The organism is Microbacterium sp. GCM10027623 (genome assembly GCF_042666935.1).
Classification (GTDB): Bacteria; Actinomycetota; Actinomycetes; order Actinomycetales; family Microbacteriaceae; genus Microbacterium.
Genome location: NZ_JBHTHE010000002.1, coordinates 217,180 through 330,214 on the forward strand (window position 1 = coordinate 217,180; position 113,035 = coordinate 330,214).

The following is a 113,035-nucleotide window of genomic DNA, read 5'->3' on the forward strand; positions in this document are numbered from 1 at the left end:
CACTGGTTCAGCGTCTCGGGCGGCAGATGATCGCTCATGGATGCTCCTTCGTCAACTCGTCGTAATCCTCCCACGTGTCCACATCCCGGGCGCCGAAGCCCGGATGGGGAAGAGCTGCGACCGCGAGGCCGGAGAGCAGCGCCCGCACGGGCAGATCCCTGCCCTCGCCAGGCAGAGCCGCCGCCGCGTCGGTCAGCGCGCCGGTGCGATACACGCCCGTCAGCCACTGCATCCGTCCGCCGGCATCGGTGAGGCACAGGCCGTCGCGACCACGGACGCCGTGCACGAGCGCCGCGATCGCGGCATCCGGTCGGGGCAAGTCGCAGGCCAGCAGGAACGTCCACTCCGCGGCGTCGGCACCCATCGCCGCCAGCGCCGTCACCACCGCGGCGGCGGGACCCGAGAACGGCGGATCCTCGCGCACCCAGCGCACGACGTGCCCGGATGCCGACTCCGGGCCGACCACGATCACCGGATCCGCATTCACCGAAACCACCGCGGCGATCGCCCGCTCACGCATGCTCACGCCGTCGACCAACAGCCCCGGCTTATCGATGCCGCCCATCCGCGACGCGCGTCCGCCGGCGAGGAGGATCGCGCCGAATCGCGGCGACGGCGAGGCGGTCATGGCCGCGCGGGCTCGTCCGGGCGGTGCCAGTCCCCGGACTTCCCTCCGGTCTTCGCCACGATCCGCACGTTCGCGATCGTCGTGCCCTTGTCCAGGCCTTTCACCATGTCGACCACCGTGAGTGCGGCGACGGACACGGCGGTCAGCGCCTCCATCTCCACCCCGGTGCGGTCGGCCGTGCGCACGGTCGCCTCCACCTCGACGCCGTCGTCGACGACGCGCAGGTCGACGACCGCGCCATGCACTCCGATCACGTGTGCGAGGGGCAGCAATTCCGGCGTGCGCTTCGCGCCGGCGATGCCCGCGATCCGCGCGACGGCCAGGACATCGCCCTTCGGCACTGCGTCATCCCGCAGCGCGGACACCACATGTCCGGCGCAGCGCACGAACCCGCGCGCGGTCGCCGAGCGCACCGTCGGCTGCTTCTCGGTGACGTCGACCATGCGGGCGTGGCCCGCGGCATCCAGGTGTGTGAAGCTCATGGCACCAGCATGACATCGACGACGTCGCCGACCTCGACCCTGTCCACCTCGGACGGCACGATCGCATACGCCTCGGCTCGGCCGAGGCTCGCCGCCAGATGCGAGCCGCCGGAGGATGCCGGGCGCACCCCGTCGGGTGTCACCACGACCGGTCGGTACTGTCGGCGACCCGGAGGCGTCCGCCACGCCTCGATCACGGGCAGCCGCACCACCGGCCGGTCCAGATCCTGCGAGCCCTGCATGGCCCGCAGGGCGGGACGCACGAACACCTCGAACGACACCGCCACGCTCACCGGGTTGCCTGGCAGGCCGAACAGCAGCGGCTCGCCGGCGCCGAAACCCTGCGGCTTGCCGGGTTGCATGGCGACCTTGTCGAAGCCCATGCGTGCCACGTTCTTCACCACCTCGTAAGCGCCCTCACTGACTCCACCGGAGGTGATCACGGCATCCGCGGCCAGGGCAGACGCATCCGCCAGAGCAGCACGCAGCTCGTCGCCGTCATCCGTGACCGACGCCGTCAGCACGACCTCCACGCCGTTCTCGCGGCACAGCCCCTCCAGCAGCACGCTGTTGGACTCCGGGATCTGCCCGCGCCGGAGGGGGGCTCCGGGTGGGCGCAGCTCGTCACCGGTGGAGATCACCACGACACGCGGCACTCTGGACACGACCACCTCGTGCACGCCGGCGGCCGCAGCCGCGGCGAGTTGGCGGGCGCCGAGTTCCATTCCGGCGGGCAGGATCTCGTCGCCCGCGTGGGCCTCCTCGCCCTGTGGTCGGATGTGCGCACCGGCCGCGCGAGGCGCAGCGAGCACCCGGATGCCCCCCAGGGAATCCGCGAGTCCTCCGGCGGTGTCCTCGAACGGCACGATGACGTCGGCATCGCGAGGGACGGCGGCGCCGGTCATGATGCGCACGGCCTGACCCCGACCGAATGACGGGTCCGCCGCGCTGCCGGCGGGCACGTCGGCGACCACCTCGAGTGTCACCGGGTCATCGGGCGAGGCGTCCGCGACATCGACGAAGCGCACTGCGAAGCCGTCCATGGCCGAGTTGTCGAACAGCGGCAGGTCGACGGCCGAACGCACCGGCTCGCGCAGGATGCGTCCGAGTGCGCCGCTCAGGGGCACCCGCCGCGCCTCCAGCGTCGGCACCGCTGCGAGGATGCGATCGCGATGCTCTTCGACGGTGATCATGCGGGCTGCCTTCTGCGGCGGTATCCGTCCATTCCGCCGCGCAGCACGACGGCGTCCACGCCCGCGCCGCGCAGCGCCTGGGCCGCCCGCCTCGCGCGCATGCCCACCTGGCAGACCAGGACGACCTCGCTGCCCGCCAGTTCTGCGGCGACCGCGTCGACATCGCCCAGCAGCGAGGCCAGCGGCAGATGCCTCGCCCCGCGCAGCATCCCGGTCGCGACCTCGTCGTCCTCGCGCACATCGATCACGACCGCGTCGTCGGCGGGATCATCGACGTCGGGAACGACCGGGGGAGTGGGCCGGGATGCCGGAGCGGTGGTGCGCGCCGCCCGCAGCGGCGCCTCGCGCACCGTGCCCGCGAGCACGTCGATCATCGCGATGCGGCCCAGCAGCGGACGCCCGATACCCGTGATCAGCTTGAGCGCCTCGGCCGCCATCATCGAGCCCGCCTGCAGGCACATGGGTCCGAAGACGCCGACCGCCGAGCACGCAGGCGCCTCGCTGCCAGGCGGGTAGAGGTCGTGCAGTCGCACGGCATCCTCGCCTGCCGGGGGCGCCGACCAGAACACGGTCACCAATCCCGCGAACTCCTGCACCGTTCCCCAGACCAGCGGTACGGCGAGCCGTTCGCAGGCCGCGGCGATCACCTCTCGGCTCTCGAAGGTATCGGTGCCGTCGAGCACGAGGTCGACGCCCGAGATCAGCTCGGCCGCGTTGGCGTGCGTGAGACGGGTGCTCACCACCCGGACCTCGGTCTCGGACAGATCGGATGCCACCCGCACCACGCTGTCGGTCTTGGGTCTGCCGACGTCCTGCAGTCGGTGGATCACCTGACGCTGCAGATTCGACAGTTCGATGTCGTCGTCATCGAACACGACGATGCGGCCGATGCCGGCGGCAGCCAGAGCCAGCACGACCGGTGCGCCGAGGCCACCCGCCCCGATCACACCCACGCTGGCGGCGGCGATGCGCCGCTGACCCTCGGTGCCCAGGCCCACCAGCCGCTGGTGTCTGGCTGTGCGCAGCTGCTCTCGGCTGCTGAGCGCGTCAACGGGTTCGACCAGCGGTGGGAGCGACATACCCACAGGCTAGACCCTCCGCGCGCCGGGCGACCATCCGCAGATGCGGATGAAAACCGCCTCCCCATCCGCATGTGCGGTGGTACGGTGTGGTGATGCCCGTGAGCTACAAGATCGCGCAGGCGGCCGACCTCCTCGGCGTCAGCGACGACACCGTCCGCAGGTGGGTCGAGCACGGCGTGCTTCCGGTGACGGAGGCCACCCCCGCGGAGATCCCCGGCGAGGCTCTGGCCCAGCAGGCGATCGCTCTTGCGAAGTCCGGCGCAGACGCCACCGGCGTGCGTTCCAGCGCACGCAACCGCTTCACCGGACTGGTCACCGGTGTCGTGATCGACACGGTGGCCGCGCAGGTGGAGATCCAGGCCGGCCCGCACCGGATCGTGTCGCTCATGACGGCCGAAGCCGTGCGCGAGCTGGGCTTGGAGGTCGGGTCGCTCGCCGTCGCCGTCGTCAAGGCCACGACGGTCATCGTCGAGGCTCCCAGGCCTTGAGCCGGTCGCCGAGGACTGACCATGCGCCGCCCCCTCACTCTCACCGCCGTCGCTCTCGTGCTTGTGCTGACCGCCTGCGCGGCGGCCCCGCAGTCCGGCAGCTCATCGGCCGCGGGCTCGGATGCCGTCAGCGGCGATCTGACGGTGTCGGCGGCCGCCTCACTGCAGGGCGCGTTCGATGCGGCCGCGGAGGAGTTCATGGCCGTTCACCCCGACGTGGACGTCCTCATGACCTACGACGGCTCCCGCACACTCGCCACGCAGATCGACAACGGCGCGCGGGTGGACGTGTTCGCCGCGGCGGATGAGGCGAGCATGGCCGGGGTCACGGATGCCGGGCTCGCATCGGCCCCGGCCGTCTTCGCGCGCAACACGCTCGTCCTCATCGTGCCGAGGGGAAACCCCGCCGGCATCCGGACGCTCGCCGACCTCGCGGAGGCCGGCGTTACCACCGTGCTGTGTGCCCCCGAAGTGCCGTGCGGGGCCGCGTCGCGGAAGCTGCTGGGCGCTGCGGGGGTCGAGGTCCACCCGGCCAGCCTGGAGCAGAACGTCACGGCGGTGCTCACCAAGGTGCGCGGGGACGAGGCCGACGCGGGACTCGTGTACCGGACCGACGCCATCGCCGCTGCCGAAGACGTCGAGTGGTTCGCCCCTGACGGGGCCGCCGGCGTCGTGAACTCCTATCCGATCGCCGTGCTCGACGGCGCGCCGAACCCTGATGCGGCGACGGCCTTCGCCGCCTTCATCCGCGGGGAGTCCGGCCAGCGCATCCTGGCCTCGTTCGGATTCCAGGCGCCATGACCCGCCCGCTCACCGCGTCACGATCCGCACCCCGCCGCGGATACGCCCCCCGGGTGCTCGCCGTCCCCGCGCTGCTGGGCGTCGCCTTCCTCGTCCTGCCCCTGGCCGCGCTGGTCGGCCGAGTGCAGTGGGGCACGCTCTGGCAGGACATCACCTCGACCGAAGCGCTCAGCGCGCTGCGCCTCTCGGTGCTGACGGGCCTCGCCGCCACCGGGATCTGCCTGCTGATCGGCATCCCGCTGGCATTGCGGATCGCTCGGGCCTCCCCGCGCACGGCGGCGCTGCTGCGCGCCGTCGTGACCGTGCCGCTGGTGCTGCCGCCGATGGTGGGCGGCCTCTCGCTGCTGTTCCTGTTCGGCCGATCCGGCTGGCTGGGATGGACGGGATGGCAGGTGCCGTTCACCACCGCGGCCGTCGTGCTGGCGCAGACCTTCGTCGCCCTGCCCTTCCTCGTGCTCGCCCTGGAGGGGGCGATCCGCACCTCCGGGCTCGACCACGAGCAGACCGCCGCCGGGCTCGGCGCGGGCAACTGGACGATCCTGTGGCGGGTCACCCTGCCGCTCGCGGCGCCGGGGCTGCTCTCGGGCACCGTGCTGTGCTTCGCCCGCGCCGCCGGCGAGTTCGGCGCCACGGCGCTGTTCGCCGGCAACGCTCCGGGCGTCACGCAGACCATGCCCCTGGCGATCTACACGGCCTTCAACGGCGCGGGAGTCAGCCAGGGCAGTGCCATCGCCCTGTCGCTGCTGCTGCTGGTCACCTCGGTCGCCGTGCTGCTGCTGGTGCGCGGATGGCGTCCGAGCGGGGCGGCCGGGGCCGTGGAGGCACGGAGATGAGCACGAGTGCGACGCGCGGCGCGAGGCTGGATGCCGACGTCCAGGTGGATCGGGGCGCGTTCGCGCTGCACGCCGACCTGCACGCCGAGCCGGGGGAGGTCGTCGCCCTGATGGGACCGTCGGGTGCCGGGAAGTCGACCCTGCTGGGCGCGATCGCCGGTTTCGTCCCCCTCCGCGCCGGTGCCGTGCGTCTGGACGGCGACACGGTGCAGGACGCCGAGCACATCGACCGGCCTCCGCGCGAGCGCGGCGTGATCCTGCTCGGCCAGCAGGCGCGGCTGTTCCCGCACCTGACCGCACGCGACAACATCGCTTTCGGCCTCCGAGCCCGCCGCACGCCGAGAACACGGGCACGGGCGGAGGCGGACGCCTGGCTGACGCGCATCGGGCTGACCGATCTCGGCGACAGGCGCCCGGCCCGGCTGTCGGGAGGGCAGCAGCAGCGCGTCGCACTCGCGCGCGCGCTGGCCACCACACCACGGGTGCTGCTGTTGGACGAACCGCTCGCCTCCCTCGACCCCGCCACGGCCGACGGCATCCGCACGCTGCTGCGGGATGAGCTGGCGGCCACCGGGACCACGGTCGTGATGGCGACGCACGACGCCGCGGATGCCATGCCGCTGGCCGACCGGCTGATCCTGCTCGAAGACGGTCGGGTCACCGGTGACGGCGCACCCGCGGCCGTGCTCGACACGGCGTCGACCCCGTTCGCCGCGACCCTCGCCCGCACGCTGCCGGGGTCCGACGGGGCCTGGGACGCGAGAGTCGAGCGCATCGTCGACACCGCCGACGGCATCCGCGTCCGCGTCCGGACCGCCGGAGGCGAGACCGCCGTCCTCCACCTTCCGGAGGGCGCCCCGGTCGTGCACGGTTCGAGGATCAGCATCCGTCCTCCTGCACCCTGACCCGTGCGGCGAGGGAGTACGGTGACTCCCATATCTGGACGAGCGAGGGCGCACCCGGGAGGACGCGATGGGCAGGATCACCACCCGCAAGAAGGTCGTTCGCATCACCGCAGGAGCGGAGGGCGCCGAGCCCGCGGTCGTGCGCAGACTCGACACCCTGGCCGTCGAGGAGCCGCTGGAGATCCGGGTGCACGGCGCACCGCTGACGGTGACGATGCGCACCCCTGGCCACGACGTCGAGCTGGCGGCGGGCTTTCTCGTCTCCGAGGGGGTGATCACGCGCAGCGAGCAGTTCGCCTCCGCGATCCACTGCGTCGGGCCCGGCACCGGCGGCGCCGCGACGCCGGGGGCGTACGCGCTGGGAGCCTCGGCCGCGGACGGGGGCAACACGTACAACGTCCTCGACGTGACTCTCGCTCCTGGCACCCCGCTGCCCGACCCGGAGCGGGCCCGCCATGCGTACACGACCAGCGCCTGCGGCGTGTGCGGGGCGGCCTCCATCGAACAGGTGTCGACGACGTCGGCCTTCGACGTGTCGACCGACCCTCTGATCGTGGATGCCGAGACGCTCACCGCCCTGCCGGACCGGCTGCGCGTGCAGCAGGATGCGTTCGACAGGACCGGCGGGCTGCACGCGGCCGGGCTCTACGACGCGGCGACCGGAGAGCTGCTCGTCGTCTGTGAAGACGTGGGGCGGCACAACGCGGTCGACAAAGTCGTCGGCTGGGCGGCGCTGAACGGGCGGCTGCCCCTCGCGGGCACGGTCATGCAGGTCTCCGGACGGGCGAGCTTCGAGCTCGTGCAGAAGGCCGTGATGGCCGGCATCCCGATGCTGTCCGCCGTGTCGGCGCCGTCGTCCCTCGCCGTCGAGATGGCCGAATCGACAGGACTGACGCTCGTCGGCTTCGTGCGCGGCGCCAGCATGAACATCTACTCGCGGGCGGACCGCGTGCGCGAGGGCGTGCTCGCCTCCGCCTGAGGGCGACGTGACGGTGCGAGGACGCGCGTTGCGCCGCGCCGGTGGAACGCCTCCCCGATCCGTGCGGATCGTATACGAGACTCTTGTGTGGATCGTATATCACTGGTAGGCCTGTCATCACAGACACAGGCGAAGGAGCGTGTGACGATGGCTGCCAAGGCCCCGGTCGACGACATCAGCGAAGACGCGAGGGAGATGGAGGTCAGCCCGCCGCGGGAGTGGGCGGCGGGCATCCCCGGGATCACCCATTCGATGGTTCCGGCCGTCAAGGACATGGGGCTCGGTCGTGCGCTGACGCTGCTGACCGACATGAACCAGAAGGACGGCTTCGACTGCATGAGCTGCGCGTGGGCCGATCCGGACCACCGCAAGACGTTCGAGTTCTGCGAGAACGGTGCCAAGGCGGTCACATGGGAGGCGACGCCCGTCACGATCCCGACGTCCTTCTGGGCGCAGAACTCGATCAGGGCACTGTCCGACAGGTCCGAGTACTGGCTGGGGATGCAGGGCCGCCTGGTCGAGCCGGTGTACAAGCCGAAGGGCGAGGACCACTACGAGCCCATCTCGTGGGATGCCGCGTTCGCGCTGATCGCGGAGCGGCTGAAGGCGATGGACTCGCCCGACGAGGCGACCTTCTACACCAGCGGTCGCACCGCCAACGAGACGGCGTTCATCTACCAGCTGCTCGCACGCTCGCTCGGCACCAACAACCTGCCGGACTGCTCGAACATGTGCCACGAATCCACCGGCAAGGCGATGGGCCAGGTGATCGGCATCGGCAAGAACACCATCGCCTACAAGGACTTCGCCAAGGCCGACCTCATCATCGTGATGGGCCAGAACCCCGGCACGAACCATCCGCGCATGCTGACCGCACTGGAGGAGGCCAAGGACAACGGCGCCGAGATCGTCGCGATCAACACGCTGCACGAGGCGGGTCTGTCCCGGTACAAGAACCCCCAGCGCGTGCGCGGCATCATCGGGCACGGCACGGGTCTCGCCGATCAGTACGTGCTGATCCGCGCCGGCGGTGACGGCTGGCTGATGAAGGCGCTCTCGCAGAAGGTGCTGCAGGCCGAGGACGCCGCTCCCGGCACCGTGCTCGATCATGCCTTCCTCGAGGAGCACTGCTCGGGGCTGGAGGAGTTCCGCGATCACGTCAGGGACCTCGACCCGGAGATGGTGCTGCGCGCCACGGGACTCACCCAGGCCGAGATCGACGAGCTGGCAGAACGCTACCTGCGGGCCGACCGCGTCGTCATCACCTGGGCGATGGGGCTCACCCAGCATCGGGACGCGGTCAACATCATCAAGGAGGTCATCAACCTCCTGCTGCTGCGCGGCAACATGGGCAAGCCCGGCGCCGGAGCCTCGCCGATCCGCGGACACAGCAACGTGCAGGGCGATCGCACCATGGGGATCTGGGAGCAGATGCCCGAGAAGTTCCTCGCCGGTCTCGACAGGGAGTTCGGCATCAGCGTCCCCCGTGCGCACGGCTACGACGTCGTGAAATCGGTCGAGGCGATGCGGGCGGGCAGGACCAAGGTGTGGATCGCCATGGGCGGCAACATGGTCTCGGCCGTCTCCGACACGCATGCCGCGGAGGAGGGGTTCCGCAAGGTCGGCCTGAATGTGCAGATCTCCACCAAGCTGAACCGCAACCACCTCACCGTGGGCGACGAGGCGATCATCCTGCCGGTGCTCGGGCGCACCGAGATCGATGTCCAGGCCGCCGGCGAACAGGTCCTCTCCGTGGAGGACTCCGTGTGCGCCATCCACGCCACCAAGGGCAAGGTGAAGCCGATCTCCCCGCTGCTGAAGTCGGAGGTGTCCGTGGTCGTGGGAATCGCCCGCGCGCTCTGGGGCGACAGCAGCCCCATCGACTGGGCGGGCTTCGAGCGCGACTACGACAGGATCCGCGATCACATCGAGCACGTCATCCCCGGGTTCACCGACTTCAACCAGCGCCTGCGCGAGGAGCACGGCTTCGTCCTGCCGCACGGACCCCGCGACTCGCGCACCTTCCCGACGGCGACGGGCAAGGCGATGATCACCGTCAACGACCTGGAGTACATCGAGCGACCGCAGGGCCGGCTTCTGCTGCAGTCGATGCGCGCGCACGATCAGTTCAACACGACGATCTACAGCCTCGACGACCGATACCGCGGCATCCGGAAGAGTCGTCGCGTGATCTTCGTGAACCCCGACGACCTCGCCGAGCTGGGCATCGCCGACGGCGATCTTGTCGACGTGCACAGCGAGTTCTCCGACGGGATCGATCGTGTGGTGCGCGAGTTCAAGGCGGTGTCCTTCCCGACCTCCCGCGGGTGCGCGGCGACCTACTTCCCCGAGGGCAACCCGCTGGTTCCGCTCGGCTTCACCGCGCTGGGCAGCAACACCCCGGCATCCAAGTCGGTGGTGGTGCGTCTGGAACCCGTCTCGGCGCGAGGACGATCCGATGCCGCGGGCTCGCCGGGAGCGATGGCGGCCACCGGGAGCTGACGCCGCGGCAAGACGTCTCCCCTCCGGGGGATGAGTGCGTCCACATGAGTCAGAGAGAGGTGTACGACATGTCAACACCGGCAACGACCCGAGGCCAGGGAACCGACCCGACCGCACGCCGATGGTGGATCGTCGTCGCGGCGCTGCTGCTGCAGTTCGCGATCGGTGCGGTCTACGCATGGAGCGTGTTCGGCAAGGCGCTGGCCGACCCCGGCGCGATGGACCTGACCACGTCCGAGGCGTCGCTGACGTTCACGGTGACCATCGGCATGATCTTCATCGGCAGCTACATCGGCGGCAAGGTGCAGGACCGCACCGGTCCCCGCCCGGTGGCGCTCACCGGCGGTGTCGTGTACGCCCTGGGCTGCATCATCGCCTCGTTCGCCGTGTCGCACGATTCCAGCCAGCTCTGGCTGCTGGTGCTCGGCTACGGCGTGATCAGCGGCTTCGGGCTCGGCTACGCCTACATCGTGCCGATCGCCATGCTGCAGAAGTGGTTCCCCGACAAGCGGGGACTGATCACCGGCCTCGCGGTCGCGGGCTTCGGCTTCGGCGCCGTCGTGACGGCGCCCGTCGCGCAGTGGCTGATCGCGATGACGCCGACGGAACCGAACCGGGCGTTCCTGCCGCTGGGGATCGGCTACCTCGTGCTGGCCGTGCTCGGCGCATCCTTCTTCCGCAACCCGCCGGCCGGGTACACGGTTCCCGGCTGGGTGCCGGCGACCGCCGGGCGCACTCAGGACGCGTACAAGCAGTTCACCGAGAAGGAGGCCCTCCGCGCCCCGCAGTGGTACCTGCTCACCGCGATCCTCACCTTGAACGTCACCGTCGGGATCGCACTGATCGCACAGGCGGCGGCCAGTGCGAAGGACATCGCCGGGTACACGGTCAGCGGAGCAGCGGCCCTGGTCGGCGTGCTGGCGCTGTTCAACGGCGGCGGCCGCATCTTCTGGGCGTGGGTGTCGGGCTTCACGGGCCGCATGTGGGCGTTCGCGCTCATGCTCGGACTGCAGGGCATCTGCCTGCTGCTGGTGCCGCACGCCGGCAACGCGGTGCTCTTCTTCATCCTCGCGGCGGTGATCTATCTCTGCTACGGCGGGGGCTTCGGCACCATGCCGGCCACCGCCGGCGATTTCTTCGGGGTCAAGCACGCCGGCGCCATCTACGGTCTGATGATCATCGGCTGGAGCCTCGGCGGCATCATCGGACCGCCGATCATCGCCGCGCTGATCGGCGATGGAGACGTGAAGAACTACACGCTCGGCTACACGGTCATCGGCATCATCGCACTGGTCTCGCTCGTGCTCCCGCTGATCACGAAGATGCCGAGGCCGAAGGAAGCCGCGGTCGGCGCCGTTCCCGCATCGGGAGCAGCCACCGCGGCCGCGGTGGACTGAACCCGGCAGCCCCGCCGCCCCGCTGTGATTCCACGGTCTGGGGCGCCGGGGCGCAATCGACGACTACGGTGGTGATCATGGCAGTGCAGCTCGGATCCCGGCTTCGCGACAGCCAGGGGCGCCTGCTGCGGGACATGCGCATCTCTGTCACCGACCGCTGCAACTTCCGCTGCGTGTACTGCATGCCGAAGGAGATCTTCGGCCGCGACTACGACTTCATGCCGCACGCCATGCTGCTGAGCTTCGAGGAGATCGTCCGCGTGGCGCGCGCCGGCGCCGCGCGCGGAGTGCACAAGCTGCGTCTCACCGGCGGCGAGCCGCTCCTGCGCAGGGACATCGAGACTCTGGTGGCCATGCTCGCCGAGCTGCGCACCACCGAGGGGGAGCCACTGGACCTCGCTCTCACCACCAACGGCTCGGCTCTCGCCCACAAGGCGCAGGACCTGCGCGATGCCGGGTTGAACCGGGTGACGGTCTCGCTCGACTCCCTCGACGAGACGACCTTCCGCGCGATGAACGACATCGACTTCCCGCTGAGCCGGGTGCTGGAAGGCATCCGTGTCGCCGAGGAGGTCGGATTCGATGCGATCAAGGTCAACACGGTCGTCAAGCGCGGCGTCAACGACGAGGACGTGCTCGACATCGCGGAGCGCTTCCGGAACACCGGCGTGACCGTGCGCTTCATCGAGTTCATGGATGTCGGCACCACCAACGGCTGGAACCTCGACCAGGTCGTCCCCTCCACCGAGATCATCCGCCGCATCTCCGCCGTGCATCCCCTCGAACCGCTCGCGCCCGCCTACCGTGGCGAGACCGCGACCCGCTGGCGCTACGTGGACGGCTCCGGTGAGATCGGCGCGATCTCGAGTGTCACCGAGCCGTTCTGCGGGAACTGCACGCGGGCGCGGATCTCGGCGGACGGCAAGCTGTTCACCTGCTTGTTCGCCTCGCGCGGGCACGACCTGCGCGCGCTGCTGCGCGCCGGGTGCACGGATGCCGAGCTCGAGGACGCCGTCGCCGGCATCTGGCACGACCGCGATGACCGCTACTCCGAAGTGCGCTCGGCGGACACCCCTGCCGAGCGCATCGAGATGTCGTACATCGGCGGCTGACGGTCCCGGCGCACCCGTCCGGTCGCCACCGGCGAGAAGTAGGCTGGGCCCGTGGCACGCAGCATCTACATCACCTCCGCCGAGGGGCACAGCGGCAAGTCGACGATCGCGCTGGGTGTGCTGGATGCGCTGATGCGCGTCTCGCCCCGGGTGGGGGTGTTCCGGCCGCTCGTGCGTTCCACGACGGAGCGCGATGTCGTCCTCGAACTGCTGCTCGCACATGACGGCGTGCACCTGGACTACGAGGACTGCATCGGAGTCACCTACGACGACGTCCGTGACGATCCCGAGCGGGCGCTCGGCACGATCGTCTCGCGCTTCAAAGCAGTGGAGGCGCAGTGCGACGCGGTGATCGTGGTGGGCAGCGACTACACCGACGTGGCCAGCCCTGCCGAGCTGGGGTACAACGCGCGCATCGCCGCGAACCTCGGCGTGCCGGTGCTGCTCGTGCTCTCCGGACGGGACCAGCAGAACAGTGCGGAGCAGCTCGGCACCACCACGGCGCGCTCGCCGGAGCAGATCGAGCAGATCGCTGCCCTGGCGCTCGGTGAGCTCGCCACCGAGCGCGCCGAGCTGTTCGCCATCATCGTGAACCGTGCCGAGCCGGACGCACTGCAGGAGGTCGTCGAGGGGATCGGCGTCGACCGGACACCGGTGTGGGCGATCCCGGAGGAGCGGTCGCTCGTCGCCCCGTCCATGCGGGGCATCCTGCAGGCACTCGGCGGGCGGGTCGTGCGCGGCGCGGACGAACTGCTGGAGCGCGAGGCCTACAGCATCGTGATCGCCGGCATGTCCATGGTGAACGTGCTGCCCCGGCTCACCGAGGATGCGGTGGTCGTGATCGCGGCCGACCGCAGCGAGACCCTGCTGGCGACGCTGCTCGCGGCGGCATCCGGGACCTTTCCCGACATCGCGGGCATCGTGCTGAACGGTCCGTTCGAGCTTCCCGACACGGTCGTGCAGCTGATCGACGGGCTCGAGCTCAGTATCCCGATCCTCGCGACCGACCTGGGCACCTACGACACCGCCGTGCGCATCATGCACACCCGCGGGCGCGTCTCCGTCGACTCCGGCCAGCGCTACCAGAGCGCACTGGCTCTGTTCCAGAAGCACGTCGACATCGCCGAGCTCACCATAGAGATGGGGCTGGCCCAGTCGTCGGTGGTGACTCCGCTGATGTTCGAGTACGGGCTCATCGAGCGGGCGCGGAGTCGGCGCAAGCGCATCGTGCTCCCGGAGGGCGGCGACGACCGCATCCTCCGTGCAGCCGCCATCCTGCTCGCCCGCGGCGTGGCCGACCTGACCATCCTGGGCGATGACACGGAGGTGCGGGCGCGCGCGACCGCCCTGGGCCTGGACATCGCCGATGCGCAGGTGCTCAGCCCCACCGATCCCGAGCACGTCGAACGGTTCGCGCAGGAGTACGCGCGCCTGCGGGCGCACAAGGGCATCACCCTCGAGCAGGCGGCGGACACCGTCACTGACGTCTCCTACTTCGGCACGATGATGGTGCATCTGGGACTCGCGGACGGCATGGTCTCGGGCGCCGCCCACACCACCGCGCACACCATCCGCCCGTCCTTCGAGATCATCAAGACCCGGCCCGGCGTGAACGTGGTGTCCAGCGTCTTCCTCATGGCGCTCGCCGACCGCGTGCTCGTCTACGGCGACTGCGCGGTGATCCCCGACCCGACCAGCGTCCAGCTCGCCGACATCGCGATCTCGTCCGCAGCCACCGCGCAGCAGTTCGGCATCGAGCCGCGCGTCGCCATGCTCTCGTACTCGACGGGCGAGTCGGGAACCGGCGCCGACGTCGACAAGGTGCGCGAGGCGACCGCCCTGGTGCGCGAGCGCATGCCGGAGCTGCTCGTCGAGGGACCGATCCAGTACGACGCCGCGGCCGACGCCGCCGTGGCCGCAGCCAAGCTGCCGGGCTCGCAGGTCGCCGGACGCGCGACCGTGTTCGTCTTCCCCGACCTGAACACGGGCAACAACACCTACAAGGCGGTGCAGCGCTCGGCCGGCGCCGTCGCGATCGGGCCGGTGCTGCAGGGACTGAACAAGCCCATCAACGACCTGTCGCGAGGCGCGCTGGTCGATGACATCGTCAACACGGTCGCGATCACCGCGATCCAGGCGCAGGAGGCCGGGGCATGAGCGTCGTCCTCGTCATCAACAGCGGATCGTCGTCCCTGAAGTACAGCCTGATCGACCCGGAGCGCGAACTCGAGCTGGCCGGCGGCCTGATCGAGCGGATCGGTCAGGACAGCGGCGTGGTCACTCACACCGCGCGCACAGTCGCAGAACCGGGCCGGCCGTCGCCGACGGTGCTGGATGCCACGTACACCGACGAGCGGCCCGTCGCCGACCACGATCAGGCGTTCACGGTCATGCTCGCGCAGTTCGCCGAGCACGGTCCCAGCCTCGACGATAACCCGCCGGTCGCCGTCGGGCACCGGGTCGTGCACGGCGGTGCCCGCTTCTTCGAGCCGACGCTGATCACCCGCCTGGTGGAGATCAACATCGAAGACCTGATCGTGCTCGCCCCGCTGCACAATCCCGCCAACCTGGCCGGCATCCGCGCTGCGCGCTCGGCATTCGCCGCTGTGCCGCACGTCGCGGTCTTCGACACGGCGTTCCACCAGACCCTTCCCCCGGCGGCCTACACGTACGCGATCGACGCGGATCTGGCCGGTGAGCACCGCATCCGCCGCTACGGGTTCCATGGCACCAGCCACAAGTACGTCTCCGAGTCTGCCGCGGCTTTCCTCGGACGCGACACCGCCGAACTGCGCCAGATCGTCCTCCACCTCGGCAACGGCGCCTCCATGACCGCCATCGACGGCGGTCGATCGGTCGAGACCTCGATGGGCTTCACCCCGCTGGAGGGCCTGGTGATGGGCACCCGCTCTGGTGACATCGACCCGGCCGTGCAGTTCCACCTCGCCCGTCGTGCGGGGATGGATGCCGACGAACTGGACACCCTGCTCAACAAGCGCAGCGGGCTGCTGGGTCTGGCCGGGCGCAGCGATATGCGCGACATCCTCGCAGGACGCGCCGCGGGGGAGAAGGCGGCGACGATCGCCTATGACGTGTACATCCACCGGCTGCGCCACTACCTGGGCGCCTACATCGCCCAGCTCGGCGGAGTCGACGTGATCTCGTTCACTGCCGGGGTCGGCGAGAACGCCGCGGATGTGCGGGCGGATGCCCTGGCCACGCTGGGATTCCTGGGCCTGGAGGTCGACCCGCAGCGCAATGCCGTCCGGGACCGCGGCGTGCGACGCATCTCGACCGACCGATCGCGCATCGGGGTGCTCGTCGTGCCCACCGACGAAGAGCTGGAGATCGCTCGGCAGACGCTCAGCGCGATCTGACCCCCGCGGTCCGATGCCGCCGGCCCGGGCGGCCCTCCGCGCGCGAGCGCAGGGCGCGTTCTTCATTAGGCTGGACGTGCCCACCCACTCCTGGAGGTCCCGTGACCGACCTGCTGCCCGACCTGCGGCGCGCCACCGGCGTGCTGTTCGATCTCGACGGCGTGCTGACGCCGACCGCCGAGGTGCACATGCGCGCCTGGCAGCACGTCTTCGACGACGTGCTCGCCCAGTGGGGCGTGACCGACCCGTACACGGATGCCGACTACTTCGCGTACGTCGACGGCAAGAAGCGCTATGACGGCGTGGCCAGCCTGCTGCGCAGCCGCAACATCGAGATCCCGTGGGGGCAGGTCGACGACCCGCCCGAGGCTGAGACGGTCTGCGGCGTCGGCAACCGCAAGAACGCCGCGTTCGCGGCGGCCCTGCGCAGCGAGGGCATCGCCCCGTACCCCGGGTCGCTCGCCCTGTTGGAGAGTCTGAGGGCGGCGTCGGTCCCGATGGGAGTGGTGTCCAGCTCGAAGAACGCCGAGGAGGTGCTGGGCAGCGCCGGCATCCGGGACTTCTTCCGGATCGTCGTCGACGGCGTCGTCGCCGAGCGCGATCACCTCGCGTCCAAACCCGCGCCGGACATGTTCCGCGAGGGCGCCCGGATGCTGGGCGTGGACCCCGCCGAGGCGGTCGCCGTCGAGGATGCGGTGGCCGGCGTGGCTTCCGCCGCGTCCGCCGGATACGCGAGCGTCATCGGCGTCGACCGCGGGGCCGGCCCCGATGCGCTGCGGGAAGCCGGCGCAACCGGTATCGTCGATGATCTTGCCCGTCTGCTGCCCGGCGCCGCGCGCTGACACGTCCCTCTCTTCACCCCTCCCGGAGAACGCATGATCGACCGCGACCGCTACCCCGTAGACCCCTGGCGTCTCGTCGAACGCCGCTATGACGAAGCCGGTGTCTCCGAGACGCTCTTCTCGGTGGGCAACGGCTATCTGGGACTGCGCGGCAACCACATCGAAGGACGCGGCGCGCACGAGCACGGCACGTTCATCAACGGGCTGCACGAGACCTGGCCGATCCGGCATGCCGAGCAGGCCTACGGCTTCGCCGAAGTGGGACAGACCATCGTCAACGCCCCGGATGCCAAGGTCATGCGCGTTTACGTCGACGACGAGCCGCTGTCGTTCGACGAGACCGAGATCCTGTCGTACTCGCGCGAGCTCGACATGCGCACGGGCGTGCTGGAGCGCACGGTGGTCTGGCTGACGCCTTCGGGCAAGCGCGTGCGCATGCGGGATGAGCGGATGGTGAGCTTCGAGGAGCGCCACCTGGCCGTTCTGCGGCTCGAAGTGACCGTCGAGAACTCTGACGCCCCGGTGACGATCAGCTGCCAGCTGCTGAACAGGCAGGACGGCGCGGGGATCTACGCCGGCGACCCGATGGCATCCAAGTCCGAGAACAAGGCCGGTTTCGATCCCCGCAAGTCGGAGCGGATCACCGCGCGCGTTCTGCAGCCGGTGGAGTACTGGCAGGACGGACTGCGCTCGGCGCTGTCGTACCGCGTCAGCGATTCGGGGATGACCGTCGCCGTGGTCGCCGACCACGTCGTGGAGACCGAGAACGAGTACAGCGCGCGCACGCTCATCGAGCCCGACATCGCCAAGAACGTGTTCCGCATGCAGGCGAAGGCGGGCGTCCCCATCCGCATCAGCAAGATCGTCAGCTACCACAGCTCCCGGGGCGTGCCGCCGCGCGAACTCGTGGACCGCTGCCGCCGCTCGCTCGATCGAGTGGGCGTCGAGGGTGTCGACGCCCTGTTCCGCGGTCAGGAGAAGTGGCTGAGCGCGTTCTGGGACCGCTCCGATGTGCGCATCGCCGGCCACGACGACCTGCAGCAGGCCACGCGCTGGTGCCTGTTCCAGCTGGCGCAGGCGGCATCACGCGCGGACGGCAGCGGTGTGCCCGCGAAGGGGCTGACCGGTTCCGGGTACAGCGGCCACTACTTCTGGGACACCGAGATCTACGTGCTGCCGTTCCTGACGTACACGTCGCCGCAATGGGCGAAGAACGCGCTTCGCGCGCGGGTGATGATGCTGCCGGCCGCCCGCCGTCGCGCCGCTCAGTTGAACGAGGCCGGCGCCCTGTTCCCGTGGCGCACGATCAACGGCGAGGAGGCCTCGGCCTACTACGCCGCCGGAACCGCGCAGTTCCACATCAACGCGGACGTGAGCTATGCACTCGGCAAGTACGTGCGCGCCACGGGAGATGTGGACTTCCTGCGTCGCGAAGCCGCCGACGTCGCCGTCGAGACCGCCCGGCTCTGGGCCACGCTCGGATTCTGGCGCGGCACGAACGGCACGTCGACGTTCCACATCCACGGCGTCACCGGTCCCGACGAGTACACCACCGTCGTCAACGACAATCTGTTCACCAACGTCATGGCGCGCTACAACCTCCGCTTCGCCGCGCGGGTCGTCGGCGAGATGGCCGAGCAGGATCCCGAGGCCTATGCGGCGCTCGTGGAGCGCACCGGGCTGGATGAGGGGGAGCGCGACGCCTGGGAGCGCGCGGCCGAGGCGATTCACATCCCGTACAGCGACGGGCTCGGCATCCACCCGCAGGACGCGTTCTTCCTCGAGCGCGAGGTATGGGATCTGGAGGGGACGCCCGCCGACAAGCGGCCGCTGCTGCTCTACTACCACCCGCTGGTCATCTACCGGTTCCAGGTGCTCAAGCAGGCGGATGTCGTGCTGGCCCTCTTCCTGCAGGGCAACCACTTCACCGACGAGGACAAGCTCGCCGACTTCGACTACTACGATCCGCTGACCACCGGGGATTCCACGCTGTCCGCCGTCGTGCAGTCGATCATGGCGGCCGAGGTGGGGTACCAGGATCTCGCACTGGAGTACTTCACGCAGGCGCTCTACGTCGACCTCGGCGATCTGCACCGCAACGCCTCGGACGGTGTGCATGTGGCCTCCGCCGGCGGCGTGTGGACCGCCCTGGTGAGCGGATTCGGCGGCATGCGCGATCACGACGGGCTGCTGAGTTTCGACCCTCGCCTGCCTGCCAGCTGGCCCGAGTTGTCGTTCCCGCTGCAGTGGCAGGGGTCCTCCCTGATGGTCACGCTGACCCGCGACGCGCTGCGCGTGGAGGTGCGCTCCGGCGACCAGGTGGAGTTCTCGGTGCGCGGCAGCGATCATCGGGCGGCGGTCGCGGAGCCGGCGATCATCGCGCTCGCCGACCAGGGCCCGCTCCGTCCCGGCAGGCCGACTCTGCGCCAGTTCGAAGACGCACGTCGCGACGACGGCACCCTCATGTCCCCGACCATCCCGGTGACGACGACCACCATCCCGATCATCGGGGCCTTCGAGGACTAGCGAGTATCGGGCAGTCGCCTGCGTGCCGTGATGCGCGTGGGCGGCCGCCTGCCCGTGCGCCGAGTGCAGGCGCGCGCGCGCCCGTGCGCTATCCGGGCAGTCCGGGGTGTGCGTCCAGCAGTTTCGCCAGCAGCGCTCGCAGCTGATCCGACTCCGCCACGGAGAGGTTCGCGGCGAGTTCCGCCTGCGCGGCATCGGTGGCCGCCTGCAGCTCCTCCAGGTAGCGCTTCCCCGTCGGAGTGATGGTGACGGTGTTGCGCCGACGGTCGGCAGGGTCGACCGTACGGTCGACATGGCCGTTGTCGTCGAGGCGCGTGGTGATGCCATTGATGCGGTTGCGGTCGAGACCGAGTCGACGGCCGAGGTCGACCTGGCTGATGGCGCCGAATTCCTCCAGGGCGGCGAGGACGGCGAAGTCGGCGCGTCCGGTTGCCGGCATACGCGCTCCGGTCAGCCGGGCTCCGACGATGTCGGCCTTGTGCACCTGCCAGGTCAGGAGTGCGCGCAATCGGGCCGGGGGTCGGATCGCGTCGGAATCAGCCATGCTCACATCGTAACCGTTGCTGATGTCAACGAATAAGGAATATCGTTGTTTAGGACAACGTTGTGCTGAACAACTGATTCATCGACAGTGAGGAAGACCTGATGGACGAAACCTCTGGAATGACACCCGATCGGGGCTCAGCCGCGATCCTCGTCACCACGGCAGGAAAGGTCGGCGGACACACCGCCCGGCTCCTCTCCTCGACAGGCCATGCCGTACGCGTCATGGTCAGGAATCCGGATGTGCACGCTGATCTCGCGGCCGCCGGAGTCGAACTGGTCCACGCGGACCTCGACCAGCCCGATTCCATCGCGGGCGCTATGGTCGGCGTCCGGTCGGTCGTGCTGGTGTCACCGGCGGTGCCCGCCCAGGAGATCGCCGTCATCGATGCGGCACGACGCGCGAGCGCAGCGCACGTGACGAAGGTCACCAGTGACGCCGCGGCGGACTCGCCGATCGGGCGCCGTCGCGACCACCATCGCATCGAGGTGGCGCTGGCGGCGTCCGGGATACCGCATACCTTGCTTCGGTCGAACGCCTACATGCAGAACGTCCTCGCCCTCGCCCCCGCCATCGCCGCCGAATCGGAGTTCGCATCCTCCACCGGCGACGGCCGCATCGGCATGGTCGATGCCCGCGACGTCGCCGCGGTCGCCGCGACCATCGCCTCCTCACCGGCCGCGCACGCGGGCAGGACCTATCGTCTGAGCGGACCGGACAGCCTGTCGTACGACGACGTCGCCGACCTGCTCACCAGGATCCTGGGTCGCACCATCACGCACCGGCGCATCGGCGTCGCCGAGCAGGAGGCGGCGATGGTCGAACTGGGGCTCCCGGCGCCGGTCGCCCGCGCGAACGCCCAAGCGCTCGCGCTCTTCGCGCAGGGCGACTCCGATTGGACCAGTCCCGACGTCGAACGCATCACCGGCCGGCCCGCGACCGGATTCTCCGCGTTCGCGGCCGAGCACGCCGGCCGGTTCTCCGGAACCGTCGCGTGACCGGGCTGCCGGGCGCGGAGGTGAGCACCGCCGTGCTCGATGTCGGTCCTACGCCGTAGGCTGGTCGGGTGACGACAGCCCTGTACCGCCGCTACCGGCCCGAGACGTTCGGGGAGATGATCGGTCAGTCCCAGGTGACCGATCCGCTCATGACCGCACTGCGTGGTGACCGGGTCGGGCACGCCTATCTCTTCTCCGGTCCGCGCGGATGCGGAAAGACCACGTCAGCGCGCATTCTCGCGCGCTGCCTGAACTGCGCGGAAGGTCCCACCGACACCCCGTGTGGGGTGTGCCCGAGCTGCGTCGAGCTCTCGCGCGACGGCGGCGGATCGCTCGATGTCGTCGAGATCGACGCGGCGAGCCACAACGGTGTCGACGATGCGCGTGATCTGCGCGAGCGCGCGACCTTCGCGCCCAGCCGCGATCGGTACAAGATCTTCATCCTCGACGAGGCGCACATGGTCACACCTCAGGGCTTCAACGCCCTGCTGAAGCTGGTCGAAGAGCCGCCCGAGCACGTCAAGTTCATCTTCGCGACCACCGAGCCCGAGAAGGTCCTCGGCACGATCCGCTCGCGCACTCACCACTACCCCTTCCGTCTGGTGCCTCCGGCGGCGATGCTCGAGTACGTCGAGAAGCTCTGCGTCGAAGAGGGGGTGCAGATCGAGGAGGGCGTGCTCGGGCTCGTCGTCCGCGCTGGCGGCGGGTCTCCGCGTGACACGCTCTCGCTCCTCGACCAGCTGATCGCCGGTTCCGACGAGGGCACGGTGTCGTACTCGCGTGCGGTGGCACTGCTCGGCTACACGCATGCGGCTCTGCTCGATGAGATCGTCGAAGCGCTCGCCGCCGGCGATGCCGCCGCGGCGTTCCCCGCGGTCGATCGCGTGGTGCAGTCCGGTCAGGATCCTCGCCGGTTCGTCGACGATCTCCTCGAGCGGCTGCGTGACCTGATCGTCATCGCCGCGGTCGGAGACGGCGCCTCGGCCGTGCTGCGCGGGCTTCCTGCCGATGAGATGCAGCGGATGCTGGCGCAGGCGGCGAGCTTCGGATCGTCCAGGCTCTCCCGCACCGCCGACCTCGTGAGTCGCGCTCTTGATGACATGACCGGGGCGACATCGCCGCGCCTGCACCTCGAGCTGATGGTCGCCCGCGTGCTCGCCGGGGCGCCGACGCGAGGCGACGAGACGGCGACGGCGGCACCGGCCGCCTCGCGCGTCCCCGCTCCGGGCGCGCCCTCAACGGCGGCGCCTGCCCCTGCGGCGGCCGCGCAGAAGACCGCCGCGACGGGTCCTGCTGTCCAGCCCGCGTCATCGCCGACGAGCGCGGCGTCCGCTCCCGCAGCGGCCGCCCCGACGTCGACCGCGCCCGGCGCTGCTGCCGCGCCCGCGGCGGCGCCCAGCGCTCCTGCCGAGCCCGCGGCGGCGCCCGGCGCTCCTGCCGAGCCCGCTCCTGCAGCGGAGGCCGTGTCTCCCGCTCCCGCGGCGACCGCGACGACGTCGTCCGCGCCTCCCTCTCCTGCCGAGCCCGCGGTACCGGCGGCGGGTGATCCGGCCGCGGCCGGTCCGGTCACCTTCGACCGCATCGCTGCCAGCTGGCCGGCGGTGCTTCAGCGTCTCGAGCCCGTCAGCCGAGCGTCCTGGCTGATCGCCACGGGAACCCAACCGCTCGCCTACGATTCCGGCACCGGGGTGCTCACGCTCGGCTTCGCCAGCCCTGCCGATGTGTCGAAGTTCAAGGGAACCACCCCGGGGCAGGGCCCCTCCGATCACCTGCGGGATGCGATCGAACAGGAACTCGGGGTCACGGTGAAATACCGTCCGGCACCCCTCCCGCCCAGCGGTGGCGGCGGGGGAGGCGGGGGTCCGCGGCCTGGTCCTGCGCCCACGGGCACCGCGCCCGGCCGCCCGGCGGCCAACGGGGACGACGCGCCCGCAGCGGGCTGGGCCAACCCGATGAGCACTCCCGAGCCCGTCGGCGGCCGCGCGCAGGGCGCGAAGGACAGCGCCCCCACGGCATCCGCATCACCGTCCCGAGCGGCGGCGGCGTCCGTGACCGAATGGGCGGTCGCCCCCATCCCCACCTCCGCTCCCGAGGCCGCGACCACATCGCCCGCTGCCCCACCGGCGGCGATGGTGCCCTCCGCCGTCGCCACGATCGCGCCGCAGTTCCCGGTCGATGAGGAGCCCGCCGAGGTCGAGGCCGCGGCATCCGCTCCCTCCCCCCCGGTCGACGGAGCGGTCGACGCCGCCCCGCTGGATGATTACCCGCCGTTCGACGACGAGCCGCCGTACGACCCGGAGTACGACGGGCCGGGCGGTGGCGGCAGCCGCCCCTCGTCGCCCGCGCCCGCCCCGAGGAGTGCGCCGTCTTCCTCGGCATCCGCATCGTCCTCCGGCGTCCGGCAGCAGGGCGCGCCGCGCGTGCGAGAGGCCCGGCCGGCGCCGGTCGTCAGCACGCGCTCCGCGGGACCCGAGGGCGTGGAACGCCGAGGTGAGGCCGTGATCCGTCAGGTGCTCGGCGCGAAGTTCCTGCGTGAGGAGCCCTTCCAGCCCCCGACGAGGTTCAGCTGATGTACGACGGCATCGTCCAGGAGCTCATCGACGAGTTCGGCCGACTCCCCGGCATCGGACCGAAATCGGCGCAGCGCATCACCTTCCACATCCTGCAGACTCCCTCCTTCGATGTCGCGCGGCTCGCCGAACTGCTGACCGAGGTGCGCTCGCGGGTGCGTTTCTGCGAGGTGTGCGGCAACGTGTCCGAGCAGGATCGTTGCGCGATCTGCCGCGACCCGCGCCGCGACCCCACGCTGATCTGCGTCGTCGAGGACGCCAAGGACGTCGCGGCGATCGAACGCACCCGCGAGTTCCGCGGGCTGTACCAGGTGCTCGGCGGGGCGATCAGCCCCCTGTCCGGCATCGGACCCGACGACCTGCGCATCGCCCAGCTGATGTCCCGACTGGCCGACGGCACCGTGCAGGAGGTCATCCTCGCGACGAACCCGAACCTCGAAGGCGAGGCGACCGCCAGCTACCTCAGCCGACTGCTGACCAGTATGGAGATCACCGTCTCGCGGCTCGCCTCCGGTCTGCCCGTCGGCGGCGACCTGGAGTACGCGGACGAGGTGACCCTGGGGCGGGCCTTCGAGGGCCGCCGACGCCTGTGAACGAGCAGCGTGCGGGGTTCAGCCGCAAGGGATGGATCCTGTTCGCCGTCATGGCGTTCGTCTGGGGCATCACCTACCTGTTCATCAAAGAGGCGGTCGGCTCGTTCTCGCCGCCGGCCGTCGTGGCCGGTCGCACCCTGCTCGGCGGGCTCGTCCTGCTGCCCTTCGCGATCCGCAGCGGCGCGCTCAGGGCGGCGTGGAAGTTCTGGCCGTGGGTGCTCGCCTTCGGCGCGGTCGAGATGGCCGGGCCGTTCCTGCTGCTCAGCCACGCAGAGACGCAACTGCCGTCGGGGCTGACCGGACTGCTCGTCGCCACGGTTCCGCTGTTCGCCGTCATCATCGCGCTGCTGCGCGGCGACCGCTCAGTGCTGGCGCCCGTGCGCCTGGGAGGCCTGATCCTCGGCTTCGTCGGTGTCGCCGTCGTGGTGGCCGGTCCGGGGCTGTTCCCGCACGGACCGGCGAGTATGGTGGGGATCGGCGAGATCCTGCTCACCGCCGTGCTGTACGCGATCGCACCGTTCATCATCGCGCACAAGCTGGCATCGGTCCCCTCGATGGGCACCATCACCCTGGCGCTGTTCGCGGTCGGGGTCGCCTACCTGCCGGCGGCGCTGCTCACCCAGCACGACGTGCCCACGCTGCGCTCGACGATCTCGCTCGGGCTTCTCGGCGTGGTGTGCACGGCTCTCGCCTTCGTCGCCTTCTTCGCGCTCATCCGCGAGGTCGGGCCGGTGCGCGCTCCGCTGTTCACCTACGTCAATCCGATCGTGGCGATCGCGCTGGGGACGGTGGTGCTCGCCGAGCCGGTCACGCCCGGCCTACTTCTGGGTTTCCCGATCGTGCTCGCCGGCTGCTGGTTCGCGGCGACCGGGGGACGGCTCAGGACGCGATCATCCGAGCCGGACCTCACGACCGGGCCGGTGACGACGACGGAGACGGCCGAACTGATCGTCCCCGATCCGGACGCCGACCGCCCCTGACGGCCCCGGCATCCGCCCGCGCCCTGTCACATGCCCCACCCGGCATGGGCGGCATCCGTAGAATGTGCGTGGGTGAATCCGCCCACCGTCCTCGGGAGTGATCGTGGCCCTGATCGTGCAGAAGTACGGCGGCTCGTCCGTCGCCGACGCAGAGAGCATCAAGCGCGTCGCGAAGCGGATCGTCGACACCCGTCGCGCCGGGCACGACGTCGTCGTCGCCGTGAGCGCCATGGGCGACACCACCGACGAGCTGCTCGACCTCGCGCACGAGGTCGCGCCGATCCCCGCCCCGCGCGAACTCGACATGCTGCTCTCGAGCGGTGAGCGCATCTCCATGGCGCTACTGGCGATGACCATCCACTCGATGGGGTTCGAGGCGCGTTCGTTCACCGGCAGCCAGGCCGGCATGATCACCGACTCGCATCACGGCAAGGCACGCATCGTCGACGTCACCCCGGTGCGTCTGCGCGAGGCGCTGGATGAGGGTGCGATCGTCATCGTCGCCGGCTTCCAGGGGTTCAACCGCGACACCCGCGACATCACCACGCTCGGACGCGGCGGCTCGGACACGACCGCCGTCGCGCTCGCGGCAGCGCTCAAGGCCGACGTCTGCGAGATCTACAGCGACGTGGACGGGATCTACACCGCGGATCCGCGCGTGATCCCGCTGGCGCGCAAGCTCGACCACGTCTCCAGCGAGGAGATGCTCGAGCTCGCCGCCAACGGCGCCAAGGTGCTCTACATCCGCGCCGTCGAGTACGCCCGCCGTCAGGGCGTCCTCATCCACGCCCGCTCGACCTTCTCGTCGGCCGAGGGCACGTACGTTCTGGGCGAGGGCATGAAGAACCCGCGCGCATCCGAGGGAGCAGTTATGGAAGAACCGATCGTCGCCGGCGTCGCCACCGACCTCAGCCAGGCCAAGATCACCGTCGCCGGTGTGCCCGACGTGCCGGGCAAGGCAGCCGAGATCTTCCGGATCGTGTCCAAGTCGGGCGCGAACGTCGACATGATCGTGCAGAACGTGTCCGCCGCCTCCACCGGCCGCACCGACATCTCGTTCACCCTGCCGAAAGCCGACGCCACCGCGACGCTCAAGGCTCTGGCCGCAGAGCAGAGCGAAGTCGGGTTCGAGAACCTGCTGCACGACGACCAGATCGGCAAGCTCTCGGTCGTGGGCGCCGGCATGCGCACCCACTCCGGTGTCTCGGCGATCCTGTTCGAGGCGCTCAGCGAGGGCGGCATCAACATCGAGATGATCTCCACCTCGGAGATCCGCATCTCGGTCGTGCTGCGCGGCTCGGACCTCGCCGATGCCGCCCGCACCGTGCACGCGGCCTACGGGCTCGACAGCGAGATCGAAGCTGTCGTGCACGCCGGCACCGGGCGCTGATCGCACGCACCCGCCGGGTACGATCATCGGATGACCGCGACCGACAGGGCAGACGACGCCGCCGACGGGGCGGACCGCACGGACGACGCAACCGGCCAGGCCGCGCTGATCCGCGCCGTCGAAGAGGCGGATCATGAGGCGTGGGCGGCGCTGTACCGCGGATACCGCGACTTCTACGACCTTCCGCACGACGAGGAGGTCATCCGAACCGTCTGGGGCTGGCTCCGCGATCCCGCGCACGAGCTGAACGGGCTCGTCGCGGTGCGCGACGGCGCGCCGATCGGGCTGGCGCACTGGCGACGCTTCCCTCGTCCGTCGCGCGGCGGGACGGCGCTCTTCCTGGATGATCTGTTCCTCGCCCCGCACGCGCGCGGCGCGGGAGTGGGGTCCGCGCTGATCCGGCGGCTGCACCGCATCGCGCAGGAGGAAGGACTCCTCGAGGTGCGCTGGATCACCTCCTACTCCAACACCGACGCGCAGCGGCTGTACGAGCGGCTCGCGCTGCGGGCGCCCTTTCACACCTACATCGACCCGGTCTGAGCCGTCCGACGTCGGAGAGGTCTCGGCGGAGCCGCACCCCCGGCCGACCGGGTAGACTCGCGGGCAACCCTGACATCGGCGCCGGGCGCAGCATCCGCACCCCGGAGTTGAGCCTGGCGCACCGTCTTCACGCCAAGGATCTGCTCATGACCCGTATCTCCGACTCAGGATTCTCGATCGCCATCGTCGGCGCGACCGGCCAGGTCGGCACCGTGATGCGCGACATCCTCGCCGAGCGTTCGTTCCCGATCCGTGAGCTGCGCCTGTTCGCGTCGGCCCGCTCCGCCGGGAAGACCATCGAGTTCGACGGTACGCCGGTGATCGTCGAGGACGTCGAGACGGCGGATGCCACCGGCATCGAGATCGCGCTGTTCTCGGCCGGGGCGACGGCGAGCCGTGCGTACGCGGAGAGGTTCGCCGCTGCGGGCGCCGTGGTCGTCGACAACTCCAGCGCCTGGCGGATGGACCCCGATGTGCCGCTGGTGGTCAGCGAGGTCAACCCGGATGCGATGGACGACCGGCCCAAGGGCATCATCGCCAACCCGAACTGCACCACCATGGCCGCGATGCCCGTGGTCAAGGCGCTGCATGCCGAAGCGGGCCTGGAGCGCCTGATCGTCAGCACCTACCAGGCCGTCTCCGGCTCCGGGCTCTCCGGTGCTCAGGAGCTGCTCGGCCAGGTCGAGGGCGTGCTGGCCCAGGGCGACACCCTGCGCCTCGTGCACGACGGCTCGGCGATCGAGTTCCCCGCCCCGGACAACTACGTCGCCCCCATCGCGTTCGACGTCATCCCGTTCGCCGGCAACCTCGTCGACGACGGCGACAACGAGACCGATGAGGAGAAGAAGCTCCGCAACGAGAGCCGCAAGATCCTCGGTCTGCCCGACCTGCGCGTGGCGGGCACCTGCGTGCGCGTGCCGGTCTTCACCGGACACTCGCTCTCCATCCACGCGGAGTTCGCCGACGACATCACCCCCGAGAGGGCGCGCGAGGTGCTGGCATCCGCTCCCGGCGTCGTCGTCGAGGACGTCCCCACCCCGCTGCACGCGGCGGGCAAGGACCCGAGCTTCGTCGGCCGCATCCGCGCCGACCAGTCCGCCCCCGAGGGCAAGGGCCTCGTGCTGTTCATCAGCAACGACAACCTGCGCAAGGGTGCGGCGCTCAACGCCGTGCAGATCGCCGAGGAGCTCACCCGGCGCCTCACCCCCGCCTCCGTCTGAGCGACGACGCCGCGGGGATCGCGGGCGGAGAAGGAGACGTATGCGGACGGCTAGACTTGCCTGGTGACTGAAACCGTCGATGTCGTTCTGATCGGTGGGGGCATCATGTCCGCCACTCTGGGTACGCTGCTGCACGAACTGCAGCCGGACTGGAAGATCGTCGCCTACGAGCGACTGAGCGACGTCGCGCAGGAGAGTTCGAATCCCTGGAACAACGCCGGCACCGGACACGCGGCGCTGTGCGAGCTCAACTACATGCCGATGGGCGACGACGGCTCGATGGATCCCGCGAAGGCGATCTCGATCAACGAGCAGTTCCAGCAGAGCCGTCAGTTCTGGTCGACGCTGACCGAGCGCGGCGTTCTCGACGCGCCGTCCACATTCATCAACTCCACACCGCACATGACCTTCGTGCGGGGGGCGAAGGACGTCGCCTTCCTGAAAGCGCGCTACGAGGTCCTCAAGAAGCAGCCGCTGTTCTCGACCATCGAGTACAGCGAGGACTCCCGCGTCATCAACCAGTGGGCGCCGCTGCTCATGCAGAAGCGACTCAAGGGAGAGCCGTTCGCGGCGACCCGGGTGACCGCCGGCACCGACGTCGACTTCGGTGCTCTCACCCATCAGCTCTTCGCGCACCTCGCCGATTCCGGCGTGCAGGTGCGGACCAACCATGAGGTCAGGAGCCTGAAGCGTCAGAAGGACGGCACCTGGCTGGTGAAGTATCGTCACGCCCTCGGCCGCACGCCCGGTGAGGTCAAGGCCAAGTTCGTCTTCGTCGGCGCCGGGGGCTGGGCCCTCAAGCTGCTGCAGAACAGCGGCATCCCCGAGATCAAGGGCTACGGCGTCTTCCCGATCGGCGGCCAGTTCCTCAAGACCAGCAACCCCGCGGTGGTCGCTCAGCACAAGGCGAAGGTGTACTCGCAGGCATCCGTCGGGGCCCCGCCGATGTCGGTGCCGCACCTGGACGCGCGTGTGGTCGACGGTGAGTCGTCGCTGCTGTTCGGGCCGTTCGCGACCTTCAGCCCGAAGTTCCTGAAGAACGGCTCGATGTTCGACATCGTCTCCCAGGTGCGCACGCACAACCTCTGGCCGATGCTGCGGGTGGCGTTCGCGAACCCCGATCTGATCACCTATCTGCTCAGCGAGCTGGTGAAGACCCACGGCAAGAAGGTGGACAGTCTGCGCACCTTCATGCCGACCGCGAAGGACGAGGACTGGACGCTGATCCAGGCCGGGCAGCGCGCCCAGGTGATGAAGAAGGATGCCAAGAAGGGCGGCGTCCTGCAGTTCGGCACCGAGGTCATCGCCTCCGAGGACGGCACGATCGCAGGGCTCCTCGGCGCCTCGCCGGGAGCATCCACGGCGGTGCCGATCATGCTCGGGCTGCTTCAGCGCTGCTTCCCCGAGCAGTTCCCCGCCTGGCAGCCGACGCTGAAGGAACTGATCCCGACGGTGGGGGAGACTCTCAACGACCGGCCCGAGGTGGCCGAGGAGTCGATGAGCGAGACCGCCGCCGCGCTGTCCCTCTCGGCCTGACGGGTTCACCGTGGCGAAGCTGTACTTCCGCTACGGCGCGATGAACTCCGGCAAGTCGACCGCACTGCTGCAGGCCGCGTACAACTACGAGGAACGCGGGCAGCGGGTGCTGCTGGCCAAGCCCGAGATCGACACCAAAGCCGCGTCGCAGATCGAGAGCCGGCTGGGGATGACACGGGAGGTGGACTTCCTGATCGGACCGGACGACGACGCGCGCGTCCTGTTCACCGCCCAGCGAGACCGCGTGCGGCGCGAGAGCGAGGAGGAGCTGCTTCCCGCTGACCGTCCCCGCGAGGTCGCCTGTCTGCTGATCGACGAGGCGCAGTTCCTCACCCCGGCGCAGATCGACGACCTCTTCCGCATCGCCGTCCTCGACGGCATTCCGGTGATGGCGTACGGCATCCGCAACGATTTCCGGACGCACGCTTTTCCCGGTTCCGCCCGTCTGCTGGCGATCGCGCACTCCCTCGAGGAGCTGAAGACCATCTGCCGATGCGGGCGCAAGGCGGTCTTCAACGGGCGCAAGGTCGGCGGCCGGTTCGTCTTCGACGGTGATCAGGTCGCCATCGACGGCGCCGAGGTCACCTATGAGTCGCTGTGCGGGAACTGCTATCTCGAGGAGTCCGGCGGCGTCCTGGGCTGAGTGCGGACAGTCCGGCTTGCGTGGTCTGACCACACCGGATAACCTGTGGTCAGACCACAGGAGGACGGATGCCGCGGACCGAAGCGACGCAGCGAGCCTGGCGCACGGTCCTCGCGCGCATCGAGAGCGACCTGCTGGACGGCGCGCTCGGCCCTGGTGACCGGCTGCCCTCCGAGCGCGACCTCGCGGCCGACCTCGGTGTCGGCCGGTCCAGCGTGCGCGAGGCCCTCCGCGTGCTCGAGGTGATGGGGCTGATCCGCACCGCCACAGGCTCAGGGCCCCAGTCCGGCGCGATCGTGATCGCCGCCCCCTCCGGGGGCATGTCGACCCTGCTGCGGCTGCAGGTGGCCGCACAGGGCTTTCCCCTCGCGGATGTGGTGCAGACCCGTCTCGTGCTGGAGGATGCCGTGGCCGCCCGGCTGAGCGCCGATCCGCAGCGCGACCTGGCCGGCGTGCGCGGCATCCTCGACGCGATGGATGCCGACGACCTGACCGCACCGGAGTTCCTCGTCCTGGACGCCGAGCTGCACTACGCGCTGGCGGAGGCGTCAGGCAACACCGTCGTCACGGCGATGATGGCAGGGCTGCGCACCGCCATCGAGTCGTACGTCCTGGAAGGCTCTGCACGAATCGACGACTGGGAGTCGATGGTCTCGGTGCTGCGGGCGGAGCACCACGCCATCGTCGATGCGATCGACGCGGGCAGGGCGGATGAAGCCCGCGATCTCGTCCGCGCTCACATCACCAGCTACTACACCGCCGCCGGGCTTGTGCCCGGTGCGCACTGACCCGTCACTTCAGAGAGGAACGCCATGGTCCAGCGCCAGCTGCCCAACCCCGCCGAGCTGCTCGAGCTGATGAAGTTCAAGAGGCCCGAGCTCAACGGTCGCAAGCGCCGCCTCGACGCCGCGCTCACGATCCACGACCTGCGCACGATCGCCAAGCGCCGCACGCCGAAGGCCGCCTTCGACTACACCGACGGCGCCGCCGAGGGCGAGCTGTCGCTGGCCCGCGCCAGGCAGGCATTCGAGGACGTGGAGTTCCACCCCGGCATCCTCAAGCCCGCCCCGACCGTCGACACCTCGGTCGAGATCCTCGGCGGACCGTCGGCCCTGCCGTTCGGCATCGCACCCACCGGGTTCACGCGGCTCATGCAGACCGAGGGCGAGACGGCGGGCGCGGGAGCGGCAGCCGCAGCCGGCATCCCCTTCACCCTGTCCACGCTGGGAACCACCTCGATCGAGGACGTCAAGGCGGCCAACCCGCACGGGCGCAACTGGTTCCAGCTGTACGTCATGCGCGACCGGGAGATCTCCTACGAGCTCGCCCGTCGTGCCGCCGCCGCGGGCTTCGACACCCTGCAGTTCACCGTCGACACTCCGGTCGCCGGGGCGCGCCTGCGGGACAAGCGCAACGGGTTCAGCATCCCGCCGCAGCTGACCCTCGGCACGATCATCAACGCGATCCCGCGGCCGTGGTGGTGGTACGACTTCCTCACCACCCCCAAGCTCGAGTTCGCCTCGCTCAGCACCACCGGCGGCACGGTCGGCGAGCTGCTGGATGCCGCCATGGACCCCACGATCAGCTACGACGACCTGGCCGTCATCCGCGACATCTGGCCCGGCAAGATCGTCATCAAGGGCGTGCAGAACGTCGAGGACTCCGTGCGACTGAAGGATGCCGGTGTGGACGGCATCGTGCTCTCCAACCACGGCGGGCGCCAGCTCGACCGCGCGCCGATCCCGTTCCGTCTGCTGCCGCACGTGCGCAAGGCCGTCGGCGAGGACTTCACGGTCATGGTCGACACCGGCATCATGAACGGGGCCGACATCGTGGCATCCGTCGCCCTCGGCGCCGACTTCACGCTGATCGGGCGGGCCTACCTCTACGGCCTGATGGCGGGCGGGCGCGAGGGCGTGGATCGCACGATCGCGATCCTGCGCACCGAGATCGAGCGCACGATGCGCCTGCTCGGCGTCTCCTCGCTCGCGGAGCTGGAGCCCGCGCACGTCACGCAGCTGACGCGTCTGGTCCCCGTTGTCGGTGCGGCGTCAGAGGTCGCCGTCCGCTGACCTCGCGCGGCGCCTGCGCGTTCGACCTGTGCGCTGCTCGTCGTCTCGGGCACTCGGCGGTGCCGCATGTCTCAGAAGTGGTGGGTCCGGATGCTGCGCACCCGCCGCTGGTGGGACATGGCCGTCGCCGGGATGCAGAACCGGCGGGTCGGCGGCAGCCTGACCCGCCGTTGATGCGACATGGGTCCGGATGCGGTCAGCCGGCGACCGGTGCCGGCAGGGTCTCCAGCAGGGCGTCGAGCTTGTCGGCGGTGTCCTCCCAGCCCTCGACGGCGATCGAGGGGACGCCGATCGCGAGCACCGGGTAGTCGTTGCCGCCCTCGTCGAGCCGGTCGCCGTAGAAGAGCATGTCCGGCAGGGCGATGCCGGTGCGCTGGGCGAGCTCTCGCATGCCGAACGCCTTGTCGATGCCGGCACGGGTGATGTCGATCGAGGTGGAGCCGCCCGAGCGCACCTCGAGCCCGGACAGCCGCGCGGCGACGGCGTCGCGGAGCAGGGCGCGCTTGGCGCCGTCCGCGTCCCATGCGTGCTTGGCCTCGCGGGGAGCCTGCTGTCCGAGGGCGGAGAAGGTGATCTGCGACCCGCGGTCCTCGAGGATCTCTCCCCACGGCTCGCTCTCCCACAGGCCCAGGCGCTCTGCCTCCTCGCGGAGCGCCGTGAGAGCGGCGCTCTTCTCGGCGTCGCTGAGGTCGTGGGCGTACACCGCGGTGAAGTCCGCGCCGTCGTGGCGCAGGTATCGCGTTCCGCACGTCGGCAGCAGGTGAAGGCGGGACAGATCGGATGCGGCGGCGTCGGCCAGCTGAGCGATGACCTGCGTCCGGAACTGCTCCTCGTTGCCACCCGAGATGATCGCCACATCCACGCGCTGCATCAGGGCCATCAGGAGGTCAGCGATGCGGACGTCGATCCGACCCTTCGAGGGTGCGAGTGTGTCGTCGAGGTCGAAGGCGACCAGGCGGGGTGCAGTCATGATGGCTTCAGGATATCGGAGGGCGGCTGTGGGGCGGCGGGGTCGACCGCACATGCAAGAAGGACCCGCCCTGGAGGGCGGGTCCTTCTGCGTCTGCGGTCGGGGTGACAGGATTTGAACCTGCGGCCTCTTCGTCCCGAACGAAGCGCGCTACCAAGCTGCGCCACACCCCGCTGTTGCAACCGTTCGAGTCTACATGTCGCGCGCCGCAACTCCGAATCGACGGCGGCCGGTCACACTGAGCGCGCGGTGAGGGTGAGCAGGGTCACCTCGGGTCGGCACGCGAAGCGCACCGGTGCGTAGACGGAGTGCCCGACGCCGGCGCTCACGTTCAGCGGAACCGTGCGTCCCTTGTGGCTCCAGGTGCTCAAGCCCTTGGCCTGCTTCAGTGGGATGTCGCAGTTCGCGACGATCGTCCCGTAACCCGGCAGGCATACCTGGCCGCCGTGGGTGTGACCCCCGAAGACGGCATCGGCTCCGAGATCCACGAAGGAGTTCAGCACTCGCTGGTAGGGCGCATGCGTCACGCCCAGGACGGATCCGCCGGCCGGGCGCTCGCCGAGCGCGGACAGCGCCTCCGGCAGCGCGCCCAGCTCATCCCAGTCGCGGTGCGCATCGTCGACGCCGAAGACGTCGAGGGTGTTCCCGGCGACCTCCAGACGCACGGCCGCGTTGTTCACGGCTCGCCAGCCCAGTTCGTCGGTGAAGAAGCAGTCCATGCCGCCGGTGTCCAGCCGCTCCGGCTCGCGGACCTTCTTCGACGGTCCGCTGAAGTACTTGAACGGGTTGCGCGGTGAGGGCGCGTGCACGTCGTTCGAGCCGTGCACGAACACGCCGGGAATGCCGGCGAGCGGTGCGAAGGCGCGACGGATGCCGACGAGTCCGTCCCGGTGTCCGAGGTTGTCGCCGGTGTTCACGATCAGGTCGGGCTCGAGCTCTGCGAGCGAGGCCAGCCAGGACTGCTTGCGGTGCTGCCAGGGCGCCATGTGGGCGTCGGACACGTGCAGCACGCGGATCGGGCGGCTGCCGGGGGAGAGCGCCGGTGCCGTCACCTCGCGCACGGTGAACAGATAGCGCTCGATGCCGATGCCCCATACCGCGGCGGCGACACCGGCGGCCCCCACCGCGCCGAGCGCGATGAGGGCCGGGTGCGCGGACCTCTCAGTGGTCAATCGTCGTCTCCGCACGTCAGGACGATCGTCGTGCCGGGCGGGACGTCGGTATCGGCACCGGGGTTCTGTCCGGTCACCGGTGCTCCGCCACGGCATTCGTCGGCGCTCACGCCGAAGCCGGCGTCCTCCAGCGACTTCCGCGCCTGGTTGAACTTCGCCCCGGTCACGTTCGGTACCTTGACGGTCGCGGGCGGCGGCGCCTTGCCCGTGCTCGGCACGAGGGTGACGGTGGTCCCGCCGGGGGCGCTGCCGGCACCGGGGGTCTGCTCCGCGACCAGACCCGCTGCCACGGTGCTGTCGACAGGGGTGCCGACCTGCACCGAGAATCCGGCGTCCTCGATGATGCTCGTCGCCTCTTCGATGGACTTGCCGACGACGTTCGGCAGATCCTTCATCACGGGACGCGTGAGGTTGCGATCGGGCTTCGGCAGGCTGTCGCCGCCGTAGACGGAGTTGGCCGCGCGCTGCAGCGCCTGGGAGACGGGGAAGCGGACCCGGTCCATTCGCTTGCCCTCCCAGAACGTCCGCGCCAGCTCGAACTTCGGTCCGCTCGCCCAGCCTGCGTAGACGAACGTGGCCGTCTTGGTGCTGGAGAGAGCCATCGCGGTGCCGAAGGACTCGTTGGTACCGGTCTTGCCGATCAGCGGGATCCCATCGCGCGGGTTGGCGGCGCTTCCGGTGGCGTTCAGCACGCCGTGCAGCGCGTATGCGGCCGTCGCGGCGACCTCGGGCGAGATCACCTGCGTGCACGAGGACTCGGGAACCGGAAGCTCCTTGCCGTCCGGGCCGATGACCTTGTCGATCGCCCGGGGTGTGCAGAGGATGCCCTTGTTGGCGATGGCCCCGAAGACACCGGCCATCTGGATCGGGGCGATGCTCTTCGAACCGAGCACCGTCTCGAACGGGTAGTTGCCCTTGTACGGCTCGCCTGGTGTCGGCGTGCCGGTGACGGGCTTGCCGTTGCCGAGGTGGACACCCATGCGCGCGGCCATCTTGTTGATGTCGCAGAGGTCGAGCTGCTGCGCCATCGCGAGGTAGCCGGTGTTCAGTGACGCGGCCGTGAAGCGCATCGGCGTGCCGGTGTAGCCGCGGTTCTTGGCGTAGTTGTTGATCGGCTCACTGTTCTTGAAGTTGTGGCCGCAGACCGTGAACTCCTTGAAGGTGCGCATGCGCCCGTCGAGGACCTCGTTGACCGAGTGGCCCTTCTCGAGCCAGTCGAGCAGGGTGAACACCTTGTAGGTCGAGCCGACGCCGAAGCCGCCCGCGCCTCCGTGGTTCGCATCGGCGGCATACACCTGTCCGATCTGTCCCTTGGCCTTGTCCGCGCTGGCCGTCTCGTTGAACTGCGTGTTCTGGACGATGGCCAGCACGCGGCCGGTGGTCGCCTCCACCGTCACACCACTGGTGGCCATGTCCTTGCCGGGAAGAGACACGGGGGCGTTCTCGGCCATCGCGTCGACGCCGGCCTGCTGCACCCGCATGTCGAGGGAGGTGTAGATCTTCAGCCCACCGCGCTTGAGCATGTCGCGGCGCTCGGCGGCCGTCTTCCCGAAGGCCTTGTCGTTCTCGATGATCGACTTCGCGTACTGGCAGAAGTACGCCTGCTTTCCCGCGGCCGCGCAGCCCTGCGTGGTCGGGTGGATGTCGGGTGTGATGGGAAGGGCCACCGCGTCGTCGTGCTGCTGCTTGGTGATCTTGCCGTCTTTGAGCATGCGGTCGAGCACATAGTTGCGTCGCAGTTTGGTGTCGGCGTAGCCGTCGTCCTTGCTGTTGCGCGCGGTCTGCGTGCTGTCGGTCCAGGAGCCGCCGGGGCGGTCGAAGCGGAAGCGGTTCGGGTTCTGCACCATGCCCGCGAGGGTCGCCGCCTGATCGAGGGTGAGGTTCTTGGCCGTGGTGCCGAAGTAGTAGTTCGCCGCGGCCTCGATGCCGTAGGTCTGTCCGCCGAAGTTGGCGACGTTGAGATAGCCGAGCAGGATGTCGTTCTTCGAGAAGTCCTTCTCGATCTGGATGGCGTAGCGCATCTCCTGCAGCTTGCGCTCCACGCCGTCCGCGCCGGTCGCGTTGGTCGCATCGGTCCAGCACTTGCTGAGCTTCGCGCTGTAGTCCTCGTCACTGGGGGAGACGTCCTGCTCGCATTGCTGGATGAGCACGTTCTTGACGAACTGCTGGCTGATCGTCGACGCGCCGCGGGACGAGGTGCCGCGCACGTTGTCGACCACGGCCTTGACCGTGGCGCCGAGGTTCACGCCCCCGTGCTCGTAGAAGTTCTTGTCCTCACTGGAGAGCACGGCGTCGAACAGCAGCGGTGAGACCTGGTCGAAGGTGACGGGCACACGGTTCTGGTCGTAGAACTTCGCCAGTTCGAACGGCTTGCCGTTCTCGCCCGTGCCGTAGAACACGGTCGGTTCCATCGGCGTGCCGGGGGTGAGGCTGTCCGGCAGGTTCTCGAAGATCGAGAGCGCCTGTGATCCGGAGACGCCCGCGATGGCGATGGCGGGGGTGACCGCGGCCGTCGCCAGCACGCCCGCGACGGCGCTCAGGCCGACCAGGCCCAGCAGTCCGCCGAGGACACCCTTCACCGTGCGATTCTTTTGAGGCATACGCTTGATGCTAGGGGATTTCCCTGAATAGAAGCCTCGACGGCAGCATCCGTTCTGCCCTCGTCGACCCGCAGGAGTGCCATGACCACGTGGGAGTACCTGACCACCCCGCTGCTGATCCACAACACCGCCGCGATCCTCAACAACTGGGGAAAGCAGGGCTGGGAACTCGTCCAGGTGGTGCCGGGTCCGGAGGGCGGCCTCGTCGCCTACCTCAAGCGCCCCGTCACGACCGAGTCGACGGCCAACGCCGGCCTCGCCGCGGCCGCCCAGGCGTCGCGTCAGTTCGAAGGAGAGAACCAGTGAGCATCGCCACCCGCCTCGAAGAGCTCGGCATCGAGCTGCCCGCCGTCGCAGCTCCCGTGGCCGCGTACGTCCCCGCCGTCGTCCACGGCGACCTGGTGTACACCTCGGGACAGCTGCCGTTCGTCGGCGGCGCGCTGCCCGAGACCGGCAAGGTGGGTGCCGAGGTGGACCCGGATGCCGCCAAGGGCTACGCCCGCACCTGTGCGCTGAACGCGCTCGCGGCGGCGGCGGATGCCGCCGGTGGCGTCGACCGGATCGCCGGTGTGCTGCGGGTGGGCGGTTTCGTCGCATCCGACCCGGCGTTCACCGGGCAGCCCGGTGTCGTCAACGGCGCCAGCGAAGTGCTCGGCGAGATCTTCGGCGACGCCGGCAGGCACGCCCGTGCCGCCGTCGGTGTCGCGGTGCTGCCGCTGGACACCCCTGTCGAGGTCGAGGTCACCTTCATCATCGCCTGATCCGCTTCGACAGAAGCAGGACGGCCCCTCCTCGCGGAGGGGCCGTCCTGGTGTACGCCTACTTGACCTGCTTGGTGATGGTGCTCATCACCAGGGTGTCGGCCAGCGTCGTCGTGTCGCCGACCTCGCGGCCCTCGGCGACGTCGCGCAGCAGACGCCGCATGATCTTGCCCGAGCGGGTCTTGGGCAGCTCGCCCACGATGTACACGTCGCGGGGGCGTGCGATCGGGCCGATCTGCTCGCCGACCCAGGCGCGCAGCTGGGCGGTCAGACCCTCGGGCGAGTTCTCATCGAGGTAGCTCTGCTTGATGATCACGAACGCCACCACCGCCTGGCCGGTGGTCTCGTCGGACGCGCCCACGACCGCGGCCTCCGCGGTGGCCTCGTGCGCCACCAGCGACGACTCGATCTCGGTGGTCGACAGGCGGTGGCCCGACACGTTCATGACGTCGTCGACGCGGCCGAGCAGCCACAGGTCGCCGTCCTCGTCCAGACGGGCGCCGTCTCCGGCGAAGTAGTAGCCCTGATCCTGGAACTTCTCCCAGTAGGTCTCCTTGAAGCGCTCCGGGTCGCCCCAGATGCCGCGCAGCATGGCCGGCCAGGGCTCGGTGATCACCAGCAGGCCGCCGTTGCCGTTGCCGACCTCGTTGCCGTCGTCGTCGGTGACGTCGATCGAGACACCGGGCACCGGCACCTGCGCCGATCCGGGCTTGGTCGCCGTGATCCCCGGCAACGGGGAGACCATGATCGCACCGGTCTCGGTCTGCCACCACGTGTCGACGATCGGGACGCTGTTCGCGCCGATCACCTCCCGGTACCACATCCACGCCTCAGGGTTGATGGGCTCGCCCACCGAACCGAGCAGACGGATGCTGGAGAGGTCGAACTTCTGCGGGATCTGGCGGCCGAGCTTCATGAACGAGCGGATCGCAGTGGGCGCAGTGTAGAAGATCGTCACGCCGTACTTCTCGATGAGCTCCCACCAGCGCCCCGGATGCGGGGCGTCGGGAGTGCCCTCGTACATCAGCTGCGTGGCGCCGTTCGCCAGCGGTCCGTAGGTGACGTAGGAGTGCCCGGTGACCCAGCCGATGTCGGCCGTGCACCAGAACACGTCGGTCTCGGGATGCAGGTCGAACACGTACTTGTGGGTGTACGCCGCCTGCGTGAGGTAGCCGCCGGTCGTGTGCAGGATTCCCTTGGGCTTCCCGGTCGTGCCGGACGTGTAGAGGATGAACAGCGGATTCTCCGCGGGGAACGCCTGCGGCTCGTGCTCGGCGGATGCAGCGGGGACCACATCGTGCCACCAGATGTCGCGGCCCTCGGTCCAATCGACCTCGTTGCCGCAGCGCTTGACGACGAGGACGTGCTCGACGCTCTGCTGCTCGCCCTCGCCGTGCCGGTCGCTGAGCGACTGATCCACGGCGGGCTTGAGGGCTGAGACCTTCCCCTTGCGCCAGCCGCCGTCGGCCGTGATCACGAGCTTCGCGCCGGCATCGTCGATGCGCGAGCGCAGGCTGTCGGCGCTGAAGCCGCCGAAGACGACGGAGTGGATGGCCCCGAGGCGGGCCACGGCCAGCATGGAGATGACGGCCTCGGGGATCATCGGCAGGTAGATCGCGACGCGGTCGCCGTGTCCCACGCCGAGATCGGCGAGCACGTTCGCGGTGCGCTTGACCTCGTCGGTGAGCTCCGCGTAGGTGATGCGGCGGGAGTCGCCGGGCTCGCCCTCCCAGTGGATGGCGACGCGGTCGCCGTTGCCCGCCTCGACGTGGCGGTCGAGGCAGTTGTAGGCGACATTCAGCTCGCCGTCGTCGAACCACTTCGCGAACGGGGGGTTCGTCCAGTCGAGGACCCGAGTGAAGGGCTTGCTCCAGCTGATCAGGTCGCGGGCCTGCTCGCCCCAGAAGCCCTCGCGGTCCGCGGCGGCGCGCTCGTACAGCGCCGGGTCGTCGATCGAGTTGGCGACGAACTCCTCGGACGGCGGGAACTTCCGCGACTCGTCGAGGAGGTGGTCGATCTGGCTGCTCATGGCACTTCGCTCCTTTGCGCGGGCTGATGGACATGTCGGGGGCACATCCGTGTCACGGCGAATCTAGTCGGAGACCGCCGTGCGGGCCTACCCTCGAAAGTCGGTAGTGGGTCTCGTTTGCGTCGGCCAACCCGCCTGCATACACTGACGTCAAGCCGAATCTTATTCCGGCTTCAGCGCGCCCAGTACCCCCGAAGACGGGCGCGCGCGTGGGCGGCATCTCATTCCCCCCGTGAGGTGCCGCCTTTCGCATTCCCGGCACAGGTCGAGGCACAGGTCGAGGCACAGGTCGACGCCTCGCCGCCGGAGGCGAGCATTCCTCCTGCACAGCGACGAGCGGTGCCGGCTTGTCCACAGGCGCTGGGATCCGCGCTCTCCGCGTCGGCGGGAGCTCCTAGCGTCGTGGCATGCCCGATCCGTTCGTCCTTCGTCCCCGCTCGGCGGCGACACGCGCCCCCGGCGTGCCGGCGGTGCGGCGTGTCGATCCGGCGTTCGGTGCGCTCGCCGAGCACGTCCGGGATCAGCGTGTCACCGACATCTTCGTCAACGGCGCACAGGGGCTGTTCGTCGACCGCGGCAACGGGGCCGAGCACGTCACAGGATGGAACGCGTCCGAGCGGGAGGTGCGCGATCTCGCCGTCGCTCTCGTCGGAGCCGGCGGTCGGCACCTGGACGATCAGTCGCCCTGCGTGGACGTGCGGCTGGACGACGGCATCCGTGTGCATGCCGTGCTCGCACCGATCGCCACCACGGGTACCGCGCTCTCCGTGCGTGTGCCGCGCGTGCTCGGCGCCGACCTCGATGCGCTCGAGCGGTCGGGGACGTTCACGGCCGCGCAGCGCGCATGGCTCGGCGAGCTGGTGATGCAGCGCGCGAACATCCTGATCACGGGTGGAACCGGCACGGGAAAGACGACGCTGCTCACAGCCCTGCTGTCCGAGGCGGGACCGGGGGAGCGCATCGTCACGATCGAGGATGTCGCCGAGCTTCGCCCACGGCATCCGCATCACGTCGCACTCGAGGCGCGCCAGCCCAATCTCGAGGGTGCGGGAAGGATCACGCTGGCGATGCTCGTGCGCGAATCGCTGCGGATGCGCCCCGATCGTCTCGTCGTCGGCGAGTGCCGGGGCGAGGAGGTCCGCGAGCTGCTCACCGCGCTGAACACCGGGCACGACGGCGGCGCGGGCACGCTGCACGCCAGCGGCCTCGCGGATGTGCCCGCGCGTCTGGAGGCGCTGGGTGCGCTTGCCGGCATGGATGCCACCGCGCTGGCACGGCAGGTGGTCAGCGCGTTCACGATCGTGCTCCACCTGGAGCGCTCCTCCGACGGGCATCGGCGCATCGCGCGGGCCGGCTCGTTCGTCCTAACCGATGACCGCCTCGGGATCGAGGAGGTGGCGCCGTGGTGATCGCCGTGCGCCGCGATCGCGGAGCGGATGCCGGGATGGCGGCGGCCGACGCCGCGGCCACCGTGCGGACTCTGGCGGTGCTGCTGCAGGCGGGGGCGCGACCGATCGAGGCGTGGCGGCACCTTGCGGATGCCGGGGATCCGGTCGCCGTGCGGGTCGCCCGGCGCTGCACGGACGGCGCCGAGCTCGCCGGTGCCCTCGATGCCGAGGGCGGAGCCTGGTCGGACGTCGCCGCGGCGTGGGAGATCGCCACGGTCGTCGGCGCGCCGCTGTCCGAGGTGCTGGGAGCGCTCGCGGAATCGTTGCAGGACGCGGCATCCGCCGCCGATGATGTGCGCATCGCCCTCGCCGAGCCGGCCGGCACCGCCCGTCTGCTGCTGTGGCTTCCGTTCGCGGGGCTGCTGCTGGGCTTCGCGCTCGGGTTCGACACGATCGGCGTGCTGGTGGCGAATCCGTTCGGCACCGCATGTGTCGTCGTCGGCCTTCTGCTGGTGGTGCTGGCGCGATGGTGGACGTCGCGGATGGTGCGCGCCGCGCAGCCTCGGCCCGGCACGCCCGGGATGCGGGCCGACCTCGTCGCCGTCGCGCTCTCCGGCGGTGCCGGGATGCCGAGGGCCCTGCGCCTCGTGGAGCAGAGCACGGCCGAACTGATCGATGAGCCCGCGTCGACGCAGGCGGTGCTCGATCTCTCCCGCAGCGCGGGCATCCCGGCGGGTTCCCTGTTGCGCGCCTCGGCGTCCCACCTGCGGCATGAGGCACGAGTGCAGGGACGCCTCCGCGCCGCGCGGCTGTCCTCGAAGCTGCTGCTGCCGCTCGGGGCGTGCACCCTGCCCGCCTTCCTGCTGCTGGGTGTCGCGCCGCTGATGCTCAGCGTGCTCGGCTCCGCCCCCCTGCCCGTCTGAGCCTGCCTGCCCGTCTGAACCCGGGACGATACGCGTCCCCCGAGAGAAAGAAGAAGCACATGCGAGAGAACGACCTGCCCCTGCTCACCAGGAGCCGCGCCGCGCACCTGTTCACCGACGACACCGGCGCCGCCACAGCCGAGTACGCGATCACCACCATGGCGGCGGTGGCGTTCGCGGGTCTGCTGGTGGTGATCATGCGCTCCGACGAGGTGCGCGGCATCCTCACCGATCTCGTCCGTCGGGCGCTGACGGTGTCATGACGCGCACCGTCCGGCGTGCTCGCGCGCTGCGCGGACGGGGCGGCGAGCTCCGGGGTGATCGCGGTTCCGTCGCCGCCGAGCTCGCCGTCGCCCTGCCGGCCACCCTGGTCGCGCTGCTGCTGGGCGTGGGCGCGCTGAGCGCGGCGGCGACGCAGGTCGCACTGCAGGATGCCGCCGCCGACGCGGCGCGTCTGCTGGGCAGAGGCGAGGACACCGGGAGAGCGGCGGGGGTCGTGCGGGCCGTCCACGACGGGCGGATGTCGTCCCGGGATGCCGGCGACCTCGTGTGCGTGACGGCGTCCGCCGACTTCCGAGTGGGCCGGTTGATCAGCGTTCCTCTGCACGCGCAGAGCTGCGCCCTGTCCGGTGGCCTGTGAGCCTCGAACGCGAAAGGAGCGGACCCCATGGCCGGAACGGCGCTCGCCGCCGGCATCCTGACCGTCACCGCGACACTCTCCGTGGGCCTCGCGGCTGTCGGCGGTGCGGCGGTCACCGCGCAGCGGACGGCGGGTGCCGCCGACGCCGCAGCCCTCGCGGCCTCCGACGCCGCTTCCGGCGCGGTGATCACCGACGAGGATCCGTGTGCGCTGGCCGCCCGTGTCGCCGCGGCGGGCGGGGCGAGGCTGACGGCGTGCACGATTCGCGGCCTCACGGCGACCGTGGAGGTCCATTCCGCGTACGCTGGTCTGGTCGCCGTCTCCCGCGCCCGAGCAGGGCAACCCGAGGGATGACGCGATCACCACCCCGCCGCCTCCCGACGACGCCGTGTCACCGTGACCCTGTGTCCGCCCCAGGACAGCGGTGTGTATGGTGTGCTTCGGAGAAAGGACGCACTCTTGGCACAAGGCAAGAAGCTCGTCATCGTCGAGTCCCCGACGAAGATGCGATCGATCCAGGGATATCTCGGCGACGACTACGAAGTGCTGAGCTCCGTGGGCCACATCCGCGACCTCGCCGACAAGAAGGACATCCCCGCCGCCGACAAGGAGGCGTACGGGAAGTACTCCATCGACGTGGAGAACGACTTCGACCCCTACTACGTGGTCTCCGATCGCAAGACCAAGACCGTCGCCGAGCTGCGCCGTGCCGTCAAGACCGCCGACGAGGTCCTGCTCGCAACCGATGAGGACCGCGAGGGCGAGGCGATCGCCTGGCACCTGCTGGAGACCCTCAAGCCCAAGGTCCCCGTCAAGCGCATGGTCTTCCACGAGATCACCAAGGATGCGATCCAGGCGGCCGTCAGCCGCACCCGCGAACTCGACCTGGCGCTCGTCGACGCGCAGGAGACTCGTCGGATCCTCGACCGCCTGTACGGCTGGGACATCTCGCCGGTGCTCTGGTACAAGGTCAAGTCCGGTCTGTCCGCAGGACGGGTGCAGTCCGCCGCCACGCGCATGATCGTCGACCGCGAGCGCGAGCGGATGGCGTTCGTCTCCGCCGAGTACTGGGACGTCGAGGCCGCGGCATCCGCCACCTCCTCCACCGGTGCGGGGCAGTCCTTCGGCGTGCGTCTCGTGCGCATCGACGGCGGTCAGCTCGCCCGCGGCACCGACTTCACCGACACCGGCGCGCTCAAGAAGGCCGTCGTCGTGCTGAGCGAGACGGATGCCACGGCGCTCGCCGCGGCCATCGACGCGACCGGCACGGCGACCGTCAGCAAGGTCGAAGCCAAGCCGGGCACACGCAGCCCCTACGCCCCCTTCACCACCTCCACCATGCAGCAGGAGGCCGGCCGCAAGCTCTCGATGAGCGCGAAGCAGGCGATGAGCGTCGCGCAGCGCCTGTATGAGAAGGGGTACATCACCTATATGCGAACGGACTCGGTCTCGCTGAGCACGCAGGCCCTGCAGGCCGCGCGCAGCCAGGCCGTGGCGCTGTACGGCGATGCCGCCGTGCCGCTGAAGCCGCGCGCGTACAAGTCCAAGAGCAAGAACGCGCAGGAGGCGCACGAGGCGATCCGTCCGTCGGGCGAGACGTTCCGAACGCCCGCGTCGGTCTCCTCCGCGCTCGACCGCGACGAGCAGCGCCTCTACGACCTGATCTGGAAGCGCACGGTCGCCAGCCAGATGTCGGATGCCAAGTACGAGACGACCACGGTCACCCTGGAGACCGTCGCCGACGGCAAGAGGGTCGAGTTCACGGCATCCGGAACCGTCTACACCTTCAAGGGCTTCCTCGAGGCCTACGAAGAGGGACGCGACGAGAAGCGCAACGCCCAGGATTCCGCCGAGAACCAGTCGCTGCCGGCTGTCGCGGTCGGCGACCAGCTGGCGATGTCCGATGCCGCGGCCAAGGGCCACCGCACCACGCCGAAGCCCCGCTACACGGAGGCGTCGTTGGTGAAGGCGCTCGAGGAGCACGGCATCGGCCGCCCGTCGACGTTCGCCAGCATCATCGGCACGGTGATCGACCGAGGCTACGCCATCAAGCGCGGCCAGGCGCTGGTTCCGACGTGGCTCTCCTTCAGCGTGGTGCGCCTGCTCGAGCAGCACTTCGCCGACCTGATCGACTACGACTTCACGGCAGCGCTCGAGGACGACCTCGACGCGATCGCCCGTGGCGAGCAGAACCGCGTCGAATGGCTGAAGTCGTTCTACTACGGCTCCGACACCCAGGTCGGGCTGCGACAGGTCGTCGACAACCTCGGCGAGATCGACGCGCGCGCGCTGAACTCCACGCGCATCACCGACACCGCCACGCTGCGCTTCGGCAAGTACGGTCCGTACCTGGAGGTCGCCGACCCCGCCGACCCCGAGGCCAAGCCGCGCATCGTCAACGTTCCCGAGGACCTGGCACCGGACGAGCTGACCGCCGAGAAGGCGCAGGAGCTCATCGACGCTCCCGTCGCCGGCGACCGCGTGCTGGGCGAGAATCCTGAGAACGGCAAGGTGATCGTCGTCAAGGACGGCCGCTTCGGCCCGTATGTGCAGGAGAACGACGCGGTGTCCGAGGAGGACGCCGTCGACACCGCCACGGGCGAGGTCGTCGAGGCGCCGAAGACGAAGAAGAAGAGTGCGAAGAAGGATGCTGCGCCCAAGCCGCGCACGGCATCGCTGTTCCGCTCCATGTCGGTCGAGACCATCGATCTCGACACCGCGCTCCAGCTGCTCAGCCTGCCGCGCGTGGTCGGGACCGATCCGGAATCCGGCGAGGAGATCACCGCGCAGAACGGACGCTTCGGGCCCTATCTGAAGAAGGGGACGGACTCGCGTTCGCTGGAGAGCGAGTCGCAGATCTTCGACATCACGCTGGAGAAGGCGCTGGAGCTGTACGCGCAGCCCAAGTACGGCGCCCGGAAGGCGTCCAGTGCTCTGGCCGAGTTCGACGCCGACCCGGTCAGCGGCAAGCCCATCCGCATCCGCGACGGCCGGTTCGGCGCCTACGTCACCGACAGCGTGACGAACGTGACGATTCCGCGGGGACAGACGCCCGAGGACATCACCTACGAGGTCGCCGTTCAGATGCTCGCCGACAAGCGCGCGAAGGGTCCTGCGCCCAAGCGCGGTGCTGCCAAGAAGGCGCCCGCGAAGAAGGCGCCTGCGAAGAAGACGCCCGCCAAGAAGACGTCCGCCAAGGCGACCGCCGCCAAGAAGGCGACGACGTCGAAGACGGATGCCGAGAAGGCCGCCGCGCGTTCGGCGGCAGCCAAGAAGGCGGCGGCCACCCGAGCTGCGAACGCCGCCAAGGCGAGGTCGTGACCGCGGGGCTCTGGATCACCTTCGAGGGCGGCGACGGCTCGGGGAAGTCCACCCAGGCAGCGCTGCTCGCCGAGTGGATCTCCGAACGCGGACGCACCGTCGTGCGCACTCGAGAGCCCGGTGGCTCGGAGGTCGGCGCACTCGTGCGCGACATCGTGCTGCATCACCGCGGGGACATCGCCCCGCGCGCCGAGGCGCTGCTGTACGCCGCGGACCGTGCGCACCACGTCGCCACCGTCGTGCGCCCTGCGCTGGAGCGCGGGGACGTCGTCATCCAGGATCGGTACCTCGACTCCTCGGTCGCCTACCAGGGCGCCGGCCGGGTGCTCGATGCCCGGCAGGTGCGTGATCTGTCCCTGTGGGCCGCCGACGGCGCGCTGCCCGATCTCACCGTGCTTCTCGACATCGATCCGCTGCTGGCCAGGCAGCGGCTGGACGCGGACGACAAGCCCTTCGACCGGCTCGAGGCGGAGAAGGCGGAGTTCCACACGCGCGTGCGGGAGGCCTTCCTCGCCCTCGCCGCCGAGGAGCCCCGGCGCTTCCTCGTCGTCGACGCGACGCGGGACCCCGACGACATCGCGGTGCTGATCCGCGCTCGCGTCGCCGCGCTGCTCTGACCACGCCCGTGCTCGCCGCATCCGAGCCCGGCGCCGCCGGCGGCCTGGCGCTGCCGGCGGCGTGGCGCTGCCGGCTGCCTGGCGCTGCAGGCAACCCGGGAGGGAGATGTCGGTTGTGGGCCCGGATGACCGGCATGTGGCTCCCCGCCTCATGACGGGAGGGCGGTGCGGGCAGTGTCGGGGTGAGATCCGAGTGGTGTCCGTAACAGCGGGGGAGGGAGATGTCGGTTGTGGGCTAGCATGACCGGCATGTGGCTCCCCGCCCGGACCGCGCGTGCGAGAAGCACGGAGCAGTGGGAGAGGCGATGTCGCACCCCCGGTTAGGCTGGAGACCATGACCGCCGCCCTGACCGCGCCCTTCCCGTGGTCCGACGTGTGGGGACAGGATGCCGCGGTGCAGACTCTGCGGCAGGCCGCCTCCGATCCGGGAGCGCTGTCGCATGCCTGGCTGATCACGGGGCCGCCCGGATCCGGCCGCTCGACGCTCGCCTACGCCTTCGCCGCGGCTCTCATCGCCGACCGGCCCGACGACGAGAACACCATGCGTCAGGTGCTCGCCGGCACGCATCCCGACCTCACCGCCCTGCGCACCGACAAGGTCATCATCACCATCGCTGAGGCGCGCTCCCTGGTCGAGCGCTCCTACTTCGCACCGTCTGCCGGCCGGTACCGGGTGATCGTCGTGGAGGACGCCGATCGCATGGTCGAGCGCACCTCGAACGTGCTGCTGAAGGCGCTGGAAGAGCCGCCCGAGCAGACCGTGTGGGTGCTGTGCGCACCCAGCGAGGCCGACCTGCTGCCCACCATCCGGTCGCGGGTGCGCGCCGTGCGACTGCGCGAGCCCGAGGTCGCCGACGTCGCACGCCTCATCACTCTGCGCACCGGAGCGGACGAGGCGACAGCGGAGCAGGCCGCCCGCCACGCCCAGCGGCACATCGGCATGGCGCAGCGACTGGCCACGGACGAGGGCGCACGGCGCCGCCGCGACGAGACGCTGCGGGCGGTACTGGGCGTGCGCGGTGTGGGCACCGCCGTCGAGGTCGCCGGGCACATCATCCAGGCGGCCACCGACGATGCCAAGGCGCTCACCGCCGAACGGGACGCTGCCGAGCGGGCCAGCCTGCTGCGCACGGTCGGGATCGCCGAAGGACAGGCCGTGCCACCGGCGCTGCGCTCGCAGGTCTCGGCTCTGGAGGACGATCAGCGCAAGCGCGCCACCCGCAGCCTGCGCGACGGCATCGACCGGGTGCTCACCGATCTGCAGTCGATGTATCGGGATGTGGTCATGCTGCAGTTCGGTCGCGATGGCGAGCTGATCAACGGCGAGCTGAGGACGGAGCTCGCAGCGCTCGCCGCGGCATGGCCCGTGGAGCGCACGCTCATCGCGCTCGATGCCATCTCCGACACCCGTGAGTCCCTGGAGCGCAACGTCTCGCCGCTGCTCGCGACCGAGAGTCTTCTGGTGACCATCTCCAGTGGAAGGACCCCGTGATCCCCCGAGCCCCGCGCAGCCTGCGCCGAATCGTCACCGTGCTGGCCGGCGTGGTCGTCGCCTCCGTCGCCCTGTCGGGCTGCCTGTACGCGCAGATCCCCGAGGCATCGCCCTCGGTGACGCGCTCTCCGGATGCGAGCGACGTGTCGCCCGACCTGGTCTCGTACTACACGCAGGAGCTGAGCTGGGAGGCCTGCGGGGCGGGCTTCGACTGCACCGAGGTCACCGCGCCCCTGGACTGGGAGAACCCGGGCGGAGACGACATCTCGCTGGCGCTCGTGCGTCATCGGGCCACGAAGAAGGCTCTCGGGTCGCTTCTGATCAATCCGGGCGGTCCCGGCAGCAGCGGCTACGACTTCGTCGCCGATAGCCTCACCTACGCCGTCGGCGCCGACCTGATCGAGAGCTTCGACGTGATCGGGTTCGACCCGCGCGGCGTCGGCCGCTCCACCGCCGTCGCGTGCCTGGACGCGAAGGCGATGGACGAGTACAACTACGGCGTCGTCGCGCAGACGCGCAACACCCCCGAGTGGGAGGCCGAGCTCACCGCCCGCAACAAGAGCTATGCCGAGGCGTGCGAGGCGAACAGCCAGGGCATCCTGCCGTTCATCACCACGGTGAACTCCGCCCGCGACATCGATCTCATCCGCGGTGTGCTGGGGGACAAGACCCTCAACTACCTCGGGTACTCCTACGGGACGTTCCTCGGGGCGACGTACGCGAAGCTGTACCCTGAACGCGCCCAGCGTCTGGTGCTGGACGGCGCGATCGACCCGTCGGTGTCAGGACTCGAGGTGGGAACCACTCAGGCGGCCGGGTTCGAAGCGGCGCTGCGCGCCTACCTCGAGGACTGCCTCAGCGTGGGGAACTGCCCGTTCAACGGCTCCGTCGACGAAGCCCTCGCGGACTTCAGGGCCCTGCTGGCGAGTATCGCCCGCTCGCCCCTGAAGAACAGCGACGGGCGGGTGCTGACCGTGGACACGATGGTCACCGGAACGATCACCGCGATGTACAGCGAGCAGAACTGGCAGTACCTGACGCAGGGGATCACGGCGGCGCTGCAGGGCGACCCGTCGGTGATGATGGCGCTCGCCGACCAGTACAACGGACGTGATCCCGACGGCACGTACGCCGACAACTCGGCCGAGGCGTTCCGCGCGTACAACTGCATGGACTATCCCGTCGAGGACGACAAGGCCGCCGAGGATGCCGCGCTGAAGATCATCGAGAAGACGGCCCCGACATTCGCCCCGTACTGGCAGGCGCCGGACCCCTGCGAGGTCTGGCCGTACCCGCCCGCCGGCGTGCGCGAGAAGATCGCCGCATCCGGTTCCGGCCCGATCGTCGTCGTGGGCACCACCAATGACCCTGCGACCCCTTACGCGTGGTCGGAATCCCTGGCCGAGCAGCTCGAGAACGGCGTTCTCGTCACCCGGGTCGGTGAGGGACACACCGGCTACAACAAGGGCAACGGCTGCGTCGACGCGGCGGTCGAGTCGTTCCTGATCGACGGCACCGAGCCCGAGGACGGGCTGCGCTGCGGATGAGCGCTGCACGGGCCTCGGTTTCGCGGTGACCGCGTGGTCGTAGTAGGATCATTGATCGTGCCGCAGTCCGCTGCGCACGCCACCTTAGCTCAGTGGTAGAGCATCCCACTCGTAATGGGAAGGCCGTCAGTTCAATCCTGACAGGTGGCTCAGACAAGGCCCGGGATGCCAGCATCCCGGGCCTTTCGCGTGTCCGAGCGGCGCGATCAGATGATGCTGCGGTTCTCCGCCTTGGCCTTCCGAGCCTCCTTGACGAAGGCTCGGACGATGACGAACAGCGTACCCCCGACGACGAACGGCCAGACCAGCACGTAGGCGGTCAGGGCGATGGTGGACATCTCCATGGTGTTTCTCCTCTCCGCCTCAGCGGCGTGTGACGTCGGTGATGATGTCGGACTCGGACTCCAGCTCGGCCAGTTCGGCGTCGAGATCCGAGTCGCCGCGGTCATCGAAGTTCCCGGTGCGCTGCGCGATGAGGTCGAAGTCGAAGTCCTCCTTCCTGCTGGGCAGGGTCAGCGCGACGCAGACGATCGTCGACACGGCGTAGGCGACCAGCGAGCCCGACAGCACCGCGTAGGTGTGCAGGAACCCGATCGTGAAGGGCGCCGACACGATGACCGAGAGCGTGCCGAGGATGAGCGCCACGCGCTTTCCGAAGAATCCGAAGGCCATCAGACCCAGCACGACGCCGATGCCGATCGTGGCGAGCACATCCGAGACGATCCCCACCGGTCCGGTCAGCTCGATCCACTCGAAGCGCACGGGCAGGAACGCTGCCAGGGCCACCACGACCGCGGTCGAGAACGCCAGGTTGGTCACGCGCTTCCAGTAGAAGCTCGCGATCACGGGGAACACCAGTGCTCCCCACAGCGCGCCGACGAAGACCAGCAGATCGAGGATGCTGAGCTGCGATCCGGCGAACGCCAGGGCGGTGACCATGGCGATGATCATGGTGATCCGGCCGATGAGCACCATCGTGCGCGGGTTGGCGTTCTTCTTCCCGGCGATGTTCTGCCCGTAGATGTCGGCCATGACGATCGACGACAGTGCGGTGAGGTCGGCGTCCGCCGTCGACGAGAGCGAGCCGATGATCATCACGAAGAACACGCACAGCAGCAGCGGCGACAGGTAGGTCGCGGCCATCTGGGGGATGAGGTTGTTCACGTCCCCGCCCTCGGGCGTGATCCCCGCGTACAGGGCGATGACCCCCAGCATCCCGATGCCGATGATCGTCGCGCCGTAGCCGAAGGTCGCCGTGATGAACGTCTTCTTGATCAGGTCCTCGCGCACGGCGAACAGGCGCTGCGCGATGGTCTGGTTCCCGATCGCGTACGCCAGGACCGCCGCGATGTACGGCGCACCCTGGTTGAAGAACGCGTCGGAGGAGAAGAAGTCCGCCTGCTGCGGCGTCACGTTCGCCGCCCCTGTCTCGAAGAGTCCCGGGCCACCCGCGGCGAAGAACACCACCGGGATGATCACGATGACCGCTCCCAGCATCGCGACGACCTGCGCGAAGTCCGTGAGCACCGACGCGCGGAATCCCGACCACAGCGTGTACAGCAGCACGCCGGCGCCGATCGTGATGATGCCCTGAGTGAACGTGAAGGGCGACAGCAGCGAGACCAGCGCGCCGCCGGCGATGAGGTTCGAGGTGAGGCTGATGATGCTGCCGAGCACGTTCGAGCCGGCGAGCATCAGCTGGCTGGAGCGTCCGTGCCGGGCGAACATCACCTCGGCGATAGTGTGGGCATTCGGAGCCACGCGCCGGATCCGGCGTCCGAAGGGGTAGATGAGCAGGATCATCAGGGCACCCCAGAGCCCGTAGTGGATGGGTCCGGAGACGCCGTAGGTGTATCCGGACGTGGCGGAGGCGTACATCGACGACGCCCAGATCCAGGTGGCGGTCATGGATGCGGCGGAGATGCCGAATCCGATGCGGCCGCCGCCGGTCATGTACCCGTCGGCGTTCTCGGTGCGCTTGCGGATGCGCAGCGACATGTACAGGCTGCCTCCGAAGAACAGCACGATGAGGAGGACCACGACGGGCCCCGCGAGGGTCTGCAGATTTTCCATATTGGTCTCTCTTGTCGAAGTGACCGGCGGAAGTGCCGGATCGAGGAAGGAGAGAACGGGCTAACGTTTGGGCAGGGTGGCCAGCAGAGGACCGGAGTCGAGAGTGGCGTCAGTGGGAAGGAGCGGTGATTTCCGGGCCGGCATGCAGTTCCGATCGTCAGCGGGCACGCACGCAGCAGTCCCCTCCGCCTGCGAGGTGACGCGCGCATGCGCGAACGACTTCGGCGTTCGCACGAGGCCGGAGGAGAAGCAGTCGCTGCACACGACGAGGCACAGTCGTGGCGCACCTGCGACGGGGTTTGACGACCCCGATCGGGCGGATGCGCGCACACGGCAGCGCTGCGAGCGCATCCGGCTCGCCTCTCCAACGTAACAAGCCCGCTGGGCAAGTCAAATGCGCGGGAGGCGGAGGAGGGTGCAGGGTGCCGGGGTTGACCGTCACGGGTACCCTCATCAGCATGAGCAGAGCACTTCTCATCGTCGACGTGCAGAACGATTTCACCGAGGGGGGCGCACTCGCGGTGGCGGGCGGAGATGCCGCGGCATCCGGCATCAGTGACCTTCTCGCCGCGCAGGCGGGGGACTACGCGGTGATCATCGCCTCGCGGGACTGGCATGATGCGGACAGCGACAACGGCGGGCACTTCTCGACGGCGCCCGACTACACGGACTCCTGGCCCGTACACTGCGTGGCCGACACGGAGGGCGCGGCATACGACCCGTTGCTGGTGACGGATGCCATCACGCACCACGTGCGCAAGGGGCAGGGGAGCCCTGCCTACTCGATGTTCGAGGGCACGGCCGAGGACGGCGGGACCGTCGGTGAGATCCTCTCCGCGCACGGTGTGACCGACGCGGATGTCGTGGGGATCGCGACCGACCACTGCGTGCGTGCATCGGCGCTGGATGCGATCGCCCGTGGTGTGCGCGTGCGCGTCCTCACGGACCTGGTGGCCGGTGTCGGGGCGGAATCCAGTGAGGCCGCCCTCGCGGAGCTGGCGCACGCGGGCGCGGAGCTGGTGCCCAGGCGTCCAACCGTCTCGGGAGCCGAGTGACCGCCGGACGGTGCGCGCTGCTGCTGCGCGCGGTGAACGTCTCGGGCCGCAATCGGGTTCCCATGTCGGAGCTGCGGGCGCTGCTCGGCGCGCGTACGGGGCTCGGCGAGGTGTCGACGTACATCGCGAGCGGGAACATCATCTGCGACGCACCGGACGATCCGGGCGCCGCCTGCGCGGAGGTGCGCAGCCTCATCGCGGAGACTTTCGACGTCGACACACCGGTGATCGCACGCACGCATGCGCAGCTGGTCCGGGTGGAGCAGGCGAACCCGTTCCCGGATGCGTCGTCAGACAAGATGGTGCATGCGATGTTCCTCGAGGGTGATGCCGCCGTGGATGCGGTCGAGCAGCTGACCCCGCGACTGCAGGCGGGTGAGCGGATCGCGGTGATCGGCCGGGAGCTGTGGATCGACTACGGGTCCGGCGGGGCCGCGTCGACACGGCTGACCGGGCCCGTCCTGGACCGCGCTCTGCGCACTGCGGGCACGGCTCGGAACATCAACACGGTGCGCAGGCTCGTCGAACTCACCGCGCCGAGCTGAGAGACGAGGCGGAACTGCCGTCGTCGCGCGCCGCGCACGCCCTTCGCGGCGCGGCCCGTCGACGCGGCGTCAGGCGTGCTGTTCGCGGTGCGGCCCCTCGCCGATCTCCTCGATCACCTTCTCGCAGAAGGCGGGCAGATCGTCAGGCGTACGGCTGGACACCAGACCCGCGTCGACGACGACCTCCCGGTCGACCCAGGTCGCACCCGCGTTGCGCAGGTCGGTGGCGAGACTCGGATAGCTCGTCAGCGTGCGACCGTCCACGACTCCGGCCTCGATGAGGATCCAGGCGCCGTGGCAGATGACCCCCACGGGCTTGCTCTGCTCGAAGAACGCGCGGGCGAACTCGATCGAGTCGCTGTCCAGGCGCAGGTGGTCGGCGTTCACCACGCCTCCGGGGAGCACGAGGGCATCGAAGTCATCGGCCGACGCGACGGCGGCCTGCAGGTCCACGCTCTGCACGTGACCGTTCTTACCGGTGATCTCGTCGGATTCGGGCGACACCATGGTCGCCGTCGCGCCGGCGCCGGTCACCGCCTCCCAGGGGCTGGTCAGCTCACTGTCCTCGTAGCCGTTCGTCGCGAGAAAGGCGACCTGGGCCGCGGAGATGCTGGTCATCATCGAGTCCTTTCGTCAGGTGGAGGGGCTGACCAGCATGCGATGAGCGGGCGCGCGGGGAACAGGGGATGGCCATCCGTGCATGGGCGTGCTATCCCCGCGGGATTGCCGGGCGCACTCGGGCCTACCCTGGAGGCATGGCTGCCCGCGTGACCCACCCCGCGACGATCGCCGCGCCGATCGAACACGAGCTGGTCATCCGCAAGTCGCGGTTCATCGCGCAGATCTCCCCGGTCGCCTCGGCGGAAGACGCCGACGAGACGATCGCCGCCGTGCGTAGGCGGCACTGGGACGCACGGCATCACTGCAGCGCACAGGTCACGGGGCTGGACGGAGATCGTGCGCGCTCGTCCGACGATGGCGAACCGTCCGGAACGGCCGGGATTCCGATGCTGGAGGTGCTGCGCCGTCGTGACCTCACCGACGTCGTCGCCGTCGTCACCCGGTACTTCGGCGGCACCAAGCTCGGTGCCGGCGGACTGGTGCGGGCGTACTCGTCCGCGGTCTCCGAGGCGCTGGATCGGGCATCCCTCGTCGATCGCAGGGTGCTCGCTCAGGTGACCATCGCCGTGCCGCATGCCGACGCCGGTCGGCTCGACAATCTGCTGCGTGACTGGACGAGCCGGCACGGCTCCCTGCTGGGCGGAGCCCGCTACGACATCGAGGCGCACTTCGAGGTGTGGTGTCCTGCGGGGCAGCTTCCGGCGCTGCAGGCGGAGGTCGCCGCGATGTCCTCGGGAGCGGTGACGGCTGCCGTCACCGGAGCCGAGCGCGTGATCGACGTGCCGCGCTGAACGCGGCGGGAGGAGAATCGGCTCATGGATCTCGGACTGCAGGGACGCTTCGCCGTCGTCACCGCCTCCGGTGCCGGCCTCGGCCACGCCTGTGCCGCGCGGCTGGCCGCCGAGGGGGCGACGGTCGTCGTCAACGGACGCGATGCGGCCGCTCTCGCACAGTCTGCGGAGCGCATTCGTCAGGAGACCGGCTCGGAGGTGATCGAGGTACCGGGAGACGTGTCGGATGCCGCGGTGCAGCAGGCGCTGGTCGAGGCCGTGCCGCAGGTCGACATCCTCGTCAACAACAACGGCGGGCCGCCATTCCGAGACTTCCGAGAGGTGGGCCGGGAAGCGATCCTGGCCGGGGTCACCGCGAACATGGCGACGCCCATCGAACTCGTGCAGCGCGTGATCGACGGCATGATCCAGCGGCGCTTCGGTCGGATCGTGAACATCACCTCCTTCTCGGTGAAGATGCCGATCGCTGGTCTCGACCTCTCCAGTGGGGCGCGGGCAGGCCTGACCGGCTTCCTGGCGGGTGTCGCACGTGACGTCGCGCACGCCGACGTCACGATCAACTTCCTGATGCCGGGTTACTTCGCCACCGACCGGCTGCGCTCCCTGCACGCGCGTGAGGCCGAGGAACGCGGCGTCACCGCCGAGACGGTGGCGGCCGAGGGTTCCGAACGGATCCCGACGCGACGTTTCGGCGCCCCGGAGGAGTTCGGCGCGGCGTGCGCGTTCCTGTGCTCCCAGCAGGCCGGCTACATCACGGGGCAGAGTCTGCTCATCGACGGCGGCGCGTACCCCGGCATCCTCTAGCCCGGCCCCGCGGTCGTCAGCCGGACCCACGGTCTTCAGTCCGCGATGCGCGTCTGGGGCGCGGGCGGCATGCCGTCGGGGCCGCGCAGGTCCACACGCCGTGCGCCGCAGTCGACGCAGCGCACATAGACGGTCTCGCCGACCGATGTGCGGTGCGCGGACTCGCTGACCCAGGCATGCTCGTGCAGCAGCTGCGGGTTCGGGATGACGATCGGGAGCGTGGGAGATGCGGTCATGCCTCCACGATGCTGTAATGGTCTTATGCATCTCAACCCTTACGGCGAGTACGCGGTCCTGCTGGCGGCGTCGCTGGCGAACGACTGGCCGGACGATCGGAGCGGCATCGAGCAGCGCACCCGTGATTTCGGGATGACTATGGCGTTCGATCCGCGGCCCGACGACCATGCGCGCTCTCGGGTGGTCGTGGAGGCCTGGCTCGGTGTCGTGGACGCCGCTGACGACGCCGCGCGCGCTGCGGCGTTGAACGCCCAGATGGCGGCGGCGGCGGCCTACCCGCAGCTGACCGAACACGACGGGGAGGGCTGGCACCTGCACTACCGCGACGAGCGGCTCCGGTCTCTGCCGGATGTGCTGGAGGCGGTCGTCAGCGTCGGGACCGCACTGCACCTCACCGAGCGCGGCATGCACCGCCTCGGGCGTTGTGCGGCTTCGCCGTGCGTGAACGTGATCGTCGACGTCACGCGCAACGGTCGTCAACGCTACTGCTCGGTGCGCTGCGCGAACCGTGACGCCGTGCGACGGCACCGGGCGCGGGGCGCCTAACGCTTCTGCAGCGCCGCGAGCACGGCATCCGACAGCGGCGGCCACGCCTCGATCGCCCAGGGGCCGAAGTCACGGTCGGCGAGGGCCACGCAGGCGACACCCGCCCGCGGATCGACCCAGAGGAACGTGCCGCTCTGCCCGAAGTGCCCGAACGTGGCGGGGGAGTTCGCGGACGACGTCCAGTGCGGATCCTTGCCGTCGCGCAGTTCGAAACCGAGCCCCCAGTCGTTCGGGCGCTGCACGCCGTATCCGGGCAGAACCCCGTCGAGACCGGGGAAGGCGACCTGCGTCGCCTGTGCGACGGTCTCGGCGGCGAGGAGGGACGGGCGCTGCAGCTCCGCGGCGAACCGTGCCAGATCCGCCACGGTGGATACGGCGTCCGCGGCGGCGGAGCCCTCCAACCGAGAGGACGCCATGCCGAGCGGGGCGAAGACCGCTTCGTCGAGGTACGTCGCGAACGGAATGCCGGAGAGCTCGGTGATCGCGGCCGCGAGCGCATCGAAACCGCGGTTCGAGTAGATGCGGCGCGCGCCCGGTTCGGCTCGCACACGATCCTCCGTCATGTCCAGCCCCGAGGCATGCGCCAGCAGATGACGCACGGTCGACCCTGCAGGGCCGGCGGGGGAATCCAGGTCGAACACGCCCTCTTCGACGGCGATGAGAACGGCGTAGGCCGTGAGCGGCTTGGTCACCGAGGCGAGCCGGTAGGGACGATCGGCATCGCCGTGCGCAGCGAGCACGGTGCCGTCGGATGCGACCACCGCGGCAGCGGCGTTGTCCACCGGCCACGCCTCCATCAGGGCGAGTGCGTCATCCAGGGTCGTCATGGCTCCTCCACAGGTGGATCGCGTGCGCACCGGTCATATCGGCCGCGTCCGAATCCTCCCACACCCGATGCGGCGACGCGGGGACGGCTCAGGACCGGCAGGTGCCCGTACGCCGTGCCCGACGGCGCTGCAGGATCATACGGTGGGCCCCGTGGGGCTCGAACCCACGACCCGCGGATTAAAAGTCCGATGCTCTGCCGACTGAGCTAGAGGCCCGTGCGTCCAGTCTAAGGCGACAGGAAAGTGCCCGCCGACGACAGTCGGCGGGCACTTCACCGGTTCACGCGCTCCCCACCGCGGTCCCGGTCACGTGTGCGTCGATCGCGATCGACGCCACGGCTCACTCGGCCGGCGGCATCAGCACCGAGTCGATGAGGTACACGGTCGCGTTGGCGGTCTGCACGCCACCGCAGATGATGTTCGCATCGTCGACCATCCAGGCGTCACCGGAGCCGGTGACGTCCAGCTCGGAGCCCTGCACGGTCTTGTGCATTCCGGCGATGTCGGCGGGCTCGATCTGACCGGGAACGACGTGGTACGTGAGGATCGACGAGAGCGTCTTCGAGTCGGTCTTCAGGCCCTCGATGGTTGCGGGGTCGATCTTCGCGAACGCGTCATCGACCGGTGCGAAGACGGTGAATTCGCTGCCGTTCAAGGTGTCCACGAGGTTCACATCCGGGTTCAGCTGTCCGCTCACGGCGGCGACCAGCGTCGTCAGCAGAGGGTTGTTCGACGCGGCGACGGCCACCGGGTCCTGCGACATGCCCTGGATCGAGCCGTCTCCGTCAGGAACCTGTGCCGCGTACGCGTCGCAGCCAGGGCCGACGAGGTTCGCGGCAGGATCCATGGTCTGCGGAGCAGCCTCCGAGGTCTCCGCCGCCTTCGGCTCCATCGACGGCGAGGCGTCGTCGCCGCCCATCGAGCAGCCGGCGAGCACGAGGACGCCGACGAAGCCGAGTGAGAGAGCTGCGCTGATCTTCTTCTTGGTGCTGAGCATTTCAACCTCCGGGGTTCGCAGCCGCGGACCTCCCGCGGCGTCGAGTGTTGTTCGGAGCGGTCCCGGGATCGGATGGAAGACAATCCGATCCCGGGTCCGGGACCGAAGAACGGATGACGAAAGGCGCACCATGGACCTCATCCTCATCGGACTGCTCGGCGGTCTCATCACGGGCATATCGCCGTGCATCCTGCCGGTGCTGCCGGTCATCTTCCTGACCGGCGGCGCGCAGTCCGCGCGCTTCGACGGGCAGGTGACGCCGGCACCGCGTCGTCGGCCCTATCTCGTCATCGCGGGGCTGATGCTGAGCTTCAGCGCCGTGACGCTGGTCGGCTCGCTCGTGCTCGGACTGCTCGATCTGCCGCAGGACATCATCCGCTGGGTGGGCATCGGCGTTCTGCTGCTGCTCGGCATCGCCCTGCTCGTCCCGCGGCTGGAGCAGCTGCTCGAGAGGCCGTTCCAGTGGATTCCGCGACGCGAGGTGCACAACGGCGGCAGCGGATTCGGCGTCGGCTTGGCCCTGGGGGCCGTGTTCGTCCCCTGCGCGGGCCCCGTGCTGGCTGCGATCATCGTCGCCGGGAGCACCGGCCGGATCGGGGTGGACACCGTGTTCCTCACCGCCTCGTTCGCCGTCGGCGTCGCCGTGCCGTTGCTTGCCTTCGCGCTCGCCGGTCGCGGACTCGTGGAGCGCATCCGCGCCTTCCGCTCCCGCGAGCGCGGGCTGCGCATCGCTGCCGGCATCGCCATGATCGCGTTGGCCACCGGGCTCGTCTTCAACGTTCCGCAGCAGCTCCAGCGGCTGCTGCCCGACTACACCGCGCAGCTGCAGGAGGGTCTCGCCGAGCAGCAGGGGGAGGCGCTGGACCTGGGCGGACTGGTCACCGACGAGAACCGTGAGCTGAGCAACTGCACCAACGGTGCCACGGAGCTCGAGGAGTGCGGTGCCGCTCCCGCGATCAGCGGCATCGCGCAGTGGCTGAACACCGCGAACGGCGCGCCCGTCGATCTGAAGGATCTGCGCGGTCAGGTGGTCCTCGTCGACTTCTGGGCGTACTCGTGCATCAACTGCCAGCGCTCCATCCCGCATGTCGTCGCGTGGGATCGGGTCTATCGCGATGCGGGGCTGCAGGTGATCGGCGTCCACTCGCCTGAGTACGCCTTCGAGAAGGACGCCGGGAACGTGAGCGCCGGCGCGCGCGACTTCCGCATCACGTACCCGGTGGCGCTGGACAACAACCTGTCCACCTGGACCGCGTACCGCAACCGCTACTGGCCCGCCCACTACCTCATCGACGCGGACGGCACGGTGCGCCACATCTCCTTCGGCGAGGGGAACTACGCCGCCACGGAGAAACTGATCCGCGAGCTGCTCGCGGACGCCGATCCGGGAGTGCGGCTCCCGGACGCGACCGAGGTCGCGGACACGACCCCGGCGCGGGGATCGACCACGCCGGAGACCTTCCTCGGATCGTCGAAGGACGTGAACTACGGCGGCGCGGACGCGTATCGCGCGGGGTCCGCCTCCTATGCCCTGCCGGCCGAGCAGGCTGCGGACACCTTCGCCCTGGGCGGCGCCTGGGATGTGAGGACTCAGTACGCGACGCCGCAGAGCGGGGCCGTCGGCAGCATCCGTCTCCGGTACCGCGCAGCCGAAGTGCGCATCGTCCTGGCGGGCTCGGGCGAGATCACCGTGCGCGACGGCGACAGCGCGCCGAAGGGGATCACCGTCGACGGCACACCGCGCTCCTACGCGATCAGGGCGGGGAGCACGAACAGCGGAGTGCTGACCGTGGAGGTTCCTGCAGGCGTGGAGGTCTACTCGTTCACCTTCGGGTGAACGGGACGGCGTGCACGGAGAGAGGAGGTGAATGCGGCATGCTGGGGGAAATGGTTATTGACGGCCTGGATGTGCCCGAGGACGGTTCGGCGCGGGACAGCGCCGCCGACCTCCTTCTCCGCGTCGCCGCCGGAGACCAGCGGGCGTTCGCCGAGCTCTACGATCTGCTCTCGCCTCGCGTATTCGCGCTGATCCTCCGTGTCCTGACCAACCGGGCGCAGAGCGAGGAGGTCCTGCAGGAGGTGTTCCTGGAGATCTGGCAATCCGCCGGCCGGTTCGCTCCGAACAGAGGGCAGGGCCGGTCGTGGATCCTGACGATCGCGCACCGTCGTGCCGTGGACCGGGTGCGGGCTTCGCAGTCCAGCACCGATCGTGACGTGCGCGTCGGCACGCGCGACCTCGAGGCCGACCGGAACGTCGTGGAGGAGGCGGTCGAGGAACGACTCGAAGGCACGCGGGTCGTCAGCGCACTCTCCGGGCTGCCCGAAGCACAGCAGGAGGCGCTGATCCTGGCCTACTACGGCGGCTACAGTCAGAGCGAGATCTCGGCCCTGATCGGCGTGCCGCTGGGAACGGTCAAGACGCGGATGAGGGACGGGCTGACGCGATTGCGCAACGAGATGGGGGTGTCGACATGAACGAGCAGGAGTTCCAGCAGCTCGCCGCCGGGCACGCCCTGCACGCGCTCTCGGCGGCCGACGAACGGCGATTCGCCCTCGCCGGAGCCGAGCACCCGGAATGGACGTCCGACGCCGACCGCGACGTGGAGACCGCCGCCGCGCTCGCCGCCGCGCTCGAGCCGGTCCGGCCGCCGTCGGCACTGCGCGACGCGCTGCTCGCGCAGATCTCGACCACGCCGCAGGATCCGGAAGCGCAGGACCCGGAAGCGCAGAACCCGGGCGCGCAGGAGGTGCGCGCGGACGGCCGCGTGGACGCCGCCGCAGTCCGCACATCTCCGACGACGCGGTCGACGGGCGGTCCGCGACGCTGGTCGCGTGCGCTGTTCACGCTGGCGGCCTGCCTGGTCCTCCTCGTCGGCGGCGGCATCGCGACCGCGATCGTCGTCTCCCAGCTGCAGCGCCCGGCATCCGTGGTCGCCCTCGATGAGATCCGCTCCGCGCCGGACGCCGAACAGGCCACCGTGCGCCTGGATTCGGGCGCCACCGCCACGGCGCACTGGTCGGGGCAACTGGGGGAGGCGGTGCTGGTGGCATCCGGCCTCGACCGGCCGGATCCGGACAAGACGTTCGAGCTCTGGTTCGTGCGCGGCGATCAGCCGATCTCCGCCGGGGTCTTCGACACCGTCGACGGCGAGGCGACGGCACTGCTCGACGGGGCCATGCAGGCCGGCGATGCGATCGCCGTGACCGTGGAGCAGGTCGGTGGATCCCCGTCGGGCGCGCCGACGAGTGATCCGATCTTCGTCATCCCGACCGCGTGAAGCGCGCGTACGCTGGACGGATGCCCGAGCAGTTCCACCGCCCCGTCCGGCGTCCGTCCGCAGCCTTCGACAAGCTCGTCGGGGCGTCGGATCCCGCCGAGAAGTCCCGTGTCGCGCATGCGACGGCATCCGCCCTGCTCCGACGCGCCAGGCAGGATGCGACGGGAGAGACGACCGAGCGCCTGATCGCGTTCACCGCCGAGCACGGGATCGACGACATCGCCGAGCTGTGGTCGATCGCCCCGTCGCGCTCGCTTCCGGGGGCGCTGTGGCGCCTCTACCTGCTGCAGATCGCTATCCGCAGCGACTCCGCGACGGCAGCACTGCTGTACGAGCGCGGGCGGGTCGAGCTGAGATCGGCGGATGCCGCGATCGCCGGCGCTCCGACGCCCGCCAGTCCCGACGAGCTCACCGCGCTGGTCGACACCATCCTGCGTGGCGTCTTCCAGGGAGATTTCGCCGTGGCGTTGGAACGCGCGGCCGCGTACTGCCGGGTGCAGGCCTCCGGCGCCACGCACACCGCCGACGACTACGAGCCGACGGAGCCGGGACGGGCGAGCGACCTCACCCGCCGGGCCCTGCGGCTGAGCGGTTACGCCGATGATCTGACGGCGGCAGCCGGCCTCTGGCGCAGCGGCGCACTGACCTGAATGCGGGCATGAAAGAGCCGGACCGCAAGAACGCCTCTCGGCGGAAGGCCGCTCGCAGCGGCAGAATTTGGAGCCCGGGGTTATGCGGCCCGGCCGTTCCAGTGTAACGCCTCTCCCGCTCTGGTATTCCTGGCCGTCCTAAGCTGAGGGCATGCTCCAGCGCTTCGCTCTGATGATCGCTCCGGTCGACGCCGCGGACACGCGCGACGACTTCTCCGCCACCTTCACACCGATGGATGTGGCGGCTCCGGCGCTCAGCGTGGGCGAGTTCAGCACTCAGCGCGGAGACGGCGTGTTCGAGTCCATCGGCGTGATCGACGGGCACGCGAACGAGGTCGAAGCGCACGTGCAGCGACTGGCGCATTCCGCGCGGCTCTGCGACCTTCCGGTGCCCAACGCCGAGCAGTGGCGCCAGGCCGTGGCCACCGCCGCGCGCCTCGTCCCCTCGGGGGAGGCCGTGGTCAAGCTGATCCTCAGCCGGGGGGTGGAGCACGGCCCGGCACCCACCGCGTGGGCGACCGCCTCTCCGGCGCCGGACTTCACCGCGGTGCGCCGGGACGGGGTGCGCGTGGTCACCCTCGACCGCGGCTACGACCTGGAAGCCGGACAGCGCGCGCCGTGGCTGCTGCTGGGCGCGAAGACGCTCTCGTACGCGGTGAACATGGCGGCGCTGCGCGAAGCGCACCGGCGCGGAGCGGACGACGCGGTCTTCGTCACACCGGACGGGCATGTCCTCGAAGCGCCCACGGCGTCGCTCATCCTGCGTGTGGGCGACGATTTCATCACACCGGCGCCCTCCGGCGGCATCCTGCACGGGACGACCCAGCTGAGCGTGTACGAGTATCTGGAGTCGCGCGGCTTCCGCACGCGCTACGCCACGCTGACCACATCCGATCTGGCGACCGCGGATGCCGCGTGGCTGGTCTCCAGCATCCGCCTGGCCGTGGCCATCACGGCCGTGGACGGCGCGCCGCTGGCATCCGATCCCGCGCTCACGGCGCAGCTGAACACCCACCTGCTCTCGCCGCGCTGAGTCCCGGGCGGCGCCCGCGCGTGCGGTCGCCCGGAGCCCTCCGGCGTGTCGTCCGCCGGGATGTGGCGACACGCCGCCTCCCGCGCGGAGGCTCCGGACGACGGGACGACGGGACGACGGGACGACGGCACAGGCAGCAGCTGATCGGCAGCAGACGGCAGGCGGGGGCTGCTGCGGAAGACGTCAGCGGCGAAGGTGCGCGCCCTCGGCGATCTTGGCCAGGATCGCGGCCTCGACGCGCGGCCAGCCGTGGACGATCATCCGTAATCGAACCGCAGCGTCTCGTATCCGAGGGCGGCTGCTGCGGCGTCCCGCAGCAGATCCTTGTGCCGCTCGGCCGCGCGCTCGTGATTCTCACGCCCGTCGCACTCGATCAGGAGTCGGTCGCCGATGACGATGTCGATCTCGCCCACGCCGTCGATACGGATCTGAGTCCGAACCCGGATGCCGAGCAGATGCAGTCGCAGCCGGACGAGCGACTCCAGCCCGCTGTCGGCATCCGAGCGCGCGACGCTCATCAGCCAGCGCTTGCCGACCGGCATCCGCTGCCGGAGCCAGGCTATGCCGCTCGGTGAGATCTTCATCAACCGCAGCGCCGACTCGTAAGCGGCGAAGAACGTCTCGTCGTCGAAGCACTCGAGCAGCTGCAGCAGCACGACCTCGACGGGAGGGAGCCGGCCGAAGACGGCCGTGCCGTCGGTCCAGTGCACGTGGCAGTTCCCACAACCCGGGTGCGCCTCGCCCGCTCGACCCAGCCACACACAACTCCGGCCGCGCTCCAGCAGCCACAGCCCGAGCCGGTCCGCGGCATCCGCGCACCCGGGCACGCCGCCGTGCTCGGCCGCGTGGCGCACCACCGAAGGCGCATCCGGTGAGGCGTACAGCCCGCGCCGGATCTTCACGATCTCGCCGGCACCCACGGCCTCGCGCAACCGCCGCGTCGTCACTCCCTGCGCACGAAGCGTCGCCGTGCGCGCGACACCGCCGAGTTGCCGCAGGATCGAGTCGAGCATCCTGCGAGTGTGTCGGAGCGGTCGACGAGGAGAAGCCGGGGTCCCAGTGATCGTGGACAACTCGCCGGCGCAGCGCAGTTGTGCAGGGCGAACGATCCGTCCCCTCGCCCGGAGCCAATGTCGTCGGTACGGCGTGTCACGTGGCGACGCGCCGCGTCCCGCGCGGATGCTCCGGATGACGAACCGGCGGCGGATGACGAGGCGGCGTCGCCGGGGTCAGCCGAAGCGCCCGGAGACGTAGTCCTCCGTGGCCTGCACGGACGGGGTGGTGAAGATCGTCGCGGTGTCGTCGTACTCGATGAGCTTGCCGGGCTTGCCGGTGCCCGCGATGTTGAAGAACGCGGTGCGGTCGGAGACGCGGCTGGCCTGCTGCATGTTGTGCGTCACGATCACGACCGTGTACTCGTTCTTCAGCTCGCCGATCAGCTCCTCGATCGCGTAGGTGGAGATCGGGTCCAGGGCCGAGCACGGCTCGTCCATGAGGATCACCTCGGGCGACACGGCGATCGCGCGTGCGATGCACAGCCTCTGCTGCTGGCCGCCGGAGAGGCCCGATCCCGGCTTGTCGAGACGGTCCTTGACCTCGTTCCACAGGTTGGCGCCGGTCAGCGACTGCTCCACCAGGGCGTCCTCGTCGGAGCGCGACATGCGCTTGTTGTTCAGCTTGACCCCGGCCAGGACGTTCTCCCTGATCGACATGGTCGGGAACGGATTGGGACGCTGGAAGACCATGCCCACCTGGCGGCGCACCAGCACGGGGTCGACCCCGGGTGCGTACAGGTCGTTGCCGTCCAGCAGCACTTCGCCCTCCACGCGAGCGCCGGGGATCACCTCGTGCATGCGGTTCAGGGTGCGCAGGAAGGTGGACTTGCCGCAGCCGGACGGGCCGATGAAGGCGGTGACGCTGCGCGGCCGGATCTCGAGGGACACGCCCTCCACCGCCAGGAAGTCGCCGTAGTAGACGTTCAGATCGTTGACTTCGATGCTCTTGGACATGTCGGGATTCCTTCGGGTCGGATGCGGCTCAGCGGCCGGAGGTCTTCGGGGCGAACCACTTCGCGATCAGGCGCGCGACGAGGTTCAGGACCATGACGATCAGGATCAGCGTGAGGGCGGCCGCCCAGGCGCGTGCCACCGAGGCGTCGGCCGCGGTGCCCTGGTTCATGTAGGAGTTGTACGCGAACACCGGCAGGGTCATCATCTGGCCGTCGAACAGGTTGGTGTTGAGGCTGGCAGTGAATCCCGCCGTGAGCAGCAGCGGGGCCGTCTCGCCGATCACGCGTGCGATGGCGAGCATCACCGATGTGGTGATGCCGGCGATGGAGGTGGGAAGCACCACCTTGAGGATGGTCAGCCACTTCGGCACGCCGAGGGCGTAGGCGGCCTCCCGAAGCTCGTTGGGCACGATCCGCAGCAGTTCCTCGCTGCCTCGGACCACCACCGGCACCATCAGCACCGCGAGCGCCAGTGCGCCCATGAAACCCATCGAGATGCCCGGACGGATGAACAGCGCGAACACCGAGTAGATGAACAGACCGGCCACGATCGAGGGGATGCCGGTCATCACGTCGACGAAGAACGTGACGCCCTTGGCGATGCGGCCCCGTCCGTACTCGACGAGGTAGATCGAGGTCATCAGCCCCACCGGCACGGCGATCACGGTGGCCATCAGAGTCACCAGCACGGTTCCCCAGATGGCATGCGCGATCCCGCCGCCCTCACCGACGATGTTGCGCATCGAGAACGAGAAGAACTCGGCGTCGAAGCGGTGCAGGCCGTTCGCCACGACGGTCCACAGCAGGGAGATCAGCGGCAGCAGCGCGATCAGGAACGCTGTGGCGACCAGCGCCGTCATCAGCCGGTCGACCGCCTTGCGGCGGCTCTCGGCGATCGACGCCACCACGGTGATGAGCACCAGGTAGATCGCGGCGCCGACCGCCACCGCGCCGGCGATGTTGAAGTCGGCGAGTTCGCCGCCGGCGGAGAGCACCCCGAAGACGGCGAAGGAGCTGGCGAAGGACGCGCCCAGCAGGGCCCACGGCACCCAGGAGGCGAGTCTGCCGGAGGTGAGCGCGGTGCTGCGCGCGGTGAGCGTGATCGAGGTCATGTCAGTTGGCTCCGGAGAACTCGGCACGGCGGGCGACGATCCAGCGCGCCACGGCGTTGACGGCGAAGGTCACGATGAACAGGACCAGGCCGGTCGCGATGAGCGTGTTCACCCCGGTGTCGTGCGCCTCGGGGAACGCGAGCGCGATGTTCGCCGGAATGGGGGTCGGGTTCGTCGCGGTGAGCACCAGGAAGCTGTACACGGCGGCGGGCGAGAGGACCATAGTCACGGCCATGGTCTCGCCGAGGGCGCGGCCCAGCGCGAGCATGACGGCGGAGACCATCCCGCCGCGAGCGAAGGGCAGCACGGCCATGCGCACCATCTCCCAGCGGGTGGCGCCGAGCGCGAGCGCGGCCTCCTCATGCAGCTTCGGGGTCTGCAGGAACACCTCGCGGCAGATGGCGGTCATGATCGGAATGACCATGACCGCCAGCACGAGCGACGCGGTCATGATGGTCTTCCCGGTGGAGGAGACCTGACCGCCGAAGAACGGGATCCAGCCGGCGTTGGCGTTCAACCACGCGTAGACGGGCTGCAGCAGCGGCGCGAGCACCAGACCACCCCACAGCCCGAAGACGACCGACGGGACGGCGGCGAGCAGGTCGATGACGTAGCCCAGCACGCCGGCGAGCCGCCGCGGGGCGTAGTGCGAGATGAAGAGCGCGATGCCGATGGAGATGGGCGTGGCGATGAGCAGGGCGATCAGCGATGCCCAGACGGTGCCGAACGCCAGCGGTCCGACGTACTCCCAGAACGACCGGCCCTTCAGGATGTGGTTCTCGGTGGTGTCCGGGGAGAACGCGGGCAGGCTCTGCACGACGAGGAACACCGCGACCGCGGCGAGCACGACGAGGATGACGAGGCCGGCGCCGAGCGCGGTGCCCGAGAAGACCCGGTCGCCGATCCGCTGCTTCGCCCGGATCCGCGCCGGTCGGGACGGCGGCGGGGCGGGAGCTTCCGGCGGTGCCGAGGTGGTCATCGTGCTCATGGTCTCCGTTTTCGATGGGGGCGAGCGGCGGGTAGGCCCTCCGATGCCCCCGCGCCGGATCGGACGCGAGGGCATCGGAGCTGTCAGCGGGCTGTCATCAGCCGACCTTGATGGTGTCGATGGCGGCGAGCACCTTCTCGCGGAGGCCGGCGGAGATCGGCGCGCTGCCGGCATTGTCGGCGGCGGCCTTCTGGCCGTCCTCGCCGGCGACGTACTCGAGGTACGACTTCACCAGCGATGCGGTGTTCGCGTCCGCGTACTCCTCGCACGCGATCAGGTAGCTGACCAGCGCGATCGGGTAGGAACCGGCCTTCGCCGCAGCAGGGTCGACGTCGAAGACCAGGTCCCCGGCGCTGCGCCCCTCCTCCAGAGGAGAGTTCTCGACGAGCGCGGACGCCGCCTCGGCGGAGTACGGCACGTACTCGCCGTCGACACCGACGTGCACCTGACCCAGGCCGGCGACCTGCGATGCGTCCGCGAATCCGATCGCACCGTTGCCCGCCTTGATCGCCTGCACGACGCCGGATGTGCCCTGCGCGGCTTCGCCGCTCTTGATCGGCCACACGTCCGCCGGCTCGTACGTCCACACGTCACCGGCAGTCGCGCTGAGGTACTTGGTGAAGGTCTCCTGAGTGCCGGAGGGATCCGAGCGGTGCACGGGGGAGATCGCCAGGTCCGGCAGGTCGACGCCGTCGTTCTGGTCGGCGATGGCGGGGTCGTTCCAGTTCGCGATGGTGCCCGCGAAGATTCCCGCGATCGTCTTCGCGTCGAGGTTCAGGGTGTCGACGCCGTCGAGGTTGAAGGCGATGGCGACGGGGGAGATGTACAGCGGCACCTCGACGATCGCATCGGTCGCGCAGGTCTTGAAGCCGTCGGCGAACTCGTCGGTCCTGAACGCGCGATCCGAGCCGATGAAGCTGCTGGCGCCCGCGATGAAGTTCTCGCGGCCCGTGCCCGAGCCGGTCGGCTCGTAGTTGATGGTGACGTCCGGGTTGGCGGTCTGGAACGCGGCGACCCACGCCTCCTGCGCGGAGCCCTGGGACGACGCGCCGGTCGCCTTCAGGGTGCCCTCGAGCGTGGAGGCGGCGGCCGCGTCGGGGCCTGCGGGCGTGCCGGCCTCGTTCGCGGCGCAGCCGGCGAGTGCGAGGGCGGCGACCGCGCCGACGGCGCTGATACGAGCGATGCGGGAGATCTTCACTGTGGTCCGTTCGATCGAGGAAGGGGTACTGGCCCGGTGCAGGGCACACAGCGACAGTAGGAGCCTCGGTTAACGAGATTGACCCCCGCGGGTGAACGGGAGGTGAACGGATCGGGGCCGATGTCCGCGCAGACGCGGATTCCGTACGAAGTCAGACCTTGGGTGCGTGGGTCTCGATCGAGATGATTCCCGAACCGGGGTTGGTGGCCGAGAAGTGAACGACGGAGAACCCCGCGGTCTCGAGTGCGGTCGCGCTGCCCACGTACGATCCGTGCACCGTGCCCGTGGCCAGCACCATCTCGGAGAGGATCGCGGGGAGCACGGGCCGGTGGCTGCAGAGGACCGCGGCTTTGCGAGAGCGGATGCGGTGCCCGACCACCGAGCGGATGTCGGACGTGCCGGCATCCCAGGCGTCCTGGCTGATCCTGCTGGTGATGCGGGCTGCGTGGGAGACCTTCTTCTGCAGCGGTGCGATCGTCTGCAGGCAGCGTTCGGCGTCGCTGGAGACGATGCGACGCACCCCGAACGCCTTCAACGGCGCGGCGACCGCCTTGGCCTGGCGCAGTCCCCTCTCGGTGAGGGGGCGCGTGGCATCCGCGCCGTCCCAGTCCGCGCGCGAGACCGCTTTCGCGTGGCGCAGCAGGATGAGCGGGAAGGTGTGCAGCACGCCGTCGTCGACGAGGCTGGCGAAGCCGTCGAGGATCTCCACGTCGACCGGGTAGCTCAGGCGCGCTCGCGCCTTCTTCAGGCTCACCCACTCGATCGCGGCGATCTCGCCGTTCGGGACGAACGTCGACGCGCGGATGGCGTCATCCGTGGCCTCGGCCGCCCAGTAGTGGACCACCTTCTGCCGCTTGGGGCGCATCCAGTACTTGCTCACGCCCACCGGAACGCCCAGAGCCACCTTGATCCCCGTCTCCTCGCGCACCTCCCGCACGGCCGTCTGCGCGAGCATCTCGCCCGGATCGACCTTGCCCTTGGGCAGCGTCACGTCGCGATACTTGGTGCGGTGGATGAGCAGGATGCGGAGCTTGCCCTCGACCAGACGCCACACCACGGCGCCGGCCGCGAACACCGCGGTGTCGGTCACCGGACCGATCGCTTGCGACGGCGGTTCTGCACCATGGACATCGTCTTGTCCTGCAGGTCCACGAGCGGTGCGTCCTCGGTGCCCGACGCGCGCAGCCAGACGCCGCCGGCCGCCAGATGCCAGGAGTTGGTCCCCGGGTCCATCGCCAGATCGAACAGGTCGTGCAGCTCCTGGATGTGCGCAGGCGTCGACAGCCGCACCAGCGCTTCGATGCGGCGGTCGAGGTTGCGGTGCATCATGTCGGCGCTGCCGATGTAGACGATCGGGTTGCCGTCGTTCTCGAAGGAGAAGATGCGCGAGTGCTCCAGGTAGCGGCCCAGGATGCTGCGCACGGTGATGTTGTCGCTCACGCCGGGCAGGTCCACCCGCAGACTGCAGATGCCGCGCACCCATACCTCCACCTGCACCCCGGCCATGCTGGCTCGGTACAGCGCGTCGATGATCTGCTCGTCGACCATCGAGTTGACCTTGATGCGCACACGCGCGCGCTTTCCGGCCTCGGCGTTCTTGATCTCGTTGTCGATGTGGCGCAGCAGGCCCTTGCGCAGGTGCAGCGGGGCGACGAGCAGACGCTTGAACTTCTTCTCGATCGCGTATCCGCTGAGCTCGTTGAAGAGACGCGTGAGATCCTTGCCGATCTGCGGGTCGGCGGTGAACAGACCGAAGTCCTCGTACATGCGGCTGGTCTTCGGGTTGTAGTTCCCCGTACCGATGTGGGAGTAGTGGCGCAGCACGCCCTCCTCCTCGCGGATGACCAGGGCCAGCTTGCAGTGCGTCTTCAGGCCCACCAGGCCGTAGACGACGTGCACGCCGGCCTTCTCCAGCTTGCGCGCCCAGACGATGTTGTTCGCCTCGTCGAAGCGGGCCTTCACCTCCACGAGAGCCAGCACCTGCTTGCCCGCCTCGGCCGCGTCGATCAGCGACTGCACGATCGGACTGTCGCCGGAGGTGCGGTACAGCGTCTGCTTGATGGCGAGCACGTGCGGGTCGCGCGCCGCCTGGTCCAGGAACGCCTGCACGCTGGTCGCGAACGACTCGTAGGGGTGGTGCACCAGCACGTCGGCACGGCCGATGGCCTTGAAGACGTCGGGCCGCTCGTTGCTGTCGCCGGGCTGGAAGGCCACGGCGGTGGTGGGCAGGTGCGGCGGGTAGCGCAGGTCGGGACGGTCGATGCGGGCGAGGTCGAACAGGCCGCGCAGGTCCAGCGGGCCGGGAAGGCGGTAGACCTCCTGGTCGGTGATGTCGAGCTCTTTGATGAGCAGCTCGAGTGTCACGTCGTCCATGTCGTCCGTGATCTCCAGCCGGATCGGCGGACCGAACCGGCGGCGCAGCAGCTCGGCCTCGAGCGCCTGGATGAGGTTCTCGCTCTCGTCCTCCTCGATGTCGAAGTCCTCGTTGCGGGTGAGGCGGAACGCGTGGTGGTCCAGCACCTCCATCCCGGGAAAGAGGTCGCCGAGGTGGTTGGCGATGAGCTCCTCGAGACGGATGAAGCGCATGATCTCGCCGACCCTGCGCACCTCCACGAAGCGGGGCAGCATCGGCGGCACCTTCAGGCGCGCGAAATCCTGACGGCCCGTGCGCGCGTTGCGGATCCGGATGGCCAGGTTCAGCGACAGGCCCGAGATGTAGGGGAACGGGTGCGCGGGGTCGACGGCCAGGGGCATGAGAACCGGGAACACCTGGGCCTGGAAGTACTCGCCGAGCGAGCGGCGCTCGGCATCGGTCAGGTCGGACCATTCGATGATCTCGATACCGGCGTCGGCCAGCGCGGGGCGCACCTGGTTGGTCCACACGTCCGCGTGGCGCAGCTGCAGGGTGTGAGCCTCGGTCGAGATGTCGGAGAGGGCGTCGGATGCGGGGCGGCCGACATTGGTGGGCACGGCCAGTCCGGTCAGGATGCGGCGTTTGAGTCCTGCGACGCGCACCATGAAGAACTCGTCAAGATTGCTGGCGAAGATGGCCAGGAAATTCGCCCGCTCCAGCTCCGGCAGCGTCGGGTCCTCCGCCAGCTCCAGCACCCGCTGGTTGAACGCCAGCCAGCTCAGCTCCCGGTCGTGGTAGCGGTGGTCCGGGAGCACCGCATCCGGCGCCTCGTGCGCATCGAAGTCATCGTCCTCGGCATCCCCGAGTCCGGCATCGACAAGTGCGGGTTCGATCATGGGGTACATCCTTGCACCCGTCGCGGACGGATGCGTGAACTCAGTCGTCCACGCGATGATCTTCGTCCTGCAGGTTGAAACGGTATCCCACGTTGCGCACCGTGCCGATGATCTGCTCGGCGTCGCCGAGTTTGGCCCGTAGGCGTCGCACGTGCACGTCGACGGTGCGGGTGCCGCCGAAGTAGTCGTATCCCCACACGTCGCTGAGCAGCTGCTCGCGGGTGAAGACCCGGGACGGATGCGTGGCGAGGAAGTGCAGGAGCTGGAACTCCTTGTACGTCAGATCCAGCGGCCGACCGTGCAGCTTCGCGGCGTACGACTGCTCGTCGATGGTGATCCCGGACGCCTGGACGCGCACGGGCTCCTCGTCCTGGGCCTGGGCGATCGCCAGGCGGATGCGGGCGTCGATCTCGGCGGGCCCCGCACCGGCGAGGATGAGGTCGGTGAACCCCCAGTCCACCGAGACGGCGCTGAGGCCGCCCTCGGTGACGATGAGCAGCACCGGGACGCCCGCACCCGCTGTGCGCAGCAGTCGGCAGGCCGCCCGCGCGGCGACGAGGTCCGCGCGCGCGTCCAGCAGCACGGCATCCGACTCGGGGAGGGAGAGCAGACGGCTCGGATCCATGGGATGGCGGCGGATGCTGTGCGGGAGCAGCTCGAGCGCGGGAAGCACCGGCTCCGCATCGGGAGCAGGGCTGAGCGCGAGCAGCAGGGCCACGCGACAATGTTAGTCAACGCAGGACCGCTCGCCGTCGACACGTCGCCGGCGATGACAAGTACGATGGCCACATGTCAGAAGCCGCCCTCGCGCCGCGCAACGCCTTCCACGGCGTGATCGCCGTCTGGGCGGTCTCCCTGGTCGTCTCGATCACGCTCGGGATCGTGCTGCCGGAACAGGATCGCGTCAGCTGGCTGGCGATCGCCTTCGGCGGCGTGATCCTGCTGTCGTTCGCCGTGCAACTCGCCTACGGTCGGGCGCAGGGGTTCATCGTCCGCGTGGCGGCCAGCTGCGTGGGAGCCCTGGTCGTGATGGGCCTGGTCTCGGCGGCGTTCGGGCTCTCGGCGCTGGCGGCCGCGCTCTGACGAGCCGGTCCCGCGACCAGCGGCTACACTGATGTGCATGGATCCCGTTGCGCTCGAAATCTTCTTCCTCGGCCTGCTGGGGCTCGCGAGCCTTGCGATCGTCTTCGTCTCCGGAGTCGTGCTCGTGAACCTGTTCCGCGGCCAGCGCTGATCCGACTTCCGTCGTGATCGAGCTGCCCACGGATCTGCCCGCTGACCTCGCGCCGCTCTCCTGGTTGCTGGGTGTCTGGGAGGGCAGCGGAGTCATCGAGTACTCCGCGGGCGACCGGCGTTTCCAAGGCGAGTTCAGACATCGCGTGAGCTTCAGCCACGACGGCGGGCCGTTCCTGAACTACGCGGCCACGGCGTCGTTCCTCGGGCTCGAGGGCACGGATGCGCCGGTGCAGCTGCTCGCGGAGACCGGCTTCTGGCGCCTGTCCCGCCCGCGCACGGATGCCGACCCCGGCCCTGCCCTGTTGCCGCCCGCCGAGCAGGCGCCGCAGCGGACGGTGGACGACGTCGAGCGCCTCCGCACCGGTGACGGATTCCCCCTCGAGGTGTCGGTGACGCATTCCGACGGCACTCTGGAGCTGTATCTCGGCCGTATCTCCGGTCCGCGCGTCGACATCGCCACCGATGCGATCGTGCGTTCCGCCGGAGCGAAGCAGTACACGGCCGCCACCCGGATGTACGGGCTCGTCGACGCGCACCTGCTGTGGGCCTGGGACATCACCGCCCTGGGGGAGCCGCTGAAGTCGCATGCCTCCGCACGTCTCGCGAGGATCTGACATGGCTGCCTTCGACTCTCTCCCCGGCGCGATCCGCGACGGGGATCTGATCACCCACTTCGGCAACCCGCTGATCGAGCAGCGCGAACTCGCCGCGGGAAGGTCGATCTCGCCGCTTCCCGACCGTGCCCTCATCGAGGTGGCGGGAGAGGACCGGCTGACCTGGCTGGACTCGATCACCTCGCAGTCGGTGGGCACGCTCCGGCCCGGTGACAGCACGGAACTGCTGGTCCTGGACCCACAGGGCCGCATCGAGCACACCGCCGGCGTCTTCGAGGACGGCGCGAGCGTATGGCTGATCGCGGACGGCGGCGATGCGCAGAAGCTGGCGGCGTGGCTGCAGCGCATGGTGTTCCGCGCGCGGGTGACCGTCACGGTGCGAGAGGACGCTGCACTCGTCGGTTTCCTGGCCGGCGGAGAGGCAGAGGCCCGCGTCACCCCGTCCGCGCCGAACGGGGTCCCGATCGTGTGGCGGGATCCCTGGCGTCAGGTCCAGCCCGGTGGGCATCAGTACGCATCGGTCGATCAGCATCCGGCCGCCGAATACGCGTGGAGCGTCGCGCTGGTGGACGATGCGGCCGCTCTGCGCGGCCCGTTCGCGGGTGCGCTGGCCGCGGAAGCGCTGCGCGTCGCCGCCTGGCGTCCCCGCTGGTCGCACGAGGTCGACGAGCGCGCCATCCCGCACGAATCCGACTGGATCCGCAGTGCCGTGCACCTGAGCAAGGGGTGCTACCGCGGGCAGGAGACGGTCGCCAAGGTGCACAACCTGGGGCATCCGCCTCGTCGCCTCGCCGCCCTGCACCTGGACGGCAGCGACGTCATCCTGCCGTCCCCGGGGGATCCCGTGTTCGACGGCGAGACCGAGGTCGGGTCGATCACGTCGGCCGTGCTGCACTACGAGGAGGGTCCGATCGCGCTGGCCATCCTGTCGCGGCGCGCGTCGACCGGGGAGCTGACCGTGCGCTCGGAGGGCGTGGACATCGCCGCTGCTCAGCAGGTCATCGTGCCGGCCGATGCCGGGGCCACCGCCGGCGTCCCCCGCCTGACACGTCTGTCGCGCCGCCCCACCGCAGAGGACCCGCGCGCCGCCCGCTGAGACTCGCTCTCCGCTCTCTCGTTCCGTCCTCTCGCTTCGTTCTTTCGTCGAGATGGCGGGAGCGAAGGAGACAGGGGGGAGAGAGCGGGAGCTAGCGCAGAGGGGCGACGGTCTCCCAGGGGACGGTGAGCTCGCCGAGGCGCCAGCGCCGGCGGTCGCCGAGAACGGGGACTCCCCGCGACTTGAGTGCCGAGACGGACGCCAGCCAGCGCTGCACGGCGCCGAACGTGGACAGCGGAGTCGCGCGCTCCCACTCACGGTCCAGAGCCTGCAGCAGGTCGTGGATGCGCTCGCCGGGGACGTTGCGGTGGATGAGCGCCTTGGGCAGGCGCTCGGCGACGATACCGGGATGCTCCAGCTCTGCGACGCGCAGCGAGATCGTGAAGCGCACGGGCAGCCCGCCGGGGGCGACATCCACCCAGCTCGCGACGCGGCCGATCTCGTTGCAGGTGCCCTCCACCAGCATCCCGCCGGGTGCCAGACGTGAGGCGACGCGCTTCCAGGTGTCCGCGACGTCCGCCTCGTCGTACTGCCGCAGCACGTTCATCGCGCGGATCACCGCCGGGCGGCGGTTCTCGGGCAGCGGCACTTCGAAGCCGCCGCGGGCGAATGAGACCGGCAGGTCGGATGCGAACGTCGTGCTTCCCGCGCGCACCTCGTCGAGCTGTTCCCGGGCCTTGACCACGCGGGCCGGGTCGAGCTCGAGACCGATGACTTCGGCATCCGCTCGCGCGCGCCGCAGTCGCTGCGCCAGCTCGAACGCCGTGACGCCGCTGGCACCGTAGCCGAGGTCGATGACGAGAGGGTCATCGGCCCTGCGGAAGGCGTCGGAGGCGGCGATCCACCGATCGTTCCGCCGCAGCCGGTTCGTTCCCGTCGTCCCCCGGGTGGGCTGCCCGACTGGTCCTCCGACTCTCATACGTTCATTCTTCCCTCTCCCGCTCTCCTCCACTTGAACATCGCTGCGCCCGGCACTCGACGTCACCGAACCCAGACACCGAACGGGGAAAAGATAGGCTGGCTCCATGACCCGCACACTGATTCTTCTGCGTCACGGCCAGAGCGAATGGAACCAGCTCAACCTCTTCACGGGCTGGGTCGACGTCCGGCTGACCGACCAGGGCAAGGGCGAGGCGCGCCGCGGCGGCGAGCTGCTCGCCGAGGCCGGCATCCTTCCCGACGTGCTGCACACCTCGCTGCTGAGTCGCGCGATCCAGACCGCCGACATCGCGCTGGATGCCGCCGACCGGCTGTGGATCCCCGTGACCCGCTCCTGGCGCCTCAACGAGCGCCACTACGGCGCTCTGCAGGGCAAAGACAAGGCGCAGACGCTGGAGGAGTTCGGTCCCGAGCAGTTCCAGCTGTGGCGCCGCTCCTTCGATGTGCCCCCGCCGCTGCTCGACGACGCCAGTGAGTTCAGCCAGGTGAACGACCCCCGATACGTGGGTATCGACGGTGAGGTGCCGCGCACCGAGTCGCTCAAGCTCGTCATCGACCGCCTGCTGCCCTACTGGGAGAGCGCGATCGTTCCCGACCTGGTGGCAGGCAAGACCGTGCTGGTGACCGCGCACGGCAACTCGCTGCGCGGTCTGGTGAAGCATCTCGAGGACATCAGCGACGACGATATCGCCGCGCTGAACATCCCCACGGGCATCCCGCTGGTCTACGAGCTCGACGAGAACAACCGTCCCACGGCTCCCGGCCGCTACCTCGACCCGGAGGCCGCGGCTGCGGGCGCTGCCGCCGTGGCCGCACAGGGCAAGAAGTGAGCCCAGCCTCCTGAACGCGAAGGACCCCCTCCGAATCACACGATTCCGAGGGGGTCCTTTCGCATCGGGTCAGGCGTGACCGGGACCGCTCTCCTCCTGCGCTTCGGCGGCCAGGGCGATGTCCGCCTCTTCGACGGCCCAGTCGCCGGTGGCGAGGTAGACGACCTTCTTCGCGACGGCGACGGCGTGATCGGCGAAGCGCTCGTGGTAGCGGCTGGCGAGCGTGGCGTCCACGGTCGCTGTGGCCTCGCCCTTCCAATTGTCGCTGAGCACCTTCTCGAAGACGCGGGCGTGCAGCTCGTCGACGTCGTCGTCGGCGTTGCGGATGGTGTCGGCGAAGCGCAGGTCCTCGGTGCGCAGCAGTTCGGCGAGCGTGCGGGAGATCTCGACATCCAGTTCGCCCATGCGGCGGAACGTGCCCTTGAGGCCCTTCGGAACCGCGCGTTCGGGGAAGCGCAGCCGCGCGAGCTGCGCGATGTGCTCCGCCATGTCGCCCATGCGCTCCAGCGAGGCGCTCACCCGCAGCGCGGTGATGACGATGCGCAGGTCGCGTGCGACCGGCTGCTGACGGGCCAGGATCTCGATGGCCTGCTCGTCGAGCAGGACGGCGAGCTCGTCGATCTGCGCGTCGTCGGCGATGACCTCCTCGGCGAGGGCGACATCGCTCTCCGCGAAGGCAGTGGTCGCCTTCTCGATGGCGACGCTGACCAGGTCGGCGATCTCGACGACGCGCGACTGGAGCTCCTCGAGGGACTGGTGGAAGACTTGACGCATGTCGGCGCAACCTTTCGTCGTGGGGTCGGCGCGGATGCCGAACGGGCACGCGCTCGCGCGGCCAGCGTCGATTGTCCCCATCGAAGGTTAACGAATGGTGCCGAGAACATGAACACTGACCCGTCCGCGGCATGACCGGGCGCTGAACGGCGGACGAGCGCGCGGTCCGGCCCTACGCTGGAGCCATGTCATCGCCCCAGCTCGCGCTGTTCGCGCTCGCCATCGGTGTGATCATGGGCGCGGGGGTCGTGCTGCTGGTCATCTGGGCGTACCGCATGCGCCAGCAGGCCATCCAGGAGACGACGACGGCGGTCCCCGCCGGGATCCCCGAGATGCTCGCCGGGATGGACGACGCCGCCTGCGTGCTCGACGCGTCGGGTCTGGTGGTGGCGACGACGGCTGCGGCGGCGAGCTTCGGCATCCGCCCCGGAGCCGTGCTCGAGAACGCCGAGCTGCGTGATCTCGTCCGCGCCGTCCGCGCGAGCGGCGTCAGCGCGACGCAGACGCTGCGCATCGCCACAGGAACCTCACTGGAGCCGCGCCTGGTGTCGGCGCGCGCGAGCGCCGTGGGGGCCCGGCTGATCCTCCTGATCATCCGGGATGTCACCGAGCGCGAGCGGCTCGATCAGATGCGCACCGACTTCGTGGCCAACACCAGTCATGAGCTGAAGACGCCGGTGGCCTCGGTGAGCCTGCTGGCCGAGGCGATCGAGTCCGCAGCCGATGATCCCGATCAGGTGCGCGTCTTCGCCGCCCGGATCACCGCGGAGGCGGGCCGGCTCAGTCGGCTCACCGGGCGCATCATGAGCCTCTCCCGCCTGCAGTCCGCCGAGACACTCTCGCAGGTGGAACCCGTCTCGATCGACGAGGTCGTGCTCGCCTCGATGGAGGCGCACGCCGTGCAGGCGGACTCCGCCGGGGTGGAGCTGCATCGCGGCGGGGACCGCGGGACGTGGGTGCGCGGCGATGCGCAGGTGCTCGTGGAGGCCGTGGGGAATCTGCTGGCCAACGCCATCCAGTACTCGCCGAAGGGCTCACGCGTGGGCATCGGGGTGAAAGCGGCGGGGGACGTCGTGGAGATCGCCGTCACGGATCAGGGAATCGGCATCTCCGACGCCGACCGCGAGCGCGTCTTCGAGCGCTTCTACCGCGCCGATGAGGCGCGCTCCCGCCGCACGGGCGGAACAGGGCTCGGCCTGTCCATCGTCAAGCACGCCACGCAGCGGCATGGCGGTGAGGTGCGGGTGTGGTCGCGTCCCGGTCGGGGGTCCACCTTCACCATGCGATTGCCGCGCATCGACGCGCCGGCGACCGGTTCCGCCGCGAAGAAGTCCAAGAAGCACGCGAACGGGCAGTCCCCGCCGCGAGTCACCGCCCGGATGGAGACACCGAATGACCAGGATCCTGCTCGTAGAGGATGAGCCCGATCTCGCTGACCCGCTGGCCTACCTGCTGAGGCGCGAGGGGTTCGAGGTGGAGATCAGTGAAGACGGCCCCGGCGCACTGACGGCCTTTCGCGAGCGCGGTGCCGACATCATCCTGCTCGATCTGATGCTGCCCGGCATGCCGGGCACCGAGGTGTGCCGACAGGTGCGGCAGTCCTCGGCCGTGCCGATCATCATGCTGACGGCGAAGGACTCCGAGGTCGACATCGTGGTGGGGCTCGAGCTCGGCGCCGACGACTACGTCACGAAGCCCTACTCGTCGCGGGAGCTCCTCGCGCGCATGAGGGCCGTGCTCCGGCGCGCGTCGCAGGCCGAGACCGATATCGATGAGCGGGTGCTGGAGGGCGGCAGGGTCGCACTGGACATCGACCGTCACACCGTCTCGGTCGACGGCGCCGAGATCAACATGCCGCTGAAGGAGTTCGAGCTGCTCGAGGTGCTCATGCGCAATGCGGGCCGCGTGCTGACGCGCGGACAGCTGATCGATCGGGTGTGGGGAAGCGACTACTTCGGCGACACCAAGACACTGGACGTGCACATCAAGCGCATCCGCTCGCGCATCGAGAAGAACCCCGGCGACCCCGTCATGCTCGTCACGGTCCGCGGGCTCGGCTACCGATTCGAGGGATGAGCTCGGGAGCGGATGCGGAAGAGGCCGGCTCCTCGGAGCCGGCCTCTTCTCATACGGCTCGCGCCGCGGAACGTTCGATCAGCTGTCGCTGGGTACGAGATCCTCGTACATCGGCAGGGTGCCGTCGAGAACCGGAACCTGCAGTGGTTCCGCGTCGTCGTCGCCGGAGCGGAACAGCATCTCGACGGTGGCGCCCGGTTTCACATCGAGGTCCTCGATGAGCAGGGGCTCCTCGTCGCCGCCGAGGCTGATTCCCTCGTTCGCGGGCACGCGCACGTCGAACTGCTTGCCGGCGATGTCGATCGTCAGCGTCGCGCCCTGGTCGCTCTCGTTGACCAGCGCGGCCACGAGGTTGCCTGCGGAACCGTCGTCGGTGGCGATGATGAGGGCGTTGCGCACGACGATCGGCCCGCCGGTGGACTCGACGTTCACGCCGTCCGAGGCGGGATAGACATTGGTCGTCGCCTGGTGTGTGATGAACGTGCAGCCGGTGGCGCCGAGGGCGACGGTGGCGCCGAGGGCGATGGCTGCGATGAGACGCGGAGCGATGGACGCAGCAGAGCGCGGGTTCACGGATCCTCCTGAGGTGCGACGGGTGTCCTCGTTCAGTGTAGTGGGTCGGCCCGCCCGGTCAGAGACGCGCCGGGCGGCCCGCCAGGGGTGTCGGCGCGAACCTTAGTGCATATCCGCTGTGGTATCCTGGAGATTGCCGAAAGGACACGTTTTTATGCTTTTTGAGGTTGGCGAAACCGTCGTCTATCCGCACCATGGGGCTGCGACGATCATCGAGGTCAAGGACCGGGTGATCAAGGGTGAGACGAAGAAGTATCTCAAGCTTAATGTCACCCAGGGCGACCTGATCATCGAGGTGCCCGCAGAGAATGTCGACCTGGTCGGCGTCCGCGACGTCATCGGCCAGGAGGGCCTGGATCACGTCTTCGAGGTGCTGCGCGCGCCCTTCACCGAGGAGCCGACCAACTGGTCGCGTCGCTACAAGGCGAACCTCGAGAAGCTGGCGTCGGGTGACGTCATCAAGGTGAGTGAGGTCGTGCGCGACCTGTGGCGTCGTGATCAGGATCGCGGCCTGTCGGCCGGGGAGAAGCGGATGCTGGCCAAGGCCAGGCAGATCCTCGTCTCCGAGCTGGCCTTGGCCGAGAAGGTCGACGAGGACAAGGCGGGCGCACTGCTCGACGAGGTCCTCGCGTCCTGAGCGCGATCGGGAGTCTTCTGGAGAGGGCGGATGCTTCGGCATCCGCCCTCTCCGCATTCTGACCGTCCCCCGGCGCGCGGTAGCGTGTCAGCGTGACCGAACACCGCGCCCCGACCACCGCGATCGTCGTCGTCGCCGCCGGCTCCGGCACGCGGCTCGGAGCAGGGACGCCCAAGGCGCTGGTCGACCTCGACGGATGCTCGATGCTGCGGCACGCGCTCGACGGCGTCTTCGCCGCACAGCCGATGCAGGTGGTCGTGGTCGCACCGCCCGGTCATGAGCAGTCCGTAGCGGAGGAACTGGCGGACGCGAACCGGGAGCGGCAGTGGCCTGCGGCCGTCGTCGGCGGCGGTGAGACCCGGCAGCAGTCGGTCGCCGCCGGACTGGCCGCGCTCGGTCGCGAAGTCGACACGGTTCTCGTGCACGACGCCGCGCGCGCTCTCACCCCGTCCGCGCAGATCGACGCCGTCGCCGCGTCGGTGACGGCGGACGCCGGTGTCATCCCCGCCCTCGACGTGATCGACACCCTCAAACGCGTCGACGGCGACGTCGTGGTCGAGGCCGTCGACCGCTCCGTGCTCGCCGCAGCGCAGACGCCGCAGGGTTTTCCTCGCGTCGCGCTGGACGCCGCCTATGCGCGCGCCCTTGAAGCGGGGGAGGAGTACACCGACGATGCCGCACTGTTCGCCGCGGCCGGAGGGGCGGTGCGTCGGATCCCGGGCTCGGAGCGGGCGTTCAAGATCACGACCCCGGTGGATCTGGAGCGGGCGCGGACGCTGCTGCATCCGGCATCCGTTCCCGCGGTGCCGCGCATCGGCGTCGGCACGGACGTGCACGCGTTCGGCGGCGAAGGCGATCTCTGGCTGGCAGGGCTGCACTGGCCGGGGGAGCAGCCGCTGTCCGGGCACTCCGACGGTGACGCCGTCGCGCACGCCATCGTGGACGCCCTGCTGGGCGCGGCGGGACTCGGCGACATCGGCGAGCACTTCGGCACCGCGCATCCGGAGTACGCCGGCGCGCACGCCGACGTGTTCCTGGAGCGCACCGCGCGCATGCTCGCGGACGCGGGCTTCACGATCGGCAGCGTCTCTGTGCAGTTCCAGGGCAACCGGCCGCGGTTCAGCGCCCGACGGGCGGAGGCGGAGGCGGTGCTCTCGCGAGCCCTGGGCGGCCCCCCGGTGTCGGTGTCGGCGACGACGACCGACGGACTGGGCTTCACCGGCCGCGGCGAGGGCATCGCCGTGACCGCGATCGCACTGGTGCTGCCGCGAGGATGAGCTCGCGGCGGTTCTCCGCAGATCTGCACATCTCCGCAGGGATTCGGCGGAATGCTCCGAAAGAGCTGCTGATCTGCGAGGTTACGGAGGCTGAGGGGTATGCCGAGGAGCGGCCCGGTAGTCTTGTGCAGTGACGATCCGCCTGTATGACACCCGCGCGCGCGAGCTGCGCGACTTCGTTCCGCTCGACTCCTCGAACGTGACGATGTACGTGTGCGGACCGACCGTGCAGTCCGGACCGCACATCGGGCACGTCCGCGCCGCGCTGAACTTCGACGTCCTGCGTCGGTGGTTGGAGCGCCGGTTCGGTCGGGTGACCTTCGTGCGCAACGTCACGGACATCGACGACAAGACCCTCGCCAACGCGACCAAGGACGAGCCGTGGTGGGCGCTCGCCTACCGCATCGAGCGGGAGTTCACCCAGGCGTACACGGCCGTCGGCATCCTCCCGCCCACCTACGAGCCGCGCGCCACCGCGTTCATCCCGCAGATGCAGGAGCTGATCGCCGCGCTCATCGAGTCCGGGAACGCGTACGCCGCACCGGACGGATCCGGTGACGTGTACTTCGATGTGCGCTCGTGGCCGGACTACGGCTCGCTCACGCACCAGTCTGTGGATGCCATGGAGGCGGCCGCCGATGCCGACCCGCGCGGCAAGCGCAACCCGCAGGACTTCGCCCTCTGGAAGGGCACGAAGGAGGGCGAGCCGGCGGACGCCGTCTGGAGCTCGCCGTGGGGCCCGGGGCGTCCCGGCTGGCACATCGAGTGCTCTGCCATGTCCAAGCGCTTCCTGGGGCCGGAGTTCGACATCCACGGCGGCGGGCTCGACCTGCGCTTCCCTCACCACGAGAACGAACTGGCGCAGTCGACGGCGGCCGGAGACGGGTTCGCTCGCTACTGGGTGCACAACGGGCTCGTGACCGTCGGTGGGCAGAAGATGTCCAAGTCCCTGGACAACTTCACCCTCGCGCTGGACTTCCTCGACGGCGTCGACCCGCTGGTGGCGCGCTACGCGCTCCTCGCTGCGCACTACCGCTCGAGCCTGGATCTGGGCGCGACCACCCTGCCGGAGGCGGAGGCGGCCCTGGGCCGGATCCGCTCGTTCCGCGAACGCGCCGAGCGCGCACTGGTGCGGAGTGAGCAGCGGCGACGGTCGCAGGACCCGTCCGCGCAGGACATCGAGTACATCCCGCTGATCCCCGCCGAGTTCGCCGCCGCCATGGACGACGACCTCGGCGTGCCGCAGGCGCTCGCCGTGCTGCACGAGCGGGTGCGGCACGGCAACCAGGCGCTCGACGAGGGCGACGACGCGGCTGCCCAGCGCGCACTGCTGGAAGTGTGCGCGATGGTCGAGGTGCTAGGCCTGGACGACGCGCCCGGCGCCACGAGCGGTGCGGATGCCACGGCATCCGCTCTCGACGCGCTGGTGCGCACGATGATCGACCAGCGCGCACAGGCGCGCGCCGACAAGGACTGGGCCGCGGCCGATCGCATCCGGGATGCGATCGCGGCGGCAGGGATCGCTCTGGAGGATTCTCCGGACGGAACGCATTGGAGCACTGATGGTTAAGCCTGGCCGCCCTGGAGCGGGCAACAGCAAGAAGAAGGGTGCCGTCAAGGGCACCGGCGGTCTCGGCCGCAAGGCCCTCGAGGGCAGGGGGCCGACGCCGAAGGCCGAAGACCGCAGCTGGCACGTCGCGGGCAAGCGCAAGGCGGCGCAGGAGCGCTTCGCCGCCGCGGGCGGCAAGGGTCGCCCTTCGGCAGGCTCAGGAGCCGGCCGCGGCGGTCAGTCGGGGTCGAACCCGAACCGCGGATCGCGCGGCGCGAAGCAGTCGGACGACACCGAGACGGTCACCGGCCGCAATTCGGTTCTCGAGGCGCTGCGCACGAAGATCCCCGCCACCGCGTTCTACATCGCCCAGCGTGTGGAGATGGACGATCGGGTGAAGGAGATGCTGGCGATCACCCGGCACCGCGAGATCCCGGTCATGGAGGTCACGCGCCAGGAGCTCGACCGGATGGCCGGGTTCGACGGTGTGCACCAGGGGGTGGCGCTGAAGGTGCCGCCCTACGAGTACGCCCACCCGCAGGACCTCCTCGAACAGGTCATCGACCGCGGGGAGAAGCCGCTGTTCGTCGCCCTCGACGGCATCACGGACCCGCGCAACCTCGGTGCGATCATCCGCTCGACCGCCGCATTCGGCGGCCATGGCGTCCTCCTGCCGCAGCGCCGGTCGGCCAGCGTCAACTCCGCCGCCTGGAAGACCAGCGCCGGGGCGGCCGCGCGTGTTCCAGTCGCGATCGCGTCGAACCTCACCGCCATGCTCAAGGACTTCAAGAAGCAGGGCGTCTTCGTCCTCGGCCTGGACGGAGGGGGAGATGTGTCGCTGCCGGCGCTCGAGCTCGCCGACCGTCCGGTCGTGATCGTGATCGGCTCGGAGGGCAAGGGACTCTCCCGGCTGGTCACCGAGACGTGCGACCAGATCGTCTCCATCCCGATCTCGGCAGCCACCGAGTCGCTGAACGCCGGAATCGCGGCATCCGTCGCGCTGTACCAGGTGGCGACCGTTCGAGCCGCCGGGGCCTGACCTCCCACTGAGCAGGCTCCCGTTTCTGCCGGGCGGGCAGACTGTTCTCGGCGACCCGACCCGGTCGTCGGGAACGGTCTCCGCAGCCGAGCACTGTGCAGCGTTGAGCGACGATTGTTTGCTGACACTTGACAGTCCGCCGCAGAAAGATCACTATTACCGTGACGGCAGTTCAGTGATACTACACATTCAAGGATGATTGTGCATCGGCGCGCCATGAGATGACGCCTGCGGACCGCTGTCGCTGATCGACATCTGTCCAAGGAGGCACAGTGAACGAAGTCGAGGTCCCGGTCCTGATAGCCGGGGGAAGTCTTGTCGGGCTGACCGCATCGGTGCTGTTGGCGACGCACGGGGTGAAGAGCCTCGTCGTGGAGCGACATCGCGGAACGGCGATACACCCGCGGGCGGCGATGCTCCACCAGCGCACGACGGAGATCTTCCGCTCCGCGGGCCTGGAGGAGGTCGTCGGCGAGGCGGCGAGGAAGGAGTTCGTGCAGAACGGCGCAATCATGGCCTGCGAGGCACTGGGCGGCAAGGAGCTCGTCTACTTCCAGAAGAACGTCAATGAAGGGGTGGAGCATCTCAGCCCGTCGTCCCGGGCGTTCATCACCCAGATCGGACTCGAGCCGATTCTGCGGGATCGGGCGCGCGACGGTGGCGCGGATGTGCGCTTCTCCACGGAGCTGGTGAGCTTCGAGCAGGACGACGACGAGGTCCGCTCCGTGATCCGCGACCGGGAGACCGGCGAGGAGACCCGGGTTCGGTCGAAGTACCTGATCGGGGCCGATGGTGCGCACAGTACCGTGCGCGAGCAATTGGGCGTCAGCATGCTCGGGCGCGGCGATTTCGCGCACTGCATCACGATCTACTTCAGCGCCGACATCGACGCGCTCGTCGGTGATCGCAACCTCAGCGTCGTCTACGTCAAGCAGCCCGGCCTGCTGGGCTTCTTCCGGTACTCGATCGATCGCGACGGCGGGTTCCTCGTGGTCTTCTCGGCCGTCGACGAGAACGGCGACGTCATCCCGGACGTGTCCGTGCATGAGAACGACATCCCGCAGTGCATCCGCTACGTGCGCACGGCTCTCGGGGTCGGTGACGAGCTGGACATCACCATCGAGAACGTCCAGCGCTGGGCCGCCTCCGCAGGCTGGGCGGCCGACTACGGCACGGACAGGGTCTTCCTGGTCGGCGATTCCGCCCATGTCATGCCGCCCACAGGCGGCTTCGGCGGGAACACCGGAATCGTCGATGCGCACAACCTCGCCTGGAAGATCGCCTATGCGCTGCAGGGCCGCGCTCCGGCCTCGCTGCTGGCGACCTACGACGCCGAGCGCCGGCCCGTCGGCGAGCTCACGAGCGAGCAGGCGTACTCCCGCTACGTGCTGCGGGTGGACCCCGCGCTCGGGGCCGAGGATATCCAGCCGGAACTGGACGACGTGGCCATCGAACTGGGGCCGGTGTACGCCTCCGGTTCGATCGTGGGGTCGACGCCGACCGACGAGCCGGCCTGGCAGAACCCTCGGGAGGAACGCGCCCGTCTCGGGGCACGGCTGCCGCACCTGTGGGTCGACCGCGCCGGGGAGCGGATCTCCACGCTCGACCTCATCGGGTCAGGGATGGCACTGCTCACCGGACAGGGCGGCGGGGCCTGGCTGCGTGCGGTCGAGGACCTGGACGGCGAAGTGGACGGATTCACCGTGGGCCCGGACGGCGGGTTGCGGGCCGAGGCGGGTGCGTTCGAGGCCGCCTTCGGACTGCCGGAGGACGGTGCCCTGTTGGTGCGGCCCGACGGAACCGTCGCCTGGCTGGCCGACAGCGCCGACTCGGCGACGGCTGCCGCGCTGCGTGCGGCGCTGGACGGTGCACTGACGCGACCGGCCGTCCCGGTGTCCGCCGGCGCCTGATCCCCCGGACAGGGGAGCACGCGACGACCCCGGGTCTCGTGCTCCCCGCCGGAAGCAGGATGCCGGGTCGGCGGACGCGCGGGTCCTGGCGCGCCGGCGGAATCGTCAGCCGGCGAAGCGATCGAAGACGCGCAGCGCGTCCACCGCGGACGTGACCTCCGTCGAGGCGCGCTTGGTGGAGGGAGTAGCCGCCGGAAGGCTCTCGTCTCGGCGACCCACCACGAACCAGACGCCGCGGGCGACGCGATCGGTGTGGTTGGTGAGCATGTGCGGACGGGTGGAGTCGAACTGGAGGGAGTCGCCGGCGCGCAGCACGTGCGACTCGAACTCGAGACGGAGCGTCAGTTCGCCCTCGATGAGATAGGCGAACTCATGTCCGGCGTGCCGCATGAGTCGATCCTCGATGGAACTGGCGGCACCCGGCGCGTACGTCACCAAGATCATGTCCACCGAACCGCGCGGATCCAGCGCGAGATGCTCCCAGTCCACGCCGTTCTCCATCCGCAGCGTGGGATTGTCCTCCGCGCGCTGCACCGGCGGCACGTCCATCCGCTCCCGCCTCGGCCGGCGCGTGTCCTCAGCGGTCGGCGGGTCGGCGGTCGAGGCATCGGAGAGCAGGGCGTCGAGGGAGACGTTCAGTTCGCTGACGATGCTGAACAGCGTGGAGACGGAGGGCTGCGTGCGCCCCGTCTCCACCTGGGAGATCAGGCTCGGCGAGACGCCCAGGGATTGCGCGAGACCTCGCACGCTGATGCCCTGCTGCAGCCGCGCGGCTCGCAGTCTCGCCCCGATCTGTTCCTCGGCCATCGTCGTCCCTTCCGTATCCCGACGATACACTTCGGCACGGATCGCGGACGGACGCCGGGCCCGGAGCGGTGCGTCCCGCTCCGGGCCCGGCGTCCGTCCGTCTACTTCTTGTACTGGTACGGGTTGGTCAGCACCTCGGTCTCCGGGATCTCCGGGTACATGCCCGGAACCCAGTCCTCCCCGACCTCGCGCTCGAGATAGGAGACGGTGTCGGCGAGCATCCGCTTGACGCCGGGCAGATCGCCCGCGACGACCTTGCCCTCGGACTTGACGACCTCGCCGCCGACCAGCACGGTGTGCACGTCGCCGCGCTGAGCCTGGTAGACGACATGACCCCACGGATTGATCACCGGCGCCCAGGTCGGCGAGTCCTCGTTCTTCAGCAGCACGACGTCGGCGAGCTTGCCGACCTCGAGCGAGCCGATGAGGTGATCCTTGCCGAGCGCCTTCGCTCCGCCGCGGGTGGCCAGGTCGACGACGTCCTCCGCGCGCAGTCGCACATGCGTGACGGTCTCGGCCGGCTCCTTGCGGTGCGCGATGTAGTGCTCGAGCGCACGGTCCGCGTTCACGGTCGCGCGCATCGCGGAGAACAGGTCCGCGCTGAACCAGACACTGGTGTCCACCGACAGGGATGCCGGGATGCCGTGCCTGCGCAGCTGGTGCAGGGGTGGGTAGCCCTGACCGCAGGTGTCCTCCGACTCCGTGGCGAGCGAGACGTTCCCGCCGGTGGCCGCGATCTTCTGGTAGCTCTCCTCGGAGAGCGACGCGGCGTGCACGTACGTGAAGCCCTCCTCCATCACGCCTGCTTCGTAGGCGTTGCGGATCCCCCAGTCGTTCGTGGCGCCCCAGACGCCGGCGTGCGTGGTCACCCGCAGTCCCAGATCCTTCGCCGCCCGGTAGGCGGCGAGCTCGGGGAACTCGGCATCCTGGTTCGGCACGTCGAAGGCGATCTGGGTGCCGAACATCCGCGAATCGTCACGGGAGCGGATCAGCAGCTCCTGGACGGACTTGTCGGTGGCCCACTCCCAGGGGGACTGGTGGATGTTGCCGTAGGCGAACACGTAGCGCCCCGGCGACGTGGCCAGTGCCTCGTACGCGGCCTCGGCATGGTCGATCGTGCGCAGTCCGTGCGACCAGTCGACACTCGTGGTCACACCCGACTCGACGGCGTCGAGGGCGGAGATCAGGTTGCCGGCCGCGTAGTCCTCGGGGCGGAACTTCGCTCCGTGCTGCAGGTAGTACCAGACGAAGTACTGCGTCAGCGTCCAGTCCGACCCGTAGGCGCGCATCGCGGTCTGCCACATGTGCCGGTGGGTGTCGACCATGCCGGGCATGAGGATGCCGCCGTCGGCGTCGATGATGTGCGCGTCGGGCGGGGGCTGGATCCCGGGCCCCACTTCCGCGATTCTGCCGTCGCGCACCAGCACGTCGCCGCGAGGAATGACGGTGTGGGCGTCATCCATCGTCAGGACGATGCCGTTGGTGAACAGGATGGGCTGCCCCGCTTCGGGGGTGGCAGCAATGGTCATCGCTCATCTCCTTCGATCAGCTTCCCGGAACTCGGGCGATCCATCATCCGACTGTTCAGTGGCTTGTGCAGTCCTGTGAAACGCCCCTTGGTCACTTCAGCATGACGCATGATCGGCGTTTTGGGTAGGGAGAGACCGCGAAAGCGGCGCAGCTGGATCGCGATCCATGTGTCTCAGCTCTTGACACCGACCCGATGTTCGATCAGATTAAGTACAGTAAGGCTGAACAGTATGCTTCATTCGGCAAGGAGGCCGTTCATGACGCGATTCGTGGTCCGTCACCGTGATCAGGCGGATTACCGGGCCCCGGGGCCGCTGGCGCCGGGGGCGGAGGGTCTGCTGCGCTGGCGCTGCGTGGGTGAGGCCGACGGTGCCGCTCACACCGACTTCGGGATCAACCGGCTCGAACCCGGAGGGCGCACCGCGACGCACGTGCACTCCTTCGAGGAGAGCTTCCATGTGCAGGAGGGCGAGGTCGTCCTGGCCACACCGGAGGCCACCGTCAGGCTGGTCGCCGGAGACTACGGAGTGATCCCGATCGGCGTGCCGCATGCCTGGCGCTCGGCGGGCGACGGGGTGGCCGTCTGGTCCGATCTGTACACGCCGCCGGCCCGTGCGCGTTACGGCGATGACACCTATCGGGTCGCGGAGCTGCCGACGCGCGAGCCGATCGCCGTGGACACCCGTGATCCGCGCACCCGGTCCTTCGGCAACATCACTCGCGAGCACATGAACCCCGCACTGCAGTCGCAGCAGCTGCTCGCCGTCTCGGCGTCGATGCGCACCGCGCTGCTGGTGTACAGCGGCATCACGCTGAAGATGATGGTCGACTCGGATCTGGGCGCGACACTGGGCACCTCCTTCATGGTGCGCTACGCGCCCGACGGCGCAGCCGGACCCCACGACCACCCGCTGGAGGAGGCCTACCTGGTGACCGAGGGCGAGGTGCGTGCGACGTTCGACGGCGAGGAGTTCCTGCTCAAGGCCGGCGACTTCGCGTGGGCCGGTGTCGGATGCGTGCACTCCTTCGCGGCGACCGGCGCGGAGGTGCAGTGGCTGGAGACCCAGGCGCCGCAGATGCCGCCCCGACATGCCTATCGATTCGTGCGGGACTGGCAGTACTTGGAAGAGAGACTCGAGGAGGAGTCATGAGCGGTCGTCGTATTCTCATCGCAGGGGGCTCCTCCGGCATCGGTCGGGCGCTGGCGGAGGATCTCGTCGCCTCCGGTGACGAGGTCGTGCTGACCAGCCGGGATCCCGAGCGCGCCGAGCAGGTCGCCTCCGAGATCGGAACCGGCGCGTCGGGAGTCGCCTTGGACGTCTCGGAGCCGGAGGGCATCGCCGACCAGCTGCGCTCGGTGGGCAGGCTGGACGGGATCGTGATGGTCGCCATCGAACGCGACGCGAACACCATCCGCGAGTACGACATCGGCCGCGCCCGACGGCTGATCACACTGAAACTGATCGGCTACACCGAGACGGTGCACACGCTGCTCGATCGGCTCGAGCCCTCTCGCGACACCGGGATCGTGCTGTTCGGCGGGCGCGCCAAGGATGCGCCCTACCCGGGCTCGACCACGGTCTCCACCATCAACGGGGGCGTCGACGGCATGATGAACACGCTCGCCCTCGAGCTGGCGCCGATCCGCGTCAACTCCCTGCACCCGGGAATCATCGGCGACAGCCCTTTCTGGGCGGGCAAGCCCGAAGGAGTCCTGGCCGGGTACGAGAGCCGGACGCCGGGAGGGCGCCTCGCGGCGATGGCCGACGTGGTGGACGCGACGAAGTTCCTGCTGTTCAACCGCGGCGTCTCGGCACACAGCCTGAACGTGGATTGCGGCTGGCGGATCTCGTGATGCGCACGAGGGTCTTGTTTCGGATGAGGAGGAGCACACGATGAGCATTGCAACACGCGGCACCATGGGTGTCGACTGGGAGGCGCGCGTCGACTTCGAGCGGCTGCGCGATGAGCGGCTGGCACGGCTGCACGCGCAGCTGGAGCGCTCATCGGTGGGGGCGGTGCTGGCCTTCGACTTCGCCAACATCCGGTACGCCTCGGCGACCCATATCGGCACGTGGGCCATGGACAAGCTGATCAGGTTCTGCCTGGTGACGCGGAAGACCGATCCCATCGTGTGGGACTTCGGCTCCGCGGCTAAGCACCACGCGCTGCTGAACCCGTGGCTGAACCAGACGCACATGGAGGCGGATGCCGATCCGCACGCCCCGCATCACGGCGCGACGAGGCCGCGCCTGGAGTCCGGCGCGCGGGCGGGCATCTCCACGCTGCGGGGCGCCTTCCCGCCGGACGCGGGCATCGCCGAGCAGGTCGCGAAGAAGATCAAGCGAGAACTGGAGCGGTTCGGGCTGGCGAATGAGCCCCTGGGCGTGGACGTGATCGAGTTGCCCATTCTGTTCGCGCTGCAGCGCGAGGGCATCGAGGTCGTCGACGGGCAGCAGATCTTCATGGAGGCGCGCAGGATCAAGACCGACGACGAGATCACGCTGCTCACCACGGCGGCGTCGATGGTGGATGCCGCCTACGACGAACTGTACGAGTTCCTGCGGCCGGGGGTGCGCGAGAATCAGTGCGTCGGACTGGTCGCCAAATCGCTCTACGATCAGGGGTCGGAGTACGTCGAAGGCGTCAACGCCATCTCGGGGGAGCGATGCGCCCCGCATCCGCACGTCTACTCGGATCGGGCGGTGCGACCGGGCGATCCCGCGTTCTTCGACATCCTGCACTCCTTCAACGGCTACCGCACCTGCTACTACCGCACCTTCGCGGTCGGGTCCGCCAGCCCGGCGCAGCGCGACGCCTACAAGCGCTGCCGCGAGTACATGGACAGGGCCATCGCGGCCGTGCGTCCGGGGGCGACCACCGCCGACATCGTGCAGCTGTGGCCCACGGCGGAGGAGTTCGGCTTCCCCGACGAGGAATCCGCGTTCGCCCTGCAGTACGGCCACGGAGTCGGTCTGTCGATCTGGGAGAAGCCGATCTTCTCGCGTCTGACCTCGCTCGAGCACCCGGAGGTTCTGGAGGAGGGGATGGTCTTCGCCCTGGAGACGTACTGGCCCTCGTCTGACGGCTGGGGTGCCGCGCGCATCGAGGAGGAGGTCGTGGTGACGGCGGACGGATGCGAGGTCATCACCAAGTTCCCCGCCGAGGATCTGCTGGTCGCCGGAGGCGGACGCTACTTCACGGTGAACGGTCCGCTGCCCGGCGTGCGCGATTCGCAGTCGCACCTGAACACGGCGGAGGGACGTGGCGAAGCCGAGGGGTGACGCGGCAGCGGGGGCGCCTGCGCGCCCCCGCCTGCCCGCATCGACGCTCCTGCCGCTCACGATCTTCTGGTCGACGCTGGATCGCTCGCTGATCCTGCCGCTGATCCCCGGGATCGCCGGTGATCTCGGCACATCGGTCGCCATCGCGGCCGTGGCGATCACCACGCACGCGGCCGCTTACGCCCTGCTGCAGATCCTGTGGGGCCCGCTCTCCACGCGGTGGGGGCGCATCCGGGTGCTCGTCGTCTCGACCGGGCTGGCGGCAGCGGCGAACGCGCTCGCCGCGATGTCCCCGGACATCGTCATGCTGATCATCGCACGCACGGCATCGGGAGGGGCGTTCGCCGCCACGTTCGCCGCCGTGCTGACCTACTTCGGCGACGCGCTTCCGTTGGCGCGCCGTCCCTCGGCGATGTCGAACCTGGCCACGGCGACGGCGCTCGGACTGGCCATCGGCACACTCACCTCCGGTGCGCTGGCGACCTGGGTGTCGTGGCGGGCGATCTTCGTGGTCTACGCGCTGGTCACCGCATTGATGGCACTGATGCTGGCCACTCTGCCGGAGGTGGGAGAGCGCGGCATCGAGGGCGTCCGCCCGCAGCTGGCGCGGCTGGTTCGCAACCGCTGGGCGATCGCCGTGTGCGCGGTGACCGCACTGGAGGGCGTGCTCCTGATCGGCGTGTTCAATCTGCTCCCGGTCGTGCTGCAGCAGGCGGGCAGCGACGTGTTCATGGCAGGGATGGCGACGGCGGCGTTCGGCGTCGCGGTGGTCGCGGTCAGTCAGCTGATGAAGCTCGTGGTCGGCCGGGTCCGCCCGACGTGGTTCTTCGTCGCCGGCGGATGCGCCGCGGTGCTGGGCTTCCTGATCCTCGCGATGCGGGTGGACCCGCTGACCGTCCTCCTCGGCGCCACGTGCCTCGGAGTCGCCTGGGCGCTGGCGCACACCACCCTGCAGACGTGGATGACGGATGCGGCATCGGACACCCGCGCGCTCGGCATGACCCTGTTCTCGATCTCGCTCATGCTGGGGGCGGCGCTGGGCTCCGCCGCCGGGACCGTGGCGGTGGATCGGGGCGCTTTTCCGGTGCTCTTCCTCAGCAGCGCGGCCGCCGCTCTCTGCTTCGGGGTCGTCTCGGTGGCGATGCGGCGACGCTATCGCGACCGCGGCGATTAGTGCGCCACCCACATTCGTAAACTCTCACTTACGAAATGTACACTCACACTTGACATCCGGTGAGGTGGTTGGTTCACTGAGAGCAACGACAGGCAACTCTCCTCGACGAAGCGGAAGGTCTGGCTCACGGTGTTCGAACCCGTATTCCTCTTGCAGCAGGTGCTCAACGGATTGAGCTTCGGAGCGCTGCTGTTCCTCCTGGCCAGCGGGCTCACGCTCGTCTTCGGCCTCATGCGCATCGTGAACATGGCGCACGGCGCGTTCTACATGCTGGGCGGATACATCGGCGTGGTCATCGCCATGCTCACCGGCAATCTGCTGCTGGCCGTGATCATCGCCATCGTCGCCGTCTCGGTGACGGCGCTCGTGATCGAACTGGCGCTGCTGCGGTTCGTGCGGGGTCAGGAGCTGCCCGAAGTGCTGCTGACCCTCGGCGTGTCCTTCGTGATCGCCGACCTGTGCCTGGCGATCTTCGGCGGCGACCCGCAGAACCTGCCCAGCGCGGTGCGGATCCCCGGGGCGTTGAGTCTCGGCGGCTTCGCGTACCCGTGGTACCGCATCTTCGTGATCGGAGTGGCGGTGCTGATCGGCATCGCGCTGCTGTACGTGCAGACGCGCACGCGCATCGGCGCCACCGTCCGGGCCGGTGTCGACGACCGCGAGATCATCGGTGCGATGGGGGTGAACATCGCCTGGGTGTTCACCGGGATGTTCGTCGTCGGCGCGGCGCTCGCCGCCATCGGCGGAACGATCGGCGCCGGCATCCAGAGCATCCTCCCCGGCGTCCAGAACGAGGTGCTGCTCTACGCGCTGGTCGTCATCATCATCGGCGGACTCGGCAGCATCGGCGGCGCCGCGATCGGCAGCGTGCTGATCGGCCTCATCGACGCCTTCGCGAAGGCGTGGATCCCCGAGCTCGCCTACTTCACCATCTTCCTGCCCATGGCTCTGGTGCTGGTGCTGCGCCCGACCGGCCTGTTCGGAAAGGCGACGTCATGAGCAACCGCATCGTGGAGACGCGCACCGTGCGCACGATCGGCGCCCCGCGACGCGGCCGGACCCGGTTCCTCAGCATCGGCCTCCTGGCGGCGCTGCTGGTGGTGGCCGTGGCACTGCCCTATCTCGGGGTGTCCAGCTTCGTGGTCACGCTGACGACGACGATCCTCATCGCGGCCACACTGGCCTCCAGCGTGAACTTCCTCGCCGGTCCCGGGGGCATGGTCTCGCTCGGGCACGCGGGCATCGCCGCCGCCGCCGCGTACGGCGCGGGCTGGGCCTCCAAGCAGGGATTCGACCCGGGCATGCAGGCACTGGTCGCTCTGGGACTGACCGTGCTGGTCTCACTGATCTACGGGCTGCTGTCCATGCGCACCAGCGGCATCTACTTCCTCATGGTCACCCTCGCCGTCGGCATGCTGATCTACGGGCTGGCCTTCCGGCTGTCCAGTGTGACGGGCGGCGAGAACGGCATCTCGGGAATCGCGCGTCCGGAGTGGATGTCGTCGTACTGGGTCTACTACTACGTGGTGCTCGGGCTGTTCGTCCTGGCGACGGCCGTGCTGTGGGTGGTGGGCGATTCGCCGTTCGGTGCGAGCCTGCGCGGGGTGCGGGACAGCGAGAGCAGAATGCGCAGCCTCGGGTACGACGTCCAGGGCTATCGTGTCGGAGCGTTCCTGATCTCCGGTCTCGTCGCGGGCCTGGCAGGACTCCTGGCCGTCTGGAACACCCACTTCGTGAGTCCCTCGACCGCGGGCGTGGACCGCTCGGTGCACCTGATCGTGATGGTGATCCTCGGCGGCGTCGGGACACTGCTCGGTCCGCTCATCGGTGCGGCGATCGTCGTCCTGGTGGAGAACGTGCTCTCCAGCTACGTGGACCGCTGGCCGACGATCCTCGGTCTCATCTTCATCCTCGTGATCCTCTTCGCCCGGGCCGGCATCGCCGGCAGCGTACGCAAGTTCGTGCGCCGCCTGCGGACCCGCTCGGACGATGCGCCCCCTGGTGGGGCGTCCCCGGGCGGCGGACCCGCGTCGCCCGACCCCATCGATGCACCAAGAAACGGAAAGGACCTGCCATGAAATCACTGACGATGACGGCACGTGGTCGCCGGACAGCATTCGCCGGATTCGGCGTCCTCGCAGCGGCGGCACTGGCGCTCACGGCCTGTGCTCCGCCCAATGCGGCCGCACCGGAACCGGGCGACGGCTCCGACGGAGGCTCGGACACGCTCACGGTCGGCTACATCTCGCCGACGACCGGCAACTTCGCCGTCGCCGGGCAGGAGATGGTGGACGGCTGGAACCTGTACTGGGAGAACAACGGCGGCAAGGCCGGTGATGTGACCATCAAGACCATCGTGGAGGACGACGCCGGCAACCCGGAGACCTCCCTCACCAAGGCGCACAAACTCGTCGAGCAGGACAAGGTCGACATCATCGTCGGGCCGCTGATCGCGAACACCGCCCTGGCGGTCGCCGAGTACACCTCGACCGTCGGCATCCCGAACCTGCACCCGGTCGCGGCGTCCGATGACCTCACCCAGCGCAACCACAACGGACTCACCGTGCGCACCGGATCCATGGGCGGTTCGCAGGCCAACTATCCCGGGGGCGAGTGGGCGGCGACCGAGGGCGGCTACAAGACCGCCGTCACCCTGTGCGCCGACTACGCGTTCGGCTGGGAGTCCTGTGCCGGCTTCGTGCAGGGCTTCACCGAGAACGGCGGAGAGCTGATCAAGCAGATCTGGTTCCCGAACTCGACGACCGACTTCTCGACCTACGCATCGCAGATCCAGGCGGCGGACGCCGACGTGGTGTACGTCGCCACGGCCGGAGGCGCTCCCGGACCGAACTTCCTGAACGCCTACCTCGGGCTCGGTCTGGATCAGGACAAGCTGCTGGTCAACTGCTGTGCGGCCGATCAGGGGACGCTGCGGGCGATGGGCGACCAGATCCTCGGGCTGAAGTCGATCAGCTACTGGGCCGAAGGGCTCGACAGCGACGCGACGCGGGAGTTCGTCGAGGTCTACAAGAAGTTCTCCGACGGGAAGATCCCCGGAGCCTATGTCGCCGGCGGGTACATGACGGCATCACTGGTGGCGTCCGTGCTGAAGGAGAAGGGTCTGGTGACGGGAGAGGACCTCGTCACGGCGATCGCCGAGTACGAGTTCACCGACAGCATCTTCGGGCGCGTCTCCTGGGACGACTACAACAACATGGTCGGACCGGTCTTCATCCGTGAGGTGCAGAAGCTGGACGACGGCAGCCTCTACAACGTGCCGATCGCCACCGTCGAGGACGTCGACCAGTGGCTCGGTCGCGACCCCGAGAAGGCGATGGCGCAGCCGACCTATTCGCAGGACTTCCAGGGACTGGAGTGATACCCATGGACGTTCTCACCGAGGCCCCGGACCGGAACGGTTCCGGGGCCCCGGGCCCTGCGCTCATCGTGTCGGAGCTCGGTAAGCGCTACGGCGGCGTGCAGGCGGTGGACGGCATCTCGCTCGAGGTGGCCACCGGTGAACGCATGGGCGTGATCGGCCCGAACGGCGCGGGGAAGACCACCCTGTTCAAGATGATCGCCGGAGATGTGGCGCCCACCGCCGGGCGCATCGAGATGTTCCAGCAGGACGTCACCCGGCTGAGCACCGCGCGCCGAGCGCGGATGGGCGTGGGACGCACCTTCCAGGTGTCCAACCTGTTCCGCGACATGACCGTGCTCGACAATGTGCGCGTGGCCGCCCGCGGGGGAAATCGCACGGCTCAGGTCTTCTGGCGGACTCAGGGCATGCGGGACGATGCCAGCGTGCGCGCGCTCGACGTGCTCGACGCGGTGCGTCTGGCCGGACGACGGGACGACACCGTCTCAGACCTGTCGCACGGCGAGCAGCGCCAGCTCGAGATCGCGATGGCGCTGGTGGGGGAGCCCAGCATCCTGCTGCTCGACGAGCCGGCCGCAGGGCTGTCGGCGGTCGAACGGGTGACGCTGCGCGAACTCGTGGAAGAGCTCCCGCGCACCCTGTCGATCCTTCTCATCGAGCACGACATGAGCCTGGCCCTCGGACTCACCGATCGGGTGATGTGCATGGAGAACGGCCGGCACGTCGTGACGGGGACGCCGGGTGAGGTGCGCGAGCACCCCACCGTCAAGGAGATCTACCTCGGCAGGAGGGACAGGAAGTGAGTCTCAAGGTCAGAGACCTGCATGCCGGCTATGCGACGGCGCGCGTGCTGAACGGCGTCGACTTCGAGATCGACGACAGCCAGAGCGTGGCGCTGCTCGGGCGCAACGGCATGGGCAAGACCACGCTGGTGCGGGCGATCTGCGGACTGCACCCGCCCGCGGTGGTCAGCGGATCGATCGAGTACGACGGCATCGACATCACTCGCAGCGCTAACCACCAGATCTCCCGGGCCGGCATCGCCCTGGTGCCGCAGGGACGTCGGGTCTTCGGATCGCTCACGACGCTCGAGAACCTCACCGTCGTGCCGAAGAAGCGGCGGGCTGCGGTCTCGGATCCGTGGACGGTGGAGCGGGTGTTCGACTTCTTCCCCCGACTCGCGGAGCGTTCCGCGTCGATGGCGAGTTCCCTGTCGGGAGGCGAGCAGCAGATGCTGGCCATCGGACGCGCGCTGATGACGGATCCCTCCCTGCTGATCATGGACGAGCCCAGCGAGGGCCTGGCGCCCAGCGTGCTGGATGTGATCCAGGACCGACTGGCGGGGCTGCGCAGCTCGGGACTCGCTGTGCTGATCGCCGAGCAGAACGTGGATCTCGCCCTCGACATCGCCGAACGGGTGATCGTCATCGACGACTCCGGCACGATCGCCTGGTCAGGACTGCCGGCCGAGCTGCGTGCCGACGATGCGCTGCTCGAACGCCACCTGAGCATCTGAGAGGTCGACGTGACTGCTTCATCCGCATCCTCGACCCCGCTGGTCGATCTCGTGCTGCGCGGCGGGCACGTCCTCACCTTCGCCGATCCTGGGCAGGCGCCTGCCGAGGTCTCGGCCGTCGCGATCGCGCAGGGCCGGATCATCGCGTGCGGGACGGATGCCGAACTCCAGCCCCTCGCGGATCAGGCAGCCCGGGTGATCGAGCTGGACGGGCGTCGCGTCCTTCCCGGGCTCAACGACTCCCACATCCACGCTGTGCGCGCCGGTGCGTCCTGGACGCGCACGATGCACTGGGAAGGCGTGCGCAGCATCGACGAGGCACTCGCCCTGGTGCGTGCCGAGGCGGACACGCGCGCAGCAGGCGAGTGGATCAGCGTCATCGGCGGATGGCACTCCTCCCAGCTGCGCGAGCGCCGGCCCCCCACCCGCACGGAACTCGACGCCGCGGCCCCCGACCATCCCGTCTACGTGCAGGAGCTGTACGACCGAGGGGTGCTGAACTCCGCCGGACTGCAGGCCTGCGCCTTCGACGACACGAGCGCCGACCCCGTCCGCGGTGAGCTGCTGCGCGACGCCGAGGGGCGGCTCACCGGCGAGATCCGGGGCATCGGGGCCTTCGCCGTCCCCACCGGACTCGCGTTGCAGGGAGCGGATGCCGAAGCGGGCCTGGTGGCCATGACAGCCGCCTTCGCCGAACACGGGCTGACCGGAGTGGTGGACGGCGGGGGGCTGATGATGACGCCCCGCGACTACGACGCGGTGCACGCCGTGCACCGCCGAGGACAGCTCGCACTCCGCTTCCGGCTGTTCATCTCGGCCTGGACCCGCGGAGGCGAAGTCGACGACATCAGCGCGCTCACGTCGCTGGTGCCGGTCGATGCGGGCGATGCAGTCGTCCGCATCGTGGGCGTCGGCGAGATCCCGCACCTGGGCTGTCACGACATGGAGGGACTCGATCCCTTCGTGCTCACGGACGCCGCGCACGCGGAGCTCGTCGAGATCGTGCGCGTGTGCGCCGTGCGCGGCTGGCGGATGAGCGTGCACGCCGTGCGGGATGCGACACTCGCCCGCATCCTGGACGCCTGGGAGCAGATCGAGGCCGAGACCGGACGGGTCGCCGGGCGCGGCTGGTCGATCGTGCACGCCGATGAGGCGTCGCACGCCAACCTGTCCAGGCTCGCGCGGCTGGGCGCGGGGATCCTGGTGCAGAACCGCCTCGTGCTCAAGGGCGGCGACTACGTCGACGCCTGGGGAGAGCAGGCCACCGCGCAGGCCCCGCCGATCGGCACGATGCGCGAGCTCGGGATCACGATCGGAGCCGGCACCGACTCGACCAGGGCGAACTGGTTCTCGCCGTGGGCGTCCATCCACTGGCTGGTCACCGGCAGCACGCTGGACGGCCGCGGCATCCGTGATCCCCGCCATCGGATGAGCCGGGTCGAAGCGCTCGCCGCGTACACCCGCGACGCCGCCTGGTTCACGGCCGAACAGGCGCATCGGGGGCGCATCGCCCCCGGCTACGACGCGGACCTCTGCGTGCCGAGCCTCGACCCGCTGGACTGCCCAGAAGAGCGACTCGCCGGGATCACCAGCGACCTGACCGTCATGGGCGGGCGGATCACACACATCACCCTCGACAAGGAGAGCACACCATGAGCACCGTCCCTGCGCCGCGCCGCGTCGGCAATGCCGAGATCATCCACCACGAGGGATACGACGCGTCGATCGTGAGTCCGTTCGTCCCGGCGATCCGGGTGGTGTCGAACGCGCGGCTCGTCTTCATCAGCGGGGTGACGGGCGCCCCCGTCTACCACGACCACCCGCACGTGCCCGAGGTCTTCGACGCGATGCCGATGGATGCCGCCGGGCAGGTGGCGAACGCCTTCGAGCATCTGGACCTCGCGCTGAAGGCCGCCGGCTGCGGCAGATCGGATGTCGTCAACCTGATCCGCTTCTTCACCGACGTGGACGCGGATCAGAACGTGGTCAACCGTCATCAGTCCGAGTGGTTCGGCGGGCACATCCCGACCAGCACGACCGTGGAGGTGTCGCGGCTCGCCACCGACCCCCGGCTGCGCTTCGAGTTCCACGTCGTGGCCGCGGCTCCCGGCGACGGGGCATCGGCGTGACCCACTCCCACGCTCACGACTCGCGCCGGTTCGAGCGGCCCTCCGCGCGCCCGCCGGGAGTCCGCCCGCTCGATGCGCCTGGACAGCAGGGCGTCGACTACGAGTACCGGGTGGACTTCGACCGGTTGCGCAGCTACCGCCTCGCCCGCGCCAAAGCGGCCCTGGAGTCGAGCGAATGCGGAGCGTTCCTGCTGTTCGACTTCTACAACATCCGGTACACGACCCAGACCTGGATCGGCGGCGCACTGGGCGACAAGATGATCCGGTACACCCTGCTGATGCGCGATCACGAGCCGATCCTGTGGGACTTCGGCTCGGCCGTGCGCCACCACAAGCTCACCTCCGACTGGATGCCGGAGGCGAACCACCGGCCCGGGTTCCTCGGCTTCCGCGGCGCGGTCGACCCCGAGGGCGCCGGGCTGATGAAGGACGCCGTCTCCGAGATCGTGTCGCTGCTGCGCGGCGCGGGTCTCGCGGACGCCCCGGTCGGGGTGGACATCGTCGAACCGCCGTTCCTGTTCGAGATGCAGCGCCAGGGGCTGCGCGTCGCCGACGCCCAGCAGCGGATGCTCGACGCGCGGGTGATCAAGAACCGGGACGAGATCCTGCTGCTGAACCAGGCGGCCGCGATGGTGGACGGCGTCTATCAGGACATCTCCGAGGCACTGCGCCCCGGTGTCAGGGAGAACGAGATCGTCGCACTGGCCAACGCGCGACTCTACGAGTACGGCTCCGATCAGGTCGAGGCCGTCAACGCCATCTCCGGGGAGCGCTGCAATCCGCATCCGCACAACTTCACCGATCGCATCATCCGCCCCGGTGACCAGGCGTTCTTCGACATCATCCACTCCTTCAACGGCTACCGGACCTGCTACTACCGCACCTTCGGCGTCGGCTGGGCGACAGCCAGCCAGCAGGACGCCTACAAGCAGGCTCGGGAGTGGATGGACCGGGCTCTGGACGCGCTCCGGCCTGGTGTCGGCAGCGACGAGGTCGCCGCCGTGCTCCCCAAGGCGGAGGACTTCGGCTTCGAGAACGAGATGGCCGCGTTCGGACTGCAGTTCGCCCACGGCCTCGGGCTCGGGCTGCACGAGCGTCCCATCATCTCGCGACTGAACTCCTTCCGCGATCCGGTGGAGCTGCAGACCGGAATGGTCTTCGCCATGGAGACCTACTGCCCGGCATCGGACGGGATCTCGGCCGCTCGAATCGAGGAGGAGGTCGTGGTGACCGACTACGGCATCGAAGTGCTCACGCGGTTCCCCGCTCAGGAGCTGTTCGTCGCGGGACGGTACTGAGCCGGCGTCATCGTCGCCGAGTCGCCTCGGTGCCGGGGCGGCAGCGGGATAAGGTCGATTGCGCGGGAGGAGAATCATGACGCAGGGCCTCGGGGAGCGGATACGCGCCGCACGGCTCGCGCGCGGGATGAGCCTTCGCGCCACCGCGACCGACGCCGCCATCTCGCCCAGCCTGCTCTCGCAGGTCGAGACCGGCAAGGTGCATCCGTCGGTCAGCACGCTCTACACGATCGTCACCACCCTCGGACTGTCGATGGACGATGTGCTCGGCCGTGAGGAATCGGGCGGCGTCATGCACACGCCGACGCGCGTCGGACCGGTCCAGCCGCTGAGCGCAGCGCCCGAGATCGACATGCAGAACGGCGTCACCTGGCGGGGCCTCGCCTCGATGGATACCGGCGACGGCGCGGACTCGGTGCTGGCGACCTATCAGCCCGGGGCGTCCAGCTCGGTCGATGACACGCATATGCGTCATGCCGGAGTCGAGTACGGGTACATCATCCGCGGGGAGCTGACGCTGAAACTCGACTTCGAGACCTACGTCCTGCGCCCGGGCGATTCGGTGTGCTTCGACTCGATGCGGCCGCACCTGTACGTGAACCACACGGACGCCGTCGCCGAGGGTGTCTGGTTCGTGCTGGGCATGACCCGCACCGGCAGCGAACCGGTGGAGGCATCCGAGATCCGCACCGCGGCGGACGTGCTCGGCGCCATCGGCCGGCTGCCGGGACGCGCGGGCGCCTGAGAGGAGAGCAGCATGCCCGAGAAGGACACGCAGTGGGATCTGGTGGGGGACCGGATCCGCGCCGCCCGCAAGGCCAAGGGTCTGAGCGTGCGCGAGCTGGCTCGCCGGATCGGCGTCTCCGCCAGCCACGTGTCCCAGGTGGAACGAGGGATCGGTGCCTTCAGCGTTCCCGCGCTCTACGCGGTCGCCGGCGAACTGGACGCGTCCATGAACGCGCTGCTGGATATGCAACCGCCGCCCGCAGGCGGCGCGCCGGGTGATCCGGCGGCGGTCCGGGTGCGGGATCTGATCGAGGACGGCGTCGTGCAACGCGTCGGCGATCATCCGTCGATCCAGCTGAGCTCCGGGCCGCGGTGGAGCAGACTCACCTCGGCCGGCGAGGCGGGTTCGGAGTTCCTCGAGGTGGTCTACGCACCGGGAACGCCGCCACCGCCTGAGGACATCCGACATGCCGGGCGTGAGTTCGGCATCGTCATCGCCGGTGCGCTGAACGTGCGCGTCGACCGTGCGGAAGGCGTGCTGCACCCCGGCGACTCGATCGCGTTCGACTCGCGGATCCCGCACAGGTTCTGGAACGACGGTGCCGAGGAGGTCCGCGCGATCTGGTTCGTGCGCGATGCCGACCCGCGCGACCCCGCTCCGCACGCCTGAACAGCGGCACGAGGGCCGCTGTTCACTCATCCGCGCCAGACCGTCTTCAGGTTGCAGAACGCCCTGATGCCTTCGGCGGACAGCTCCCGGCCGACCCCGGAGTCCTTGATGCCCCCGAACGGCAGGGCGGGGTGCGAGGCGGACATGCCGTTGACGAAGACCGCTCCGGCCTGCAGTCCGGAGACGAGTCGATCCTGCTCCTGAGCGTCGCCCGACCAGACGGCCGAGCTGAGCCCGAAGCTGGTGTCGTTGGCGATGCGCAGCGCGTGCTGGGCGTCGTCGACGCGGTAGACGGTGGCGACCGGGCCGAAGGCCTCTTCGCCGTACAGGCGCATCTGCGGGGTGATCCCGGTGAGCACCGTGGGCGGGTAGTACCACCCGGCGCCGTCCGGCACCCGCCCTCCGGTCGTGGCCACTGCGCCTCGGCCGAGGGCGTCGTCCACGAGAGCGTGCAGGTCTTCGCGGGCCTGTGCGCTGGCCAGGGGGCCGACGTCGGTGTCGAGGTCGGTGGGGTCGCCGACGCTCAGTCCGCCCATCGCGGCGGTGAACTTGTCGAGGAACTCCTCGTGCACCTCAGCATGCACGATGAAGCGCTTGGCGTTGATGCAGGCCTGACCGTTGTTGGCGGTGCGGGCGGTGACGGCGGTGGCGACCGCGCGGTCGATGTCCGCGGAGGGCATCACGAGGAACGGGTCGGAGCCGCCGAGCTCGAGCACCACCGGCTTGACCTCCGACCCCGCGATCGCGGCGACCGCCCTCCCTGCCGGCTCCGATCCGGTGAGGGTGACCGCACGGACACGCGGGTCGCGCAGCACGGGCTCGACGCGCGTGGCCGGGATGAGCAGCGTGCGGAAGGATCCGACGGGGAAGCCTGCGCGCTCGAACAGGTCGTCCAGATACATCGCCGACGCCGGTACGTTCGAGGCGTGCTTGAGCAGTCCGGTGTTCCCGGCCATGAGTGCGGGTGCGGCGAAGCGGATGACCTGCCAGATCGGGTAGTTCCACGGCATCACCGCGAGTACCACGCCGAGCGGCTGGTAGGTCGTATACGCGGCCGATGCGCCGACGGATGCGGGGTCGCGCAGCGGGCTGTCGGCGAGGAACTCCGCAGAGTGATCGGCGTAGAAGCGCATGGCATGGGCGGACTTGCGCACTTCGGCCCGCGACTGGGCCAGTGTCTTGCCCATCTCCTGCGTGATCGTGGCGGCGACGCGCTCGGCCTCCGTCTCGATGAGGTCTGCTGCGCGCCGCATCCAGTCCGCTCGGGTGGGGCCGGCCGTGTCGCGCAACGTCAGGTGCGCCGCGTGGGCCGCGGCGATGCGCGTCTCGACCTCGGCGTCCGTGTGGGCCGCGTACTCCCGGATCAGCGCGCCGTCGGCGGGGTTGATGATGGCGATGGTCATCGGGTGCCTCTCACATCTCGGGGCGGAGCATCTCTGATCCGCTGTGGAAGATCGACGGATGCTTGGACAGTTGCCGTCGCGTGCGACGGATGTGGCCGGCCAGGACGTGCTCGGCCTCTTCGACGTCGCCGTCCCGGAGCGCCTCGACCATGAGGTGGTGCTCTTCGTGGGCGATGCTGCGGGAGGTCGACTGCCAGCTCGCCACATACGCTCGCCGGTACGGAGCGGTGGTGTTCCAGAGCTTGTGGATCAGCTGTTCGAGCTGCGTCGTCTGCGCGCGGGCGTAGCTGAACAGGTGGAACTCGCGGTCCAGTGCGAGGAACTCCTCGGTGTCGTCACCGGCACGGCTGATGCGCTCGGCGAGATCTGCGAGGTGGTCCAGGTCAGCGGTGTCGAGGGCGGCAGCGCTGTAGCGCAGCAGGAGGGGCTCGAGTCGCTCGCGCATCTGATACACCTCTTCGCACTCGGCGAGCGTGAGGCTGGACACCCAGGCGCCCGCGTTCGCGACGACGGTGAGCAGGCCCTCGAACTCGAGCTGTCTGATCGCCTCGCGCACGGGCACGCGGCTCGCCCCGAACTCCGCGGCGAGGTCCTCCTGCCGGATGCGGGTTCCGGGGGGATGCTGGCCGGAGATGATGCGCGCGCGGATGCCTGCGGCGATCCTCGCTCCGGCGTCCCCGCCGCGCGTGCGGATCTTCTCGTGTGCGCCCATCGTCACTCCGCCGGTCGCGCCGAATGCCACAGCACCGTCTGCGCCTCTGCTTCGTACGCCTTGCCGCCCGGGAAGCTGACCAGTTCGAACTGCATCCCCCAGGGGCTGCGGAAGTACAGCCAGCGCTGCCCGGTGGCGGGGCCCGCACTGCTGACGGGTTCGCCCATCACCTCCACGCCTGCCGTGCGCAGATAATCGACCGCCGCGTCCATGTCGTCGACGTACAGGGCGAGGTGGTGCCCGCCGATGTCGCTGTTGCGCGGTTGCGGAGCCTGGCCGTCGGCGCTGTCGTAGGCGAAGACCTCGAGGTTGGTGCCGTGGCCGAGCCGGTAGAAGCGGATCTCCGTGATCGCGGTGCGGGGGTGCACCCCGAGATGGGTCCGCATGAAATCGCCGTCGGAGCGCTTGCCCGCCAGGGTGTACACCGGCGTCGCCCCCAGTATGTCGACGAGGAAGCGCTCGGCCTCGTCGAGGTCGGGCACGGTGAAACCGAAATGATCGGAGCCCTGCATCCCGGGAAGCGGCATGTCGTTCCTCTCGCCATCGATGGAATTCCGTTGATTGTATCCAGATCAGCCTCGACTCGCCAGAACAACGCCGAAGAATCGCTTAGGGGCTTGAAATTGGATGCAATCGGTGTTTAGCATGAGTGCACACCACCTGCTGCATGAGATCAACGGAGACGAACATGCCGCGACATCGCGTACTCAAGACGGGCACCCCCTGGGTCGAGATCAGCTCGACGTCCGCAGACTGGAAGGCCGCGGACCCGGCGCTGCTCGCCACGATGCTCGGTCAGCTGCACCTGATACGCGCCTTCGAGGAGACGGTGCTCGAACTCGCCGCCGCCGGCCTCGTGCACGGTCCCGCCCATTCCAGCATCGGCCAGGAGGGCGGCGCCGTCGGATCGATCGTGGGCCTGAAGAGCTCGGATGCCGTGAACGGCTCCCACCGCGGCCACCACCAGTTCCTGGCCAAGACGATCTCGCACGTGTCGGGAGGCGTCCTCGACCCGGCGGCGCTGGTGAGCCCCGCGCTGCAGCAGCTGCTGCAGCGCTCGCTCGCCGAGATCCTGGGTCTCGCCCAGGGGTTCTCGGGAGGCCGCGGCGGGTCGATGCACCTGCAGTGGCTCGAGGCCGGGGCGCTGGGCACCAACGCGATCGTGGGCGGTGGTGCGCCGATCGCCGCCGGTCACGCCTGGGCGCAGAAGCATGCGGGCACGCAGGACGTGTCGATCAACTACTTCGGCGACGGCGCCGCGCAGATCGGCTCGGTCCTGGAGTCGATGAACCTCGCCGCGGCGTGGAAGCTCCCGGTGATGTACTTCATCGAGAACAATCTCTACGCGGTGTCGACGCATGCCGACGAGATCACCGCGGATCCGCGGTTCTCCGTTCGAGGTCAGGGATTCGGCATCCCGTCGTGGCGGGTCGACGGCATGGACCCGCTGGCCGTGCACCTGGCGACCCAGGAGGCTGTCGAGCGGATGCGGGCAGGGGAGGGGCCGGCGATCCTCGAGGCCCAGGTGTACCGCTTCTTCCATCAGAACGGGCCGTACCCGGGCAGTGCGTTCGGCTACCGCACCAAGGCGGAGGAGAAGTCCTGGAGGGAGCGCGATCCGCTGGAGCGCGTCGCGCGGGAGATGACGGCACTGTCGCTGCTCTCGCCCGACGACGTCGGGTCCGTGCGCGCTCAGGCGCAGCAGGCCATGTCGGATGCCGTGGCTGCGCTCATCGAAGACGACCCGGACGCCGCAGGACGTCGGCGGATCCGTCCCGAGCTGTGGCCCGACCCGGCCGTCGTCGACGCGCATGTGCGCGGCGACGGGTCCGAGCTCGCCGATCTCGTGGCACGCGACCCGCACACCTGGACCGGCCCGTGGCGCGAGACGAAGTTCGTCGACGCGGTGGCCGAGACCATGGAGCGGAGAATGGCGGAGGACCCCCGCATCGTCGTCCTGGGTGAGGACGTGCATCGCCTCGCCGGAGGCACCAACGGTGCGACCAAGGGGCTCGCGCAGAAGTACGGTCCCGACCGCGTCATCGGCACCCCGATCAGCGAGAACGGCTTCTTCGGACTGGCCGGCGGCATGGCGCTCGACGGGCGCTTCCGCCCGGTGGTCGAGTTCATGTACCCCGACTTCATGTGGGTGGCTGCCGACCAGGTGTTCAACCAGATCGGCAAGGCCCGCCACATGTTCGGCGGCAACAACGCCGTGCCCCTGGTGCTGCGCACCAAGGTGGCCATGGGGTCCGGGTACGGCTCCCAGCATCTGATGGACCCGGCGGGCATCTTCGCCACGCAGGCCGGCTGGCGCATCGTCGCCGCCTCGACCGCGGCCGATTACGTCGGACTGATGAACGCCGCCCTCGCCCTCGAGGACCCGGTGCTGATGATCGAGCACGTCGACCTGTACGGCACGACCGACCGGGTTCCCGACGGCGACGCCGACTACGTGATCCCGCCGGGCAGCGCAGCCGTCCGGCGCAGCGGTTCGGAGGTCACGGTGCTCACCTACCTGTCGATGGTCGGGCACAGCCTGGAGGCCGTCGAGCAGACGGGCATCGACGCCGAGGTGATCGACCTGCGGTGGCTGGACCGGGCGTCATTGGACTGGGAGACCGTCGGCGAGAGCATCAGGAAGACCAACAACGTGCTCATCGTCGAGCAGGGGGCGCGCGGCACCTCGTACGGCGCCTGGCTCGCCGACGAGCTGCAGCGACGCTACTTCGACTGGCTCGATCAGCCGGTGCAGCGCGTGACCGGCGGCGAGGCCAGCCCGAGCATCTCGAAGGTGCTGGAGCGGGCAGCCATCGCCCGCACCGAGGAGGTCGTCGCCGGGCTGCAGCTGGTGCGCTCGAACTGGGGCGGGCGATCATGAGCGCGGTCGTGCGGATGCCTCAGCTCGCCGCCGGGGGCACCGAGGCCGCCATCCAGACCTGGCTCGTCGCGGTCGGCGACACCGTCGCCGAGGGCCAGGCGATCGTGGAGATCGAGACGGAGAAGGCCGTCGTCGAGCACGAGACGGAGGTCGCCGGAGTGGTGGCGGGACTTCTCGTCGCCGCGGGGGACTCCACGGCGGTCGGAACTCCGATCGCGGTGATCGCCGAGCCCGGCGAGACCGCCGAGCAGGCGCTGGCGGGCGCGGACGCCGCGCCCGATTCGTCGCCCACGGCGGCAGCCCCTGCGGCGGGAGCCTCGACCGGCGCTGAGTCCGCAGCGATGGCGGCAGTCCCCGTGCCCGCGTCGGATTCGAGCGCGCAGGCGGATCCCGCCGCACCGGCGGAGGCCACCGCGGCAGCTCCCGCACGGTTGTTCGCGAGTCCGCTGGTGCGGCGGCTGGCGAGCGAGAACGGCATCGACCTCGCCGCCGTCGCGGGCAGCGGCCCCAACGGCAGGATCGTGCGGCGCGACATCGACGAACTGCTCGCGACGACCCGCGCTGCCTCGCCCGAACGGCCTGGGACCGCTTCCGCACAGGACGCCGCCCCCACGAGTCCCGCCCCGCACCAGGACACCGAGTTCATGGATGTGCCGCACACCGGGATGCGTCGCGCCATCGCCCGGCGTCTGGTGGAGAGCAAGACGACGATCCCCCACTTCACGCTCACCGCCGACTGCCGCGTGGACGAGCTGATCGATCTGCGCGCCCGATTCGGCGAACGCACGGGCACCAAGCCCTCGGTCAATGATTTCGTGCTCAAGGCCGTCGCATCCGCACTCATCGACGTCCCCGAGGCCAATGCGGTCTGGACCGATGCGGCGACCAGGCGATTCAGCTCCGTGGACCTCGCGGTGGCCGTCTCCGTGGACGACGGACTGGTCACGCCGGTGCTCCGCGGGGTGGAACGGATGTCGATCGGGGACATCGGGCGGGCGGTGCGCGAGCTCGCCGGACGAGGGCGGGCGGGACGCCTCAAGCAGTCCGAGCTGGAGGGCGGGTCGTTCTCGGTCTCCAACCTGGGCATGTACGGCACCCGGCAGTTCTCGGCCATCATCAACCCACCGCACTCCGGCATCCTCGCCGTCGGGGCCGCGCAACGTCGGCCGGTCGTCGACGACGACGGCGCCCTGTCCGTGGCGACCATCATGACGGTGACCCTGTCCGCCGACCATCGCGTGCTCGACGGCGCGCTGGCAGCCCGCTGGCTCGCGGCCTTCACCGCGCGTATCGAGAACCCGCTCTCGCTGCTGCTCTGAGAACCGCGGATGCGCCGGCCCGGGCATCCGACCTCCCTCCCTTCGCAACCTGGAAACGAACAAAGGAAGATCGACATGACCTCCCAGACCCTCCCCACGATCGGCTGGATCGGCGCCGGGCGCATGGGCACCCAGCTCGTGCAACGGCTGCTGAACGCGGGGTACGACGTGGCGGTGTACAACCGTACGGCCGCGAAGGTGCAGCCGCTCATCGACGCGGGGGCGACCCTCGCCGAGCGACCGGTCGACCTGGCCGGGCGGGACATCGTCTTCAGCATGGTGTCCGCCGACAAGGATCTCGAGGCCGTGCAGCTCGGCGAGAACGGCCTGCTCACCGGACAGACGGCACCGCGCGTCATCGCGGACGTCTCGACCGTCTCGGTGGCGACCAGCGAGCGGATCCGCGCCGTCGCGGCGGACCGCGGCACCGCGTTCCTCGCGACGCCCGTGTCCGGGAACCCGTCGGTGATCGCGGCCGGCAAGCTCACGGTCGCCGTCTCGGGACCCCGCGAGACCTTCGACGAGGTCGAACCGGTGCTGGCGCACTTCGGACGCGGAGTGACCTATGTCGGCGAGGGCGAGGTCGCCCGGCTCGTGAAGATCGCGCACAACGTCTTCCTCGGCGTCGTGACCCAGTCCCTGGCCGAGATCACCGTGCTCGCAGAGAAGGGCGGTGTCACCCGCGAGGCCTTCCTGTCCTTCCTGAACGACTCCGTGATGGGCTCGGTGTTCACCCGCTACAAGACGCCCGCCTTCGTGAACCTCGACTTCGCCGCGACGTTCACCATGCCGCTGCTGCAGAAGGACTTCGACCTCGGACTCGACGCCGCCGACAGCCTGGGCGCGCCGATGCCACTCGCGTCCGCGACACGTCAGATCGTGGCGCAGGAGGTCGGCGCCGGGAACACGACCGAGGACTTCGCCACGCTGCTGCGCCGCGTGGCGCGGGGTGCGGGCCTGGAACTCGTGTCGGAGGACGCCGACGTCACCGACGGACTGCACGGCTGACGCGCCTCCCGGCTCACATCGGGGGAATAGCGAACGGAAGCCGGGACTTGGATACGGTGTATCCGTCCGGTCCAGAAGGAGTCTGAATGTCCCGCATCGTCGTCATCGGAGGAACCGGCTACGCCGGAGCGCACATCGCCCGCGAGGCGGTGAGCCGGGGAAATCAGGTGACGGTGGTCTCGCGCAACGCCCCGGACGCGCCCATCGACGGGGTCGAATACGTGCAGGGGACCGTGCTGGATCTTCCCGCGCTCGGGGGAGTGTTCGACGACGTCGACGCCGTGGTGTCCTCGCTCTCGCCGCGAGGCGACATGGAGAACGCGGTTCTCGGCGTCCTGCGTGAGCTGATCGGGAAGCTCGCAGGCACGGGGACGCGCCTGGGCGTCGTCGGCGGCGCCGGTGGCAGCCTCGTCGAGCAGGGCGGGCCCCGCCTGTTCGACCAGGGCTTCCCCGAGGAGTACCGACACGAGGCGCAGGTCGGCATCGACTCGCTGGAGCTGCTGCAGCAGACGGACGACAGTCTCGACTGGTTCTTCATCCATCCCGCCGAGGTTTTCGGTCCGTGGGCCGAGGGCGAGCGCACCGGCCGGTACCGCGACGGCGGAGACGTGCTCGTGCGCGCGGCGGACGGCAGCTCCACCATCTCGGGCGCCGACTTCGCGATCGCCGTCGTCGATGAGATCGAGCGGCCCCGCCATCACCGAGGGCGGTTCACCGTCGGCTATTGAGACCTTCGGGAGAGGAGACGGCGTTCACACGAAATCGCGCCAGTCGATGCCGGCAGTGTCGTCGGACACCGCCACGGCGCCGGTCACCACAGGTACGCTCATGGTCTCGGTCGGCGGGCCCATGATGGTGGCCTCGTCACGACGATGCCGCAGGACCTCGTTCATGTAGCTGGTCAGCACTTCGGCCAGCGGCACGGAGCGTCCCTGCGCCTGCGACAGGTACCAGCGGTGCTCCAGCACCTGGTGATACACCTCGGCGGGCTCCAGCTTTGCGCGCAGGTCGTAGGGGATCGCCCGGACCACCGGCTCGAACACCCGGGTCAGCCACTCGTGCGCGTACATCTCCTCTTCGGCGAACTTCTTGCTGGACCGGGCGCGGAACTCGTCCAGATCGTTCAGCAGCCGCCTGGCCTGGTTCTCCTCGACGTCCAGTCCGGTGAGACGGATGAGACGGCGCTGATGGTGACCGGCGTCCACGACCTTCGGCTGGATGCGCACGGCCGTGCCGTCGGGTGTCGTCACCATCGACATCTCGTCGATGTCGAAGCCGAGGGCGTTCAGCCGCTCCACGCGCTCGGTGATGCGCCACGTCTCCTCGGTGGAGAAGGACTCCTCGCCGGTGAGCGCATCCCACAGCGAGTGATACGAGGAGACGATGCCGTCCGCGATCGCCAGGGCGTCGACCCCGTACTCCAGGCGCCCCCCTGCCGCGAGATCCATGATCTCGCCGGCGATGTTCGTGCGCGCCAGATCCAGGTCGTAGGCGCGCTGGCCGTCCGTGAGGCCCTCCTCGTGCAGTTCCCCCGTCTCAGCGTCGACCAGGTAGGCCGCGAACGCCCCGGCATCGCGGCGGAACAGCGTGTTCGACAGCGACACGTCGCCCCAGTAGAAGCCGACATTGTGCAGTCGGACCAGCAACAGCGCGAGAGCGTCGACCAGGCGGTCGGCGGTGTCGGGGCGCAGCACGCGCGTGAACAGCGCCCGGTAGGGCATGGAGAAGCGCAGGTGGGACGTGACCAGGGCCGCGGGCAGGGCCTTGCCGTCGGCATCGGCGCGCCCCGCGATCACCGCCACCCGGCTGACGCAGGGGACGTCCAGCTTGGCGAGGCTGCCGAGCATCTCGTACTCCCGCGTGGCCATCTGCTCGGTGGTCTCCTTGACAGCGACCACCTGACCGGACAGATCGGCGAAGCGCACCAGGTGACGCGAGAGTCCCTTCGGCAGCGAGACGATGTGCTCCGATGGCCATCTGCCCAGCGGCGTCGACCAGGGCAGGGACAGCAGCCCCGGATCGATCGCGCTCGCGCTGATGCGCAACGACTGCGTGGTCATGCTTCCTCCCTGTGCTGATCGAGAACGAATTGCCGGTTGGATCGGATGCCGTCGGAATCCGGAAACACCGCGGCGCGGGTGACCCGAAGGTGCACCCGCGCCGCGGACAGCGAATGATCAGGCCGAGACGACCGGCTTGTCGTTCAGGCGCACACCGGACTCGATGTCGAACGCGTGCACGTGGCCGGCGGCGGCCGCGAGAGTGACGGTCTCACCGGCGTTCGGGTGGTTGCGGCCGTCGACGCGTGCGACGAGGTCGGCGCGCTTGCCGTTGATGTCGGCGTGACCGTAGAGGTAGCCGTCGGCGCCGAGCTCCTCGACCAGGTCGATCGTGACGGGCAGGCCCTTGCCGTCGGCCGGGCTGACGATGATGTCCTCGGGGCGCACGCCGACGGTGACCTTGCTGCCGTTGGCGCGGCCGACGGTGTCGCGGTCGAGCGGGACGACCTCGTTGCCGAACATCACGCCGCCGTCGGCGAGGTCGGACTCGAACAGGTTCATGGCGGGCGAGCCGATGAAGCCGGCGACGAAGACGTTCTCGGGCTTCTCGTACAGGTCGCGGGGCGTGCCGACCTGCTGGAGGATGCCGTCCTTGAGGACCGCGATGCGGTCACCCATGGTGAGCGCCTCGGTCTGGTCGTGCGTGACGTAGACCGTCGTCACGCCGAGGCGACGTTGCAGCGAGGCGATCTGCGTGCGCGTCTGGACGCGCAGCTTCGCGTCGAGGTTCGACAGCGGCTCGTCCATGAGGAACACCTGCGGCTGGCGGACGATCGCGCGGCCCATGGCGACACGCTGACGCTGACCACCGGAGAGAGCCTTCGGCTTGCGGTTCAGGTACTCCTCGAGGTCGAGGAGCTTCGCGGCCTCGAGCACGCGCGCTG

At 69.5% G+C, this 113,035-nt stretch carries 107 protein-coding genes and 3 tRNA genes (2 of these 110 running past the window's edge); 74 read left to right on the forward strand and 36 right to left on the reverse strand.

Going from position 1 to position 113,035, the window contains the following annotated elements; genetic code table 11:
* The 5 genes in view from ACFQY2_RS08360 to ACFQY2_RS08380 are tightly spaced (each overlapping or abutting the next) and all read right to left on the reverse strand, a layout consistent with a single transcriptional unit that may run on beyond the window.
* Window positions 1-38, reverse strand: the 5' portion of a protein-coding gene (locus ACFQY2_RS08360) for a DUF6457 domain-containing protein (protein ID WP_378745284.1). It extends 223 nt beyond the left edge of the window; the window shows 38 of its 261 coding nt (coding positions 1-38); the start codon lies at window positions 36-38; the stop codon falls past the left edge of the window.
* A complete protein-coding gene (locus ACFQY2_RS08365; protein WP_378745285.1) occupies window positions 35-628 on the reverse strand; it encodes a molybdenum cofactor guanylyltransferase in 594 nt (197 codons plus the stop codon). Before ACFQY2_RS08365 ends, ACFQY2_RS08360 begins: the two co-directional genes overlap by 4 nt.
* Complete coding sequence (gene moaC / locus ACFQY2_RS08370) at window positions 625-1,110, reverse strand: cyclic pyranopterin monophosphate synthase MoaC (protein ID WP_378745286.1); 486 nt, start codon at window positions 1,108-1,110, stop codon at window positions 625-627. Before moaC ends, ACFQY2_RS08365 begins: the two co-directional genes overlap by 4 nt.
* A complete protein-coding gene (glp, locus tag ACFQY2_RS08375) occupies window positions 1,107-2,303 on the reverse strand; it encodes a gephyrin-like molybdotransferase Glp (RefSeq protein WP_378745287.1) in 1,197 nt (398 codons plus the stop codon). The genes moaC and glp overlap by 4 nt, the downstream gene beginning before the upstream one ends.
* Window positions 2,300-3,382 (reverse strand): ThiF family adenylyltransferase, encoded by a 1,083-nt coding sequence (locus ACFQY2_RS08380; RefSeq protein ID WP_378745288.1) that lies wholly within the window; start codon window positions 3,380-3,382, stop codon window positions 2,300-2,302. Before ACFQY2_RS08380 ends, glp begins: the two co-directional genes overlap by 4 nt.
* A gap of 95 nt (window positions 3,383-3,477) precedes the next feature.
* Here ACFQY2_RS08380 and ACFQY2_RS08385 point away from each other — a divergent pair, with 95 nt between their 5' ends.
* From ACFQY2_RS08385 to ACFQY2_RS08440, 12 genes are all read left to right on the forward strand, one after another.
* Complete coding sequence (locus tag ACFQY2_RS08385) at window positions 3,478-3,873, forward strand: molybdopterin-binding protein (RefSeq protein ID WP_378745290.1); 396 nt, start codon at window positions 3,478-3,480, stop codon at window positions 3,871-3,873.
* Between the two features lie 21 nt (window positions 3,874-3,894).
* Window positions 3,895-4,674 (forward strand): molybdate ABC transporter substrate-binding protein, encoded by a 780-nt coding sequence (modA, locus tag ACFQY2_RS08390; RefSeq protein ID WP_378745291.1) that lies wholly within the window; start codon window positions 3,895-3,897, stop codon window positions 4,672-4,674.
* Window positions 4,671-5,507: a molybdate ABC transporter permease subunit gene (gene modB / locus ACFQY2_RS08395; RefSeq protein ID WP_378745292.1), complete on the forward strand. Its 837-nt coding sequence runs from the start codon at window positions 4,671-4,673 to the stop codon at window positions 5,505-5,507. Before modA ends, modB begins: the two co-directional genes overlap by 4 nt.
* Window positions 5,504-6,412, forward strand: a complete 909-nt coding sequence (locus ACFQY2_RS08400) for an ABC transporter ATP-binding protein (RefSeq protein ID WP_378745293.1) — start codon at window positions 5,504-5,506, stop codon at window positions 6,410-6,412. Before modB ends, ACFQY2_RS08400 begins: the two co-directional genes overlap by 4 nt.
* A gap of 67 nt (window positions 6,413-6,479) precedes the next feature.
* Entirely contained in the window at window positions 6,480-7,391 is a 912-nt protein-coding gene (fdhD, locus tag ACFQY2_RS08405; protein ID WP_378745294.1) for a formate dehydrogenase accessory sulfurtransferase FdhD, read from the forward strand.
* 147 nt (window positions 7,392-7,538) lie between these two features.
* Entirely contained in the window at window positions 7,539-9,893 is a 2,355-nt protein-coding gene (locus tag ACFQY2_RS08410; RefSeq protein WP_378745296.1) for an FdhF/YdeP family oxidoreductase, read from the forward strand.
* A 68-nt stretch (window positions 9,894-9,961) separates the two neighbouring features.
* Window positions 9,962-11,290, forward strand: coding sequence for an OFA family MFS transporter (locus tag ACFQY2_RS08415; RefSeq protein ID WP_378745297.1), 1,329 nt, complete (start codon window positions 9,962-9,964; stop codon window positions 11,288-11,290).
* Between the two features lie 77 nt (window positions 11,291-11,367).
* Window positions 11,368-12,402 carry a GTP 3',8-cyclase MoaA gene (moaA, locus tag ACFQY2_RS08420; RefSeq protein WP_378745298.1) on the forward strand — a complete coding sequence of 345 codons (1,035 nt, stop codon included), beginning with the start codon at window positions 11,368-11,370 and terminating at the stop codon, window positions 12,400-12,402.
* A gap of 51 nt (window positions 12,403-12,453) precedes the next feature.
* Window positions 12,454-14,559: a phosphate acetyltransferase gene (gene pta, locus ACFQY2_RS08425; RefSeq protein WP_378745299.1), complete on the forward strand. Its 2,106-nt coding sequence runs from the start codon at window positions 12,454-12,456 to the stop codon at window positions 14,557-14,559.
* Window positions 14,556-15,779 carry an acetate/propionate family kinase gene (locus tag ACFQY2_RS08430; RefSeq protein ID WP_378745301.1) on the forward strand — a complete coding sequence of 408 codons (1,224 nt, stop codon included), beginning with the start codon at window positions 14,556-14,558 and terminating at the stop codon, window positions 15,777-15,779. The genes pta and ACFQY2_RS08430 overlap by 4 nt, the downstream gene beginning before the upstream one ends.
* Window positions 15,780-15,880: 101 nt before the next feature.
* The gene (locus tag ACFQY2_RS08435; RefSeq protein ID WP_378745302.1) at window positions 15,881-16,621 is read left to right on the forward strand and encodes a beta-phosphoglucomutase family hydrolase; all 741 of its coding nucleotides are present in this window, start codon (window positions 15,881-15,883) and stop codon (window positions 16,619-16,621) included.
* Window positions 16,622-16,654: 33 nt separating this feature from the next.
* Complete coding sequence (locus ACFQY2_RS08440; protein ID WP_378745303.1) at window positions 16,655-19,147, forward strand: glycoside hydrolase family 65 protein; 2,493 nt, start codon at window positions 16,655-16,657, stop codon at window positions 19,145-19,147.
* 88 nt (window positions 19,148-19,235) lie between these two features.
* On the opposite strand, the gene ACFQY2_RS08445 is transcribed toward ACFQY2_RS08440, so the two are convergent.
* A complete protein-coding gene (locus ACFQY2_RS08445) occupies window positions 19,236-19,691 on the reverse strand; it encodes a MarR family winged helix-turn-helix transcriptional regulator (protein WP_378745304.1) in 456 nt (151 codons plus the stop codon).
* 101 nt (window positions 19,692-19,792) lie between these two features.
* Between ACFQY2_RS08445 and ACFQY2_RS08450 the strand changes: the two genes are divergently transcribed.
* The 11 genes from ACFQY2_RS08450 to ACFQY2_RS08500 all read left to right on the forward strand — a co-directional run bounded on the left by ACFQY2_RS08450 (window position 19,793) and on the right by ACFQY2_RS08500 (window position 32,233).
* The gene (locus ACFQY2_RS08450; protein ID WP_378745306.1) at window positions 19,793-20,689 is read left to right on the forward strand and encodes an NmrA family NAD(P)-binding protein; all 897 of its coding nucleotides are present in this window, start codon (window positions 19,793-19,795) and stop codon (window positions 20,687-20,689) included.
* A 68-nt stretch (window positions 20,690-20,757) separates the two neighbouring features.
* On the forward strand, window positions 20,758-23,259 hold the full coding sequence (locus ACFQY2_RS08455) for a DNA polymerase III subunit gamma and tau (RefSeq protein WP_378745307.1): 2,502 nt from the start codon (window positions 20,758-20,760) through the stop codon (window positions 23,257-23,259).
* Entirely contained in the window at window positions 23,259-23,852 is a 594-nt protein-coding gene (recR, locus tag ACFQY2_RS08460) for a recombination mediator RecR (RefSeq protein ID WP_378745308.1), read from the forward strand. The genes ACFQY2_RS08455 and recR overlap by 1 nt, the downstream gene beginning before the upstream one ends.
* Window positions 23,849-24,832, forward strand: coding sequence for a DMT family transporter (locus tag ACFQY2_RS08465; RefSeq protein WP_378745309.1), 984 nt, complete (start codon window positions 23,849-23,851; stop codon window positions 24,830-24,832). Before recR ends, ACFQY2_RS08465 begins: the two co-directional genes overlap by 4 nt.
* Window positions 24,833-24,935: 103 nt before the next feature.
* Window positions 24,936-26,222: an aspartate kinase gene (locus ACFQY2_RS08470; RefSeq protein ID WP_378745310.1), complete on the forward strand. Its 1,287-nt coding sequence runs from the start codon at window positions 24,936-24,938 to the stop codon at window positions 26,220-26,222.
* A gap of 30 nt (window positions 26,223-26,252) precedes the next feature.
* Entirely contained in the window at window positions 26,253-26,762 is a 510-nt protein-coding gene (locus ACFQY2_RS08475) for a GNAT family N-acetyltransferase (RefSeq protein WP_378745311.1), read from the forward strand.
* A gap of 146 nt (window positions 26,763-26,908) precedes the next feature.
* Window positions 26,909-27,982 (forward strand): aspartate-semialdehyde dehydrogenase, encoded by a 1,074-nt coding sequence (locus ACFQY2_RS08480; RefSeq protein ID WP_378745313.1) that lies wholly within the window; start codon window positions 26,909-26,911, stop codon window positions 27,980-27,982.
* 63 nt (window positions 27,983-28,045) lie between these two features.
* Window positions 28,046-29,518, forward strand: coding sequence for a malate:quinone oxidoreductase (locus ACFQY2_RS08485; RefSeq protein WP_378745314.1), 1,473 nt, complete (start codon window positions 28,046-28,048; stop codon window positions 29,516-29,518).
* A 10-nt stretch (window positions 29,519-29,528) separates the two neighbouring features.
* Window positions 29,529-30,161 (forward strand): thymidine kinase, encoded by a 633-nt coding sequence (locus tag ACFQY2_RS08490; RefSeq protein WP_378745315.1) that lies wholly within the window; start codon window positions 29,529-29,531, stop codon window positions 30,159-30,161.
* Window positions 30,162-30,229: 68 nt separating this feature from the next.
* Window positions 30,230-30,949 (forward strand): FadR/GntR family transcriptional regulator, encoded by a 720-nt coding sequence (locus ACFQY2_RS08495; RefSeq protein ID WP_378745316.1) that lies wholly within the window; start codon window positions 30,230-30,232, stop codon window positions 30,947-30,949.
* A 24-nt stretch (window positions 30,950-30,973) separates the two neighbouring features.
* Window positions 30,974-32,233 (forward strand): alpha-hydroxy-acid oxidizing protein, encoded by a 1,260-nt coding sequence (locus ACFQY2_RS08500; RefSeq protein ID WP_378745317.1) that lies wholly within the window; start codon window positions 30,974-30,976, stop codon window positions 32,231-32,233.
* Between the two features lie 196 nt (window positions 32,234-32,429).
* On the opposite strand, the gene ACFQY2_RS08505 is transcribed toward ACFQY2_RS08500, so the two are convergent.
* From ACFQY2_RS08505 to ACFQY2_RS08520, 4 genes are all read right to left on the reverse strand, one after another.
* Window positions 32,430-33,203, reverse strand: coding sequence for an HAD-IIB family hydrolase (locus tag ACFQY2_RS08505; protein ID WP_378745318.1), 774 nt, complete (start codon window positions 33,201-33,203; stop codon window positions 32,430-32,432).
* A 99-nt stretch (window positions 33,204-33,302) separates the two neighbouring features.
* Window positions 33,303-33,376: transfer RNA gene (locus ACFQY2_RS08510), tRNA-Pro, on the reverse strand.
* Window positions 33,377-33,436: 60 nt separating this feature from the next.
* Complete coding sequence (locus ACFQY2_RS08515) at window positions 33,437-34,375, reverse strand: metallophosphoesterase (RefSeq protein WP_378745319.1); 939 nt, start codon at window positions 34,373-34,375, stop codon at window positions 33,437-33,439.
* Complete coding sequence (locus tag ACFQY2_RS08520) at window positions 34,372-36,975, reverse strand: transglycosylase domain-containing protein (RefSeq protein ID WP_378745320.1); 2,604 nt, start codon at window positions 36,973-36,975, stop codon at window positions 34,372-34,374. Before ACFQY2_RS08520 ends, ACFQY2_RS08515 begins: the two co-directional genes overlap by 4 nt.
* 81 nt (window positions 36,976-37,056) lie before the next feature.
* On the opposite strand from ACFQY2_RS08520, the gene ACFQY2_RS08525 reads away from it, so the two are divergent.
* Complete coding sequence (locus ACFQY2_RS08525; RefSeq protein WP_378745322.1) at window positions 37,057-37,281, forward strand: hypothetical protein; 225 nt, start codon at window positions 37,057-37,059, stop codon at window positions 37,279-37,281.
* Window positions 37,278-37,736 (forward strand): RidA family protein, encoded by a 459-nt coding sequence (locus ACFQY2_RS08530; protein WP_378745323.1) that lies wholly within the window; start codon window positions 37,278-37,280, stop codon window positions 37,734-37,736. The genes ACFQY2_RS08525 and ACFQY2_RS08530 overlap by 4 nt, the downstream gene beginning before the upstream one ends.
* A gap of 58 nt (window positions 37,737-37,794) precedes the next feature.
* Here the strand turns inward: ACFQY2_RS08530 and acs are convergent, their stop codons facing one another.
* The gene (gene acs, locus ACFQY2_RS08535) at window positions 37,795-39,765 is read right to left on the reverse strand and encodes an acetate--CoA ligase (RefSeq protein WP_378745324.1); all 1,971 of its coding nucleotides are present in this window, start codon (window positions 39,763-39,765) and stop codon (window positions 37,795-37,797) included.
* A 407-nt stretch (window positions 39,766-40,172) separates the two neighbouring features.
* On the opposite strand from acs, the gene ACFQY2_RS08540 reads away from it, so the two are divergent.
* From ACFQY2_RS08540 to ACFQY2_RS08585, 10 genes are all read left to right on the forward strand, one after another.
* Complete coding sequence (locus ACFQY2_RS08540) at window positions 40,173-41,174, forward strand: TadA family conjugal transfer-associated ATPase (protein WP_378745325.1); 1,002 nt, start codon at window positions 40,173-40,175, stop codon at window positions 41,172-41,174.
* The gene (locus ACFQY2_RS08545) at window positions 41,168-42,076 is read left to right on the forward strand and encodes a type II secretion system F family protein (RefSeq protein WP_378745327.1); all 909 of its coding nucleotides are present in this window, start codon (window positions 41,168-41,170) and stop codon (window positions 42,074-42,076) included. The genes ACFQY2_RS08540 and ACFQY2_RS08545 overlap by 7 nt, the downstream gene beginning before the upstream one ends.
* 59 nt (window positions 42,077-42,135) lie before the next feature.
* A complete protein-coding gene (locus tag ACFQY2_RS08550; RefSeq protein WP_378745328.1) occupies window positions 42,136-42,339 on the forward strand; it encodes a DUF4244 domain-containing protein in 204 nt (67 codons plus the stop codon).
* Window positions 42,336-42,716: a TadE family type IV pilus minor pilin gene (locus tag ACFQY2_RS08555; RefSeq protein WP_378745329.1), complete on the forward strand. Its 381-nt coding sequence runs from the start codon at window positions 42,336-42,338 to the stop codon at window positions 42,714-42,716. The genes ACFQY2_RS08550 and ACFQY2_RS08555 overlap by 4 nt, the downstream gene beginning before the upstream one ends.
* Before the next feature lie 27 nt (window positions 42,717-42,743).
* Entirely contained in the window at window positions 42,744-43,070 is a 327-nt protein-coding gene (locus ACFQY2_RS08560) for a helicase (protein WP_378745330.1), read from the forward strand.
* A gap of 105 nt (window positions 43,071-43,175) precedes the next feature.
* Complete coding sequence (topA, locus tag ACFQY2_RS08565; RefSeq protein ID WP_378745331.1) at window positions 43,176-46,037, forward strand: type I DNA topoisomerase; 2,862 nt, start codon at window positions 43,176-43,178, stop codon at window positions 46,035-46,037.
* Window positions 46,034-46,654, forward strand: coding sequence for a dTMP kinase (gene tmk, locus ACFQY2_RS08570; RefSeq protein WP_378745332.1), 621 nt, complete (start codon window positions 46,034-46,036; stop codon window positions 46,652-46,654). Before topA ends, tmk begins: the two co-directional genes overlap by 4 nt.
* 334 nt (window positions 46,655-46,988) lie before the next feature.
* Window positions 46,989-48,146: a DNA polymerase III subunit delta' gene (locus ACFQY2_RS08575; RefSeq protein WP_378745334.1), complete on the forward strand. Its 1,158-nt coding sequence runs from the start codon at window positions 46,989-46,991 to the stop codon at window positions 48,144-48,146.
* On the forward strand, window positions 48,143-49,693 hold the full coding sequence (locus ACFQY2_RS08580; protein WP_378745335.1) for an alpha/beta hydrolase: 1,551 nt from the start codon (window positions 48,143-48,145) through the stop codon (window positions 49,691-49,693). Before ACFQY2_RS08575 ends, ACFQY2_RS08580 begins: the two co-directional genes overlap by 4 nt.
* Before the next feature lie 78 nt (window positions 49,694-49,771).
* A tRNA-Thr gene (locus ACFQY2_RS08585) sits at window positions 49,772-49,843 on the forward strand.
* 56 nt (window positions 49,844-49,899) lie between these two features.
* Here ACFQY2_RS08585 and ACFQY2_RS08590 read toward each other — a convergent pair.
* Entirely contained in the window at window positions 49,900-50,037 is a 138-nt protein-coding gene (locus ACFQY2_RS08590; RefSeq protein WP_378745336.1) for a putative transporter small subunit, read from the reverse strand.
* A gap of 19 nt (window positions 50,038-50,056) precedes the next feature.
* Entirely contained in the window at window positions 50,057-51,766 is a 1,710-nt protein-coding gene (locus tag ACFQY2_RS08595) for a sodium:solute symporter family protein (RefSeq protein WP_378745337.1), read from the reverse strand.
* A gap of 458 nt (window positions 51,767-52,224) precedes the next feature.
* On the opposite strand from ACFQY2_RS08595, the gene ACFQY2_RS08600 reads away from it, so the two are divergent.
* On the forward strand, window positions 52,225-52,821 hold the full coding sequence (locus ACFQY2_RS08600) for an isochorismatase family protein (RefSeq protein WP_378745339.1): 597 nt from the start codon (window positions 52,225-52,227) through the stop codon (window positions 52,819-52,821).
* Entirely contained in the window at window positions 52,818-53,366 is a 549-nt protein-coding gene (locus ACFQY2_RS08605) for a DUF1697 domain-containing protein (RefSeq protein ID WP_378745340.1), read from the forward strand. Before ACFQY2_RS08600 ends, ACFQY2_RS08605 begins: the two co-directional genes overlap by 4 nt.
* Window positions 53,367-53,435: 69 nt before the next feature.
* On the opposite strand, the gene ACFQY2_RS08610 is transcribed toward ACFQY2_RS08605, so the two are convergent.
* Window positions 53,436-53,984 carry a type 1 glutamine amidotransferase domain-containing protein gene (locus ACFQY2_RS08610; protein ID WP_378745341.1) on the reverse strand — a complete coding sequence of 183 codons (549 nt, stop codon included), beginning with the start codon at window positions 53,982-53,984 and terminating at the stop codon, window positions 53,436-53,438.
* A gap of 137 nt (window positions 53,985-54,121) precedes the next feature.
* On the opposite strand from ACFQY2_RS08610, the gene ACFQY2_RS08615 reads away from it, so the two are divergent.
* Together ACFQY2_RS08615 and ACFQY2_RS08620 are read left to right on the forward strand one after the other, a co-directional pair.
* Window positions 54,122-54,778: a YigZ family protein gene (locus tag ACFQY2_RS08615; protein ID WP_378745342.1), complete on the forward strand. Its 657-nt coding sequence runs from the start codon at window positions 54,122-54,124 to the stop codon at window positions 54,776-54,778.
* A 24-nt stretch (window positions 54,779-54,802) separates the two neighbouring features.
* Entirely contained in the window at window positions 54,803-55,582 is a 780-nt protein-coding gene (locus tag ACFQY2_RS08620; RefSeq protein ID WP_378745344.1) for an SDR family oxidoreductase, read from the forward strand.
* 35 nt (window positions 55,583-55,617) lie between these two features.
* On the opposite strand, the gene ACFQY2_RS08625 is transcribed toward ACFQY2_RS08620, so the two are convergent.
* Window positions 55,618-55,818 carry a hypothetical protein gene (locus tag ACFQY2_RS08625; protein ID WP_378745345.1) on the reverse strand — a complete coding sequence of 67 codons (201 nt, stop codon included), beginning with the start codon at window positions 55,816-55,818 and terminating at the stop codon, window positions 55,618-55,620.
* A gap of 25 nt (window positions 55,819-55,843) precedes the next feature.
* Between ACFQY2_RS08625 and ACFQY2_RS08630 the strand changes: the two genes are divergently transcribed.
* Window positions 55,844-56,365: a CGNR zinc finger domain-containing protein gene (locus ACFQY2_RS08630; RefSeq protein ID WP_378745346.1), complete on the forward strand. Its 522-nt coding sequence runs from the start codon at window positions 55,844-55,846 to the stop codon at window positions 56,363-56,365.
* On the opposite strand, the gene ACFQY2_RS08635 is transcribed toward ACFQY2_RS08630, so the two are convergent.
* The 3 genes from ACFQY2_RS08635 to ACFQY2_RS08645 form a co-directional block, all read right to left on the reverse strand.
* On the reverse strand, window positions 56,362-57,192 hold the full coding sequence (locus tag ACFQY2_RS08635) for a serine hydrolase domain-containing protein (protein WP_378745347.1): 831 nt from the start codon (window positions 57,190-57,192) through the stop codon (window positions 56,362-56,364). The genes ACFQY2_RS08630 and ACFQY2_RS08635 overlap by 4 nt on opposite strands.
* 143 nt (window positions 57,193-57,335) lie before the next feature.
* Window positions 57,336-57,408, reverse strand: a tRNA-Lys gene (locus ACFQY2_RS08640).
* Between the two features lie 124 nt (window positions 57,409-57,532).
* Window positions 57,533-58,189, reverse strand: a complete 657-nt coding sequence (locus ACFQY2_RS08645) for a fasciclin domain-containing protein (RefSeq protein WP_378745348.1) — start codon at window positions 58,187-58,189, stop codon at window positions 57,533-57,535.
* 130 nt (window positions 58,190-58,319) lie between these two features.
* On the opposite strand from ACFQY2_RS08645, the gene ACFQY2_RS08650 reads away from it, so the two are divergent.
* The 5 genes from ACFQY2_RS08650 to ACFQY2_RS08670 all read left to right on the forward strand — a co-directional run bounded on the left by ACFQY2_RS08650 (window position 58,320) and on the right by ACFQY2_RS08670 (window position 63,150).
* On the forward strand, window positions 58,320-60,026 hold the full coding sequence (locus tag ACFQY2_RS08650; RefSeq protein WP_378745349.1) for a cytochrome c biogenesis protein DipZ: 1,707 nt from the start codon (window positions 58,320-58,322) through the stop codon (window positions 60,024-60,026).
* Window positions 60,027-60,064: 38 nt separating this feature from the next.
* Complete coding sequence (gene sigK, locus ACFQY2_RS08655; RefSeq protein WP_378745351.1) at window positions 60,065-60,664, forward strand: ECF RNA polymerase sigma factor SigK; 600 nt, start codon at window positions 60,065-60,067, stop codon at window positions 60,662-60,664.
* Window positions 60,661-61,467 carry an anti-sigma factor domain-containing protein gene (locus ACFQY2_RS08660; protein WP_378745352.1) on the forward strand — a complete coding sequence of 269 codons (807 nt, stop codon included), beginning with the start codon at window positions 60,661-60,663 and terminating at the stop codon, window positions 61,465-61,467. The genes sigK and ACFQY2_RS08660 overlap by 4 nt, the downstream gene beginning before the upstream one ends.
* A gap of 20 nt (window positions 61,468-61,487) precedes the next feature.
* The gene (locus ACFQY2_RS08665; RefSeq protein WP_378745353.1) at window positions 61,488-62,117 is read left to right on the forward strand and encodes a DNA-directed RNA polymerase subunit beta; all 630 of its coding nucleotides are present in this window, start codon (window positions 61,488-61,490) and stop codon (window positions 62,115-62,117) included.
* A gap of 151 nt (window positions 62,118-62,268) precedes the next feature.
* Window positions 62,269-63,150, forward strand: coding sequence for an aminodeoxychorismate lyase (locus ACFQY2_RS08670; protein ID WP_378745354.1), 882 nt, complete (start codon window positions 62,269-62,271; stop codon window positions 63,148-63,150).
* Between the two features lie 257 nt (window positions 63,151-63,407).
* Here ACFQY2_RS08670 and ACFQY2_RS08675 read toward each other — a convergent pair whose 3' ends face one another.
* The 8 genes from ACFQY2_RS08675 to ACFQY2_RS08710 all read right to left on the reverse strand — a co-directional run bounded on the left by ACFQY2_RS08675 (window position 63,408) and on the right by ACFQY2_RS08710 (window position 72,423).
* The gene (locus tag ACFQY2_RS08675) at window positions 63,408-64,163 is read right to left on the reverse strand and encodes a type IV toxin-antitoxin system AbiEi family antitoxin domain-containing protein (RefSeq protein WP_378745355.1); all 756 of its coding nucleotides are present in this window, start codon (window positions 64,161-64,163) and stop codon (window positions 63,408-63,410) included.
* Window positions 64,164-64,379: 216 nt separating this feature from the next.
* Window positions 64,380-65,159, reverse strand: a complete 780-nt coding sequence (pstB, locus tag ACFQY2_RS08680) for a phosphate ABC transporter ATP-binding protein PstB (RefSeq protein WP_378745356.1) — start codon at window positions 65,157-65,159, stop codon at window positions 64,380-64,382.
* A 28-nt stretch (window positions 65,160-65,187) separates the two neighbouring features.
* Entirely contained in the window at window positions 65,188-66,270 is a 1,083-nt protein-coding gene (gene pstA / locus ACFQY2_RS08685; RefSeq protein ID WP_378745358.1) for a phosphate ABC transporter permease PstA, read from the reverse strand.
* Window position 66,271: 1 nt separating this feature from the next.
* Window positions 66,272-67,249 (reverse strand): phosphate ABC transporter permease subunit PstC, encoded by a 978-nt coding sequence (pstC, locus tag ACFQY2_RS08690; protein ID WP_378746143.1) that lies wholly within the window; start codon window positions 67,247-67,249, stop codon window positions 66,272-66,274.
* A gap of 106 nt (window positions 67,250-67,355) precedes the next feature.
* Window positions 67,356-68,456: a phosphate ABC transporter substrate-binding protein PstS gene (locus ACFQY2_RS08695; RefSeq protein WP_378745359.1), complete on the reverse strand. Its 1,101-nt coding sequence runs from the start codon at window positions 68,454-68,456 to the stop codon at window positions 67,356-67,358.
* Between the two features lie 151 nt (window positions 68,457-68,607).
* A complete protein-coding gene (locus ACFQY2_RS08700; protein WP_378745360.1) occupies window positions 68,608-69,546 on the reverse strand; it encodes an NUDIX domain-containing protein in 939 nt (312 codons plus the stop codon).
* On the reverse strand, window positions 69,543-71,705 hold the full coding sequence (locus ACFQY2_RS08705; protein WP_378745361.1) for an RNA degradosome polyphosphate kinase: 2,163 nt from the start codon (window positions 71,703-71,705) through the stop codon (window positions 69,543-69,545). The genes ACFQY2_RS08700 and ACFQY2_RS08705 overlap by 4 nt, the downstream gene beginning before the upstream one ends.
* A gap of 40 nt (window positions 71,706-71,745) precedes the next feature.
* Entirely contained in the window at window positions 71,746-72,423 is a 678-nt protein-coding gene (locus ACFQY2_RS08710; protein ID WP_378745362.1) for a winged-helix domain-containing protein, read from the reverse strand.
* Window positions 72,424-72,494: 71 nt separating this feature from the next.
* Between ACFQY2_RS08710 and ACFQY2_RS08715 the strand changes: the two genes are divergently transcribed.
* From ACFQY2_RS08715 to ACFQY2_RS08725, 3 genes are all read left to right on the forward strand, one after another.
* Window positions 72,495-72,788: a hypothetical protein gene (locus ACFQY2_RS08715; RefSeq protein ID WP_378745364.1), complete on the forward strand. Its 294-nt coding sequence runs from the start codon at window positions 72,495-72,497 to the stop codon at window positions 72,786-72,788.
* A gap of 164 nt (window positions 72,789-72,952) precedes the next feature.
* Window positions 72,953-73,555, forward strand: coding sequence for an FABP family protein (locus tag ACFQY2_RS08720; RefSeq protein WP_378745365.1), 603 nt, complete (start codon window positions 72,953-72,955; stop codon window positions 73,553-73,555).
* Window position 73,556: 1 nt separating this feature from the next.
* Window positions 73,557-74,651, forward strand: coding sequence for a YgfZ/GcvT domain-containing protein (locus ACFQY2_RS08725; RefSeq protein ID WP_378745366.1), 1,095 nt, complete (start codon window positions 73,557-73,559; stop codon window positions 74,649-74,651).
* A gap of 91 nt (window positions 74,652-74,742) precedes the next feature.
* Here the strand turns inward: ACFQY2_RS08725 and ACFQY2_RS08730 are convergent, their stop codons facing one another.
* Window positions 74,743-75,570 (reverse strand): class I SAM-dependent methyltransferase, encoded by an 828-nt coding sequence (locus ACFQY2_RS08730; protein ID WP_378745367.1) that lies wholly within the window; start codon window positions 75,568-75,570, stop codon window positions 74,743-74,745.
* 106 nt (window positions 75,571-75,676) lie between these two features.
* On the opposite strand from ACFQY2_RS08730, the gene ACFQY2_RS08735 reads away from it, so the two are divergent.
* Window positions 75,677-76,420, forward strand: coding sequence for a phosphoglyceromutase (locus ACFQY2_RS08735; protein ID WP_378745368.1), 744 nt, complete (start codon window positions 75,677-75,679; stop codon window positions 76,418-76,420).
* 69 nt (window positions 76,421-76,489) lie between these two features.
* On the opposite strand, the gene phoU is transcribed toward ACFQY2_RS08735, so the two are convergent.
* The gene (gene phoU, locus ACFQY2_RS08740) at window positions 76,490-77,194 is read right to left on the reverse strand and encodes a phosphate signaling complex protein PhoU (protein WP_378745369.1); all 705 of its coding nucleotides are present in this window, start codon (window positions 77,192-77,194) and stop codon (window positions 76,490-76,492) included.
* Window positions 77,195-77,379: 185 nt separating this feature from the next.
* Here phoU and ACFQY2_RS08745 point away from each other — a divergent pair, with 185 nt between their 5' ends.
* Together ACFQY2_RS08745 and ACFQY2_RS08750 are read left to right on the forward strand one after the other, a co-directional pair.
* Complete coding sequence (locus ACFQY2_RS08745; protein ID WP_378745370.1) at window positions 77,380-78,615, forward strand: sensor histidine kinase; 1,236 nt, start codon at window positions 77,380-77,382, stop codon at window positions 78,613-78,615.
* Entirely contained in the window at window positions 78,587-79,270 is a 684-nt protein-coding gene (locus ACFQY2_RS08750) for a winged helix-turn-helix domain-containing protein (RefSeq protein ID WP_378745372.1), read from the forward strand. The genes ACFQY2_RS08745 and ACFQY2_RS08750 overlap by 29 nt, the downstream gene beginning before the upstream one ends.
* Window positions 79,271-79,348: 78 nt before the next feature.
* Here the strand turns inward: ACFQY2_RS08750 and ACFQY2_RS08755 are convergent, their stop codons facing one another.
* A complete protein-coding gene (locus ACFQY2_RS08755; protein WP_378745373.1) occupies window positions 79,349-79,843 on the reverse strand; it encodes a DNA modification methylase in 495 nt (164 codons plus the stop codon).
* 154 nt (window positions 79,844-79,997) lie between these two features.
* On the opposite strand from ACFQY2_RS08755, the gene ACFQY2_RS08760 reads away from it, so the two are divergent.
* The 5 genes from ACFQY2_RS08760 to ACFQY2_RS08780 all read left to right on the forward strand — a co-directional run bounded on the left by ACFQY2_RS08760 (window position 79,998) and on the right by ACFQY2_RS08780 (window position 86,255).
* A complete protein-coding gene (locus ACFQY2_RS08760) occupies window positions 79,998-80,480 on the forward strand; it encodes a CarD family transcriptional regulator (protein ID WP_307372058.1) in 483 nt (160 codons plus the stop codon).
* 92 nt (window positions 80,481-80,572) lie between these two features.
* On the forward strand, window positions 80,573-81,757 hold the full coding sequence (gene ispD, locus ACFQY2_RS08765) for a 2-C-methyl-D-erythritol 4-phosphate cytidylyltransferase (RefSeq protein ID WP_378745374.1): 1,185 nt from the start codon (window positions 80,573-80,575) through the stop codon (window positions 81,755-81,757).
* A gap of 130 nt (window positions 81,758-81,887) precedes the next feature.
* The gene (gene cysS, locus ACFQY2_RS08770; RefSeq protein WP_378745375.1) at window positions 81,888-83,327 is read left to right on the forward strand and encodes a cysteine--tRNA ligase; all 1,440 of its coding nucleotides are present in this window, start codon (window positions 81,888-81,890) and stop codon (window positions 83,325-83,327) included.
* Window positions 83,320-84,345: a 23S rRNA (guanosine(2251)-2'-O)-methyltransferase RlmB gene (gene rlmB / locus ACFQY2_RS08775; protein ID WP_378745376.1), complete on the forward strand. Its 1,026-nt coding sequence runs from the start codon at window positions 83,320-83,322 to the stop codon at window positions 84,343-84,345. Before cysS ends, rlmB begins: the two co-directional genes overlap by 8 nt.
* A 272-nt stretch (window positions 84,346-84,617) precedes the next feature.
* Window positions 84,618-86,255, forward strand: coding sequence for an FAD-dependent monooxygenase (locus tag ACFQY2_RS08780; RefSeq protein WP_378745377.1), 1,638 nt, complete (start codon window positions 84,618-84,620; stop codon window positions 86,253-86,255).
* A gap of 105 nt (window positions 86,256-86,360) precedes the next feature.
* On the opposite strand, the gene ACFQY2_RS08785 is transcribed toward ACFQY2_RS08780, so the two are convergent.
* Window positions 86,361-87,062 carry a helix-turn-helix domain-containing protein gene (locus ACFQY2_RS08785; RefSeq protein WP_378745378.1) on the reverse strand — a complete coding sequence of 234 codons (702 nt, stop codon included), beginning with the start codon at window positions 87,060-87,062 and terminating at the stop codon, window positions 86,361-86,363.
* Window positions 87,063-87,163: 101 nt separating this feature from the next.
* Entirely contained in the window at window positions 87,164-88,591 is a 1,428-nt protein-coding gene (locus ACFQY2_RS08790; RefSeq protein ID WP_378745379.1) for an amidohydrolase family protein, read from the reverse strand.
* A gap of 258 nt (window positions 88,592-88,849) precedes the next feature.
* On the opposite strand from ACFQY2_RS08790, the gene ACFQY2_RS08795 reads away from it, so the two are divergent.
* From ACFQY2_RS08795 to ACFQY2_RS08860, 14 genes are all read left to right on the forward strand, one after another.
* Window positions 88,850-89,743 (forward strand): cupin domain-containing protein, encoded by an 894-nt coding sequence (locus ACFQY2_RS08795; RefSeq protein WP_378745380.1) that lies wholly within the window; start codon window positions 88,850-88,852, stop codon window positions 89,741-89,743.
* On the forward strand, window positions 89,740-90,447 hold the full coding sequence (locus ACFQY2_RS08800) for an SDR family NAD(P)-dependent oxidoreductase (protein WP_378745381.1): 708 nt from the start codon (window positions 89,740-89,742) through the stop codon (window positions 90,445-90,447). The genes ACFQY2_RS08795 and ACFQY2_RS08800 overlap by 4 nt, the downstream gene beginning before the upstream one ends.
* A 40-nt stretch (window positions 90,448-90,487) precedes the next feature.
* On the forward strand, window positions 90,488-91,876 hold the full coding sequence (locus tag ACFQY2_RS08805) for a M24 family metallopeptidase (protein WP_378745382.1): 1,389 nt from the start codon (window positions 90,488-90,490) through the stop codon (window positions 91,874-91,876).
* Window positions 91,857-93,050, forward strand: coding sequence for an MFS transporter (locus ACFQY2_RS08810; protein ID WP_378745384.1), 1,194 nt, complete (start codon window positions 91,857-91,859; stop codon window positions 93,048-93,050). The genes ACFQY2_RS08805 and ACFQY2_RS08810 overlap by 20 nt, the downstream gene beginning before the upstream one ends.
* Before the next feature lie 129 nt (window positions 93,051-93,179).
* Window positions 93,180-94,049, forward strand: coding sequence for a branched-chain amino acid ABC transporter permease (locus ACFQY2_RS08815; RefSeq protein WP_378745385.1), 870 nt, complete (start codon window positions 93,180-93,182; stop codon window positions 94,047-94,049).
* Complete coding sequence (locus tag ACFQY2_RS08820; protein WP_378745386.1) at window positions 94,046-95,128, forward strand: branched-chain amino acid ABC transporter permease; 1,083 nt, start codon at window positions 94,046-94,048, stop codon at window positions 95,126-95,128. Before ACFQY2_RS08815 ends, ACFQY2_RS08820 begins: the two co-directional genes overlap by 4 nt.
* Window positions 95,125-96,429, forward strand: a complete 1,305-nt coding sequence (locus ACFQY2_RS08825) for an ABC transporter substrate-binding protein (RefSeq protein ID WP_378745387.1) — start codon at window positions 95,125-95,127, stop codon at window positions 96,427-96,429. Before ACFQY2_RS08820 ends, ACFQY2_RS08825 begins: the two co-directional genes overlap by 4 nt.
* A gap of 5 nt (window positions 96,430-96,434) precedes the next feature.
* The gene (locus ACFQY2_RS08830) at window positions 96,435-97,232 is read left to right on the forward strand and encodes an ABC transporter ATP-binding protein (RefSeq protein ID WP_378745388.1); all 798 of its coding nucleotides are present in this window, start codon (window positions 96,435-96,437) and stop codon (window positions 97,230-97,232) included.
* Window positions 97,229-97,945 carry an ABC transporter ATP-binding protein gene (locus ACFQY2_RS08835; protein ID WP_378745390.1) on the forward strand — a complete coding sequence of 239 codons (717 nt, stop codon included), beginning with the start codon at window positions 97,229-97,231 and terminating at the stop codon, window positions 97,943-97,945. The genes ACFQY2_RS08830 and ACFQY2_RS08835 overlap by 4 nt, the downstream gene beginning before the upstream one ends.
* Before the next feature lie 9 nt (window positions 97,946-97,954).
* Window positions 97,955-99,601: an amidohydrolase gene (locus tag ACFQY2_RS08840; protein WP_378745391.1), complete on the forward strand. Its 1,647-nt coding sequence runs from the start codon at window positions 97,955-97,957 to the stop codon at window positions 99,599-99,601.
* On the forward strand, window positions 99,598-100,074 hold the full coding sequence (locus ACFQY2_RS08845; RefSeq protein WP_378745392.1) for a RidA family protein: 477 nt from the start codon (window positions 99,598-99,600) through the stop codon (window positions 100,072-100,074). The genes ACFQY2_RS08840 and ACFQY2_RS08845 overlap by 4 nt, the downstream gene beginning before the upstream one ends.
* A complete protein-coding gene (locus ACFQY2_RS08850; protein ID WP_378745393.1) occupies window positions 100,071-101,372 on the forward strand; it encodes a M24 family metallopeptidase in 1,302 nt (433 codons plus the stop codon). The genes ACFQY2_RS08845 and ACFQY2_RS08850 overlap by 4 nt, the downstream gene beginning before the upstream one ends.
* A 76-nt stretch (window positions 101,373-101,448) precedes the next feature.
* Entirely contained in the window at window positions 101,449-102,117 is a 669-nt protein-coding gene (locus ACFQY2_RS08855) for a cupin domain-containing protein (protein ID WP_378745394.1), read from the forward strand.
* A gap of 12 nt (window positions 102,118-102,129) precedes the next feature.
* A complete protein-coding gene (locus ACFQY2_RS08860; RefSeq protein ID WP_378745395.1) occupies window positions 102,130-102,768 on the forward strand; it encodes a helix-turn-helix domain-containing protein in 639 nt (212 codons plus the stop codon).
* 26 nt (window positions 102,769-102,794) lie between these two features.
* On the opposite strand, the gene ACFQY2_RS08865 is transcribed toward ACFQY2_RS08860, so the two are convergent.
* Genes ACFQY2_RS08865 through ACFQY2_RS08875 form a run of 3 tightly spaced genes read right to left on the reverse strand, consistent with a single transcriptional unit; the run spans window position 102,795 to window position 105,410 of the window.
* Window positions 102,795-104,171, reverse strand: a complete 1,377-nt coding sequence (locus tag ACFQY2_RS08865) for an aldehyde dehydrogenase family protein (RefSeq protein WP_378745396.1) — start codon at window positions 104,169-104,171, stop codon at window positions 102,795-102,797.
* Window positions 104,172-104,181: 10 nt separating this feature from the next.
* On the reverse strand, window positions 104,182-104,883 hold the full coding sequence (locus ACFQY2_RS08870; protein ID WP_378745397.1) for a GntR family transcriptional regulator: 702 nt from the start codon (window positions 104,881-104,883) through the stop codon (window positions 104,182-104,184).
* 2 nt (window positions 104,884-104,885) lie between these two features.
* Window positions 104,886-105,410, reverse strand: coding sequence for a VOC family protein (locus tag ACFQY2_RS08875; protein WP_378745399.1), 525 nt, complete (start codon window positions 105,408-105,410; stop codon window positions 104,886-104,888).
* A 161-nt stretch (window positions 105,411-105,571) separates the two neighbouring features.
* Here ACFQY2_RS08875 and ACFQY2_RS08880 point away from each other — a divergent pair, with 161 nt between their 5' ends.
* The 4 genes from ACFQY2_RS08880 to ACFQY2_RS08895 all read left to right on the forward strand — a co-directional run bounded on the left by ACFQY2_RS08880 (window position 105,572) and on the right by ACFQY2_RS08895 (window position 110,819).
* Window positions 105,572-107,764: a thiamine pyrophosphate-dependent enzyme gene (locus tag ACFQY2_RS08880; RefSeq protein WP_378745400.1), complete on the forward strand. Its 2,193-nt coding sequence runs from the start codon at window positions 105,572-105,574 to the stop codon at window positions 107,762-107,764.
* Window positions 107,761-109,083, forward strand: coding sequence for a dihydrolipoamide acetyltransferase family protein (locus ACFQY2_RS08885; protein WP_378745401.1), 1,323 nt, complete (start codon window positions 107,761-107,763; stop codon window positions 109,081-109,083). The genes ACFQY2_RS08880 and ACFQY2_RS08885 overlap by 4 nt, the downstream gene beginning before the upstream one ends.
* A gap of 75 nt (window positions 109,084-109,158) precedes the next feature.
* Complete coding sequence (locus ACFQY2_RS08890; protein ID WP_378745402.1) at window positions 109,159-110,091, forward strand: NAD(P)-dependent oxidoreductase; 933 nt, start codon at window positions 109,159-109,161, stop codon at window positions 110,089-110,091.
* An 86-nt stretch (window positions 110,092-110,177) separates the two neighbouring features.
* Window positions 110,178-110,819, forward strand: a complete 642-nt coding sequence (locus ACFQY2_RS08895; RefSeq protein ID WP_378745403.1) for an NAD(P)-dependent oxidoreductase — start codon at window positions 110,178-110,180, stop codon at window positions 110,817-110,819.
* Window positions 110,820-110,843: 24 nt separating this feature from the next.
* Here ACFQY2_RS08895 and ACFQY2_RS08900 read toward each other — a convergent pair whose 3' ends face one another.
* Complete coding sequence (locus ACFQY2_RS08900; RefSeq protein WP_378745404.1) at window positions 110,844-112,151, reverse strand: DUF4032 domain-containing protein; 1,308 nt, start codon at window positions 112,149-112,151, stop codon at window positions 110,844-110,846.
* Window positions 112,152-112,268: 117 nt separating this feature from the next.
* A protein-coding gene (locus ACFQY2_RS08905; protein WP_378745406.1) for an ABC transporter ATP-binding protein crosses the window boundary here: on the reverse strand, window positions 112,269-113,035 show its 3' portion. It continues 337 nt past the right edge of the window; 767 of the gene's 1,104 nt are visible here — the last part of the coding sequence; its start codon lies beyond the right edge, outside the window; its stop codon occupies window positions 112,269-112,271.

Excerpts from the sequence above, each read along its gene's own strand:
- ACFQY2_RS08365 (WP_378745285.1), bottom strand. The coding sequence starts at position 628 with ATGACCGCCTCGCCGTCGCCGCGATTCGGCGCGATCCTCCTCGCCGGC.
- moaC (WP_378745286.1), bottom strand. The coding sequence starts at position 1,110 with ATGAGCTTCACACACCTGGATGCCGCGGGCCACGCCCGCATGGTCGAC.
- glp (WP_378745287.1), bottom strand. The coding sequence starts at position 2,303 with ATGATCACCGTCGAAGAGCATCGCGATCGCATCCTCGCAGCGGTGCCG.
- ACFQY2_RS08380 (WP_378745288.1), bottom strand. The coding sequence starts at position 3,382 with ATGTCGCTCCCACCGCTGGTCGAACCCGTTGACGCGCTCAGCAGCCGA.
- ACFQY2_RS08385 (WP_378745290.1), top strand. The coding sequence starts at position 3,478 with ATGCCCGTGAGCTACAAGATCGCGCAGGCGGCCGACCTCCTCGGCGTC.
- modA (WP_378745291.1), top strand. The coding sequence starts at position 3,895 with ATGCGCCGCCCCCTCACTCTCACCGCCGTCGCTCTCGTGCTTGTGCTG.
- modB (WP_378745292.1), top strand. The coding sequence starts at position 4,671 with ATGACCCGCCCGCTCACCGCGTCACGATCCGCACCCCGCCGCGGATAC.
- ACFQY2_RS08400 (WP_378745293.1), top strand. The coding sequence starts at position 5,504 with ATGAGCACGAGTGCGACGCGCGGCGCGAGGCTGGATGCCGACGTCCAG.
- fdhD (WP_378745294.1), top strand. The coding sequence starts at position 6,480 with ATGGGCAGGATCACCACCCGCAAGAAGGTCGTTCGCATCACCGCAGGA.
- ACFQY2_RS08410 (WP_378745296.1), top strand. The coding sequence starts at position 7,539 with ATGGCTGCCAAGGCCCCGGTCGACGACATCAGCGAAGACGCGAGGGAG.
- ACFQY2_RS08415 (WP_378745297.1), top strand. The coding sequence starts at position 9,962 with ATGTCAACACCGGCAACGACCCGAGGCCAGGGAACCGACCCGACCGCA.
- moaA (WP_378745298.1), top strand. The coding sequence starts at position 11,368 with ATGGCAGTGCAGCTCGGATCCCGGCTTCGCGACAGCCAGGGGCGCCTG.
- ACFQY2_RS08430 (WP_378745301.1), top strand. The coding sequence starts at position 14,556 with ATGAGCGTCGTCCTCGTCATCAACAGCGGATCGTCGTCCCTGAAGTAC.
- ACFQY2_RS08440 (WP_378745303.1), top strand. The coding sequence starts at position 16,655 with ATGATCGACCGCGACCGCTACCCCGTAGACCCCTGGCGTCTCGTCGAA.
- ACFQY2_RS08445 (WP_378745304.1), bottom strand. The coding sequence starts at position 19,691 with ATGGCTGATTCCGACGCGATCCGACCCCCGGCCCGATTGCGCGCACTC.
- ACFQY2_RS08450 (WP_378745306.1), top strand. The coding sequence starts at position 19,793 with ATGGACGAAACCTCTGGAATGACACCCGATCGGGGCTCAGCCGCGATC.
- recR (WP_378745308.1), top strand. The coding sequence starts at position 23,259 with ATGTACGACGGCATCGTCCAGGAGCTCATCGACGAGTTCGGCCGACTC.
- ACFQY2_RS08475 (WP_378745311.1), top strand. The coding sequence starts at position 26,253 with ATGACCGCGACCGACAGGGCAGACGACGCCGCCGACGGGGCGGACCGC.
- ACFQY2_RS08480 (WP_378745313.1), top strand. The coding sequence starts at position 26,909 with ATGACCCGTATCTCCGACTCAGGATTCTCGATCGCCATCGTCGGCGCG.
- ACFQY2_RS08495 (WP_378745316.1), top strand. The coding sequence starts at position 30,230 with ATGCCGCGGACCGAAGCGACGCAGCGAGCCTGGCGCACGGTCCTCGCG.
- ACFQY2_RS08500 (WP_378745317.1), top strand. The coding sequence starts at position 30,974 with ATGGTCCAGCGCCAGCTGCCCAACCCCGCCGAGCTGCTCGAGCTGATG.
- ACFQY2_RS08505 (WP_378745318.1), bottom strand. The coding sequence starts at position 33,203 with ATGACTGCACCCCGCCTGGTCGCCTTCGACCTCGACGACACACTCGCA.
- ACFQY2_RS08520 (WP_378745320.1), bottom strand. The coding sequence starts at position 36,975 with ATGCCTCAAAAGAATCGCACGGTGAAGGGTGTCCTCGGCGGACTGCTG.
- ACFQY2_RS08525 (WP_378745322.1), top strand. The coding sequence starts at position 37,057 with ATGACCACGTGGGAGTACCTGACCACCCCGCTGCTGATCCACAACACC.
- acs (WP_378745324.1), bottom strand. The coding sequence starts at position 39,765 with ATGAGCAGCCAGATCGACCACCTCCTCGACGAGTCGCGGAAGTTCCCG.
- ACFQY2_RS08540 (WP_378745325.1), top strand. The coding sequence starts at position 40,173 with ATGCCCGATCCGTTCGTCCTTCGTCCCCGCTCGGCGGCGACACGCGCC.
- ACFQY2_RS08550 (WP_378745328.1), top strand. The coding sequence starts at position 42,136 with ATGCGAGAGAACGACCTGCCCCTGCTCACCAGGAGCCGCGCCGCGCAC.
- ACFQY2_RS08555 (WP_378745329.1), top strand. The coding sequence starts at position 42,336 with ATGACGCGCACCGTCCGGCGTGCTCGCGCGCTGCGCGGACGGGGCGGC.
- ACFQY2_RS08560 (WP_378745330.1), top strand. The coding sequence starts at position 42,744 with ATGGCCGGAACGGCGCTCGCCGCCGGCATCCTGACCGTCACCGCGACA.
- ACFQY2_RS08575 (WP_378745334.1), top strand. The coding sequence starts at position 46,989 with ATGACCGCCGCCCTGACCGCGCCCTTCCCGTGGTCCGACGTGTGGGGA.
- ACFQY2_RS08590 (WP_378745336.1), bottom strand. The coding sequence starts at position 50,037 with ATGGAGATGTCCACCATCGCCCTGACCGCCTACGTGCTGGTCTGGCCG.
- ACFQY2_RS08595 (WP_378745337.1), bottom strand. The coding sequence starts at position 51,766 with ATGGAAAATCTGCAGACCCTCGCGGGGCCCGTCGTGGTCCTCCTCATC.
- ACFQY2_RS08600 (WP_378745339.1), top strand. The coding sequence starts at position 52,225 with ATGAGCAGAGCACTTCTCATCGTCGACGTGCAGAACGATTTCACCGAG.
- ACFQY2_RS08610 (WP_378745341.1), bottom strand. The coding sequence starts at position 53,984 with ATGACCAGCATCTCCGCGGCCCAGGTCGCCTTTCTCGCGACGAACGGC.
- ACFQY2_RS08615 (WP_378745342.1), top strand. The coding sequence starts at position 54,122 with ATGGCTGCCCGCGTGACCCACCCCGCGACGATCGCCGCGCCGATCGAA.
- ACFQY2_RS08620 (WP_378745344.1), top strand. The coding sequence starts at position 54,803 with ATGGATCTCGGACTGCAGGGACGCTTCGCCGTCGTCACCGCCTCCGGT.
- ACFQY2_RS08625 (WP_378745345.1), bottom strand. The coding sequence starts at position 55,818 with ATGACCGCATCTCCCACGCTCCCGATCGTCATCCCGAACCCGCAGCTG.
- ACFQY2_RS08630 (WP_378745346.1), top strand. The coding sequence starts at position 55,844 with ATGCATCTCAACCCTTACGGCGAGTACGCGGTCCTGCTGGCGGCGTCG.
- ACFQY2_RS08635 (WP_378745347.1), bottom strand. The coding sequence starts at position 57,192 with ATGACGACCCTGGATGACGCACTCGCCCTGATGGAGGCGTGGCCGGTG.
- ACFQY2_RS08645 (WP_378745348.1), bottom strand. The coding sequence starts at position 58,189 with ATGCTCAGCACCAAGAAGAAGATCAGCGCAGCTCTCTCACTCGGCTTC.
- ACFQY2_RS08650 (WP_378745349.1), top strand. The coding sequence starts at position 58,320 with ATGGACCTCATCCTCATCGGACTGCTCGGCGGTCTCATCACGGGCATA.
- sigK (WP_378745351.1), top strand. The coding sequence starts at position 60,065 with ATGCTGGGGGAAATGGTTATTGACGGCCTGGATGTGCCCGAGGACGGT.
- ACFQY2_RS08660 (WP_378745352.1), top strand. The coding sequence starts at position 60,661 with ATGAACGAGCAGGAGTTCCAGCAGCTCGCCGCCGGGCACGCCCTGCAC.
- ACFQY2_RS08665 (WP_378745353.1), top strand. The coding sequence starts at position 61,488 with ATGCCCGAGCAGTTCCACCGCCCCGTCCGGCGTCCGTCCGCAGCCTTC.
- ACFQY2_RS08670 (WP_378745354.1), top strand. The coding sequence starts at position 62,269 with ATGCTCCAGCGCTTCGCTCTGATGATCGCTCCGGTCGACGCCGCGGAC.
- ACFQY2_RS08675 (WP_378745355.1), bottom strand. The coding sequence starts at position 64,163 with ATGCTCGACTCGATCCTGCGGCAACTCGGCGGTGTCGCGCGCACGGCG.
- pstB (WP_378745356.1), bottom strand. The coding sequence starts at position 65,159 with ATGTCCAAGAGCATCGAAGTCAACGATCTGAACGTCTACTACGGCGAC.
- pstA (WP_378745358.1), bottom strand. The coding sequence starts at position 66,270 with ATGACCTCGATCACGCTCACCGCGCGCAGCACCGCGCTCACCTCCGGC.
- pstC (WP_378746143.1), bottom strand. The coding sequence starts at position 67,249 with ATGACCACCTCGGCACCGCCGGAAGCTCCCGCCCCGCCGCCGTCCCGA.
- ACFQY2_RS08705 (WP_378745361.1), bottom strand. The coding sequence starts at position 71,705 with ATGATCGAACCCGCACTTGTCGATGCCGGACTCGGGGATGCCGAGGAC.
- ACFQY2_RS08715 (WP_378745364.1), top strand. The coding sequence starts at position 72,495 with ATGTCAGAAGCCGCCCTCGCGCCGCGCAACGCCTTCCACGGCGTGATC.
- ACFQY2_RS08725 (WP_378745366.1), top strand. The coding sequence starts at position 73,557 with ATGGCTGCCTTCGACTCTCTCCCCGGCGCGATCCGCGACGGGGATCTG.
- ACFQY2_RS08730 (WP_378745367.1), bottom strand. The coding sequence starts at position 75,570 with ATGAGAGTCGGAGGACCAGTCGGGCAGCCCACCCGGGGGACGACGGGA.
- ACFQY2_RS08735 (WP_378745368.1), top strand. The coding sequence starts at position 75,677 with ATGACCCGCACACTGATTCTTCTGCGTCACGGCCAGAGCGAATGGAAC.
- phoU (WP_378745369.1), bottom strand. The coding sequence starts at position 77,194 with ATGCGTCAAGTCTTCCACCAGTCCCTCGAGGAGCTCCAGTCGCGCGTC.
- ACFQY2_RS08745 (WP_378745370.1), top strand. The coding sequence starts at position 77,380 with ATGTCATCGCCCCAGCTCGCGCTGTTCGCGCTCGCCATCGGTGTGATC.
- ACFQY2_RS08750 (WP_378745372.1), top strand. The coding sequence starts at position 78,587 with ATGACCAGGATCCTGCTCGTAGAGGATGAGCCCGATCTCGCTGACCCG.
- ACFQY2_RS08760 (WP_307372058.1), top strand. The coding sequence starts at position 79,998 with ATGCTTTTTGAGGTTGGCGAAACCGTCGTCTATCCGCACCATGGGGCT.
- rlmB (WP_378745376.1), top strand. The coding sequence starts at position 83,320 with ATGGTTAAGCCTGGCCGCCCTGGAGCGGGCAACAGCAAGAAGAAGGGT.
- ACFQY2_RS08785 (WP_378745378.1), bottom strand. The coding sequence starts at position 87,062 with ATGGCCGAGGAACAGATCGGGGCGAGACTGCGAGCCGCGCGGCTGCAG.
- ACFQY2_RS08790 (WP_378745379.1), bottom strand. The coding sequence starts at position 88,591 with ATGACCATTGCTGCCACCCCCGAAGCGGGGCAGCCCATCCTGTTCACC.
- ACFQY2_RS08795 (WP_378745380.1), top strand. The coding sequence starts at position 88,850 with ATGACGCGATTCGTGGTCCGTCACCGTGATCAGGCGGATTACCGGGCC.
- ACFQY2_RS08800 (WP_378745381.1), top strand. The coding sequence starts at position 89,740 with ATGAGCGGTCGTCGTATTCTCATCGCAGGGGGCTCCTCCGGCATCGGT.
- ACFQY2_RS08805 (WP_378745382.1), top strand. The coding sequence starts at position 90,488 with ATGAGCATTGCAACACGCGGCACCATGGGTGTCGACTGGGAGGCGCGC.
- ACFQY2_RS08820 (WP_378745386.1), top strand. The coding sequence starts at position 94,046 with ATGAGCAACCGCATCGTGGAGACGCGCACCGTGCGCACGATCGGCGCC.
- ACFQY2_RS08825 (WP_378745387.1), top strand. The coding sequence starts at position 95,125 with ATGAAATCACTGACGATGACGGCACGTGGTCGCCGGACAGCATTCGCC.
- ACFQY2_RS08830 (WP_378745388.1), top strand. The coding sequence starts at position 96,435 with ATGGACGTTCTCACCGAGGCCCCGGACCGGAACGGTTCCGGGGCCCCG.
- ACFQY2_RS08845 (WP_378745392.1), top strand. The coding sequence starts at position 99,598 with ATGAGCACCGTCCCTGCGCCGCGCCGCGTCGGCAATGCCGAGATCATC.
- ACFQY2_RS08855 (WP_378745394.1), top strand. The coding sequence starts at position 101,449 with ATGACGCAGGGCCTCGGGGAGCGGATACGCGCCGCACGGCTCGCGCGC.
- ACFQY2_RS08860 (WP_378745395.1), top strand. The coding sequence starts at position 102,130 with ATGCCCGAGAAGGACACGCAGTGGGATCTGGTGGGGGACCGGATCCGC.
- ACFQY2_RS08865 (WP_378745396.1), bottom strand. The coding sequence starts at position 104,171 with ATGACCATCGCCATCATCAACCCCGCCGACGGCGCGCTGATCCGGGAG.
- ACFQY2_RS08870 (WP_378745397.1), bottom strand. The coding sequence starts at position 104,883 with ATGGGCGCACACGAGAAGATCCGCACGCGCGGCGGGGACGCCGGAGCG.
- ACFQY2_RS08875 (WP_378745399.1), bottom strand. The coding sequence starts at position 105,410 with ATGCCGCTTCCCGGGATGCAGGGCTCCGATCATTTCGGTTTCACCGTG.
- ACFQY2_RS08880 (WP_378745400.1), top strand. The coding sequence starts at position 105,572 with ATGCCGCGACATCGCGTACTCAAGACGGGCACCCCCTGGGTCGAGATC.
- ACFQY2_RS08885 (WP_378745401.1), top strand. The coding sequence starts at position 107,761 with ATGAGCGCGGTCGTGCGGATGCCTCAGCTCGCCGCCGGGGGCACCGAG.
- ACFQY2_RS08890 (WP_378745402.1), top strand. The coding sequence starts at position 109,159 with ATGACCTCCCAGACCCTCCCCACGATCGGCTGGATCGGCGCCGGGCGC.
- ACFQY2_RS08895 (WP_378745403.1), top strand. The coding sequence starts at position 110,178 with ATGTCCCGCATCGTCGTCATCGGAGGAACCGGCTACGCCGGAGCGCAC.
- ACFQY2_RS08900 (WP_378745404.1), bottom strand. The coding sequence starts at position 112,151 with ATGACCACGCAGTCGTTGCGCATCAGCGCGAGCGCGATCGATCCGGGG.